At 70.9% G+C, this 115343-nt stretch carries 98 protein-coding genes, 1 tRNA gene and 3 pseudogenes (2 of these 102 cut by a window edge); 63 read left to right on the top strand and 39 right to left on the bottom strand.

Annotated features, from left to right (window positions below; translation table 11 throughout):
- The 3 genes from ACFYZB_RS14670 to ACFYZB_RS14660 form a co-directional block, all read right to left on the bottom strand.
- Positions 1–306, bottom strand: partial view of a VOC family protein gene (locus ACFYZB_RS14670; RefSeq protein ID WP_388758344.1) — the start only. Its footprint begins 459 nt before the window's first position; only the first 306 of its 765 coding nucleotides appear in the window; it begins with the start codon at positions 304–306; its stop codon lies beyond the left edge, outside the window.
- 43 nt (positions 307–349) lie between these two features.
- The gene (locus ACFYZB_RS14665; RefSeq protein WP_351208071.1) at positions 350–766 is read right to left on the bottom strand and encodes a VOC family protein; all 417 of its coding nucleotides are present in this window, start codon (positions 764–766) and stop codon (positions 350–352) included.
- Between the two features lie 274 nt (positions 767–1040).
- A complete protein-coding gene (locus ACFYZB_RS14660) occupies positions 1041–1439 on the bottom strand; it encodes a helix-turn-helix transcriptional regulator (RefSeq protein ID WP_351208072.1) in 399 nt (132 codons plus the stop codon).
- Positions 1440–1578: 139 nt separating this feature from the next.
- Here ACFYZB_RS14660 and ACFYZB_RS14655 point away from each other — a divergent pair, with 139 nt between their 5' ends.
- Complete coding sequence (locus ACFYZB_RS14655; RefSeq protein ID WP_388758341.1) at positions 1579–2733, top strand: anion permease; 1155 nt, start codon at positions 1579–1581, stop codon at positions 2731–2733.
- A gap of 15 nt (positions 2734–2748) precedes the next feature.
- Positions 2749–3003: a hypothetical protein gene (locus ACFYZB_RS14650; protein ID WP_388758339.1), complete on the top strand. Its 255-nt coding sequence runs from the start codon at positions 2749–2751 to the stop codon at positions 3001–3003.
- Between the two features lie 7 nt (positions 3004–3010).
- On the opposite strand, the gene ACFYZB_RS14645 is transcribed toward ACFYZB_RS14650, so the two are convergent.
- Positions 3011–4084 carry a LacI family DNA-binding transcriptional regulator gene (locus ACFYZB_RS14645; RefSeq protein ID WP_388758337.1) on the bottom strand — a complete coding sequence of 358 codons (1074 nt, stop codon included), beginning with the start codon at positions 4082–4084 and terminating at the stop codon, positions 3011–3013.
- A gap of 275 nt (positions 4085–4359) precedes the next feature.
- Here ACFYZB_RS14645 and ACFYZB_RS14640 point away from each other — a divergent pair, with 275 nt between their 5' ends.
- The 4 genes from ACFYZB_RS14640 to ACFYZB_RS14625 are packed head-to-tail and all read left to right on the top strand — an operon-like array spanning position 4360 to position 9205.
- Positions 4360–5658 (top strand): ABC transporter substrate-binding protein, encoded by a 1299-nt coding sequence (locus ACFYZB_RS14640; RefSeq protein WP_388758335.1) that lies wholly within the window; start codon positions 4360–4362, stop codon positions 5656–5658.
- Between the two features lie 11 nt (positions 5659–5669).
- Entirely contained in the window at positions 5670–6713 is a 1044-nt protein-coding gene (locus tag ACFYZB_RS14635; protein WP_388758333.1) for a carbohydrate ABC transporter permease, read from the top strand.
- On the top strand, positions 6710–7543 hold the full coding sequence (locus tag ACFYZB_RS14630; protein WP_351208077.1) for a carbohydrate ABC transporter permease: 834 nt from the start codon (positions 6710–6712) through the stop codon (positions 7541–7543). Before ACFYZB_RS14635 ends, ACFYZB_RS14630 begins: the two co-directional genes overlap by 4 nt.
- A 24-nt stretch (positions 7544–7567) precedes the next feature.
- Positions 7568–9205: a glycoside hydrolase family 13 protein gene (locus ACFYZB_RS14625; protein WP_388758331.1), complete on the top strand. Its 1638-nt coding sequence runs from the start codon at positions 7568–7570 to the stop codon at positions 9203–9205.
- Between the two features lie 78 nt (positions 9206–9283).
- Here the strand turns inward: ACFYZB_RS14625 and sodN are convergent, their stop codons facing one another.
- Positions 9284–9679, bottom strand: a complete 396-nt coding sequence (sodN, locus tag ACFYZB_RS14620; protein WP_004983535.1) for a superoxide dismutase, Ni — start codon at positions 9677–9679, stop codon at positions 9284–9286.
- A gap of 145 nt (positions 9680–9824) precedes the next feature.
- Here sodN and sodX point away from each other — a divergent pair, with 145 nt between their 5' ends.
- Positions 9825–10259, top strand: a complete 435-nt coding sequence (sodX, locus tag ACFYZB_RS14615; protein ID WP_388758596.1) for a nickel-type superoxide dismutase maturation protease — start codon at positions 9825–9827, stop codon at positions 10257–10259.
- Here sodX and ACFYZB_RS14610 read toward each other — a convergent pair.
- Positions 10163–10792, bottom strand: coding sequence for a CGNR zinc finger domain-containing protein (locus ACFYZB_RS14610; protein ID WP_351208086.1), 630 nt, complete (start codon positions 10790–10792; stop codon positions 10163–10165). The two genes, sodX and ACFYZB_RS14610, sit on opposite strands and share 97 nt — an antisense overlap.
- 95 nt (positions 10793–10887) lie before the next feature.
- Here ACFYZB_RS14610 and ACFYZB_RS14605 point away from each other — a divergent pair, with 95 nt between their 5' ends.
- Positions 10888–11646, top strand: coding sequence for a class I SAM-dependent methyltransferase (locus ACFYZB_RS14605; protein WP_388758329.1), 759 nt, complete (start codon positions 10888–10890; stop codon positions 11644–11646).
- 58 nt (positions 11647–11704) lie between these two features.
- On the opposite strand, the gene ACFYZB_RS14600 is transcribed toward ACFYZB_RS14605, so the two are convergent.
- From ACFYZB_RS14600 to ACFYZB_RS14590, 3 genes are read right to left on the bottom strand one after another with little or no spacing between them, the layout of a single operon-like run.
- Entirely contained in the window at positions 11705–12457 is a 753-nt protein-coding gene (locus ACFYZB_RS14600) for an amino acid ABC transporter ATP-binding protein (RefSeq protein ID WP_388758594.1), read from the bottom strand.
- 14 nt (positions 12458–12471) lie between these two features.
- Positions 12472–13431, bottom strand: a complete 960-nt coding sequence (locus ACFYZB_RS14595) for an amino acid ABC transporter permease (RefSeq protein ID WP_388758327.1) — start codon at positions 13429–13431, stop codon at positions 12472–12474.
- 47 nt (positions 13432–13478) lie between these two features.
- Positions 13479–14435 (bottom strand): ABC transporter substrate-binding protein, encoded by a 957-nt coding sequence (locus ACFYZB_RS14590; RefSeq protein ID WP_388758325.1) that lies wholly within the window; start codon positions 14433–14435, stop codon positions 13479–13481.
- 554 nt (positions 14436–14989) lie between these two features.
- On the opposite strand from ACFYZB_RS14590, the gene ACFYZB_RS14585 reads away from it, so the two are divergent.
- The 4 genes from ACFYZB_RS14585 (at position 14990) to ACFYZB_RS14570 (ending at position 18308) form a co-directional block, all read left to right on the top strand.
- Positions 14990–16210 carry an NADP-dependent malic enzyme gene (locus ACFYZB_RS14585; protein WP_388758323.1) on the top strand — a complete coding sequence of 407 codons (1221 nt, stop codon included), beginning with the start codon at positions 14990–14992 and terminating at the stop codon, positions 16208–16210.
- Between the two features lie 232 nt (positions 16211–16442).
- Entirely contained in the window at positions 16443–17408 is a 966-nt protein-coding gene (locus ACFYZB_RS14580; protein WP_388758321.1) for a zinc-binding dehydrogenase, read from the top strand.
- A gap of 124 nt (positions 17409–17532) precedes the next feature.
- Positions 17533–17742, top strand: coding sequence for a helix-turn-helix domain-containing protein (locus ACFYZB_RS14575; protein ID WP_018571396.1), 210 nt, complete (start codon positions 17533–17535; stop codon positions 17740–17742).
- Entirely contained in the window at positions 17742–18308 is a 567-nt protein-coding gene (locus ACFYZB_RS14570; protein ID WP_388758319.1) for a Clp protease N-terminal domain-containing protein, read from the top strand. The genes ACFYZB_RS14575 and ACFYZB_RS14570 overlap by 1 nt, the downstream gene beginning before the upstream one ends.
- A gap of 37 nt (positions 18309–18345) precedes the next feature.
- Here the strand turns inward: ACFYZB_RS14570 and ACFYZB_RS14565 are convergent, their stop codons facing one another.
- Both ACFYZB_RS14565 and ACFYZB_RS14560 read right to left on the bottom strand, forming a co-directional pair.
- Positions 18346–19392: a PadR family transcriptional regulator gene (locus ACFYZB_RS14565; protein ID WP_388758317.1), complete on the bottom strand. Its 1047-nt coding sequence runs from the start codon at positions 19390–19392 to the stop codon at positions 18346–18348.
- A gap of 1 nt (position 19393) precedes the next feature.
- On the bottom strand, positions 19394–20401 hold the full coding sequence (locus tag ACFYZB_RS14560; RefSeq protein WP_388758315.1) for a DUF4097 domain-containing protein: 1008 nt from the start codon (positions 20399–20401) through the stop codon (positions 19394–19396).
- A 235-nt stretch (positions 20402–20636) separates the two neighbouring features.
- On the opposite strand from ACFYZB_RS14560, the gene ACFYZB_RS14555 reads away from it, so the two are divergent.
- The 8 genes from ACFYZB_RS14555 to fxsT all read left to right on the top strand — a co-directional run bounded on the left by ACFYZB_RS14555 (position 20637) and on the right by fxsT (position 32848).
- Entirely contained in the window at positions 20637–20816 is a 180-nt protein-coding gene (locus tag ACFYZB_RS14555) for a DUF6104 family protein (protein WP_003992906.1), read from the top strand.
- A 121-nt stretch (positions 20817–20937) separates the two neighbouring features.
- Positions 20938–21363 carry a CU044_2847 family protein gene (locus tag ACFYZB_RS14550; RefSeq protein WP_388758313.1) on the top strand — a complete coding sequence of 142 codons (426 nt, stop codon included), beginning with the start codon at positions 20938–20940 and terminating at the stop codon, positions 21361–21363.
- Positions 21360–23555, top strand: a complete 2196-nt coding sequence (locus ACFYZB_RS14545) for a trypsin-like peptidase domain-containing protein (RefSeq protein ID WP_388758311.1) — start codon at positions 21360–21362, stop codon at positions 23553–23555. The genes ACFYZB_RS14550 and ACFYZB_RS14545 overlap by 4 nt, the downstream gene beginning before the upstream one ends.
- A 172-nt stretch (positions 23556–23727) precedes the next feature.
- Positions 23728–24744 carry an AAA family ATPase gene (locus tag ACFYZB_RS14540; protein WP_388758309.1) on the top strand — a complete coding sequence of 339 codons (1017 nt, stop codon included), beginning with the start codon at positions 23728–23730 and terminating at the stop codon, positions 24742–24744.
- A gap of 7 nt (positions 24745–24751) precedes the next feature.
- A complete protein-coding gene (locus ACFYZB_RS14535; protein ID WP_388758307.1) occupies positions 24752–28120 on the top strand; it encodes an SAV_2336 N-terminal domain-related protein in 3369 nt (1122 codons plus the stop codon).
- Positions 28121–28211: 91 nt separating this feature from the next.
- Entirely contained in the window at positions 28212–28487 is a 276-nt protein-coding gene (locus ACFYZB_RS14530) for a hypothetical protein (RefSeq protein ID WP_351208096.1), read from the top strand.
- Positions 28484–29755 (top strand): aKG-HExxH-type peptide beta-hydroxylase, encoded by a 1272-nt coding sequence (locus ACFYZB_RS14525; protein WP_351208097.1) that lies wholly within the window; start codon positions 28484–28486, stop codon positions 29753–29755. Before ACFYZB_RS14530 ends, ACFYZB_RS14525 begins: the two co-directional genes overlap by 4 nt.
- Positions 29756–29845: 90 nt before the next feature.
- The gene (gene fxsT / locus ACFYZB_RS14520; RefSeq protein WP_388758304.1) at positions 29846–32848 is read left to right on the top strand and encodes an FxSxx-COOH system tetratricopeptide repeat protein; all 3003 of its coding nucleotides are present in this window, start codon (positions 29846–29848) and stop codon (positions 32846–32848) included.
- A 70-nt stretch (positions 32849–32918) separates the two neighbouring features.
- On the opposite strand, the gene ACFYZB_RS14515 is transcribed toward fxsT, so the two are convergent.
- The 4 genes from ACFYZB_RS14515 to ACFYZB_RS14500 all read right to left on the bottom strand — a co-directional run bounded on the left by ACFYZB_RS14515 (position 32919) and on the right by ACFYZB_RS14500 (position 39684).
- Positions 32919–36737, bottom strand: coding sequence for a multifunctional oxoglutarate decarboxylase/oxoglutarate dehydrogenase thiamine pyrophosphate-binding subunit/dihydrolipoyllysine-residue succinyltransferase subunit (locus ACFYZB_RS14515; protein WP_388758301.1), 3819 nt, complete (start codon positions 36735–36737; stop codon positions 32919–32921).
- A gap of 303 nt (positions 36738–37040) precedes the next feature.
- Positions 37041–38156 carry a HAMP domain-containing sensor histidine kinase gene (locus ACFYZB_RS14510; RefSeq protein ID WP_351208100.1) on the bottom strand — a complete coding sequence of 372 codons (1116 nt, stop codon included), beginning with the start codon at positions 38154–38156 and terminating at the stop codon, positions 37041–37043.
- Positions 38153–38893, bottom strand: coding sequence for a response regulator transcription factor (locus ACFYZB_RS14505; RefSeq protein ID WP_351208101.1), 741 nt, complete (start codon positions 38891–38893; stop codon positions 38153–38155). Before ACFYZB_RS14505 ends, ACFYZB_RS14510 begins: the two co-directional genes overlap by 4 nt.
- Before the next feature lie 113 nt (positions 38894–39006).
- Positions 39007–39684: a spermidine synthase gene (locus ACFYZB_RS14500; protein ID WP_388758299.1), complete on the bottom strand. Its 678-nt coding sequence runs from the start codon at positions 39682–39684 to the stop codon at positions 39007–39009.
- Positions 39685–39880: 196 nt separating this feature from the next.
- On the opposite strand from ACFYZB_RS14500, the gene ACFYZB_RS14495 reads away from it, so the two are divergent.
- From ACFYZB_RS14495 to ACFYZB_RS14470, 6 genes are all read left to right on the top strand, one after another.
- Positions 39881–40690, top strand: a complete 810-nt coding sequence (locus tag ACFYZB_RS14495) for a rhomboid-like protein (protein ID WP_388758297.1) — start codon at positions 39881–39883, stop codon at positions 40688–40690.
- 88 nt (positions 40691–40778) lie between these two features.
- Complete coding sequence (gene lon / locus ACFYZB_RS14490; RefSeq protein WP_388758295.1) at positions 40779–43211, top strand: endopeptidase La; 2433 nt, start codon at positions 40779–40781, stop codon at positions 43209–43211.
- Between the two features lie 143 nt (positions 43212–43354).
- Positions 43355–44305: a serine/threonine-protein kinase gene (locus tag ACFYZB_RS14485; protein WP_388758293.1), complete on the top strand. Its 951-nt coding sequence runs from the start codon at positions 43355–43357 to the stop codon at positions 44303–44305.
- Positions 44306–44523: 218 nt separating this feature from the next.
- Positions 44524–45120, top strand: a complete 597-nt coding sequence (locus ACFYZB_RS14480; protein ID WP_351208106.1) for a hypothetical protein — start codon at positions 44524–44526, stop codon at positions 45118–45120.
- Between the two features lie 150 nt (positions 45121–45270).
- The gene (locus tag ACFYZB_RS14475) at positions 45271–45705 is read left to right on the top strand and encodes a hypothetical protein (protein WP_388758290.1); all 435 of its coding nucleotides are present in this window, start codon (positions 45271–45273) and stop codon (positions 45703–45705) included.
- A 14-nt stretch (positions 45706–45719) separates the two neighbouring features.
- Positions 45720–46232 (top strand): hypothetical protein, encoded by a 513-nt coding sequence (locus ACFYZB_RS14470; RefSeq protein ID WP_388758288.1) that lies wholly within the window; start codon positions 45720–45722, stop codon positions 46230–46232.
- 1 nt (position 46233) lies between these two features.
- Here the strand turns inward: ACFYZB_RS14470 and ACFYZB_RS14465 are convergent, their stop codons facing one another.
- The gene (locus ACFYZB_RS14465; protein ID WP_388758286.1) at positions 46234–48600 is read right to left on the bottom strand and encodes a SpoIIE family protein phosphatase; all 2367 of its coding nucleotides are present in this window, start codon (positions 48598–48600) and stop codon (positions 46234–46236) included.
- A 126-nt stretch (positions 48601–48726) separates the two neighbouring features.
- Positions 48727–49569 (bottom strand): lysozyme, encoded by an 843-nt coding sequence (locus ACFYZB_RS14460; protein WP_388758284.1) that lies wholly within the window; start codon positions 49567–49569, stop codon positions 48727–48729.
- A gap of 236 nt (positions 49570–49805) precedes the next feature.
- Between ACFYZB_RS14460 and ACFYZB_RS14455 the strand changes: the two genes are divergently transcribed.
- The gene (locus ACFYZB_RS14455) at positions 49806–50297 is read left to right on the top strand and encodes a MarR family transcriptional regulator (protein ID WP_351208111.1); all 492 of its coding nucleotides are present in this window, start codon (positions 49806–49808) and stop codon (positions 50295–50297) included.
- 49 nt (positions 50298–50346) lie between these two features.
- Here ACFYZB_RS14455 and ACFYZB_RS14450 read toward each other — a convergent pair whose 3' ends face one another.
- Positions 50347–51135 (bottom strand): protein phosphatase 2C domain-containing protein, encoded by a 789-nt coding sequence (locus ACFYZB_RS14450; protein WP_388758282.1) that lies wholly within the window; start codon positions 51133–51135, stop codon positions 50347–50349.
- Positions 51136–51519: 384 nt separating this feature from the next.
- Between ACFYZB_RS14450 and ACFYZB_RS14445 the strand changes: the two genes are divergently transcribed.
- Genes ACFYZB_RS14445 through ACFYZB_RS14425 form a run of 5 tightly spaced genes read left to right on the top strand, consistent with a single transcriptional unit; the run spans position 51520 to position 57476 of the window.
- Entirely contained in the window at positions 51520–54651 is a 3132-nt protein-coding gene (locus tag ACFYZB_RS14445; RefSeq protein WP_388758280.1) for a nitrate- and nitrite sensing domain-containing protein, read from the top strand.
- Complete coding sequence (locus tag ACFYZB_RS14440) at positions 54648–55160, top strand: roadblock/LC7 domain-containing protein (protein ID WP_351208114.1); 513 nt, start codon at positions 54648–54650, stop codon at positions 55158–55160. Before ACFYZB_RS14445 ends, ACFYZB_RS14440 begins: the two co-directional genes overlap by 4 nt.
- A complete protein-coding gene (locus ACFYZB_RS14435) occupies positions 55157–55567 on the top strand; it encodes a DUF742 domain-containing protein (protein WP_388758278.1) in 411 nt (136 codons plus the stop codon). Before ACFYZB_RS14440 ends, ACFYZB_RS14435 begins: the two co-directional genes overlap by 4 nt.
- A complete protein-coding gene (locus ACFYZB_RS14430) occupies positions 55548–56207 on the top strand; it encodes an ATP/GTP-binding protein (protein WP_388758276.1) in 660 nt (219 codons plus the stop codon). The genes ACFYZB_RS14435 and ACFYZB_RS14430 overlap by 20 nt, the downstream gene beginning before the upstream one ends.
- 15 nt (positions 56208–56222) lie before the next feature.
- Positions 56223–57476: a styrene monooxygenase/indole monooxygenase family protein gene (locus ACFYZB_RS14425; RefSeq protein WP_388758275.1), complete on the top strand. Its 1254-nt coding sequence runs from the start codon at positions 56223–56225 to the stop codon at positions 57474–57476.
- 1260 nt (positions 57477–58736) lie between these two features.
- Here the strand turns inward: ACFYZB_RS14425 and ACFYZB_RS14420 are convergent.
- Entirely contained in the window at positions 58737–59495 is a 759-nt protein-coding gene (locus ACFYZB_RS14420) for a GntR family transcriptional regulator (RefSeq protein WP_388758273.1), read from the bottom strand.
- A gap of 190 nt (positions 59496–59685) precedes the next feature.
- Between ACFYZB_RS14420 and ACFYZB_RS14415 the strand changes: the two genes are divergently transcribed.
- From ACFYZB_RS14415 to ACFYZB_RS14355, 13 genes are all read left to right on the top strand, one after another.
- On the top strand, positions 59686–60015 hold the full coding sequence (locus ACFYZB_RS14415; RefSeq protein WP_388758271.1) for a hypothetical protein: 330 nt from the start codon (positions 59686–59688) through the stop codon (positions 60013–60015).
- A 2-nt stretch (positions 60016–60017) separates the two neighbouring features.
- Positions 60018–61358, top strand: coding sequence for an FtsK/SpoIIIE domain-containing protein (locus tag ACFYZB_RS14410; protein ID WP_388758269.1), 1341 nt, complete (start codon positions 60018–60020; stop codon positions 61356–61358).
- Between the two features lie 84 nt (positions 61359–61442).
- Positions 61443–61925, top strand: coding sequence for a hypothetical protein (locus ACFYZB_RS14405; protein ID WP_388758267.1), 483 nt, complete (start codon positions 61443–61445; stop codon positions 61923–61925).
- Positions 61925–62590 carry a DUF2637 domain-containing protein gene (locus tag ACFYZB_RS14400; RefSeq protein ID WP_388758265.1) on the top strand — a complete coding sequence of 222 codons (666 nt, stop codon included), beginning with the start codon at positions 61925–61927 and terminating at the stop codon, positions 62588–62590. The genes ACFYZB_RS14405 and ACFYZB_RS14400 overlap by 1 nt, the downstream gene beginning before the upstream one ends.
- A 20-nt stretch (positions 62591–62610) precedes the next feature.
- Positions 62611–62799, top strand: coding sequence for a mobile element transfer protein (locus ACFYZB_RS14395; RefSeq protein ID WP_388758263.1), 189 nt, complete (start codon positions 62611–62613; stop codon positions 62797–62799).
- A 14-nt stretch (positions 62800–62813) separates the two neighbouring features.
- Complete coding sequence (locus tag ACFYZB_RS14390) at positions 62814–62969, top strand: hypothetical protein (protein ID WP_361193809.1); 156 nt, start codon at positions 62814–62816, stop codon at positions 62967–62969.
- A 23-nt stretch (positions 62970–62992) separates the two neighbouring features.
- Positions 62993–63298 carry a SpdD protein gene (locus ACFYZB_RS14385; RefSeq protein WP_388758261.1) on the top strand — a complete coding sequence of 102 codons (306 nt, stop codon included), beginning with the start codon at positions 62993–62995 and terminating at the stop codon, positions 63296–63298.
- A gap of 5 nt (positions 63299–63303) precedes the next feature.
- Positions 63304–63849 carry a GGDEF domain-containing protein gene (locus ACFYZB_RS14380; RefSeq protein WP_388758259.1) on the top strand — a complete coding sequence of 182 codons (546 nt, stop codon included), beginning with the start codon at positions 63304–63306 and terminating at the stop codon, positions 63847–63849.
- Between the two features lie 92 nt (positions 63850–63941).
- Positions 63942–64121: a hypothetical protein gene (locus ACFYZB_RS14375; RefSeq protein ID WP_388758257.1), complete on the top strand. Its 180-nt coding sequence runs from the start codon at positions 63942–63944 to the stop codon at positions 64119–64121.
- Positions 64121–64327 (top strand): hypothetical protein, encoded by a 207-nt coding sequence (locus ACFYZB_RS14370; RefSeq protein WP_388758255.1) that lies wholly within the window; start codon positions 64121–64123, stop codon positions 64325–64327. The genes ACFYZB_RS14375 and ACFYZB_RS14370 overlap by 1 nt, the downstream gene beginning before the upstream one ends.
- A 4-nt stretch (positions 64328–64331) precedes the next feature.
- Positions 64332–65723: a replication initiator protein RepSA gene (gene repSA, locus ACFYZB_RS14365; RefSeq protein ID WP_388758253.1), complete on the top strand. Its 1392-nt coding sequence runs from the start codon at positions 64332–64334 to the stop codon at positions 65721–65723.
- A 2-nt stretch (positions 65724–65725) separates the two neighbouring features.
- A complete protein-coding gene (locus tag ACFYZB_RS14360) occupies positions 65726–65923 on the top strand; it encodes a helix-turn-helix transcriptional regulator (RefSeq protein WP_388758251.1) in 198 nt (65 codons plus the stop codon).
- A complete protein-coding gene (locus tag ACFYZB_RS14355) occupies positions 65923–67161 on the top strand; it encodes a tyrosine-type recombinase/integrase (protein ID WP_388758249.1) in 1239 nt (412 codons plus the stop codon). Before ACFYZB_RS14360 ends, ACFYZB_RS14355 begins: the two co-directional genes overlap by 1 nt.
- A gap of 112 nt (positions 67162–67273) precedes the next feature.
- On the opposite strand, the gene ACFYZB_RS14350 is transcribed toward ACFYZB_RS14355, so the two are convergent.
- The 4 genes from ACFYZB_RS14350 to ACFYZB_RS14335 form a co-directional block, all read right to left on the bottom strand.
- Positions 67274–68326: a C40 family peptidase gene (locus tag ACFYZB_RS14350; RefSeq protein ID WP_388758247.1), complete on the bottom strand. Its 1053-nt coding sequence runs from the start codon at positions 68324–68326 to the stop codon at positions 67274–67276.
- A 123-nt stretch (positions 68327–68449) separates the two neighbouring features.
- Complete coding sequence (locus ACFYZB_RS14345) at positions 68450–68752, bottom strand: hypothetical protein (protein WP_351208119.1); 303 nt, start codon at positions 68750–68752, stop codon at positions 68450–68452.
- A 10-nt stretch (positions 68753–68762) separates the two neighbouring features.
- Entirely contained in the window at positions 68763–69413 is a 651-nt protein-coding gene (locus tag ACFYZB_RS14340; RefSeq protein ID WP_388758245.1) for a TetR/AcrR family transcriptional regulator, read from the bottom strand.
- 46 nt (positions 69414–69459) lie between these two features.
- Positions 69460–70398 (bottom strand): diiron oxygenase, encoded by a 939-nt coding sequence (locus ACFYZB_RS14335; RefSeq protein WP_388758243.1) that lies wholly within the window; start codon positions 70396–70398, stop codon positions 69460–69462.
- A 123-nt stretch (positions 70399–70521) separates the two neighbouring features.
- On the opposite strand from ACFYZB_RS14335, the gene ACFYZB_RS14330 reads away from it, so the two are divergent.
- Both ACFYZB_RS14330 and ACFYZB_RS14325 read left to right on the top strand, forming a co-directional pair.
- Positions 70522–71631, top strand: coding sequence for a ferritin-like domain-containing protein (locus ACFYZB_RS14330; protein WP_351208122.1), 1110 nt, complete (start codon positions 70522–70524; stop codon positions 71629–71631).
- A gap of 49 nt (positions 71632–71680) precedes the next feature.
- Positions 71681–72544 carry a hypothetical protein gene (locus tag ACFYZB_RS14325; protein ID WP_388758592.1) on the top strand — a complete coding sequence of 288 codons (864 nt, stop codon included), beginning with the start codon at positions 71681–71683 and terminating at the stop codon, positions 72542–72544.
- A gap of 43 nt (positions 72545–72587) precedes the next feature.
- On the opposite strand, the gene ACFYZB_RS14320 is transcribed toward ACFYZB_RS14325, so the two are convergent.
- The 5 genes from ACFYZB_RS14320 to ACFYZB_RS14300 all read right to left on the bottom strand — a co-directional run bounded on the left by ACFYZB_RS14320 (position 72588) and on the right by ACFYZB_RS14300 (position 78229).
- Positions 72588–74045, bottom strand: coding sequence for a penicillin-binding transpeptidase domain-containing protein (locus ACFYZB_RS14320; protein ID WP_388758590.1), 1458 nt, complete (start codon positions 74043–74045; stop codon positions 72588–72590).
- Positions 74046–74112: 67 nt separating this feature from the next.
- Complete coding sequence (locus ACFYZB_RS14315; protein WP_388758241.1) at positions 74113–75474, bottom strand: FtsW/RodA/SpoVE family cell cycle protein; 1362 nt, start codon at positions 75472–75474, stop codon at positions 74113–74115.
- A gap of 86 nt (positions 75475–75560) precedes the next feature.
- On the bottom strand, positions 75561–76811 hold the full coding sequence (locus tag ACFYZB_RS14310) for an ATP-binding protein (protein ID WP_388758239.1): 1251 nt from the start codon (positions 76809–76811) through the stop codon (positions 75561–75563).
- The gene (locus tag ACFYZB_RS14305; RefSeq protein ID WP_351208125.1) at positions 76808–77593 is read right to left on the bottom strand and encodes a hypothetical protein; all 786 of its coding nucleotides are present in this window, start codon (positions 77591–77593) and stop codon (positions 76808–76810) included. Before ACFYZB_RS14305 ends, ACFYZB_RS14310 begins: the two co-directional genes overlap by 4 nt.
- Positions 77594–77719: 126 nt before the next feature.
- Complete coding sequence (locus ACFYZB_RS14300) at positions 77720–78229, bottom strand: protein phosphatase (protein WP_388758236.1); 510 nt, start codon at positions 78227–78229, stop codon at positions 77720–77722.
- Between the two features lie 100 nt (positions 78230–78329).
- Here ACFYZB_RS14300 and ACFYZB_RS14295 point away from each other — a divergent pair, with 100 nt between their 5' ends.
- Positions 78330–79133 (top strand): nuclease-related domain-containing protein, encoded by an 804-nt coding sequence (locus ACFYZB_RS14295; protein WP_388758234.1) that lies wholly within the window; start codon positions 78330–78332, stop codon positions 79131–79133.
- Positions 79134–79301: 168 nt separating this feature from the next.
- Here ACFYZB_RS14295 and ligD read toward each other — a convergent pair whose 3' ends face one another.
- The gene (ligD, locus tag ACFYZB_RS14290; RefSeq protein WP_388758233.1) at positions 79302–80189 is read right to left on the bottom strand and encodes a non-homologous end-joining DNA ligase; all 888 of its coding nucleotides are present in this window, start codon (positions 80187–80189) and stop codon (positions 79302–79304) included.
- A 62-nt stretch (positions 80190–80251) separates the two neighbouring features.
- On the opposite strand from ligD, the gene ACFYZB_RS14285 reads away from it, so the two are divergent.
- The 4 genes from ACFYZB_RS14285 (at position 80252) to ACFYZB_RS14270 (ending at position 86509) form a co-directional block, all read left to right on the top strand.
- Positions 80252–81289 carry a Ku protein gene (locus ACFYZB_RS14285; protein WP_388758231.1) on the top strand — a complete coding sequence of 346 codons (1038 nt, stop codon included), beginning with the start codon at positions 80252–80254 and terminating at the stop codon, positions 81287–81289.
- A 225-nt stretch (positions 81290–81514) separates the two neighbouring features.
- Positions 81515–82459, top strand: a complete 945-nt coding sequence (locus ACFYZB_RS14280) for a DUF4236 domain-containing protein (RefSeq protein WP_388758229.1) — start codon at positions 81515–81517, stop codon at positions 82457–82459.
- Between the two features lie 648 nt (positions 82460–83107).
- Entirely contained in the window at positions 83108–84361 is a 1254-nt protein-coding gene (locus ACFYZB_RS14275; RefSeq protein ID WP_388758227.1) for a hypothetical protein, read from the top strand.
- A gap of 42 nt (positions 84362–84403) precedes the next feature.
- On the top strand, positions 84404–86509 hold the full coding sequence (locus ACFYZB_RS14270) for an AIPR family protein (RefSeq protein ID WP_388758225.1): 2106 nt from the start codon (positions 84404–84406) through the stop codon (positions 86507–86509).
- A 27-nt stretch (positions 86510–86536) separates the two neighbouring features.
- On the opposite strand, the gene ACFYZB_RS14265 is transcribed toward ACFYZB_RS14270, so the two are convergent.
- The 8 genes and pseudogenes from ACFYZB_RS14265 to ACFYZB_RS14230 form a co-directional block, all read right to left on the bottom strand.
- A complete protein-coding gene (locus ACFYZB_RS14265) occupies positions 86537–88150 on the bottom strand; it encodes a protein kinase (RefSeq protein WP_388758223.1) in 1614 nt (537 codons plus the stop codon).
- Between the two features lie 82 nt (positions 88151–88232).
- Positions 88233–88423, bottom strand: a pseudogene (locus ACFYZB_RS14260) (hypothetical protein).
- A gap of 93 nt (positions 88424–88516) precedes the next feature.
- Complete coding sequence (locus tag ACFYZB_RS14255; RefSeq protein WP_388758221.1) at positions 88517–91717, bottom strand: type I restriction endonuclease subunit R; 3201 nt, start codon at positions 91715–91717, stop codon at positions 88517–88519.
- Positions 91678–92337: a DUF4276 family protein gene (locus ACFYZB_RS14250; RefSeq protein ID WP_388758218.1), complete on the bottom strand. Its 660-nt coding sequence runs from the start codon at positions 92335–92337 to the stop codon at positions 91678–91680. The genes ACFYZB_RS14255 and ACFYZB_RS14250 overlap by 40 nt, the downstream gene beginning before the upstream one ends.
- Positions 92334–93563, bottom strand: coding sequence for an AAA family ATPase (locus ACFYZB_RS14245; RefSeq protein WP_388758217.1), 1230 nt, complete (start codon positions 93561–93563; stop codon positions 92334–92336). Before ACFYZB_RS14245 ends, ACFYZB_RS14250 begins: the two co-directional genes overlap by 4 nt.
- Before the next feature lie 7 nt (positions 93564–93570).
- Entirely contained in the window at positions 93571–94875 is a 1305-nt protein-coding gene (locus ACFYZB_RS14240) for a restriction endonuclease subunit S (RefSeq protein WP_388758215.1), read from the bottom strand.
- Entirely contained in the window at positions 94872–96938 is a 2067-nt protein-coding gene (locus ACFYZB_RS14235) for an N-6 DNA methylase (RefSeq protein WP_388758213.1), read from the bottom strand. Before ACFYZB_RS14235 ends, ACFYZB_RS14240 begins: the two co-directional genes overlap by 4 nt.
- Positions 96939–97017: 79 nt before the next feature.
- On the bottom strand, positions 97018–99138 hold the full coding sequence (locus ACFYZB_RS14230) for an N-6 DNA methylase (RefSeq protein WP_388758211.1): 2121 nt from the start codon (positions 99136–99138) through the stop codon (positions 97018–97020).
- 190 nt (positions 99139–99328) lie between these two features.
- On the opposite strand from ACFYZB_RS14230, the gene ACFYZB_RS14225 reads away from it, so the two are divergent.
- From ACFYZB_RS14225 to ACFYZB_RS14215, 3 genes and pseudogenes are all read left to right on the top strand, one after another.
- Positions 99329–101023, top strand: a complete 1695-nt coding sequence (locus tag ACFYZB_RS14225) for a TIGR04141 family sporadically distributed protein (protein ID WP_388758209.1) — start codon at positions 99329–99331, stop codon at positions 101021–101023.
- 348 nt (positions 101024–101371) lie between these two features.
- The gene (locus tag ACFYZB_RS14220) at positions 101372–101557 is read left to right on the top strand and encodes a hypothetical protein (protein WP_388758207.1); all 186 of its coding nucleotides are present in this window, start codon (positions 101372–101374) and stop codon (positions 101555–101557) included.
- 439 nt (positions 101558–101996) lie between these two features.
- Positions 101997–102850, top strand: a pseudogene (locus tag ACFYZB_RS14215) (nuclease-related domain-containing protein).
- A 189-nt stretch (positions 102851–103039) separates the two neighbouring features.
- On the opposite strand, the gene ACFYZB_RS14210 reads toward ACFYZB_RS14215, so the two are convergent.
- Complete coding sequence (locus tag ACFYZB_RS14210; protein ID WP_388758205.1) at positions 103040–104410, bottom strand: protease; 1371 nt, start codon at positions 104408–104410, stop codon at positions 103040–103042.
- Between the two features lie 644 nt (positions 104411–105054).
- A tRNA-Arg gene (locus ACFYZB_RS14205) sits at positions 105055–105126 on the bottom strand.
- 140 nt (positions 105127–105266) lie between these two features.
- Between ACFYZB_RS14205 and ACFYZB_RS14200 the strand changes: the two genes are divergently transcribed.
- From ACFYZB_RS14200 to ACFYZB_RS14165, 8 genes and pseudogenes are all read left to right on the top strand, one after another.
- Complete coding sequence (locus ACFYZB_RS14200; RefSeq protein ID WP_388758203.1) at positions 105267–105872, top strand: response regulator; 606 nt, start codon at positions 105267–105269, stop codon at positions 105870–105872.
- Positions 105873–105972: 100 nt separating this feature from the next.
- On the top strand, positions 105973–107241 hold the full coding sequence (gene nrtL, locus ACFYZB_RS14195; protein WP_388758201.1) for an ArgS-related anticodon-binding protein NrtL: 1269 nt from the start codon (positions 105973–105975) through the stop codon (positions 107239–107241).
- A 56-nt stretch (positions 107242–107297) separates the two neighbouring features.
- Positions 107298–108689 (top strand): diaminopimelate decarboxylase, encoded by a 1392-nt coding sequence (lysA, locus tag ACFYZB_RS14190; protein ID WP_388758199.1) that lies wholly within the window; start codon positions 107298–107300, stop codon positions 108687–108689.
- Positions 108690–108834: 145 nt separating this feature from the next.
- Positions 108835–110127: a homoserine dehydrogenase gene (locus tag ACFYZB_RS14185; RefSeq protein WP_351215695.1), complete on the top strand. Its 1293-nt coding sequence runs from the start codon at positions 108835–108837 to the stop codon at positions 110125–110127.
- A 6-nt stretch (positions 110128–110133) separates the two neighbouring features.
- Entirely contained in the window at positions 110134–111192 is a 1059-nt protein-coding gene (gene thrC, locus ACFYZB_RS14180; protein WP_351215693.1) for a threonine synthase, read from the top strand.
- A gap of 326 nt (positions 111193–111518) precedes the next feature.
- Positions 111519–112436, top strand: a complete 918-nt coding sequence (thrB, locus tag ACFYZB_RS14175) for a homoserine kinase (RefSeq protein WP_388758196.1) — start codon at positions 111519–111521, stop codon at positions 112434–112436.
- A gap of 404 nt (positions 112437–112840) precedes the next feature.
- Positions 112841–114814, top strand: coding sequence for a transcription termination factor Rho (gene rho / locus ACFYZB_RS14170; RefSeq protein WP_388758194.1), 1974 nt, complete (start codon positions 112841–112843; stop codon positions 114812–114814).
- Positions 114815–114956: 142 nt separating this feature from the next.
- Positions 114957–115343, top strand: a pseudogene (locus ACFYZB_RS14165) (trypsin-like serine protease); its annotated part runs 726 nt beyond the window's last position; the annotation flags it as partial.

Genomic DNA, 115343 nt, shown 5'->3' with positions numbered 1-115343 from the left:
CAGTACGGCCCAGTCGCCGTGGTCCGCCACCGGCTCCGCGCCGAGTGCGGCGGCCGCCGCGACCAGCTCCCGTACGTCCTCGGCGCACAGGTCGAGGTGGGCGCCGCCGTCGCCCTCGATGACGCCCTGGAGCTTCACGCACGCGTCCGTCCCGGCGGGGCCCTCGGGCAGCAGGGTCATGAACTCGCCCCGCTCACCGCGTGGTCGGGACGCCCGCGTGCCGGTGACGGCCGTCCAGAAGGCGCGCGCCTCGGGCAGCCGGGCGGCGGGCCGGTCGGCGAAGGCGTACGTCCAGCGAATGATCACGGGCTGGAGCTTAGGCGCGAACCTCCCGGTGCGGACCGGAGTTTCACTCCGCGGGCCGCTGGAGGAAGCGCAGCTGGTTGCCCGCCGGGTCCCGGAAGGCGCAGTCGCGCACGCCGTACGGCTGGTCCGTCGGCTCCTGGAGCACATCGGCGCCGGACTCCCGCACCCGCTCGTACAACGCGTCGCAGTCCTCGGTCGTGAAGATGACACCCCGCAGCATGCCCTTGGCGAGCAGTTCCGCGAGCGCCTGCCGGTCGGCGGGGGAGGCGTCCGGGTTCGCGCCGGGCGGCTCCAGCACGATCTCGACGTCCGGCTGCAGCGGCGAGCCCAGCGTCACCCAGCGCATGCCCTCGAAGCCCACGTCGTTGCGGACCTCCAGGCCGAGCACGTCACGGTAGAAGGAGAGCGCCTTGTCATGGTCGTCCACCGCGATGAAGCACTGCTTGAGTTTCACGTCCATGGCCTCACGCTAGGCCCATCCGGTCCACGGCGCGCGCGAGTCGGCGGCGCCGGCGGACCCGGTAGGGGGAAGTAGGTCCGGCTGCACGAGCGGGCTGTGGGGCGGCAGGTGCGCAGGGGTCGGCGGGGGTGGCGCGGGGGGCGGTGCAGGGCGGCGCCCGGAGTTGCTGGGGGCGGCGGTGCGTGCGGACGCTGCGGGCCGCTCGCGCGTGCGGGTCGGTGAGGGCCGGAGCCGCGCGGGCAGGTCGGCAGGGGGCCGGAGCCGCGCCGGCGGATCAGTACGGCCGGCGGCGGGGGCGGGTGAACGTGCGGGCCACGCAGGACGGGATCACCGCGCTCTCCTCGTGGTCGCGGGCCCGGTAGGCGCTCGGCGTCTCACCGACCAGCTCGGTGAAGCGGGAGCTGAAGGAGCCGAGCGAGGTACAGCCCACGGCGAGGCACACCTCGGTCACGGTGAGGTCGCCCCGCCGCAGCAGCGCCTTGGCCCGCTCGATCCTGCGGGTCATCAGATAGCTGTACGGCGTCTCGCCGAAGGCCTTGCGGAAGCTGCGCTGGAAGTGGCCCGGCGACATGTGGGCGCCCCGGGCCAGCTCGGCCATGTCGAGCGGCTCGGCGTACTCCCGGTCCATGCGGTCACGCACGCGCCGCAGCCGTCTGAGGTCCTCCAGCGTCACGTCCACAGCTTGGCACAGGGCACCGACACCGGGAGATACAACGGTTTCGCACAGGACTGCACAACAGACTCCCCCATATTCGGCACGCCGTTCGCCTCCGGTTCTCCGCGCATTGGCCTGCCCTTGCTTGCCTTGGGGAATGGACCACATCACGTTCCTCGTGGCGGTCGTCATCGTCACGGCACTGGCGTTCGACTTCACGAACGGGTTCCACGACACCGCCAACGCGATGGCGACCTCCATCGCCACCGGCGCGCTGAAACCCAGAACCGCCGTCCTGGTCAGCGGGGTCCTGAACGTCGTCGGTGCCTTCCTCTCCACCGAGGTGGCCAAGACCATCTCCGGCGGCATCGTGGACGACACCCTGGTCAGCCCGGCGATGATCTTCGCGGGGCTGGTCGGCGCGATCCTGTGGAACCTGGTGACCTGGCTCGCCGGACTTCCCTCCAGTTCCTCCCACGCCCTCTTCGGCGGTCTGATCGGCGCGGTCTGGGCCGGCGCGGGCTCCCACGGCGTGCACGTCGACAAGGTCGTCGAGAAGGTGCTGATCCCGGCCGTGGCCTCGCCCGTGGTGGCCGGCCTGGCCGCCCTCGTCGCCACCTACCTCGCCTACAGGCTCTCCGCCCGGGCCCGCCAGGACTCGGTGACCAAGGGCTTCCGCCTCGGCCAGATCGCCTCCGCCTCCCTGGTCTCCCTCGCGCACGGCACCAACGACGCGCAGAAGACGATGGGCGTGATCACGCTGACCCTGATCTCGGCGGGCGCGCTGGGCCATGACGCGGGTCCGCCGGTGTGGGTGATCGGCGCGGCCGGCCTCGCCATCGGCCTCGGCACCTATCTGGGCGGCTGGCGGATCATCCGCACCCTGGGCAAGGGGCTGGCGGAGATCCAGTCGCCGCAGGGCTTCGCCGCCGAGACGGCCTCCACGACCGTGATCCTGACCTCGGCCCACCTGGGCTTCGCGCTGTCCACGACCCAGGTCGCCTCGGGCAGCATCCTGGGCGCGGGGCTCGGCCGCCGGCTCGCGGAGGTCCGCTGGGGCGTGGCCGGCCGCATGGTGCTGGCGTGGCTGATCACGCTGCCCGCCGCCGCGCTGGTCGGCGGCCTGGCGGCGAGCGTGGTCAAGCACGGCGGCGATCTCGGTACGGCGGTCATCGCCCTGGTCGCCCTGGCCCTCGCCGCCGCCATCGTCGCCGCCTCCCGCCGTAACCCGGTGCGCGCCGACAACGTCAACGACGACCACGAGGTCACCCTCCGCACCCCGGCCCCGGCGAACGTCGGCACGGCCGCCTGAACTCCGGGAGCCCCCATGCATGTCGACTGGTCCGCCCTCGGCAAGGTCGCCGCGGTCAGCCTCGGCGTCACGGTCGCCGTGGTCGTCGTCTTCACCTTCGGCGTCCTGGGCCTGTCCAGGACCGGAACGGGCGGTGCCGAAACCGGCAGCGCCGGGTCCGGCCGCTCCGCAGCCGCCTCCGCGGGCCGGGCCCAGGCCGCCCTGTGCTTCCTCGCCTGCGCGGCCGTGGTGGCGTACGGGATCTACCTGATCGTCCCGCGGTTCCACTGACGGCGCCTCAGGCGCGCGAAGCCCCGCCGTCGGTCTCGGCGCAGGTTTCCCGCTCCACCGGGAGCAGGGGTGCGGTGGTGGCGCGCGGGATCAGATGGGTGGGCAGCACGATGTGCTGCTCGTGGTCCGGCTCGGAGCCGTTGATGAGCTGCAGGGCCAGCCGGCCCGCCTCGCGGCCTATGTCCGGGGGTGACTGGGCGATGGTGGACAGGTCGAACAAGTCGGCCACCGGCTGGTCGTCGAAGCCCAGGACGGACATCTGCTCGGGTACCTCGATCCGCGTCCGGCGCAGGGTCCGGATGACGGCGACGGCGACCTCGTCCTGTTCGGCGAAGACGGCGGTGGGCGGCTCGCGGAGGCTCAGCAGCCTGCCGAGCGCCTCGGTGGTGGCGCGTTTGTCGCCGACCGGCAGGGCGGGTACCAGGTCGTCGTCGAGCGGGATGCCCGCTTCGGCCAGCGCCTGCTGGTAGCCGAGCAGCCGCTCGTTGGAACTGAAGGAGAATCCGCTCGCGCCCACCGTCTTGATGAAGGCGATCCGGCGGTGGCCGAGGTTGAGCAGGTGCCGGGTGCCGTGCAGGGCGCCGGCCACGTCGTCGACGTACACGCTGGGGCGGCCCTCGACGTGCTGGCTGACGTAGATGACCGGCATGCCGAGGCTGTCCAGCCGGTCCGTCTCCTCCTCGGTGAGATCGAAGGAGAAGACCAGCAGCGCGTCGGCGTTCCGGCGAGCGGGCAGCCGCTCGAAGAACGAGGTGCGCTCGGCGAGGTCGGGGATCACATAGACGGTCAGCTCCATGCCCGCCGCCCGCAGCACCGGGGCCAGGCTGGAGAGCGCCGAGCCCATGAACCACGCGTTGAGGGTGGGGACGAGCACCGCCACCGTCCCCGTCTTCCCCGTGACCAGGCTCGCGGCCTGGCGGGAGACGGCGAAGTTCAGTTCGCGGGCGGCCTGTTCGACGCGGGCGCGCACCTCCGGCGAGACGGTGGTCAGGCCGCGCAGGGTCCGCGAGACGGTGGAGGCGGATACCCCGGCCCTTTCGGCGACGTCAGCCATCGTGGGGTGTCGCTGAGCTGGTGGCATGTCACGGACGGTAGCACAGAGGGGCCTCGTGTCGAGCCCCGGCGTGACAGCGCTTTCACGGCATCCGTGGCCCGGCCACGCACTCATTACCCCGAAGTAACGCATTGACTTCCGCTTACCCCGCTCCTAGCGTGCAAGCGTTGTCTCGAGGGGTTCAAAGCCTCCCCTGCATCCTCTCTCGTAGCCGCTTTGACCTGCGTGTTTGATCAAGAAGTTGCCGTGACAACGCAGTCTCGCAACAGAGTCGCCTTCGTTCCGCACGACCAGGAGACACAGTGAAGACCAGAACAGCCAGAGCCCTTCGGTGCTCGGCCGCGCTCGCCGCCGCCGGACTCCTCCTCGCCGCCTGCGGCTCGTCCGACGACGGCGGCTCCGCGGGGCAGTCCGGGACCACGTCGTTCAGCGGCCGCGGCCCCATCACCTTCGTGGCCGGAAAGGACACCACCGGCGCCGTACAGCCGGTCCTCGACCAGTGGAACAAGCTGCACCCGAAGGAGAAGGTCACCTTCATCCAGCTGCCGACGGACGCGGACGCACAGCGCCAGCAGATGATCCAGAACGCTGAGACGAAGTCCGACGCCTACACGGTGCTCTCCCTGGATGTCGTGTGGACGTCGGAGTTCGCCGCGCACCAGTGGATCGACAGGCTGCCCGAACAGGGCTTCCCACTGGGGAAGATGCTCAAGCCGGTGGTGGAGACGGCGAGGTACCGCGGCGGTCTGTACGCGGCCCCGGCCAGCTCCGACGGCGGCCTGCTGTACTACCGCACCGACCTGCTGAAGCAGGCCGGAGTCGGCAGGCCCCCGGCGACCTGGGCCGAGTTGAAGGCCGACTGCGCCAAGGTGAAGAAGCTGCCCGCGGCCAAGGACATGTCCTGCTACGCCGGGCAGTTCCAGAAGTACGAGGGCCTGACGGTGAACTTCTCCGAGGCCGTGAACTCCGCGGGCGGTGTCGTCACCGACGCGAGCGGCAAGCCCGATGTGGACACCCCCGCGGCGAAGAAGGGACTGGACTTCCTCGCCGGCTCCTTCCGGGACGGGACGATCCCCAAGGAGGCCATCACCTACCAGGAGGAGGACGGCCGCCAGGCGTTCCAGGCCGGCAAGCTGGTCTTCCTGCGCAACTGGCCGTACATGTACGCGCTCGCCGGCAAGAGCGAGGTGGCCGGCAAGTACGCCGTCGCTCCGCTGCCCGGCCTGAACGGGCCCGGCTCCTCCAGCCTGGGCGGTCACAACCTGGCCCTGTCCTCCTTCGCCAGGAACAAGGCCACGGCGCTGGACTTCATGAAGTTCTACAGCAGTGAGGAAACCGCGAAGACCTTCCTCGAGAAGGCCTCCCTGGCCCCGCCGTACGCGGCCCTGTACGACGACCCGTCCCTGGCGAGGCAGTATCCGTACCTCCCGGTGCTCAAGCAGTCGATCCTGCGCGCCGTGCCGCGCCCGCGGGTCGTGGGTTACGGCGATGTGACCTCGGCGGTCCAGCAGGAGGCGTACGCCGCGCTGACCGGCACCAAGAGCAGCGCACAGGCGCTGAAGGACCTGCAGCGGGAGCTGCAGAAGTCCACGGCGCAGTGAGGGGCGGGGCCATGACCGACATCGAGATGCCGCCCGGACCCACGGCGGCCGGCCCCCACCGCCGGTCCGGTACGACCGTGACAGGCCGGCGGCCGAGGGCCCGGACCCGCGCCACGGCCGGCACCGGGCGGATGGCGGCCCTGCTGGTCTCCCCGACCCTGCTGGTGCTGACGATCGTCGTGCTCTACCCGACGCTCATGGCGCTGCGGGAGTCGCTGTACGGGCCGAAGGGCCTCGACCCGAAGACCGGCTTCATCCGCAGCACCGAGCCGTTCGTCGGGCTGAGGAACTACGCCGACATCCTCGGTGCCGCCGGGGACCGGTTCTGGAACGCCTTCTGGAACACTACCTTCTTCACCGTCGTCACCGTCGGGCTGGAGACGGTGATCGGTGTGGTCATGGCCCTGATCATGCACCGGGCGTTCAGCGGCCGGGCCCTGGTCCGGGCGAGCATCCTCGTCCCCTGGGCGGTGCCCACGGCCATATCCGGCCTGCTGTGGCGGTGGATCTTCAACAGCGACGGCGTCGCCAACGCCCTGATCGGCCGCCAGATCCTGTGGACCACCGAGGGCTTCCACGCCAAGGTCGCGGTCATCGTGGCCGAGGTGTGGAAGACCGCCCCGTTCATCGGACTGCTGGTGCTGGCCGGACTGCAGGTGATCCCGAACGAGGTCTACGAGGCGGCCCGCATCGACGGGGCGAGCGCGCTGCGCCGGTTCTGGCACATCACGCTGCCCCTGGTGAAGCCCGCGCTGCTGGTGGCGATGCTGTTCCGCTGCATGGACGCGCTGCGGATGTTCGACCTGCCGTACATCCTGATCGGCGCGCAGAAGAACTCGGTGGAAACGCTGTCCATGCTGGCGCAGAACGAGGCGTCCAACGTCCGTTTCGGCCCGGCCTCGGCGTACGCGGTCCTGCTCTTCCTCTATGTCTTCCTCATCGCGCTGGCCTTCGTACGGCTGCTGGGCGCCGATCTCGCCGGCGGCACCGGCGGCGGCCGCCGGAAGACGAAGACCAGGCTCGTGTTCGCGCGCCGTACGGAGGTGACGGCATGACGAGCACGGCGAAGTGGCGCGGCCGGCTGCTGTACGTGGGGGTCGCCGCGGTGGTGGCCTACTGCCTGGCCCCGTTCTACTGGATGCTGGTCTCCAGCCTGCGCCGCACCTCCGACATCTTCGACACCTCGCTCGTCCCCTCCCCGGTGTCCTTCCAGAACTACCGGTCGCTGTTCGGCGCCTCCCAGGGCTTCACCCGGGCACTGCTCAACAGCCTGGTCGTCGCAGGCGTCACGACCGTACTGGCGCTGCTGCTGGCCACGTTCACCGCCTACGCGATGGCCCGGCTGGAGTTCCGCTTCAAGCGGCTGATCCTGACCCTGATCATCGCCACCTCGATGTTCCCGGTGGTGTCGATCGTGGTCCCGCTGCTGAAGCTGTTCACGGACATCGGCTGGATCAACACCTACCAGGCCATGATCGTGCCGAGCATGTCCTTCGCGCTGCCGCTGGCGGTGTGGAACCTGACCACGTTCTTCCGGCAGATGCCGGACGAGCTGGAGCACGCCGCCATGGTCGACGGCTGCACCCGGGGCCAGGCCTTCCGCCGGATCATCATCCCGCTCGCCGCGCCGGGCATCTTCACCACCGCGATCATCACGTTCATCGCCGCCTGGAACGAGTTCCTCATCGCCCTGTCGATGACCAACCGGCCCGACATGCAGACCGCACCGGTCGCCATCTCCAAGTTCACCGGCGCCACGACGTACGAGACCCCGTTCGGCAGCCAGATGGCCGCGGGTGTCCTCGTCACGATCCCGCTGGTGGTCATGGTGCTGCTCTTCCAGCGCCGCATCGTCGCCGGCCTGACGGCCGGTGCCGCGAAGTAGACCCTCCCACTGTGAAGGAACAGCATGCCCGGTACCGCACCCTGGTGGCGCAGCGCCGTCATCTACCAGGTCTACATCCGCAGCTTCGCCGACGGCAACGGTGACGGCATCGGCGACATCGCCGGCATCCGCTCCCGCCTGCCGTACCTCAGGTCGCTGGGCGTCGACGCCCTGTGGATCAACCCGTGGTACAAGTCGCCGCAGGCGGACCACGGTTACGACGTGGCCGACTACCGCGCGATCGACCCGCTGTTCGGCACCGTGGCCGAGGCCGAACAGCTCATCGAGGAGGCCCACCGGAACGGGATCCGCATCATCCCCGACATGGTGCCCAACCACACCTCCGACCGGCACGTCTGGTTCCAGGCGGCTCTGGCGGCCGCCCCGGGCAGCCCGGAGCGCGACCGCTACGTCTTCCGTCCCGGCCGCGGCCCCGACGGCGCCCTGCCGCCCAACGACTGGGTCTCCTCCTTCGGCGGCCCGGCCTGGACCCGGCTGCCGGACGGGGAGTGGTACCTGCACCTCTTCGCCCCCCAGCAGCCCGACCTGAACTGGCAACACCCCGAGGTGCGCGCGGAGTTCGAGTCGATCCTGCGGTTCTGGTTCGCGCGGGGCGTGGACGGCTTCCGCATCGACGTGGCGCACGGCCTGATCAAGCACCCCGAACTGCCCGACCTGCCGCCGCGCCCGGCCGGGGTCGGCCGGCGCAGCCGGCACCTCGACCACCCCCACTGGGACCGCGACGAGGTCCACGACATCTACCGCGCCTGGCGCAAGGTGGCCGACGAGTTCCCCGGCGACCGGTGCTTCGTCGCCGAGGCCTGGGCGGACACCCCCGAACGGCTGGCCGCCTACGTCCGCCCGGACGGCCTGCACACCGCGTTCAACTTCGACTTCCTGATGGCCAGTTGGGACCCGAAGGACCTGCGCACGGTCATCGACGACTCCCTCGCCATGCTCGGCGCGGTCGGCGCGCCCGCCACCTGGGTGCTCTCCAACCACGACGTCATGCGCCACGCGAGCCGGTACGGCCGCAGGTCGGCCCGGCGCTGGGTGGCCAACGAACGCTACGAACCCGAAGGCCCCCTCGACCTCGCACTGGGCACCCGGCGCGCCCGCGCGGCCGCCCTGTTGATGCTCGCCCTGCCCGGCGGCGCCTACGTCTACCAGGGCGAGGAACTGGGCCTGCCCGAGGTCGAGGACCTCCCCGATTCCGTCCTCCAGGACCCCGTCTGGGAACGCTCCGGCCACAGCGACCGCGGCCGCGACGGCTGCCGGGTGCCGATCCCCTGGTCCGGGCGCAGTGCACCGTACGGCTTCAGCCCCGAGGACGCCTCCGCCGCGCCCTGGCTGCCGCAGCCCGCCGACTGGGCCACGCGCACCGTCGAGGCACAGACCGGCGACGAGACGTCCATGCTGGAGCTCTACCGCAGCGCACTGCGCCGACGCCGCGAGCACCCCGCCCTCGGCGACGGCACCCTCACCTGGCTGGACACCCCCGCCGCAGTGCTCGCCTTCCGCCGCGACCCCGGCTTCACCTGCGTGGTCAACCTCTCCACCGAGCCGTACCCCCTGCCCGACCACACCGCGATCCTGCTGAGCAGCGGCCCCGTCGAGAACGGCCGGCTGGGCCCGGACCAGGCGGCCTGGCTGGCGGTGTAGCCGCCCCGGCCGTCGCCGCACGGGCAAGGGGCCCGGCCGGAACACCCGGCCGGGCCCCTTCGAGCAGGACAGAAAGCCTCAGGCCTTCTTGGTCTCCCAGAAGATCTTGTCGATCTGGGCGATGTAGTCCAGCGCCTTCTGGCCCGTCGCCGGGTCGGTGGACGCCTTGGCGGCCGAGAGGGCCTTCAGGGTGTCGTTGACCAGCTGGTGCAGCTCCGGGTACTTCTCGAAGTGCGGGGGCTTGAAGTAGTCGCTCCAGAGCACGGAGACGTGGTGCTTGGCGAGCTCCGCGCGCTGCTCCTTGATGACGGTGGCGCGTGCCTGGAAGTGGGGGTCGTCGTTACCGGCCATCTTCTCCTGGACGGCCTTCACCGACTCCGCCTCGATGCGGGCCTGGGCCGGGTCGTAGACGCCGCAGGGCAGGTCGCAGTGGGCGCTGACCTTGACCTTGGGGGCAAACAGGCGGGAAAGCATGGAGCATTCCTTCCTCGTGATCGTCTTCTCAGGTGCGACATTACTCCCTGAGGAAGGCGATTTCTCGGGTGCCCCCTAGGGCTTAGGACAAAAGTCCAGGGTCAGACTGAGACTGGTGGAGGAACGGACCGGGGAGGTGCCGGGGATGCCGGAGCTGTCACAGGAGACCGAGCGGGGGAGGGCCGGGGCGCCCTTCGGAGTGGCGGAAGTGACCGGGCCGTCCATGGTGCCCACGCTCCAGCACGGCGATCTGCTGCTGGTGCAGTACGGCGCGTCGGTGAGGGCGGGGGACGTCGTCGTCCTGCGTCATCCGTTCCAGCAGGACCTGCTCGTCGTCAAGCGTGCCGTGGAGCGCCGCGAGGGCGGCTGGTGGGTGCTCGGGGACAACCCGTACGCGGGCGGGGACAGCACGGACTACGGGGTCGTACCCGACGAGCTCGTCCTCGGGCGTGCGCGCCTGCGGTACCGGCCGCTGCCCGCCGGTCAGCGCTCGCCGCTGACGCTGGTGCGCTGGGCGCTCTCGGCGGCGAGGCCGCTGCTGGCCGACCGGTCGGCCTCCAGGCGCTTGCGGGCCCGGTAGGCGGCCACGTTCGCGCGGGTCGCGCAGCGGTCGGAGCAGTAGCGCCGGGAACGGTTGGTGGAGGTGTCGAGGTAGGCGTTGCGGCAGGGGGTCGCTTCGCACAGGCCCAGGCGGTCCACGCCGTACTCCGTGAGGTGGAAGGCCAGGCCCATCGCCGCGATCGCCGCATAGCCGGCCGTGGCGTTGGAGGGGTGGTCGGCCAGGTGCATGTGCCACAGCGGGCGGCCGTCCTCGTCGCGGTGGTCATGGCCGGAGATCTGCGGCGACACCGGGAACTCCAGCAGGAGTGAGTTCAGCAGGTCCACGGCGAGCGTCTCGTCGCCCTTGTCGGCCGCTTCGAAGACCGCGCGCAGCCGCGCCCGCACCGAGCGGAAGCGCGTGACATCGGCGTCGGTGGCGCGGCGGGCCGCCGACGCGTTGGCGCCGAAGAGGTCGCGGACGGCCTCGACCGAGGTCAGCGAGTCCTTGCCCCGGGCCGGTTCCTCGCTGTTGACGAGACGGACGGCGTAATCCGAGTAATAGGCCAGTTCCACTTGTAGTCCTTACGAGGGCGCTTTAGGGTCGTGTCTGCGGTCGGTAACAGCCGGTCGTGCTTCCAGGGTATTACGCAGGCGAGGGGGCAGGCTTCATGACCACCAGCACGGGCGCCGACTGGGCCGCGTGGCAGGAGAGCTGGGACCGGCAGCAGGAGTGGTACATGCCGGACCGGGAGGAACGATTCCGGATCATGCTCGACATGGTCGAGGCGCTGGTGGGGACCGCTCCGCGCGTCCTTGACCTCGCGTGCGGGACCGGCAGCATCACCGACCGGCTGCTGAGGCGGTTTCCGGAGGCCACCAGCACCGGCGTCGACCTCGACCCGGCCCTGCTCGCCATCGCCCGCGGCACCTTCGAGGGCGACGAGCGGGTCTCCTTCGTCACCGCCGATCTCAAGTACCCCGACTGGCCGGCGAAGCTGCCGTACGACTCCTACGACGCCGTCCTGACCGCCACGGCCCTGCACTGGCTGCACAGCGAACCCCTCGCGGCCCTCTACGGTCAGGTCGCGGGGCTGGTCCGCGACGGCGGTGTCTTCATGAACGCGGACCACATGATCGACGACAGCACGCCCCGGATCAACGCGGCCGAGCGCGCCCAGCGGCACGCCCGCATGGATCAGGCCAAACGGGACGGTGCCCTGGACTGGGCCGAATGGTGGCAGCTGGCGGCGCAGGATCCGGTACTCGCCGAGCCGACGGCGCGCCGCTTCGAGATCTACGGCGAGCACGCCGACGGGGACGTGCCCTCGGCCGCCTGGCACGCGCGCACGCTGCTCGCGCGGGGCTTCGGCGAGGCGCGGCCGGTGTGGTGCTCGCCGTCCGACACGCTGCTGCTCGCGGTGAAGTAGCCGTGAAGCAGTGCGAAGGGGCGGTACGGAGTCCGTACCGCCCCTTCACCGACACCCGTCAGAGAACCTTCGACAGGAACGACTGCGTCCGCTCGTGCTGAGGGTTGGTCAGGACCTCGCGCGGATGGCCCGATTCGACCACCACGCCCTCGTCCATGAACACCAGGCTGTCGCCCACCTCGCGGGCGAAGCCCATCTCGTGGGTGACGACGACCATGGTCATGCCGGACTCGGCCAGGTCCCGCATGACGTCCAGGACGTCACCGACCAGCTCCGGGTCCAGGGCCGAGGTCGGCTCGTCGAACAGCATCAGCTTCGGGTCCATCGCGAGCGCCCGGGCGATCGCCACCCGCTGCTGCTGGCCGCCGGAGAGCTGCGAGGGGTAGTGCCCGGCCCGGTCGGCCAGGCCCACGCGCTCCAGCAGTTGCATGGCCCGCTCCCGGGCCTCCGTCCTGCTCCGGCCCCTCACCTGCACCGGCGCCTCCATGACGTTCTCCACGGCCGTCATGTGCGGGAACAGGTTGAAGCGCTGGAAGACCATGCCGATGTCCCGGCGCTTCATGGCGACCTCGCGGTCACGCAGCTCGTACAGCTTGTCGCCCTGCTGGCGGTAGCCGACCAGCTCGCCGTCGACGTACAGCCGCCCGGCGTTGATCTTCTCAAGGTGGTTGATGCACCGCAGGAAGGTCGACTTGCCGGAGCCGGAGGGGCCGATGAGGCAGAACACCTCGCCCGGCTTCACCTCCAGGTCGATGCCCTTGAGCACCTCGACCTGGCCGAAGGACTTGTGCACGCCCTCTGCCCTGACCATCAGGTTCTGCTCGGTCATGCCGTGACCTTCCTGCTCGAGAAGGTCGTCAGGTGTCCCCTGACCTTCTGCCACGGGGTCGGCGGGAGGCTGCGGCTGGAGCCGCGGGCGTAGTGGCGCTCGATGTAGTACTGGCCGACGCTCAGCACGGAGGTCATGATCAGGTACCAGGCCGCGGCGAGGAAGTACATCTCCACCGGTGCTCCGGAGTTCTGGCCGATGTCCTGGGCGTAGCGGAACAGCTCGGGGAACTGCACGGCCGCCACGAGCGAGGTCGTCTTCAGCATGTTGATGACCTCGTTGCCGGTCGGCGGCACGATCACGCGCATCGCCTGCGGGATGATCACCCGGCGCAGGGTCTTGCCATGGCTCATGCCCAGGGCGTGGGCCGCCTCGGTCTGGCCCTCGTCCACCGCGAGCAGACCCGCCCGGCAGATCTCGGCCATGTACGCCGCCTCGTTCAGGCCCAGGCCGAGCAGCGCCGTCAGCAGCGGCGTCATGAAGTTCGACCAGTAGTCCTTGTAGAACGGCATCAGGTCGATGTAGTGGAAGACCAGGCCCAGGTTGAACCACAGGAACAGCTGGACCAGAACCGGGGTGCCGCGGAAGAACCAGATGTAGAACCAGGCGATCGACGAGGTCACCGGGTTCTTCGACAGCCGCATCACCGCGAGGAGGATGCCGCCGGCGATGCCGATCAGCATCGACAGGACCGTCAGCATGAGGGTCTTGTAGACGCCGGTCATGATCCGGTGGTCGAAGAAGTAGTCCGGTACCGCCTGCCAGTTGATGTCGCCCTGGCCGAAGGCGTAGACGATCGCGACGAGGAGTGCGATGGCGATGACGGCGGAAACGTACCGGCCGTAGTGCCGGACCGGGACGGCCCTGATGGCCTCCGGGCCGCCGGCCGGGGGAGCCGGGTTCTCCCGGGCGCCCTCCCCGGCACCTTCCCCGGCCGTCTTCTCGATGTCAGTCACGGGTGTTGCCTCTCAGTGGCCGCTTCTGCTTCTGCTGCTTCCGCGGGTCACTTGCCGCCGTTGATCACGGACTCCTTGACGGCGCCGTCCTGGGCGCCCCACTTCTGGAGGATCTTCGCGTACTCGCCGTTCTTGATGATGGCGTTCATCGCGGCCTGCAGCGCCTCCCGCAGCTGTGTGTCCTTCTTGGCCACCGCGATGCCGTACGGCGCCGCCTCGACCTGCTGGCCGACGATCTGGAAGTCCTTGCCGCCGCCGGAGGTCTTCACCGCGTACGCGGCGACCGGGAAGTCGGAGGAGGCCGCGTCCACACCGCCCGAACGGAGCCGGGTCTGGGACTGCTGGTCGTCGTCGAAGGGCTCGATGACGAGCTTCTTGCCGCTCGGACACTTCTTGGCCTCCTGCTTGGCCAGGTCCTCCGAGACGGTGCCGCGCTCCACGGCGATCTTCTTGCCGCACAGGTCCGACCAGCCGTTGATGCCCTGGGTGTCGCCCTTACGGGTGTAGATGGAGACACCGGCGGTCAGGTAGTCCACGAAGTCGACCCCCTCGCCGACCTTCTTGCCCGTGTCCGGGTCGACGCCCTGCTGGCGGTTCTTGTTGTCGGTCATGGCCGACATGGCTATGTCGTAGCGCCCCGAGCGCAGACCGGTGAGCAGGGCGTCGAACGTGCCGTTCTGGAACTCCAGCGTCACGCCGAGCTGCTTGCCCATGGCCGCCGCGAGGTCCGGGTCCAGGCCGACGGCCTTGCCGGAGGAGTCCTTGAACTCCACCGGGGCGTACGCGATGTCCGAACCGACCTCTATCTTCCCCTTGTCCCGGATCTCCTGGGGGAGCTTGCCGGCCAGCGGGGCGCCGCTGACGGAGGCGCCGGAACCCTTGTCGTTGTTCTTGGTCTGGTCACCACAGCCGGTGAGCAGCAGGGTGCCCGCGACCGCGATCGCTCCGGCCGCTACCAGAGGGGAGCGTGCGGCGGTCGTACGACGGGTGGAACTTGCGGTCATCGTGGTTCCTCCGGCTGATGGGAAGAGATGCCGATGGTCAGCGAGAACACACACCTTCGGGTGCCGCGACCTCGTGGGTTTACCGCATCTTGCCATTCGGACTACGTCGTGCAGGGGCGTGGATATGTCAAAATCGGATAACGGGTCACCCCCGAACCGCATCAGGTCGGTACATCCTTGGTCGTTCACCACCGAACCGTCTGCGGGAATACAACTCTCCGGCCGGAAAATCTTCGGCGCGTCTCACGATGTGGTCGGCGTGGGCGTGGCCTCCCAGCGTCCTCACGTGCTTGGTGCGGTTGTCAGCCGCGTGTCATCCCGCTGTGGCTTTCTGGTTCCGCGATGTGACCTTGCACCTAATGGACTCGTCATGGGCACCGTCCGTCCGGTAGGAAGGTTCTTTACACCCCTCATCCGGGGCTCAGGGCGCGTGTGCGGCGCGCCCGTCGCGTATGGCCCGTACGTATCAGCAATCGGGCGGTGCGCGGTGCCCGCCCACCCCTCACCAGGAGTGGTCGACCCTCAAACCATGCATACCTAAGGGGTAAAACGAAGTGGCAGCGGAGATCGTCAATCCTCGCAGCGACAACAGTGCGGATCAGGACGGGGCCGAGCCCCTCGATTCCTTCGATCCGGTGTTCGCGCTGCACCGCGGCGGCAAGATGGCCGTGCAGGCCACCGTGCCGGTCCGCGACAAGGACGACCTTTCCCTCGCGTACACGCCCGGCGTCGCGCGCGTGTGCACCGCGATCGCGGAACAGCCGGAGCTGGTCAACGACTACACATGGAAGTCCTCCGTGGTGGCCGTCGTGACCGACGGTACGGCCGTGCTCGGACTCGGGGACATCGGTCCCGAGGCCTCCCTCCCGGTGATGGAGGGCAAGGCGATCCTGTTCAAGCAGTTCGGCGGCGTCGACGCGGTGCCGATCGCGCTCGACTGCACGGGCGTGGACGAGATCGTGGAGACCGTGGTCCGGCTCGCTCCGTCCTTCGGCGGAGTGAACCTGGAGGACATCTCGGCACCCCGGTGCTTCGAGATCGAGAAGCAGCTCCAGGAGCGCCTGGACATCCCGGTCTTCCACGACGACCAGCACGGTACGGCCGTCGTGACGCTCGCGGCGCTGCGGAACGCGGCGCGGCTCAGCGGACGGGAGATCGGGCAGCTCAGGGCCGTCATCTCGGGCGCCGGCGCGGCCGGTGTCGCCATCGCCAAGATGCTGGTCGAGGCCGGCATCGGGGACGTGGCGGTGGCGGACCGCAAGGGCGTCGTCTCGGCGGACCGGGAGGACCTCACCCCGGTCAAGCGGGAGCTCGCGGGCTTCACCAACAAGGCCGGCATCACCGGCTCGCTGGAGGACGCCCTCGCGGGCGCGGACGTCTTCATCGGCGTCTCCGGCGGTACGGTGCCGGAGGAGGCCGTGGCCTCCATGGCCGAGGGTGCCTTCGTGTTCGCGATGGCCAACCCGAACCCCGAGGTGCACCCGGACGTCGCCCACAAGTACGCGGCGGTCGTCGCCACCGGGCGGTCGGACTTCCCGAACCAGATCAACAACGTGCTGGCCTTCCCGGGCATCTTCGCGGGCGCGCTGCAGGTGCGGGCCACCCGGATCACCGAGGGCATGAAGATCGCTGCGGCGGAGGCCCTGGCCGCGGTGGTGGGGGACGACCTCGCCGCCGACTACGTGATTCCGTCGCCGTTCGACGAGCGGGTCGCTCCCGCGGTCACGGCGGCTGTCGCGGCTGCGGCTCGTGCCGAGGGCGTTGCGCGTCGCTGACGTTGCGCCACATGGCCCCGTCCGTTCGGGCGGGGCCATTGCCTTTCCATCCGGCCGCCCGACTCGGGTGGTGACGAGGCACCCCGAGGGGTATGGGTGGCTCGAGTGCTGGTGGGGTGCCCCGGAGGCCGTCGCTGCTCGGCTGCGCCGACCGGGTGCTGCTGCGCAAGAGGGCATGTGTCACAAGCTCGCGCGGTTCCGTCGGCTGATCGGCCCACCTATCGTCGGCACCATGTTCGCTGTCTACGCCGCCCGAATCGACCGCGACCAGCCGCTCACCGGCCTGGAGTTGGGGGAGCGCCCGGCTCCCCAGGCCCGGCCCGGCTGGAGCACCGTCAAGGTGCGCGCCGCCTCCCTCAACCACCACGACCTCTGGTCCCTCAGGGGCGTCGGCCTCCCGGAGGACCGGCTGCCGATGATCCTCGGCTGCGACGCCGCCGGCGTCGACGAGGACGGCAACGAGGTCGTCCTGCACTCCGTCATCGGCCAGACCGGCCACGGCGTCGGCCCGAACGAGCCGCGCTCCATCCTCACCGAGCGGTACCAGGGCACCTTCGCCGAGCAGGTCGCCGTGCCGACCTGGAACGTGCTGCCCAAGCCCAGGGAGCTGTCCTTCGCCGAGGCGGCCTGTCTGCCGACGGCCTGGCTGACGGCGTACCGGATGCTCTTCACCAACGCCGGGGTACGGCCCGGTGACTCCGTCCTCGTGCAGGGCGCGGGCGGCGGTGTCGCCACGGCCGCGATCGTGCTCGGCAAGGCGGCGGGGCTGCGGGTCTTCGCGACCAGCCGGGACGAGGCCAAGCGGAAACGGGCCCTGGAGCTGGGGGCCGTGGAGGCGGTGGAGTCCGGGGCGCGGCTGCCGCAGCGGGTGGACGCCGTCATCGAGACCGTCGGCGCCGCGACCTGGTCCCACTCGGTGAAGTCGCTGCGGCCCGGCGGCACGATCGTCATCTCCGGCGCCACCAGCGGCGATCGGCCCTCGCACGCCGAGCTGACCCGGATCTTCTTCCTGGAGCTGAAGGTCGTCGGCTCGACCATGGGCACCAAGGAGGAGCTGGAGGACCTGCTCTCCTTCTGCGCCGCGACCGGGGTGCGGCCCGTCATCGACGAGGAACTCCCGCTGGACCGCGCCCGTGAGGGCTTCGAACGGCTCGCGTCCGGGGAGCAGTTCGGGAAGATCGTGCTCACCAACTCCTGAGTCTCCCGAGGCCCTTCGGGAGAGCGGCCGTGGGGCGGGTCCGGATGTCCGGGCCCGCCCTTTTGCACGCCCTGGCCGTCAACCCTGGTTGACGTGGGCGGGGGTGTCAACGTAGGTTGACATCATGACCGAGGCAACCGATCTCGCCGAGCGCGCCGGCGACCGTGATCCACGGGTCGGACTGCGCGCCGTGGCCGCGCTGCGCAGGCTCCTGGAGCAGCTCGAGGCGGTACAGGTGCGCAGCGCGCGCAACCAGGGCTGGTCGTGGCAGGAGATCGCCGCGGAGCTCGGCGTCAGCAGGCAGGCCGTGCACAAGAAGTACGGGAGGCAATGATGTTCGAACGCTTCACCAAGGACGCCCGCGAGGTCGTGAAGGGCGCGTCCGTCCACTGCGAACGCTCCGGTGAACCAACCGTCGGTGCCGAACACCTGCTGCTCGCCCTCCTCGACCGGGAGGGCGGCCGTGCCTCCTTCGCGCTGGCCGCGCTGGGGTTCGACGAGCACAAGGCGTCCGTACGGGAGGCGCTGGACGAGGCACGGCGGCGGGGCGGGCTGTCGCGGGCCGACTCCGACGCGCTGGCGGGGCTGGGGATCGATGTCCCGGAGATCGTCGCCCGGGTCGAGGAGGTGCACGGTGCCGGGGCGATGTCGGGCGACCCGAAGGGCCGGCGCCGGTGGGCGGGGCGGCGGCCGGGCTTCGGCCGGGACGCGAGGAGCGTCCTGGAGAGGTCGCTGCGGATCGCCGCCGGGCACCGCGACCGGCACATCGGGGACGAGCACCTTCTGCTCGCGCTGACCGTCCTGCCCGGGGTGGTGGGCGAGGTGCTGGCGGACCACGGGGTGACACACGCGTCGGTGACCCGTGTGCTGGACGGCGCGGGAGAGGCGCAGGCCGGCTGAGACACCGGCCCGGCGCACCCGCCCGCTCCCCATCCGGTCAGACCTTCGGCATCCGCAGCAGTGTGTCGATGTGGGCCGCCGCCGTGGACAGATGGCGGCGGGCCTCCCGGAGCTGGGCGGGGGTGACTCCGTGGTCGCGGGCCGTGTCGCGGATGTCGTCACGGAAGCGGTCCAGGAGGCGGTCCAGGTCGCGGACCGGGTCGCCGGTGGAGTCCTCGTGGGCCCAGGCGGGTTCGTACTCGGCGGGGAAGTCCTCCTCGGGGGAGGTGTAGTGCGCGTCCGACGGTGTGGCGGCGGGCTTCGGGGCCGGTTCCCCGGGCGTGCGGGGAGATCCCCAGTACTTGCCGAAGTCGCCCAGCTCCCTGGCGAGTTCGGACAGGCCCTCGCGGACGCCCGTCGGCCAGTCGCCCTGGGTGAAGTGGTCCTGGACGCGGTCCTGGACCTGGCGGGCGATGCGCTGCATCTCCTCCTGGGCCTGGGCCCGCGCCCGCGCCTGCGCCTCCTGGGCCTGGTGACGGGCCCGCTGGGCCTCCTCGCGGGCCCGGCGGCTCTCGTCCTTGGCGCGGCGGGCCTGTTCCTTCCACTCCTGCCTGACCCGGCGCATCTCCTCCTTGGCGGCCTTCCAGGCCTCCTTGTCGCCGGGGTCGCCGTACTCCGCGAAGGGGCCCGCCGCGCCCGTCCCCGGTTTCGCGCTCCGGCGGGCCTCGGAGGCGGCCGCGCGCATCTCGCGGCGCAGGTCGCCGGCCGCACCGCGCACGTCGGCCCTTATCTCGGCGGCCAGTTCCGCGACCGACTCGCGGATCTCCAGCTCCAGATCCGCCAACTCGCCGCTGCGGTCGGCCAGTTCGGCACGTCCTGCGTCCGTGATGGCGTACACCTTGCGGCCGCCCTCGGTGGTGTGCCTGACCAGGCCCTCGGCCTCCAGCTTGGCCAGCCGGGGGTAGACCGTGCCTGCCGAAGGGGCGTACAGGCCCTGGAAGCGTTCCTCGAGGAGCCTGATCACCTCGTAACCGTGGCGCGGGGCCTCGTCGAGCAGCTTGAGCAGGTACAGGCGGAGGCGCCCGTGGGCGAAGACGGGGGGCATGTCAGAGCACCTTCTTGTCGGTCGTGCCGTCGGCCGGGGCGTCGGTGCCGTCGGAGGCGCCGGCGCCCTGGCCGGAGACGGAATTGTCCCCCGGGGTGGCCGGGGCGTCTGCGGCGGGGGCGGTGCCGGAGTCCCTCGGGGGCGCGACGGGACCGGAAGGCTCCGACGGCCGGCCCTCCCACGGGGTGTCCGTCTCGTCCTCCTCGCGCGGCGGGCGGCGCAGCAGGGCGATCGAGCCGGAGACCGTGGTGGCCCGGAGCCTGCCCGTGCCCGCGCCGAGGCGGCCGGTGATCTTGTGGGCGCCCCACTGGCCGTGCACCCGCAGTCCGTCGAAGGCGTTGGAGATCGTGCCGCTCGCGGTGTTCGCCTCCACCTCGGCGTCTGCCGGGTGCGGCAGGCGGATGGCGATCTCGCCGGAGACGCTGGTGAGGTTGACCTCCGTCGGGCCGTCCGGGTCCAGATCGACGATCATGGAGCCGCTGACGGAGTCGGCGCGGACGGAGCGGCCGGAGCCCTCGACCACCGTCAGGTCTCCCGAGACCGACTTGAACCGCAGGTCGCCGGTGACCGCCTGGGCCTCCAGGTTGCCCGACACGGTGTCCGCGTGGACCGGGCCCGAGACGCCGACCAGGGTCGTGTCACCGGTCACTCCCTTGACCGCCGCCGGGCCGCGAATGCCGGAGACGACCGCGCCGGCGCCGACCACGCCCACCTCCACGCGGGTGTCCGCGGGGACCGCCAGGGAGACGACGGCGCTGCGCCGCCAGCCCTTGCGGTCGAGCCACTTGAGGAAGCCCTTCCAGGGCAGGTCCTCGTAGGCCACCGTGAGGGTGCCGCCCTTCTGGGTGACCACCAGGGGCGGGCCTTCGATCTCCGAGATCTCGAGGCGGGCGGAACCCTCGTCCGTGCCCACCACGTTCACCGTTCCGTTGACGATGCGGACCTGGAGGTCGCTCACACGGGTGTCGAAGGTCAGCTTCTGGGGCTCGTTGACGGACCACTCGGGCATGGGGATCTCCTCGGCGGGCACGGGATGCGACACGCCATATCGCGTCCTCTGGGAAACACGATATATCGCGGCCGCCGGAAGTCAAGACACCCTTTCGTGTGGCGGCCCGCGGTCGCGGCGGTGCCCCGAACCCGGCGGCACTGCGGCCGAGGGGCGTGGGGGACTGCGCGACCGACCGCATACGCTGTCCCTGTAGCCACCATCCGCATGGATGTTCACGCAGGAGACGCACCCCATGTACTTCACCGACCGCGGTATCGAGGAGTTGGAGAAGCGGCGCGGCGAGGAGGAGGTCACCTTTGAGTGGCTTGCCGAGCAGTTGCGCACGTTCGTGGATCTCAACCCCGACTTCGAGGTACCCGTAGAGCGGCTGGCCACCTGGCTCGCCCGGCTCGACGACGAGGACGACGAGTAGCCCCGGGAGCAGCAGCCCCGGAGCAGGGCCAGGGGTGATCATCAGCCGTATCGTTCGTTGCCTCTCCCCCTCCCCTTCCCCGGGAGTTAGCCTTCTCCTCCCATCGGCGAACGGGGGCGTCATGGCTGGAGGAGTCGAGCGGATACGGCTGGACGACGGAACCGTCGTCTGGGCCAGGATCGGGGACCGGGACGGAGACGGGGGCGCGGGCGGGGACGGTTACGGCGAGGGGTACCGCGACACCTCGCTCGGGGATCGTGTCATCGACATGGCGGGAGGGCTGGCCGGCACGGTCGGCGGAGTCGTGCGCTCCCTGCGCGCCGGTCTGGACACCCCGGCCCCCGTCGAGGTCTCCGTCAGCTTCGGGATCGAACTGACGGCGCAGGCCGGCAAGATCGTGAGCGCGATCGCGGAGGGCGGCGGCAAGTCGTCCCTGACCGTGTCCCTGACCTGGACGGAACCGGCCACCACGCCCGGCGGCGCCGATCCCGCGCAGCCCGGCGGCACGGTCGTACCGCCGCGTTCCCCGGCCTCCGGGGCCGCATGAGCGCCTTCGCCGAGATGGTGCGCCCCTCCCTCGCACGCATCGGCGCACCGGGTGACGGGTATGCAACGGACCGTGACCCGTACTGGGGATCGGGCTTCTTCATAGCCCCGGGCTGGCTGTTGACCTGTGCCCATGTCGTGGGGAAGGGGGGAGCCGCGGTGTGCCGAGGGGAGAGCGCCATGAGCGTGACCTGGCTGGAGCGCACCGGCGCCCACGGCTGGGCCGAACGCACCGGCACCGGCGGCTGGGTGGAGCGCACCGGCACCGGCACCGCCCGGCTCCTCGCCCCCCGTCCCGAGGCCGCGCGGCAGGAGCGGGGCCCCTGGGCGTTCCCCGACCTCGCGCTGGTCCGGGTCGGCGGCGCCGACGACGTGCCCTGTCTGTGGCTGGCCGACCGGGAGGCGGGCCCCCGCACCCCGGTCGGCCTCTACGGCTGGTCCGTGCAGACCGGCGAGCTGGGCATCCGGCACGGCGACGGGGAACTCGCCGGCGCCGACGCGCGGGCCCTGCTGCTCACCGGAAGCCTCCCGGTCGGCGGGCTGTCCGGCGGCCCGGTGCTCGACCTGCGGCACGGCTCGGTCATCGGCGTGATCAAGGGCCGGGGGACGGGGGACGGAGTCGCCGTCCCGGTCACCGCGCTGTCCGAACTGCTCGACCTGAGGGACGGGGGCCGTACGGTGCGCGAGGTGCTGCGCGCCCATGACCTGCACCACCTGCGCCGCCTCGAAGACACCTCGTCCTCTCCCTTCCCGGCGTACCCCGACTGGACCTCCCTCCAGGCCGAACTGCCGGGCCACGCGCCCTCGGTCACCGGGATCGACGCCGAACTGCGCACCCGGCTGTACGGCCACCTCGCGCACCTGCCGCCGCCGGCCGGCGCGGGCGAGGTCGTCCACCTCGTGGAGGACGTGAAGGAGCAGGTGCGCGGCGAGCGCCTGCTGTCGCTGGTGCCGCACAACGTGCGCACCTGGCGCGAGGGCGCCGGGCTGCTGTCGGGGCTGCGCACGGTGCAGCCGGGCGGCGGGGGCACGCTGGTCGATCTGGACGCCGTCCTGCTGTACGCGGCGAAGGCCGCCCGCAGGACGGCGTGGGAGCACGCGGACGAGGTGGATCCGGCACGGCTGCGCGCCTTCACGTCCTGGATCGCCGGACAGGCCGCGGGGCACCGGCACTGGGCGGTCGGCGAGGCCGTCCGGGCCCTGTTGGACGGCATCGACGACCACGAGGGCTCGTCCGGCACCGGTGAAGCCGAGGAGCACCCCGCATCAGGGCCCCCCGCGCCGCCCGCCGCCCGGACCGACGTCCTGGTCAAGGTCGGCGCGCCCATGTACGACGACCGGTACCCGTGGAGCGTGCAGCTGATCCACGACGGTCAGGACGTCACCCCGGTCGCCGCCGACGACCGGGGCGTGCGCGCCGACGACCTGGTGCGGGAGCTGCGCGAGCCGCTGGCCCGGGCGCTGAGCCAGAGTGATCACGGCGAGCATCTGGCCGCCATCGAGGTGTTCCTGCCCCGCAGGCTGTTCGACCTGCCGGTGGACGAGTGGCAGTTGCTGCCCGAGCCGCCCGGCGGGGAGGGGCCCGTGGGCGACGAGGACGCCGAGGACGAGTGGGTGGACGAGCGGGCCATGCCGCTCGGGATGCGGCGGACCGTCGTCGTCCGGGACGTGCGCCGCAACGCCCTGGCGCCCTCCCCGGAATGGCGCCGGCGCTGGAACGGCGTGCGGACCGGGCCGCTCGCGGCCGAGACGCTGCACGGCCGGCCGGCGGCCGAGGGGCACCCGCCCGGTGCCCGCCCCGGCGGCCGCTTCGCGTACTACGGCGCCCTGACCGGGATGGCCGACGCGTGCGTACCGGTGTACTGCGGGCCCGTCGGCAGCGGAGAGGGGCTGGCCGCGATGAATGACGCGCTGCGGGCCGGGCACCCGGTGGTGCTGTGGCGCCGCGACCGGCACGACCACGAGGAGTGCGGGGCCTTCCACCGGCAGGCCGTCGACCTGCTGAAGGCGGCCCGGCAGGCGGGCGAGCTGCGCGGTCCGGTGCGTGACCTGCGCATCCGCCTGGCCGATCCGGACACCGCCCGCGCCCAAGGACTGTGCGGGAAGATCGCCGTACTGCTCGACCCGCCGGACCGGCCGCCGTTCGGCGCGGAGGCGATGCGGCCGCCGCCGCAGGCCGCGCCCGGCGGCTGACCGTGCGGAACCCGACTCCCCGTCAACCCGCTTGATCCGCAAGGGTGTTCGTCCGGCCGGAAGTGAACGCCGCCCGCCCCGAACCTCGGCAGGTACGGCCCGCTGGCGGTAGCCTCGTAGGCCGGACGACCGGGACCCGCTTCATGATCACCAGAGCTGGGAGGAGCCCAAGGTGAACGACTGGCGGATCTACCGCGGAGTGGGTCAGCCGCACGACGGCGTACGGCGGTTGCCGGCGCCGCCGCCCTGGCGTGACTTCGCGGCGTCCCGGGAGAGCGGGGAGGCGGGCCCGGAGGACCCGAGCAGCGCCCGCCGGCTCGGGGTCCGCCGCCGGCTGGTCGAGACCTACGCTCCCCGGCCCGCCGAGGTCGACGCCGTCAACGCGGCCCTCTATCTGCGCCGGCCCCTGCTGGTGACCGGCAACCCGGGCACCGGCAAGTCCACCCTGGCCTACGCCATCGCGCACGAACTGGGCCTCGGCAGAGTGCTGCGCTGGCCGATCGTCAGCCGCACCACGCTCCAGGACGGCCTGTACCGCTACGACGCGATAGGCCGCCTGCAGGACGTCCAGCTGGAGCGGGCCCGGGGCGGCGGCCAGGACCCGGCGAGCCCCTCCGGGATCGGGTCGTACATCCGGCTCGGGCCGCTCGGCACCGCGCTGCTGCCCGCGGCCGAGCCGCGCGTGCTGCTCATCGACGAGCTCGACAAGAGCGACCTCGACCTGCCCAACGACCTGCTGAACACCCTGGAGGAGGGGGAGTTCGCGATCCCGGAGCTGGAGCGGCTCGCCGAGCGCGAGCCCGTCGTCGAGGTGCTCGACCACGACGGCGACCGGGTGGCCGTGCGCGGCGGACGCGTCGCCTGCACCGCCTTCCCGGTGATCGTCCTGACCTCCAACGGCGAACGCGACTTCCCCGCGCCGCTGCTGCGCCGCTGCGTCCAGCTGGAGCTGGAGGCGCCCGGCGAGGAGCAGCTGACCGCCATGGTCGAGGCGCACCTGGGTCCGGAGGGCGTCGCCGCGGGCGGCGAGCTGATCCGGCGGTTCCTGGAGCGCGAGCCGGGCGAGGTGCTCGCCGCCGACCAGCTGCTCAACGCCCTCTTCCTCACCCGGCACGACCCGCGCGCCCAGAGCCTCACCCGGGAGCGCATCGCCGAGATGCTCATGCAGCCGCTCGACCGTACGAGGTGATGGCCGGATGCCCGGCATGGGTCTGGAGGAGCTGATCGGCAAGCTGCGCCTGGGCGGGCTCGACCTCACCGCCGAGGACGTGGCGGACGCGCTCTGGCTGGCCCCGCGGCTCGGCACGGGCCCGGCGCGCGACGCCCCCGCGCCCTCCCCGGCCGAGCCCGGCCGGCACCTGAGGGACGGTCCGGCGGCACCGGAACCGCCGGACACCCCGGACACTCCGGGCAGCCCGCCGGACCCCGGCACCGGACCGCGTCCGTCCCGCCCGGAGAACTCCACCGCCCCCGTCCCGCTGCACATGCGCACGCCGGGCTCCGGCCCCGCGCGCCCGCGGTCCGCGGGCGCCCCGGCCGCGTTCCCCGTCCGGGCCCCCGCCGCCGGCGCGCTGCCCGGACTGCTCGGCCTGGAGCAGGCGCTGCGCGCCCTCGGCCGCTACCGGACCGCCTCCGCCCGTGCCGAGGACGAGCGGATCGACGAGGAGGCCACCGCCGACCGCGCCGCCGCCGCCGGCGGCATCCTGCTCCCCGTCACCCGGCCCGGCCGCCGCCGGCGCTGCGACGTCCAGCTCCTCATGGACACCGGCCCGGCGATGGCCGTCTGGGGACGGATGGTGGAGGAGCTGCGCCAGGCCTGCCAGCAGTCCGGCGCGTTCGCCTCGGTCCGCGTCCACCACCTGTACGCCGACGACTCCGGGGACCCGGGGAGCCCTCCCGTCCCGCTCGTCGGTACGACCGCGGGTCCCGGCCGGCGCACCCGGCTGCGCCCCGCCGACGAGCTGCACGACCCCACCGGCCGCCGGGTCACCTTCGTCATCAGCGACTGCGTGGGCCCGCTCTGGCAGAGCGGCAGCGCCCAGCGGCTGCTGCACCGGTGGCCGCGAGGCGCCCCGCTCGCCGTCGTCCAGCCGCTGCCGCCGCGCCTGTGGGGCCGTACGGCGTTGCCCGCGGAGCCCGGCCTGCTGGTGCGCGACGCCGACACCGGCGGACGCCTGGCCTTCCTCCCCGACGACGAGCCCTGGGAGGAGCCGGCCGCCGACGCCCGGCCGGTGCCGGTCCTGCAGCCCACCCCGGACGCCTTCGGCGCCTTCGCCCGGCTGCTCGCGGGCACCGGCCCCACCCGCGAGCGTGCCTGGGCCGCGCTCACCGGCCCCGGCACGGCGCCGCCGCCCGCGCCCGCCGGTGCCGCCCAGCCGGGCGACGACGACCTGCTGCGGGCCTTCCGGGCCGGGGCCTCGCCCGGTGCCCTGCGCCTCGCGGTCTACCTCGCCGCGGCCCCGCTCACCCTGCCCGTGATGCAGCTCGTGCAGCGGGCCATGCTGCCCGACACCGGGCCCATGGAGCTGGCCGAGGTACTGCTCGGCGGACTGCTGACGCAGCTCCCCGGCACCGAGGACCAGCCCTGCTTCGCCTACCCGCCCCGGGTGCAGGACCTGCTCCTGTCCTCCCTCGACCAGGACACCGCCGGACTCGTCCTCAAGCACTGCTCGGCCTATGTGGAGCGGCACTTCGGCCGGGGCACCCGGAACTTCGCCGCGCTCGCCGCCGCGCGGCTCACCGACCGCGACCCGGACGGCGGCGCCGGATCGCTGCCCGCGGAGATCGGCGCGCAGGGCGAGGGCGGCAGCGTCGAGGCCGAGCTGTTCGCCCGGGTCCCCGCCCGCGTGCTGCGCTTCTACCGGCCCGAGCCACCGGCCCGCGACCCGCTCGCCGAGGGCGGCCGGCTGTTCGAGGAGTGGCGGCGCCGCGGCGACCCGGAGGTGCTGCGGCAGGCCCGCGACCTCGCCCGTACGGCCGTGACCGGTGGGGCGCGCGAGCCGCTCGCCGCCGTACGGGCCCGGCTGCTGCTCGGCCGGGTACTGCGCGCGGAGGCGGGCACGGCGGCCGCGCGCGCGACGGGCCGCCGCCAGGAGTTGCTGCGCGAGGCCGTCACCGAACTCGCCGCCGCCCGGGGGACGGCTGCCGCCGACGGCCGTGAACAGGCCGAGGCCGCCCTCGAACTGGCCTCCGCGCGCCGGGAGTTGTGGCAGCTCACGGCGGAGGGCGAGCTGCTGGCGGCCGCACTGGAGGTGCTCGACCCGGACAGCGCGCCGTGGCCGGGGCCGGCGGGGCGGGCGCGCGAATGGGCGCGCCGTCGCGTGGCGGACACCGGTGGAACCCCGGGCGATCGCCGTGACGAACGCGGTTCCCCCGAGGAAGGGGACTCCTCCGCCGAACGGGACCCCCGAGGGCACCGGGACGCCGGCTCAGGCCCGCAGGAACACGGCGGCGACGCAGCCGGCCACGGCGGCGCGGCCGGCGACGAGGATCTGCTGTGGGCCGTCGCCGTGCACCGGGCCCGGCTGCTGCTGCGGGGGCGGCTGCTGCTGGAGTCGCGGCGCGCCGGTGCCGCCGTACCCGACCTGAGGGAAGGCTGCGCGCTGGTGGAACTCGAAGCGGCCGCCGACGCCGTACGCGCCCCGGCGCTGTTCGATCTGGCTCGCGCCCTGCTGGGCGCCGGAGCCGAGGACGGCGAGATCCGGCAGGCGTTGCTGCGGGCCCTGGAGGCCGCCGGGGACGACCCGGTGCTGCTGCTGCCCTGCCTCGCCGCGCTGGCCGCCTTCCACGACGCGGCCGGGGAGCCCCGGGACGCGGACGCGGCCTACGAGCGGGCCGCGCTGCTCGCCCCGGCCGACAGCACCCGGCGCTGCGACCTGCTCACCGCCTGGGGCGAGTCGCTGCTGCGGCGGGCCTCGGCGCGCGACGGCGCCGGTGTCGTCGACCAGGCCGAGCAGGTGCTGCGCGAGGCGCTGCAGACCCTGCCGGCCCGCTCCGCCCAGCGGGGCCGGCTCCAGGGCCTGGTCGGCAGCGCACTCGCCCAGCGCTTCCGACACCTCGGTTTCCTGCCCGACCTGTTCGAGAGCCGGCACCTGCTCGGCCAGGCGGTGCGCGCGGCGGCCGACGCCGCCGTACGCGCCGAGGCGTGGCTCCAGCTGGCCCGGGTACGGCTGGAGGGCTGGCACCAGGCCGGGGCCCCGGTGCTGATGGAGGCGCTCCAGGCCTACGAGCACGCCGAGCGGGAGGCGAACGCGGCCCACGGCAGCGAGCCCGGCTCGGTGACGGCGGCCCGCGCCCGGCACGGCAGCGGGGCGGTGCTCGCCCTGATGGGGCGCACCGGAGCGGCCCGCAGCGCCTACCGGGCGGCCCGGGACCAGTGGCAGCGGCTCGTCGGCGCGCTGCAGGAGGTCGACTGGGCCGACGTCGAGCTGGCCCGTGGCGCCGAGCAGGAGCTGACGGCACTGGAGCCGCGCGGGGCGCCGCAGGAGCAGTGGCACCGGCTGGCGCCGCCCTGGTGGCCCTGGACCCAGGAGTGGGCCAACTCTGCGGAGCTTGACCTGAGTTGACCCGTCCAGGGTTTCTGCCTCCGGCCTGTCGGGAAGAACTGGGCAGCCATGACGGCCGTGCGGGGCGGACGCGGGCAGGGAGGAGCCGAGCGTGGCGGAGCAGACGAAGGGGGCGGTCGGCCCGGGTGAGGAAGCCGGTCGGTCCGTGCCGCTGCCCGACTTCACCGGCGTGGACCTGCGCACTCTGCGCGCCATGGACGATCCCGGGCTCACGGCGCTCGTCGACCAGGTTCTGGTGGCCGCCCGGTGCCGCAGCGAGATCTGGTACACCGGCGGGGACTACAGCCCCGTGGAACCCGACCTGCCCGGCCGCTCGTTTCCGGCCACCGGTACGGACCTCGTACGGGGTGAGGAACGACCGGGATGACCCTGGTGTCCGTGCCGCGCGAGGCGTTCGCGGAACTCGCCGGGACCCGGCCCCGCCCGGCCGCCCTGACCGCGCTGGCGGAGGGACTGCACGCCCGTCGGCTGCTCCTGCTCAAGTCGCTCCTCGTCCGGGTGGAGCGCGGCGGCGGCACCCCGCGCCGGGAGTTCGAGGCCGACTGGGCCCTGCTGGAACACGCCGAGCGCACCGACGCCCGCGCGGTCCGCGCGGTCGTCGACTATCCGATGACCGGCGCCTGGCTGGCCGCGGCACTCGGCACGCCCGACGGCCCCGCCTTCCACCGCCACCTCGCGCAGTTCCGGGGCGTGGCCGCCGCCGCGGCCGTACGCGCGGGCCACCGGATCGACCTGACACTCCCGCACACCACGGGCTTCCTGGTGCTGCCGGGACTCGGTGTCCTGCACCCGCCGGCCGGCCGGGCCCACCTCGACGGGCGCACCGGCAGCATCCGGATCCCCGGCGGCCCCGGCCGCGGGAGCGCCCCGCCCCTGTACGCCCGCGCCGGGCGCTGGGCCGGTCCCCGGCGTGCGTGCCGGCGCGGCTGGTCGGCCCTCGGCATCCTCCCGGGCGGCGCCGTCGTACTCGACGATCTGCATCCCCAGCGCGTGCCGGCCGGCGGCATCGGCCCCGCGGCGCTTCCCGCGGCCGAACGCCCGCGCTCCGCCCACCGGCTGTGGGCCCGGCGGTGGCGGGAGGCCCAGGCGGTGCTCCGGGCGACGGACCCCGGGCGGGTCGCCGAGATCGGGGCGGTGCTGCGGGCCGTGGTGCCGCTGTCCTCGCCCCCGCGCGGCGGCCCCGCCATGAGTGCCACCCTCCAGGACGCGCCGGGCGCCATGCTCTCCCAGCTTCCGGCCGACGGGACCGACCTGGCGGAGGCCCTGGTCCACGAGGTGCACCACACCAAGCTCACCACCCTGCACGAGCTGGTGCCGCTGTTCCGCCCGGGCGGACCGGCCGTGCACCGGGTGGGCTGGCGCTCCGACCCGCGGCCCGTGGCGGGAGTCCTCCACGGGGCCTACGCCCACCTCGCGCTGAGCGACCTGTGGTGCAGGGCCAGGACCGCGGCGGGGACCGGGCGGGCCTGGCGGCGGCGCGCCGCCGAACAGTACGACCAACACCGCACGCACGTCGGCCACGCCTTGTCGATCCTCCTTGAATCCGATGAACTGACCGCAGCGGGTGGGGAGTTCGTCCGGGAGATGGCCAGATCCCACGCCCGGCTCGGCGTGGCGAGCCAGGAGCATGAGTAACACTGTGTGCGTGATCGGTCGCATTCCGTGAGGCCGGTGGAGATGCCGCGGACGACGTACGGCGGCGGAAGTGGAACAGGGAGTTGTCGCATGGCGGAACAGCGGAGGACGGGCGGGGACGGTACGGGGACGCCCGAGCACTTCCTCGTGGTCTTCCCCGGCTATCACCGCTCATGGGCGGCCTGGATCGCGCAGTGTCTGGAGCGGCACGGCCACCGGGTCACCCTCCAGCGCTGGGACCCGCCGCGCGAGGTGCCGCTGGAGGACTCGCTCGGTGACCTGCTGTTGTCCTCCGGACGGGTCCTGCTCGTCCTGGACGACTGGTTCTTCGAACTGGGCCCGCGCCCCGCAGGGGAGTGGAACGACGTCCTGCGCGGCTTCGTCGCCGCCCACGCCGACCGCTTCACCGCGGTCAACCTCACCAACCGGCCCCTGCTGCCCGCCACCGCCGTCCTGGAACCGGCCAGCCTGTGGGGGCTGAGCGAGGACGGCGCCGAGGAGCGGCTGCTGGGCAGGCTGGGCCTGGAGCGCCGCCGCACCCCCAGGGCAGCGACGACGCGGGTCCGCTACCCCGACACCCGCTGCGAGATCTGGGGCGAGGTCCCCCGCCGCAACCCCCGCTTCACCGGCCGCGACGACCTGCTGGCCGAGCTGCACCAACGGCTCGCCGACGCCGAGCGCGGCGCCGCCGCCTGCACCCTGCTCGGCATGTCCGGCATCGGCAAGACCCAGCTGGCCGCCGAGTACGCCCACCGGTTCAGCCCCGACTACGACGTGGTCTGGTGGGTCAACTCCGACGACCGCAACATCCAGCGCGACCGGTTCGGCGAGCTCGCGGTCGAGCTGGGCCTCGGGATCGGCAGCGAACCCGGCGAGCGCATCCGTGCCGTGCGCGAGGTGCTGCGCCGGGGTGAGCCGTACGCCAACTGGCTGCTGATCTTCGACGGCTGGGACGACACCGAGGGCATCAACGCGCTCCTCCCGCAGGGCCCCGGGCATGTGCTGATCACCTCCCGCAACCGCGGCTGGAGCGAGCACACCGACGTCCTGGACATCCCCGCCTTCCTGCGGGCCGAGTCCACCGGCTATCTGATGCGCCGCGCCCCGCACATCACGGCGGCCCAGGCGGACGAGGTCGCCGCCGAGTTCGGCGACGTCCCGCTGCCCCTCGTCCAGGCCGCCTCCTGGCTCGGCGAGTCCCGTATGGAGGTGCCCGAGTACCTGCGGATGGTGCGCGAGCGCAGACTCTCCACCGTCGACGAGCCCGCCGCCGGCGACGGCTTCCCGCAGTCCTCCATGACCTCCTGGTCGATACTGCTCAACCGCCTCCGGCGTGCCCAGCCGCAGGCCATCGACATCCTCGGCCTCTGCACGTCCTTCGCACCCGGCCGCATCCCGCTCGGCCTGATCCGCGCCTACCCGCACGCGGACCTGCCCGAGGAACTGCGCTGGATGGTCACCGACCTGCCCGCCTGGACCCGCGCCCTGGACACGCTGGTCAACTACTCGGTGCTGACCCGCGAGACCCGCGGCCCCGTCGGCGCCGAGATGGGCCCGCACCAGGAGTCGGTGCACATGCACCGGCTCGTCCACGACATCGTCGCCAAACTGACCAGCGACGACAGCCGCGCCGTGCACCGCAGGGCCGTGCACACGCTGCTCGCGGAGGCCGACCCGGGCAACCCCGTGGACACGAGGAACTGGCCCCGCTACGCCGAGCTGCTGCCCCATCTGGAGCCCTCCGGAGCGCTGGCCAGCGACCAGCCCCGGGTGCGGGAGGCCGTGCTGAACTGCCTGCGGTACTGCTTCCGCAGCGGCGAGTACAGCGGCGGCCTGAAGCTGGCCCAGCAGATCCGCGAGCACTGGTCCCGGACCTTGGACCCGCTGGCCCAGCCCATGCTCGACCTCGCGGGCCAGGAGAGCTACATCCTGCGGGCCAGCGGCAGGTTCCGGGACGCCTACGAACTCGACCGGGGCGTCCTGGAACGCCTCCGGGCAGCTCCCCGGCGCAACGAACTCGCCGAGCTGACCACCCAGAGCGCCATGGCCAACGGCCTGCGCCACCTCGGGCGGTACGACGACGCGCACACCCTCCAGCAGGAGGTGCTGGAGGGCACCACACGCCTCCTCGGCCCCGACGAGGCCACCACCCTCATCGCCCGGCACAACCTGGGCGTCGGCCTGCGGCTGCTGGGCCGGTACGCAGAGGGCTACGAACTCGACCTCGACACCCTCGCCCGGCGCGACAACGTGCTGCGCGCCCGCCACATCAACACCCTCAACTCGGGCAACGCCGTCAGCAACGGCCTGCGCCTGCTGGGCCGCTACCGGGACGCCGTGGCCCGCCAGGAGCCGGTGGTCCGGCTGCACGTCCAGGTGCTCGGACCGCAGCACCCGCAGACGCTGGAGGCACGCGCCCAGCTGGCCATGTGCCGGCGCCGGGAGGGCGGCTTCACCCAGGACATCGGGCCGTCGATGGCCAGTCTGCTGGAGCAGCTGGTACGGCTGCACGGCCGGGAGCACTACCGCACGCTGGCGTTCCTCACCGACTACGGCAACTACCTCAGGGAGCACGGCGAGCTGAGCCGGGCCCGCGACCTCGTCGGCGAGGCCGAGGCCGGCTACCGGGCCCTGCTCGGCCCCGCCCACCCCGTCGCCACCGGCATGCTCGCCAACACGGGCCTGGTGATGCAGGTGTCCGGCGAGCGGGCCGAGGCCATGTCGATGTTCGAGGCGTCCGTCGCCGGTCTCACCGCGACGCTCGGGCCGGACCATCCGTGGGTCCTCGGCTGCGCCCTGAACGCGGCGAGCGCCCGCAACTTCAACGGCCGGATCACGGAGGCGGTGGAGCTGAGCCGCGACACCCTGCGCCGGTCGCGGCACGCCCTCGGCGACGACCATCCGCTGACGCTGTCCTGCATGATCGCCCTCGCCGCGGACCTGCGGGCCGCGCGGGAACAGGAGGAGGCCGGGAAACTGGAGGAGGACGGCCTGCTGGGCCTCACCCGCACCCTCGGCGCACAGCACCCCCAGACCCTGTCGGCCCGCCAACGCACCCGACCGTACTGGGACTTCGAGCCGTATCTGGGCTGATGTGCGAGGGCCCGGTACCGAGCAGGAACTCGGTACCGGGCCCTTTCACAGAGGCTGAACCGCCGGGGGCCTACGCCTCGAACACCTCACGCACCAGCTGCTCCTGCTCGGCCTGGTGCCGCTTCGCGGAGCCCACCGCCGGGGACGAGGAGTGCGGGCGCGAGATGCGCCGCAGCCGCTCGCCGTGCGGGACGTCCGCGCCGACCGCGAGGTCCAGGTGGTCGATCAGGTTGAGCGCGATGAACGGCCAGGCACCCTGGTTCGCCGGCTCCTCCTGCGTCCACAGGTACTTCTCGGCGTTCGGGTACTTCTTGATCTCCGCCTGGAGCTCGGCACCCGGCAGCGGGTACAGCCGCTCGAGACGGATGATCGCCGTGTCCGTGACACCGCGCTTGACCCGCTCGGCCTCCAGGTCGTAGTAGACCTTGCCCGCGCAGAAGACGACCTTGCGGACCGCGGCCGGGTCGACCGTCGCGTCGCCGATGACGGGGCGGAACTGGCCCGACGTGAACTCCTCCGTCTTCGACGCGGCGGCCTTGAGGCGCAGCATCGACTTCGGGGTGAAGACCACCAGCGGCTTGTGGTGCGGGTTGTGCACCTGCCACCGCAGGAGGTGGAAGTAGTTCGACGGCAGGGTCGGCATCGCGACCGTCATGTTGTTCTGGGCGCACAGCTGGAGGAACCGCTCGACACGGGCCGAGGAGTGGTCCGGGCCCTGGCCCTCGTAGCCGTGGGGGAGCAGCAGCGTGACGCCGGACGTCTGGCCCCACTTCTGCTCCGCCGCCGAGATGTACTCGTCGACCACCGTCTGCGCGCCGTTGACGAAGTCACCGAACTGCGCCTCCCACATCACGAGCGCGTCGGGGCGGGCCAGCGAGTAGCCGTACTCGAAGCCCATGACCGCGTACTCGGACAGCAGGGAGTTGTAGACGTTGTACCGCGCCTGGTCCTCGGCGAGGTACTGGAGCGGGGTGTACTCCTCGCCGGTCTCGCGGTCGATGAGCACCGCGTGGCGCTGGCCGAAGGTGCCCCGCTGGGAGTCCTGGCCGGACAGGCGGACCGGGGTGCCCTCCAGCAGCAGGGAGCCGATGGCCAGGGTCTCGCCCATGCCCCAGTCGATCGTGCCGTCCTCGACCATCGTCGTGCGGCGCTGCAGCTGCGGCAGCAGACGCGGGTGCACGGTGAAGTGGTCGGGGATGTTGACCTGGGACTCGGCGATGCGCTTGACGACCTCCGAGGAGATCGCGGTCGGCACCGCGACCGGGAAGCCGTCCTGCGGCGCCTGGGTGTCCGCGGCGACCGGCTGGGAGGTGGCCTCGCGGACCTCCGTGAAGACCTTCTCCAGCTGGCCCTGGTAGTCCTGCAGCGCCTGCTCGGCCTCTTCCAGGGTGATGTCGCCGCGACCGATCAGGGACTCGGTGTACAGCTTGCGCACCGAGCGCTTCTTGTCGATCAGGTCGTACATCAGCGGCTGGGTGAAGGCCGGGTTGTCCGACTCGTTGTGACCGCGGCGGCGGTAGCAGATGAGGTCGATCACCACGTCCTTGTTGAACGCCTGGCGGAACTCGAAGGCGAGCCGCGCCACGCGGACCACGGCCTCCGGGTCGTCGCCGTTCACGTGGAAGATCGGGGCCTCGATCATGCGGGCCACGTCCGTCGCGTACATGGAGGAACGCGAGGACTCGGGGGCCGCGGTGAAGCCGACCTGGTTGTTGATGACGATGTGGACCGTGCCGCCGGTGCGGTAGCCGCGCAGCTGCGACATGTTCAGGGTCTCGGCCACCACGCCCTGGCCCGCGAAGGCCGCGTCGCCGTGGATCGCCACCGGCAGGACCGTGAAGTCCGTGCCGCCCTTGTTGATGATGTCCTGCTTGGCGCGGGCGATGCCCTCGATGACCGGGTCGACGGTCTCCAGGTGGGACGGGTTCGCGGCCAGCGAGACCGTGATCTGCTCGCCGTCCAGGCCGGTGAAGGTGCCCTGGGCGCCCAGGTGGTACTTCACGTCGCCGGAGCCGTGCATCGACTTCGGGTCGAGGTTGCCCTCGAACTCGCGGAAGATCTGCGCGTACGACTTGCCGACGATGTTGGCGAGGACGTTCAGGCGGCCGCGGTGGGCCATGCCGATGACGACCTCGTCAAGGCGGGACTCGGCCGCGGAGTCGATCACCGCGTCGAGCAGCGGGATGACGGACTCGCCGCCCTCCAGCGAGAACCGCTTCTGGCCGACGTACTTCGTTTGCAGGAAGGTCTCGAAGGCCTCCGCCGCGTTCAGCCGGCGCAGGATGCGCAGCTGCTCCTCGCGCTCCGGCTTGGAGTGGCCGCGCTCGACCCGGTCCTGGATCCACTTGCGCTGCTTGGGGTCCTGGATGTGCATGAACTCGATGCCGGTGGTGCGGCAGTACGAGTCGCGCAGCACGCCGAGGATGTCGCGCAGCTTCATCATCGACTTGCCGGCGAAGCCGCCGACGGCGAACTCGCGCTCCAGGTCCCACAGGGTGAGGCCGTGCTCGACGATGTCCAGGTCGGGGTGCTTGCGCTGGCGGTACTCCAGCGGGTCGGTGTCGGCCATGACGTGGCCGCGGACCCGGTAGGAGTGGATCAGCTCGAAGACGCGGGCGGCCTTGGTGACGTCGTCGTCGTGGCTGGCGTCGATGTCCTTGAGCCAGCGGACCGGCTCGTAGGGGATGCGCAGCGCCTCGAAGATGTCGTCGTAGAAGCCGTTCTCGCCGAGCAGCAGGTTCGCGACCTGGCGCAGGAACTCGCCGGAGGCGGCGCCCTGGATCACCCGGTGGTCGTAGGTCGACGTGAGCGTCATGACCTTGGAGACGCCGAGCTTGTTCAGGGTGTCCTGGCTGGTGCCCTGGAACTCCGCCGGGTAGTCCATGGAGCCGACGCCCATGATCACGGACTGGCCGGGCATCAGACGCGGCACGGAGTGGACGGTGCCGAGGCCGCCGGGGTTGGTCAGGGAGACCGTGACACCGGTGAAGTCGTCCATCGTCAGCTTGCCGTCACGGGCACGGCGGACGATGTCCTCGTAGGCCTGCCAGAACTCGAAGAAGTTCAGCGTCTCGGCCTTCTTGATGGCCGCGACGACCAGCTGGCGGTCGCCGTTGGGCTTCACCAGGTCGATGGCCAGGCCGAGGTTGACGTGCGGCGGCTTGACGAGGGTCGGCTTGCCGTCCTTCTCGCCGAAGGACCAGTTCATCGACGGCATGGCCTTGATGGCCTGCACCATCGCGTACCCGATCAGGTGCGTGAAGGAGATCTTCCCGCCCCGGGCGCGCTTGAGGTGGTTGTTGATGACGATCCGGTTGTCGAACAGCAGCTTCACCGGGACGGCGCGGACCGAGGTGGCGGTCGGCAGCTCCAGCGAGGCGTTCATGTTCTTCGCGACGGCGGCGGCGGGGCCGCGCAACGTGACCAGCTCCGGGCCCTCGGGGGCCGCGGCGGCCGGGGCGGGGGCGGCCTGCGGCTTCGGCTGGGCCGGCGCCTGTGCGGGCGTCGCCGGCTTGGCCGGGGCCGGGGCCGCGGCCTTCGCCGCGGGAGCCGGGACCTGCGCGGGGGCCACGGCGGGCTTCGGTGCCGCCGGAGCGGCCGGGGCGGCGGCCTGGGGGGCCGGTGCCGCGGGCTGGGCCACAGGGGCCGTGGTGGTGGTCTCTGCGGCCCCCGCGGCCGCAGTACCCGCCGCAGCCGGGGTGGCAGGAGCGCCCGGCTTGTAATCGGCGAAGAAGTCCCACCAGGCGCGGTCTACCGAATTCGGGTCCTGGAGGTACTGCTGATAGATCTCGTCGACGAGCCACTCGTTCGGACCGAACGCGGCAGCGGGGTTCTTCCCGGCTTGGTCGTCGGTCGAGACGCTCGGGTTACTGGGGGACTGTGGCGACACGGCGGCAACCGCCCTCTTCCGCTTCACAAGGTGATGGACAGCGGAAATAAAGGCTACGCCTCCACAGCCGGGAAGGTCAGGTCGAGCAAGGTCATCGTCGCGTAAGTCACATCGGAAATCTTGTTTCAGGGCTTGATATGGCGGGAAACAAGCGTGGTTCCGCATGTGGGAGGGTGCACCGGTCCCGGCCCGGCGCGCCTTCGTTCGACGGGTGGCGCGGGCCTGCTCCTGATCACACGTGTCCAGCTGCGCGGGAACGGCAGCGACCGTCGTGGATCTTGTGCTTCCGGTTCGGACCCTACGTCAACTCGGGACGGAAGTCAGTCCCGGAAGAGTGACGATGATCCGGCAGCCGCGCTCGGATTCGGCCACACCGATCCGGCCGCCGTGCAGATCCACCGCCCAGCGGGCGATCGCCAGGCCGAGTCCGGTGCCGCCGTCGCTGCCCGGCCCGTGCGGCCGGGTCACCGCGCCCCGGTTGAACCGCTCGAACACCCGGTGCCACTCCGACCGGGGAATGCCGGGGCCCTCGTCCAGGACCTCCAGCTCCAGCGACTCGGGCTGCGGCCCGCGCCGCGCCTTCACCGTCACCCGGCCGTGCGGCGGGCTGTGCTTGACCGCGTTGTCGATCAGGTTGGCGACGACCTGGTGGATGCGCTCGGGATCGGCGTGCGCGGTCAGCTCCGGCGGGGAGACGTCCAGGTGCAGATGGACGTCCGTACGGGTGTGGCTGCCGGAGCCCGAGGCGATGCCCGCGCGCGCCGAGGCCACCATGTTGGCCTCCTTCAGCACGCCCGAGAGGTACGGCCACACCTCGAAGCGCCGCATCTTCAGCGGTACGACGCCGTTGTCGAGCCGGGACAGGTCCAGCAGGGTCTCCACCAGCCGGCCGAGCCGCTCGGTCTGCTTCAGGGCCGTCCGCATGGTCTCGGGGTCGGCCTCGGTGACCCCGTCGACGATGTTCTCCAGCACCGCGCGCAGGCCCGCGATGGGCGTCCGCAGCTCGTGGGAGACGTTCGCGACCAGCTCTTTGCGCTGGCGGTCCTGGGCCTCCAGCTCGTCCGCCATGACGTTGATCGTCTGGGCGAGGTCGCCCAGCTCGTCCCGGCGCCCGTCGCTCACCCGGCGGGTGTAGTCACCCTCGGAGATCGACCGCGCCACCGTGTTCATCTCGTCCAGCGGCATGGTGAGCGAGTGCGCCACGAACTGCGTGATCAGCAGGGTGGCGATCATGGAGAAGACCGTGATGAAGCGCAGCTCGGTCTTGGTGTGCACCGCGATCATCGACAGACCGGTGGTGATCAGCACCGAGATGACGACGAGCGCGCCCAGCTTGGTCTTGATCGAGAACGGGCGTACGCCGCCCCAGGGATCGTCCCCGGGGCTCCTCCGTGCGGCCTGCCGCCCGTCGGCGCTCATGGGGTGGGCGTCTCCAGCGCGTACCCGACGCCGTGCACCGTGCGGATCCGCTCGGCGCCGATCTTCCGGCGCAGCGCCTTGATGTGGCTGTCGACCGTACGGGTGCCGGAGGCGTCCGCCCAGTCCCACACCTCGGCCAGCAGCTGCTCCCGGGAGAGCACCGCGCGCGGGGTGTTCGCCAGGCACACCAGGAGGTCGAACTCGGTGGGCGTGAGGTGGACGTCCTCGGACTTCACCCGCACCCGGCGCTGTGCGTGGTCGATCTCCAGCTCACCGAGCCGCAGGATGCCGGAGCGCGGCGTGGACGCGGCGATGGCCGCCCGCTCCACCCGGCGCAGCAGCACGTGCACGCGTGCGGCCAGCTCCCGCATGGAGAACGGCTTGGTCATGTAGTCGTCCGCGCCGACCCCGAGACCGACCAGCATGTCCGTCTCGTCGTCGCGCGCGGTCAGCATCAGCACCGGCACCGGGCGCTGCGCCTGCACGCGCCGGCAGACCTCCAGGCCGTCGAAGCCCGGCAGCATGATGTCGAGGATCAGCAGGTCGGGCTGCCAGGCCTCGGCCGTGTCGACGGCGGCCGGGCCGTCCGACGCGGTCTGTACGAGAAATCCCTCGGCGCGCAGCCGGGCCGCGATGGCGTCGACGATCGTGGGATCGTCCTCGACGACCAGCACCCGGCGCTGTGCGCCCGGGGTGGTCGTCGCCGCGCCGCTCTGGGAGGTGTGTGTCTGCTCCATCGCCCGCCCCTGCTTGTTGCTTTCCGGAACCCGTGGGGTGATCCCATGTCTGCGATTGACGCTTGAATGATCCGCGTCAGGGCAGCACATTACGGGGATCGACCGCGCCGCCGCTATCCAGGTCGGACGGCGAGGTGTACCGCGTCCGGAACGCCCCGGGCAACCGGCACCTCTTCGGTACGCACCTGCTGGAACCCGGCATTCCGCAAGGTACCTTCAAATTCCGGGGAGGGTTCGGCGGACCACACCGCGAGCACCCCGCCGGGACTCAACACCCTTGCGCAGGCGGTGAGTCCGGCCGGTGCGTACAGGGCGTGGTTGTCGTCCGTGACGGTCCAGCCGGGGCCGTTGTCGATGTCCAGGCAGAGCGCGTCGAACGTGTCGGATGTCTCATTGACGAACGCCACGAGATCGTCCTGCACGATCTCGGTGCGCGGGTCGGCGAGCGCTCCGGCGGAGACCTCCGCCAGCGGACCGTCGCGGTGCCAGTCGACGACGGCGGGCTCCCGCTCGACGACGGTGATCCGCCCCCACCTGGGGTCCGCCGCGGCGTGTGCGAGTGAGAATCCGACGCCCAGCCCCCCGACCAGCAGTTTCGGCGCGGGTCGCGCGTCCAGCGCCGTCAGCGCGGCATCGACCAGCAGCCGCTCCGAGCGGCCGTCGGAGGTGTCCATCAGGAAGCAGCCGTTGGCGATGATCTGCAACAGCGTTCCGTGCCGGCGCAGCACCACCTCGCCGTACGGGCCGTCGCGCCGGTCCAGGACCACGGGGGAGTCGTACACGGCAGTCATGCCTCCATCCTCCTTGAACACACCTTGACCTTCATACGAATTAGGGATGTCGAACTGACGTGCACCCTTGCGGTGTGAGTCGTGGACGCAGCCGGAACGTAGGAGGTTGCTGTGAATCGGCTCTCGGGTGGCGTCGGTCATAGACAGCCGCCCCGGGAACCCGAAGGGTTGGCCGCAACGGAAGGAGTGCCACAGCGTGGAACGGACCGCGACGGGCCCTGCGACGGCCGCGTCCCCGCCCCTGACGGGCGCGCCCTTTCCGGACGGCACCGCCGCCGTACCGGGCCCCGCGATCGCGGACCTGCTGGACGGCATGCCACGCCAGCGGCACGCCGCGCCCGTCGCTCCCGCGCCCGTCCCCGTCGACCCGCGCCCGACGGCACCGCTCCCGCTCCCGCGGCCGTGGCGCCTGCTGCCCACTCCCACCGCCACCCCGTTCACCTTCGCCTACACGGCCCTCCTGGCCGTCACCTCCGTGTTCGCGACCCTGGCCGACCCCGCCCTGGTGAACGCCCTCTACCAGGCGTGCAGCACGGACGTGGCCCACCTGGTGCGCACGCCCGCGGTGGTGCTGCTGGCGAGCGCGCTGTGGATCGCGGGCGGTGTCCTCTCGCCGTACGCGCTGGCGTTCGTGCTGGTGCTCACCGCGCTGGAGCGGCGCATAGGGGGCGCGCGTGCGGCCTGCGTCTTCCTCGCGGGGCATGTCCTGGCCACGCTCGCCACCGAGATCCCGGTGGGCCTGGCCGTCCTGGTCGGCCACCTCCCGGCCACCTCACTGCACCGCCTCGACTACGGCATCAGCTTCGGCGTGGCGGCCAGCATCGGCTCTCTCTCCGGTCTCCTGCGCCCGTGGCTGCGCTGGCCCCTTCTCGTCCTGACGGCCGGTGAACTCGTGAGCGACCTGCTCGCCTTCGAGGACCCGATGACGAACTGGGGCCACCTGATTGCCTTGACGATAGGCGTGGCGAGCTGGCCTGTCGTGCGCCGGTGGCGCAAGGCGTCTTGATCGCTCACAGCGAACAAACCCGGGGAACACCAGCCCACCCCCAGCAGTTGAGTCGACATAGCTCAACTTGACTGCCGAAGGGGAGATCATGGCTACTGAGTCACCGGAGTTCACGCTCACCCTGCCCGTGCTGCCGCTCGACGACGAGGTCGTGCTGCCCGGGATGGTGGTTCCGCTGGACCTGAGCGACGCCGAGGTGAGGGCCGCGGTGGAGGCCGCGCAGGCCGCCGCCCGGTCGGAACCGGGCAAGCCCAGGGTGCTGCTGGTGCCACGCATCGACGGCACGTACGCGAAGACCGGTGTGCTGGGCACGGTCGAGCAGGTCGGCCGGCTGGCCGACGGTGACCCGGGGGCCCTGATCCGCGGCCGGAGCCGGGTGCGCATCGGCGCCGGCACCACCGGGCCCGGCGCGGCGCTGTGGGTCGAGGGCGCCCGCATCGACGAGAGCGTGCCGGACCCGCTGCCGGGCCAGGTCGCCGACCTCGTCAAGGAGTACAAGGCGCTCGCCACCACCTGGCTGAAGAAGCGCGGCGCCTGGCAGGTCGTGGACCGCGTCCAGGCCATCGACGGCGTCTCCGCACTCGCCGACAACTCCGGCTACTCGCCGTTCCTCACCACCGAGCAGAAGGTCGAACTGCTGGAGACCGCCGACCCGGTGGCCCGGCTCAAGCTCGCCGTACAGCAGCTCCGCGACCACCTCGCCGAGCAGGACGTGGCCGAGACCATCGCCAAGGACGTCCAGGAGGGCGTCGACAAGCAGCAGCGCGAGTTCCTGCTGCGCCGCCAGCTGGAGGCCGTCCGCAAGGAACTGCGCGAGCTGAACGGCGAGAAGGACTCGGGTGACGAGCCCGACGACTACCGCGCCCGCGTCGAGGCCGCCGACCTGCCGGAGAACGTCCGTGAGGCCGCGCTCAAGGAGGTCGACAAGCTGGAGCGGTCCAGCGACCAGTCCCCGGAGGGCTCCTGGATCCGCACCTGGCTCGACACGGTCCTGGAGATGCCGTGGAACGAGCGGACCGATGACAGCTCTTCCGCGTACGACATCCAGGGCGCCAAGGCGATCCTGGACGCCGAGCACGCCGGTCTGGAGGACGTGAAGGAGCGCATCACCGAGTACCTGGCCGTCCGCAAGCGGCGCAGCGAGCGCGGACTCGGTGTCATCGGCGGCCGGCGCGGCGGTGCCGTACTGGCCCTCGTCGGCCCGCCCGGCGTCGGCAAGACCTCGCTCGGCGAGTCCGTCGCCCACGCCATGGGCCGCCGGTTCGTCCGCGTCGCCCTCGGCGGCGTCCGCGACGAGGCCGAGATCCGCGGCCACCGTCGTACGTACGTCGGTGCGCTGCCCGGCCGGATCGTGCGCGCGATCAAGGAGGCCGGTTCCATGAACCCGGTCGTCCTGCTGGACGAGATCGACAAGGTGGGCTCCGACTTCCGCGGCGACCCGGCCGCGGCCCTGCTCGAAGTCCTGGACCCGGCGCAGAACCACACCTTCCGGGACCACTACCTCGAGGTCGAACTCGACCTGTCGGACGTCGTGTTCCTGGCCACCGCCAACGTCCTGGAGGCCATCCCGGAGGCGCTCGCCGACCGTATGGAGATCGTCCGCCTGGACGGCTACACCGAGGACGAGAAGGTCGTCATCGCCCGCGACCACCTGCTCCCGCGCCAGCTGGAGCGGGCGGGCCTCGGCGCCGACGAGGTCACCATTGAAGAGGGCGCCCTGCGCAGGCTCGCCGGCGAGTACACGCGCGAGGCGGGCGTGCGCACCCTGGAGCGCTCGATCGCACGGCTGCTGCGCAAGGTCGCGGCCCAGCACGAACTCGGCGAGCGGGAACTGCCGTTCACCGTCCGGGACGAGGACCTGCGTGCGCTGATCGGGCGCCCGCACCACGTGCCCGAGTCCGCCCAGGACCCGGCCGAGCGCCGTACGTCCGTCCCCGGCGTGGCGACCGGCCTGGCGGTCACCGGCGCCGGTGGTGACGTGCTCTTCGTGGAGGCCTCCCTGGCCGACCCGGAGACGGGCGCGGCGGGCCTGACCCTGACCGGTCAGCTCGGTGACGTGATGAAGGAGTCGGCGCAGATCGCGCTGAGCTTCCTGCGCAGCCACGGCGCCGAACTGGAGCTTCCGGTGGCCGGCTTGAAGGACCGGGGTGTGCACATCCACTTCCCGGCCGGCGCGGTCCCGAAGGACGGCCCGAGCGCCGGCATCACGATGACGACCGCGCTCGCGTCGCTGCTCTCCGGCCGCCTGGTGCGCACGGACGTCGCCATGACCGGCGAGGTCTCGCTGACCGGCCGGGTGCTGCCCATCGGCGGCGTCAAGCAGAAGCTGCTCGCCGCCCACCGCGCCGGGGTGACCACCGTGATCATCCCCAAGCGCAACGAGCCCGACCTGGACGACGTCCCGGCCGAGGTGCTGGACCGGCTCGACGTCCACACCGTGACCGACGTCCGCCAGGTCCTGGAACTGGCGCTCGCCCCCGCGACGAACGGCGCGACGCCGGAGGTTCCCGTGGCGGCGTGACGACTGTGCCCATCAGCGGGCTCCGCCCGCGGGCATGGGATGAGTGAAGGCCCGGGTCCCGTGAGGAGGCCGGGCCTTCGTCATGTGCGCGTACGGGATCTTCGCGCCGCGCTCATACGGGGATGGGTCGGTAGAATTCAGGCGTGAGTTGGCCCCCGAAGACCCCCTCCGGTCTGATCGGGGCCGAGGTCGCGGGCTACAAGGTGGAGCGCGAACTCGGTCGTGGTGGCATGGCCGTCGTCTACCGCGCCAGGGACCTGCGCCTCGGCCGGACGGTCGCCCTGAAGCTGCTCGCCCCCGAGTACACCAGGAACGACGCCTTCCGCCGCCGTTTCGCCCAGGAGTCCCGGGTGGCCGCCGCCATCGACCATCCCAACATCGTCCCCGTCTTCGAGGCCGGCGAGTTCGACGGGCTCCTGTACATCGCCATGTGCTACGTCCCCGGGCAGGACCTGCGCGCCCTGATCGACCGGGAGGGCCCGCTGCGGGTGCCGGTCGCGCTGCGCATCGCGGCCCAGCTGGCCTCCGCCCTGGACGCGGCCCACGCGCGCGAGCTGGTGCACCGGGACGTCAAGCCCGGCAACGTCCTGGTCGCCAAGGGCGTCGACAGCGACCATCCCGAGCACGTCTATCTCACCGACTTCGGGCTGGCGAAGAGGTCGCTGTCGCTCACCGGGTTCACCACCGCCGGCGAGTTCGTCGGCACCCTGGACTACGTGGCGCCCGAGCGGATCGCCGGGCGCCCGGTGGACGGCCGGGCCGACCAGTACAGCCTGGCCTGTGTGGTGCACGAGATGCTCGCGGGCGCCCCGCCCTTCCAGCGGGACGACCACCTCGAACTGCTGTGGGCCCACCAGTACGACCCGCCGCCCGCGCTCAGCAAGGAGCGGCCGGACATCCCGGCCGCCGCCGACGACGTGCTGGGAAAGGCCCTGGCGAAGGCCCCGGACGAGCGGCACGGCACCTGCCTGGAGTTCGTCGCGGCCCTGCGGGCGGCCGTCGCCGAGTGCGTCCCCCGCCGTCGTACGCCGACCGTGGTGGACCGCGTCCCGCCGCCGGATCCGCCGGCCTGGGCCCGGCCGTTCCTCACCTGATCCCGTACCGCTTACGCGGCTTTTACCCGACGCCTGTGGGTGCGTCAAGTCCCGAGTCCTCGGAACGTGACCCTGATTTCCCGTTCGGGCTTACTTGAAGCACGGCCTCACCGGAAAGGAAATGAGGCGGTCCGAGGGGAGTGAATCTCCTCCGGCAATCCCCCCGGTAATTCATCCGAGAATTCACGGGAAATCCTCACAGTAATGGGAGAAAGCTCATGACTCGTAATCTTCGCACCCACGACGACGCCCGTCCGAAGCGCCGAGGTCTGCGTTTCGCGACCCTCGCCGCCTCCGCCGCACTGGTCACCGGCGGGGTCCTCCTGCCGGTCTCCAGCGCCATGGCGGCTCCGATGCCCACCTCGACCGTGGCCTTCGTGCACGGCGGTGGCGCCGGTGGCGCCGGTGGGGACGGCGGTGGCGGCCTGGTCGGTGGCGGCGGTGGCGCCGGTGGCTCCGGTGGCGGCAGCGTCCTCGGCACCGGTGGTGACGGCGGGAAGGGCGGCAACGGCGGCGACGGCGTGCTGGCCGGTGGCGGCGGCGGTGGCGGCGGTGGCGGCGGCGAGGGCGTCGTCGGCGGCAAGGGCGGCGACGGCGGTAACGGCGGCTTCGGCATCCTCTCCGGCGGCAACGCCGGCAGCGGCGGTGGCGGGGGCGACGGCGTCCTCGTCGGCGGGAAGGGCGGCAACGGCGGGAAGGGCGGCAACAGCATCTTCCAGGGCGGCAACGGCGGGAAGGGCGGCAAGGGCGGCCTCGGTGGCCTCTTCGGCGGCGCCGGCGGGTCCGGCGGAGCCGGTGGCGCCAGCCTCTTCTGACCGGCTCCTCCGACCGGCTCGTCCGACGGCCCCTGTGACCGTCAACGGGGTGGAGGCCGCCCAGGCCTCCACCCCCCACCGGGCCACAGCGCCCACCCCCCGAACCTCTCACCTCGATCAGAACACCCTTGATCCGAAACGGAGTCCCCGATGTTCACCAGCCCCTTCCGGCGTCCTGCCCTCCTCGCGGCGGCCTCCGTGGCGCTCGTCACCGTCACCGCGTGCGGCGCCCAGGCAGCCACCCACGCGGCCCCGGCCGCTCCCACCGGCTACACGGCACTGGCCCACCAGTCCGGGCACTGCGGAGAGGGGGGTGAGGGCGGCAAGGGCGGCGCGCCGGGTCAGCCGGGCCAGCCGGGGCAGCCGGGCAAGCCGGGCTGCCTCTCGTTCCACGACCTGCCCGACAAGCCGAAGTCGGACCTCTCCCTGACCGACCGCGCACGGATCGCGCTGACCGTTCTGACCGGCCGGGCGACGAAGGCCGAGGTGGCCAAGAAGTACAAGATCTCGGAAAAGGAGGTCGACACATGGGAGCGCCAGGTCCTGAACGGCGACTGGCTCGGACTTATCGGCGACGCTTCGTGAGAAACGGAAATCGCATGCGCAGGAATTCCTGGAAATTCGGTATCGGCCTCGCGGTCTCGACCGTGGTGATCAGCGGCGGCGCGATGGCCCCGGCCGCGATGGCCGACACCGGCCCCGTCGGCAGCGGACCGGGCGGCAGCCCTCCCCGTCTGAGCAGCATCCACGTGGGCAACGGCAGCGTGCGCATCGGCGACTCGATCTGCGCGGGCAACTGCAACGGCACCGTCAACGGGACCAAGGGCGGCAACGGCGGCATCTGTGCCGGGCTCTGCAACGGCAGCGCCAACGGCGGAGACGGCACCACCGGAGCACCGGGCCGCAACGGTGGCAAGGGCGGCAACGGCGGGATCTGCGTCGGCGTCTGCGCGGGCAGCGTCAACGGCGGCAACGGCGGGAACGGCGGCGACGCCGTGGGCTCCGGCGACGGCGGGGACGGCGGGCGGGGCGGGAACGGCGGGATCTGCCTCGGCACCGGCTGCGAGAGCAGCGGTCAGGGCGGCCGTGGGGGCAACGGTGGCAACGGCTGACTCAGCCGGCGGCCCGGGGGAGCGACTGCTCCGCCCACACCGTCTTGCCGACCCGGTCGTGCCGGGTGCCCCAGCGTTCGGCGAGCTGGGCGACGAGCAGCAGGCCCCGGCCGCCCTCGTCGAAGATGCGGGCCCGGCGCATGTGCGGGGTGGTGCCGCTGGAGTCGTACACCTCGCAGATCAGCGTCGAGTCCTGGTGGATCAGCCGGAGCTGGATGGGCGGGCGGCCGTAGCGGATGGCGTTGGTGACCAGCTCGCTGACCATCAGCTCGGTGGGGAAGGAGGCCTCGCCCAGGCCCCAGGCGGACAGCTGGTCGCAGGCGAGGCGGCGGGCGCGGGCGACGTCCTCGGGGTCGCTCTCCAGCTCCCAGGCGACGACCCGGTCCTCGTGCAGGACCCGGGTCCGCGCGACGAGCAGGGCGATGTCGTCGTCGGGACGATGGGTCAGCAGCTCGGTGAGCACGTGGTCGCAGACCGCGTCCAGGGACCGCGCGGGCCGGATGAGCGCGGCGAACATCTTGTCCAGCGCCTCGTCGATGTCGTGCTCGCGGGCCTCGAACAGCCCGTCGGTGTACAGGGCGAGCAGACTGCCCTCGGGCAGTTCGGTCTCGGTGGCCTCGAACGGCAGCCCGCCGAGCCCGAGCGGCGGGCCCGCCGGCACGTCCAGGAAGCGCACGGCGCCGTCCGGTGTGACCACGGCGGGCGGCGGATGCCCGGCCCGGGCCAGGGTGCACCGGCGGGAGACCGGGTCGTAGACCGCGTACAGACAGGTGGTGCCGATGCCGCCGGCGGTCTCGGCGGTGGGGTCCGTGCTGCCCTCGTCGGCGGCGAGCCGCAGCACCAGGTCGTCGAGGTGGGTGAGGAGTTCGTCGGCCGGCAGATCGACGTCGGCCAGGGTGCGCACGGCGGTGCGCAGCCGGCCCATGGTGGCCGAGGCGCGGATGCCGTGACCCACCACGTCGCCCACGACGAGCGCCACCCGCGCCCCGGACAGCGGGATCACGTCGAACCAGTCGCCGCCCACCCCGGCCCGGGTCGCGGCGGGCAGATAGCGTGTGGCGATCTCCAGGGCCGCCTGGTCGGGCAGCGTGTGCGGGAGCAGGCTCTGCTGCAGGGCCATGGTGGTGGTGCGGTTGCGGCCGTAGGCGCGGGCCTGGCGGATGCCACCGGCCGCCTTGGCCGTGAACTCCTGCGCCAGCCGCAGATCCTCCGGGCCGAACGGCTCCCGGCCGGGGCGCCGGCCGAACAGCGCCACCCCGAGCGTGCTGCCCTGGGCGAGCAGCGGCACCGCCAGCAGTGAGCGCGCCCCGGACGCGCGCAGCCACGCCGCGCCCGGGTCCCCCGCCGCCCACTCGGCGACGAGCGGGTCCGCCGTGTCGTACAGCAGCGGCCGGTCCGCCGTCAGGCACCGGGCCGGGGGCGAGTCCGGCGGGCAGACGACCGCCTCGCCGACGCCGCTTCCGTAGGCCGGTCCGACGCCCTCGGGCACGGCGCGCAGCGCGGCGCGGCGCAGGACGACCGGGCCGGGCCGCGGGGCGGGTTCCTCACCCGTGTCGCGGGGGGTGTCGAGCAGGTCGACGGCCATGACGTCGGCGAGCCGGGGGACGGTGACCTCGCCGAGTTCCTGCGCCGCGCGGGCCTGGTCGGCGGCCGTGCCGACGCGCGAGCCGCTGTCGGCCGCGGCGCGTTGCCCGGCGGCGGAGTCCTGCGCGGGCGTCTGCGTGGACATGCAGACGGCGCGCACCCGGCCGTCGGCGTCCTTCAGCGGGGTGAGCACGACACCGCGGCCCAGTTCCGCGCCGAGCCGGGCCCGGGCGTCCTGCGGCCGGCCCGTCTCCAGCGCGAGCCGCAGCGACCGGTCGGCCTCCTCGCTGGCGGCGCCGGGCACGATGTGCGGCAGCCGCAGTCCGCGCATCGCGGCCTCGGGCAGGGCGAGGGCGTGCTCCATCCGGCGGTTGGCGCGCACCAGCCGCAGGTCGGCGTCGAAGATCGCCAGCGGGAAGGGGGACTGCAGGAACGTCCACTCCTCCAGCGGTTCGCCCCGGGGCGGCTGCGCACGGGCCGTCACGGCGCTCACTACGAGCCAGTCGGTGACGCCGGCCTGCGAGGTCCGGCGGTGCGCGAGCACGCCCAGCTCCAGCAGCCGGCCGTCGCGGTGCCGCAGCGGGACGGTGCCGTTCCAGCGGCCCCGGCCGGCGACGATCCGCCGGGCCGCCGAGCCGTCGGTGGCGAGGAGCGCGGTGGCGGGCCGCCCGACGACGGCCGGTGAGTCGTAGCCGAGCAGCCGCTGTGCGCCCTCGCTCCACCCCGTGAGGATGCCCTGCTCATCGATGGTGGCCGTGGCCGTGTACGTCGACTGTCGCTCCATCGCCGCTCATCTCGCCCTTGCTCGGCAGGCTCTCCTCCAGCATGATCCCGGCCGGCGGTGAGCACCAACGCAGCGCATGCGGGCGGCCGCCCCGCCGGGGACGGCCGCCGCCACACACAACCGCGATCAACCGTTGGCCAGGGCCTGCACCCGGTCCAGGGCGCCATTGAACTTGTCGTGGTCGCCGACGGTCGGGCCGGAGGAGGTGTACTGCCACATCGTGTAGTACGACCAGCCGGCCGGCAGCGTCCCCGGGTCCGAGGCGTAGCGGGCGATCCAGAGCGGGTTGTTCGCCGCGAAGCCGCCGTAGTTGCCGGTGCAGTCGCTCCACCAGCTGGTCGCCGTGTAGATCACGGCGTCCCGGCCGGTGAGGGACTTGTAGGTGTTCAGGAAGTCGGCGATCCAGCTGACCATCGCGCTCGCCGACTTGCCGTAGCACTCGGCGCCGTACGGGTTCCACTCGATGTCGAGCGCCCCGGGCAGGGTCCTGCCGTCCCTGGACCAGCCGCCGCCGTGGCCGACGAAGTAGCTCGCCTGGGTGGCGCCGCTGGTGGTGTCCGGGGTCGCGAAGTGGTAGGCGCCGCGGATCATGCCCACGTTGTACGAGCCGTTGTACTGCTGGGCGAAGTACGGGTTCGTGTAGTACGTGCCTTCCGTCGCCTTCGTGTACGCCCACCTGACCCCGCTGTTCCACAGGGTCGACCAGGCGACGTTGCCCTGGTAGCCGGAGACGTCCACGCCCTCCGTCTGGGTGACGCCGGCGGACGTGGGCGTGCCGTGCCGCCCGTCGTGTGCGAGGACGCCCATGCCCATGTGGGCGGAGCCGCGGCCGGGGATGGTCGCGGCCTGGGCCGAGGTGAGGGGGAGGGTGAGCGAGAGCGCCGCGAGCAGGGCCGTGACCAGGACGGCGAGGGGGCGCGGGCCGAGGGGGCGGGCGGAGCGGTCGGAGCCGGGTCTGTGCACGGGCATGACGTGCCTCCGGGGAGTGGGGTGGGGGGAACGTGGCTGTGACCGTGTACCGGATGCCGCACTGGCGTGGGCATGCCAGTGATTGCCTGGTAAGGAAGCTACGCACGTAGACGACGGCGTGGGAAGGGGGTCCGGGCGCCGCCGTTGGTCTAGCCCTGCGAAATACTTACGGAGCTGCGGCAATGACGACTTTTGGCAGAAACTTTCAGCAGGCGAAACCGAGCAGGGGTGCTGACGTGCACGAGGACGGATACGGCGACGCACATCGCGGCGCCCACCAGACGACGCCCAGTGGTGCAGACCAGGAATTCCTGGCACTGGAACGGGAGTTGACCGTGCTGCTGAGGCGGGCCCGGGCCAACCAGGGCGAGATGGCCCGCGAGGTCCATCCCGACCTGGAGTCCTCCGCGTACGGCCTGCTCATCCGCCTGGACGAGTGCGGCGGCCAGCGGGCCACGGAGCTCGCCGGCTACATCGGCGTCGGCAAGGCCACCATGTCCCGCCAGCTGCGCGCCCTGGAGGAGCTGGGCCTGATCGCCCGCGAACCCGACCCCGCCGACGGCCGCGCCTGGCTCGTCACCCTGACCGAGGAGGGGCGCGGCCGGGTCGGCAAGGTCCGCGAGGCGCGCCGCGCCCGCTACGTCCGGCAGCTCGCCCACTGGGACCGCCGCGAGGTGGCCGAACTCGCCCGGCTCCTGCACCAGCTGAACGGCGTCATGGAGAAGTAGGGCCGTCCCCGAGGGGGCCGCGCGGCGGCAGGCCGGAGCCGGCGGGCGCTCAGAGTTCCACGTAGACCACCGTCGCGTCGTCGTGCGTCTTGCTCCGCCCCAGGAACGCCCGCTCCTCGCGGTCCGCCAGCTCCAGCTCCCGCACCCGGTCCACCAGCGACCGGGCGCCCTCCTTCGCGACCGTCCCGAACAGCGCCTGCCAGTCACCCTCGTGGAACGTCTCCGTCCAGCGGGTCGCGCCGTCCGTCAGCGCGACCAGGGCGCGGACGCCGCTGCGGGGCACCGTGCCGGCGACCGCGCGGGCGGCCACGCAGGGATCGGCGGCGGCCGTGAAGAACCCGCCCTCCTTGTTGCGCAGGGTGGCGTCCACCAGGGCGTCGGTGGCGAGCGCGGAACGCGGGAGCCGGGCCAGCCGGTCGTCCAGCACCGGCGTGACCGTCCCGTCGGCGCCCTGCAGCAGCAGCGCGGAGTCGGACAGCACCAGGTACTCGACGGTGTCGGCGGACCAGCGGGCCAGGGCGACGGTTGCCTGGGGGGTGCGCGGGTGAGAAAGTTCACAGGTTTGCGCGTGGGCCTCGGCGGTGCGGCCGATCGCCCGCGACAGAATCTCCGGGAGCGTCAGATCTCGGAGCGAAACGGTCAGTTCGGTCAGCGCGCCGCCGAGCCGCGCGGTGAACCAGGGGACGGAATGCAGACACCCCGTCCCGCCCCGTGGCGGAGTCACCCCGTCCAGGACGATCGCACAACCCCCCTGCCCGGAAGCGGGTAGTCCGACACCGGCGAAGTCCTCGTTGGGTCGGTTCGCGTCGCCGGGTTCCGAAACGAGATCAGTTCGCATCCGGCCAGTCTGCACGAGCCCTTCACAGGATGCGCCAAAGGCTGGCAACCGTCGCCGAATTGGCACGACCCCGCAGGTCAGCCGCCTGGTTTGGGGTGGAATGAGGCACTCCGGGAAGGCGTGGTGGCGAATACTGCCAAAGCCTGCCCCGCTCGTCCAACCGGCAGGCCGGGCAAGGGCACCGCACGCGCCGCAGGAACTTGCCCGCCAACTCCCCTCCGATGTTCACTCCTTCGGGTGGCGGGCCAGGTGATGCGCGACCACTGCTCACCGGCGCTGGGAGGGTCGGGAACCGTACGAACCGGGTGTAGGCACCACTTGGCACCGAGATGACGGGGCGCCACCCGGGTCCTTGGGTAGTCGAGTTCAGGAATGCGAGCACCGGTGCAGAAGAAGTGGCCTCGGCGCACAGGCAGTCAGACGGTCCCCACGGGGACCGCCCCACAGACCCCCGTGGGCACCGGCCGCCGCACCCATGTGCGCACCCGGCTGATCGTCGCCGTCGCCGTGGTGGCCGCGGCCGTCGCCGGAGCCGGCGCGCCCTCCCTGCTCACGGCCTCCCAGGACGTCAGCGACTCCCAGGACCTGGTCACGCTGGCCACCCGCACCCAGGACGCCCTCGCCCTCGCGAACTCCCTCGCCGACGAGCGCGACGACGTCACCTCCTACATCGCCGCCGGACGCCCCCGGTCGAAGGCCCCCTCCGAGGACCGCAGCGCCCGCGTCGACCGGCAGGTCGAGGACCTGCGCGCCGAGGAGGACACCCCGGCGAGCCTGCGCAGCGACCTCGACGGCATCGCCGCCGTCCGCCGGGCCGCCCTCACCGGCCAGAGCACGGCCCTGCAGGCCCACCAGGCGTACTCGGCGGCCATCGCCGAACTGCACCGGCTCGCCGAGCAGCTGGCCGACCAAACGCCCCCGCGGGCCGGCTCGGGCGCCCACGCGCTCGCCGAGCTGGACACCGCCGTCCAGCAGTCCGCCGCCGCCCGCGGCCTGCTGCTCGCCGCGCTGAACGTGCCGTCCGCCACCCGGACGGTGATCAGCCCCGTCACCGGCCTGCCCACCACGACCTCCGCCACCTCGGAGGCCGACCGGAAGCAGCGCGACCAGCTGACCGCCGCCGCCCAGCAGGCCCGGCTGCGCGCCGACGCGGCCCTCGCCGACTTCCGCGCCACCGCGCCCCCGACGGCCGTCGACTCCTACGACTCCACGGTCACCGGCACCGACGTCAACTTGGCCGAGAAGTACCTCGCCACGCTCACCGACCAGCCGACGCTGGCCGACAGCGAGCTGACCACCAGCACCAAGAAGCTGGACGCGGCCCTGTCCGCCCGCGTCGACCTGATGCGCGGCGCGGAATCGGCCCTCTACGACCACCGCACCAAGGACCTGGCGAAACTCCGCGACGACGACGTCACGGCGCTGGAGATCCGCATCGCCGTCCTGGGCGCCCTGATGCTGGTGGCCGTGGGCCTCGCCACAGCCATGGCCCGCACCCTGACCCGCCCGCTGTCGGTGCTCCGCCGCGGCTCGGCCCGCCTGGCTCAGTCCGCGGACCCGGCGACCCAGGAGCCGATCGCCTTCACCGGCCGCAACGACGAGTTCGCCGAGGTCGTCCGCTCGGTCAACGCCCTGCACGCGCACGCGGTGGCCCTGCGCGAGCAGACCGTCGCCGCGGGCGAGCGGGTCGCCACCCTGGAGACCGACCGCAAGCACCTGGTCGGCCAGCGCCAGAAGATGGCCGACGCCCGCGAGGCCCTCCAGGCCGAGCTGAGCCGGGCCGCCGAGCAGATGGAGCGGCTGCGCACCGGCATCGGCGGCACGTTCGTCAACCTGGCCCTGCGCACCCTCGGCCTGGTCGAACGCCAGCTCGGGGTCATCGAGGGCCTGGAGGACCGCGAGCAGGACCCCGACCGCCTCGCCACGCTCTTCAAGCTGGACCACTTCGCCACGGTCATGCGCCGCCACAGCGAGAACCTGCTGGTCCTGGCCGGTGCCGAGCACGTCCAGCAGCACCACGGCCCGGTACGGCTGGTCGACGTGGTCCGGGCGGGCGTCAGCGAGATCGAGCGCTACGAGCGGGTACGCATCGCGGCCCTCCCCCCGCACGCCCACGTGGCGGGCTTCGCGGCGGACGACCTCTCCCACCTCCTGGCCGAGCTGATGGAGAACGCCACGTCCTTCTCCCCGCCGGACCTGCCCGTCGAGATCTCCGGCTGGCTGCTGGAGAGCGGCGAGGTCATGCTCTCCGTCCAGGACGAGGGCATCGGCATGGCGGCCGACCGCCTGGACCGCCTCAACGCCCGCCTGTCCGACTTCGACCCCGACTCCACCTACGACAGCGAGGGCGACGCCGGCCTCGGCCTCGGCCTGTACGTCGTGGCCCGCCTCGCCCACCGGCACGGCGTCCGGGTCCAGCTGCGCGAGCAGAAGCAGGGCGGCATCGCCGCGGTGGTCGTCCTCCCGGCCGCCCTCCTCAGCGAGGCCCCGCCCGCCGCCCTGCCCCCGCAGACCTCGTCCATGAGCACCACGGGCACCTTCTCCCTCCCCGGCGCCGACGCCGAGGTCAACTCCAACGTCCTGCACGCCCGCACCAAGACCACCGACCCCCTGGTCGCCCTGGCGGAACAGGCGCTCCACGGCTCGACTGCCGCCGGCGGTACGGCAGAGGGGGGCGCCGCCGGCGGTACCGCAGAGGTGGTCGCCTCCGACGGCACGGCTGAGGGCAGTGCCTTTGCCGGTACGGCAGAGGAGGCCGCCTTCGAAGAGCCGGCCGCCGGAGACACCACCGGCACTCCGGCCGCGGGGACCACTCCCGTCCGGCCGGGTGGCGACGCCGAGGGCGCCTTCGGTACTCCGGACGACGACACCGACCGTCCGGCGCAGCAGGCGGATCCGGCGGCTTCTCGGGTTCCGGCGGGGGAGACCGGCATCGCCTTCGGCGACCTGGTCGGTGGGACCGCCTCCGGCGGAGCGGCCGGTGAGGCGGAGGACACGGGGTGGGACGCCTTCGGCGCCGGGCGGAGGGCGGGCGGCGGCCGGGCCGAGCAGGCGGTCCACGAGCAGGCCGCCCCGGCCGCCCAGGACGCGCAGACCCGCCCGAAGGCCCCGGCGGAGACATTCGCCGAGTCCACGATGGAGCTGCTGCTCCCGGACCTCACGGCGGAGCCCACGGACCCGTCGCCCGCCGGCGGCGGACGCGCCCCACAGGGGCCACCCGCACCCGGCGACGAGAGCCGCACGGCTGGTGCGGGTGGGAACGCGATCCCCGCCGAAGGCGAAGCCGAGGCGGAGGAGCGGGTCACCAGCAAGGGCCTCCCCAAGCGCACACCCAAGATCACCGTACCGACCCAGGCCCCGCGCCAGCGGACCCGCTCTGTGGACGCAGAAGCCCTCCGCAGGAGGCTGGGCGGCTTCCGCCAGGGCGCCCAGGCCGGCTACCGCGACGTAGAGGCAGAGATCGCAGCACGTACCGAAAACGCCACGGGGGGCTCAGCCGAGGAGGCAAGCAGTTGACCGCGCCCAGTAGCTCCAGTACCTACGGACTGAGCAGTGAAGCCCGCAACCTGCACTGGCTGCTGACCAACCTGGTCGAGGAGGTCCCCGGCATCCAGTCGGTCGCCGTGGTCTCCTCGGACGGCCTGCTCCTGCTCTCCTCCGACCCGGGTCACACGGAGGGAGCCCGGCAGGCACGCGGAGCCAAGCGCAGCGGCCCCCGCGGCTCCTCCGCCGACCTGGCCACCATCGTCTCCGGCATCGGCAGCCTCACCGTCGGCGCCGCGAAGCTGATGGACTTCGGCGGCGTCAAGCACACGATGATCGCGATGGAGGAGGGCAGCCTGTTCGTGATGTCGATCAGCGACGGCTCGCTGCTCGGCGTGCACGGCAGCGCCGAGTGCGACATGAGCGTGGTGGCGTACCACATGGCGCTGTTCGTCGGCCGCGCCGGCCACGTCCTCACCCCCGAACTCCGCAGTGAACTGCGCAAGTCCCTGGAGACCGAGTCCGCGGGGAGCGCCCGGTGAGCGGCGGCGCGCAGCAACTCCCCGTGCGCGGAGGCGGCCGCAAACCCGCCCGCGTCCGCCCCTACTCGCTCACCGGCGGCCGTACCCGCTTCGGCCACGTCCTCCTCGTGGAGACGTTCGTGGCGGCGCTGGAGGCCCCTCAGGAGCGCAGGGAACTGACGAACGGTGCCCTCACCACCCGGGTGATGCCGGAGATGCAGGCCATCGTCGAACTGTGCCGCCGCATGCGCACGGTGGCCGAGATAGCCGCGCTGCTGAAGATGCCGCTCGGCGTGGTCCGCGTGCTCCTGAGCGACCTCGCGGACCAGGGGAAGATCCGTGTGTACGGCACCGGAACCGGTCACGGCACCGGCCGCCCGGACCGCGCGCTGCTGGAAAGGGTGCTGAGTGGACTCCGTCGTCTCTGACGCCGCCGCCTCCGCCGTCGGAGGCGTCCCTCTCGTCGCCGGATTCACCGAGCCCGACGAGGACCTGAGGTCCTGGCAGACGGACCGCACCCGGGCCCCCGTCGCCACGAAGATAGTCGTGGCGGGAGGCTTCGGCGTCGGCAAGACCACCCTGGTCACCTCCGTCTCGGAGATCACGCCCCTGCAGACCGAGGCGCTGATGACCGAGGCGAGCGAGGAGACCGACGACCTCACCGCCACACCGGGCAAGCTCACCACCACCGTGGCCATGGACTTCGGCCGCATCACGCTCGACGACGACCTGGTGCTCTACCTGTTCGGCACGCCGGGCCAGCAGCGGTTCTGGTTCATGTGGGACGACCTGGTGCGCGGCGCGATCGGCGCCGTCGTCATGGCCGACACCCGCCGGCTGAAGGACTGCTTCCCGGCGCTGGACTACTTCGAGAGCTGCGGACTGCCGTACGTCGTCGCGGTCAACCACTTCGACGGCAGCGAGCGGTTCGAGCCGGAGGACGTGCGAGAGGCGCTGACCATCCCCGCGCACATCCCTGTAATGATCATGGATGCACGGCGCAGGATCTCGGTGATCGAGACCCTCCTGTCCCTCGTCGGCCACGCGCTGGACGAAACCCCCGAGTAGGAGAACAGCCCCCGCATGCGGAAGATACTCGTCGTCGGAGCCGGCCAGTCCGGCCTCCAGCTCGCCCTCGGCCTGCAGTCGCACGGCTACGAGGTCACCCTGATGTCGAACCGGACCGCGGACGAGATCCGCACCGGCCGGGTCATGTCGACGCAGTGCATGTTCCACACGGCACTGCAGCACGAGCGCGATCTGAAGCTGAACTTCTGGGAGTCCCAGGCCCCGAAGATCGAAGGACTCGGTGTCTCGGTCGCGGCCCCCGGCTCGCACGACCCGGGCCCCACGCAGCGGGCGATCGACTGGGTGGGCCGGCTGGACGGGTACGCGCAGTCGGTCGACCAGCGGGTGAAGATGGCCGGCTGGATGGAGACCTTCGCCCAGCGCGGCGGCCAGCTGGTCATCCACGGCGCGGCGGTCGGCGACCTCGACTACTTCTCCCGCACCTACGACCTCGTCCTGGTCTCGGCGGGCAAGGGCGAGCTGGTCCAGATGTTCGGCCGCGACGCCTCGCGTTCCCCGTACAGCGAGCCGCAGCGCGCACTGGCGGTGGCCTACGTCCACGGGCTCGGCCCGCGCCCCGAGCACCCCGACTTCCACGCCGTTCGCTGCAACCTGGTGCCCGGCGTCGGCGAGCTGTTCATCATGCCGACGTTCACCACTTCCGGACCGGCCGACATCCTGTTCTGGGAGGGCATACCCGGTGGCCCGCTCGACGTCTTCAACGGCGTCAAGGACCCGGCGGAGCACCTCTCCCTGACCCTGGAACTCATGGAGAGGTTCACGCCCTGGGAGCACGCGCGGGCGACGAAGGTCGAACTGACCGACGCGGGCGGCACGCTGGCCGGCCGCTACGCCCCGACGGTCCGCAACCCCATCGGCCGGCTGCCCGGCGGCGGCCTGGTCCTCGGCGTCGCGGACGTCGTCGTGGCCAACGACCCGATCACCGGCCAGGGCTCCAACTCCGCGTCCAAGTGCGCCGCCTCGTACCTCGCGTCGATCGTTGAGCACGGTGACAAGGCGTTCGACGAGGAGTGGATGCAGGCCACCTTCGACCGGTACTGGGACACCGCGCAGCACGTCACCAAGTGGACCAACGCGATGCTCATGCCGCCGCCGGAGCACATCCTGAACCTCATCGGCGCGGCCGGCCAGCTCCAGCCCGTCGCCGACCGGTTCGCCAACGCCTTCAACGACCCGGCCGACTTCGAGAACTTCTTCTATGAGCCGGAGAAGACGGCCGCGTATCTGGCCTCGGTGACTGGAGCCTGATGGGTCTCTGACCTGCGCTCCGACCTTCGTCGTCTGTCGTTGTTGGTCGACGTCGGCCGCCCTCGGACGGCCCACAGACGGCCCCGGCTGGCACCGGGGCCGTCTCTAGTTTGGAAGATCGCGTATGCGGGCGGGTGCTGACCTGGGAGGCTTCTGACCTGGGCCGCAGTGTCAGTGTGGCCGTCGTTCCCCGTGAGTCCCCGTCGCGTGCCGCTGGATCGGGCATGCGAAGGGCACAGAGCCGCTACGTCCCGGACTGTCAGCCTCCGCCTCCGCTGCTGCCTCCGCCGTTGCCGCCTCCGCCGTTGCTGGGGCAGAGGCGGTTGAGGATGCCGGAGATGAGGCCGCTGCCGCCTTGAACGGGGGCGCCGCCCCCCGGCCCGCCCCCTCCGCCGCCTCCCCCGCTGTTGCTGGGGCAGAGGCAGTTGAGGATGCCGGAGATGAGGCCGCTGCCACCGCTGATCGAGCATTGACGCAGCGTGTTGACGGCAATGGACTGCGGTGTGGCAACGTCTCGACTGTGCCAGCTACTGGCGGATGCCGAGGGTGCAGTGAGCAGGGTGGCGCAGATCGCTAGGGCGGTACAGGCCGTTGTGGAGGCGATTCGCCAAGGAGGACGGGAAGATCTCATACCGTTCCATTTCGTCCCGAAGGGCTGGTTATGAGCCAGAGTTTCCGGGTTGTATGGATCGCGCGAGTGGCGTCCGGGTGAATCCGGTGTTTCCCCAGGTCAGGAGCATGAGCTCTATGGGAGATGGCCGCCCCCAGGTGGCCGATGTGCCCGGCTGAGGCGCTTCCACTTCGCCCACCCACCTCAACCACTCCCCAAGCTCCCATCCCGTACGCCGTCGACCCACACACCGTGGAGCGGGCGTGGTTCCTGGCGTCCAGGTGGAGCGCGCCACTGTACGAACGACCTGGACGCCAGGGGCCGCGTCTGCTCGGCTCTGCCTGGGTCGATGGTGTGCGGGATGGGGGCCCCCAGCATCGGCCACGACGGGCCTGCGGTCGGCGACGGCGCCCCTTCCATCCCGGTGCCGGCCGATCCCCCGCCGGAGGCACTGTTCTGACCGTCGCGTATGCGATGATCGACTCATGGCCACCGGCCCTATCCACCAGTGGGCGCGCGTCGGCGCAGCGCGGGCGGAGCGGGCCGAAGGCAGGAGCGTCGCCCGCAGCGGAACCGGGAAGCGCGCCCGGCGGAGCGGAGCGCAGCCGGGGCTTGATGAGGTAGAGAAACCTGTAACAGCTCGCGCGAGCCTACGCGTCGAAGTCGTACTCCAGGATGTAGGAGGCGGCATCGAGCGTCATTTCGTTGATCTCGACGGGGCGCCCCTCGTCCGCGAACGCGGTCCGGCAGATGAGGATGACCGGCGTGCCGGCGGAGATGCTCAATTGATCCGCTTCATCCCTCGTAGGCATGCGGGAACGGATCTCTTCGCGGAAGTGGACCGGCTTGTATCCAAGCTCGGCGAGCCGGGCGTACGTTCCGCCGGGCCCCGTGTCCTCCTGGGTGATCGCAGAGCCCGCAACCACTGGGGTAGGCAAATAGCTGGTCGCCAGAAGGACGGGCTTCCCATCCAGGACGAACCGTCGACGCCGCACGCACACGGTGTCCCCATCCCCCAACTCCAGGACGGTCCTGATCCTCTCCGGCGCGTCCTCCTCCGACACCGTGACCTGATCGACCACAAGGGTGCGGTCCTCGATGTCGGCAGCCCAGATGGAGCGACCGTTTCCCCACTGCTCCTGGGCAAGCCGTTGGATGCCGCGACGCCGCAACGGGCGAAAGGCGCGAACGAAGACGCCGGCGCCCTTGCGGGACTCGGCAACCCCTTCGTCCTTGAGCACGCCCAAGGCTTGGCGAGCCGTCATACGGGCTACGCCATGCTCGGCCATCAGGTCGTTCTCTCCCGGAAGCCGATCACCGGGACCGTATGCGCCCGACTGGATCGCCTCACGTAGGGAGTCCGCGATCCGCTGGTACTTCGGCCGACGGTCGTCGTCGGTGTTGGCCATTCCGGAGCCCTCCTCTCTTCTCTAGACAGCCTAGGCCATAGGTAGGTCGCCCGCTCAGTGCGTGTAGCCGCAATCCTTCACCTACAACATCTCTAGACATCTCCCTTGACGACGTCTCTAGACATGTGCTCTTCTTGAGATGTCTAGAGAGGCTGCGCAAGGCAGTCTCCTCGATGTGAGGGATGTGCTCATGCCGTCGTTCAAGATCGACCTCTCGACCGCAGTGGTGTTCGTGGCGACTGCCCCGGAACCCAAGATGGTCAACAAGAAGACCGGTGAGCGGGCCGTGGACCGGGAGACCGGTGCGGACCTGTCGACCGTGGGACTGCTGGTCTCGGACGAGGGAGAGGGCAACCTCTACCAGGTGACCGTCCCGGAGACCGGCTACCCGGAGGGTCTGGCGCCGGGCATGCCGGTGCGGGTAACGGGGCTGAAGGCGCGGGACTGGGAGAACGAGTTCAACGGTCAGAAGCGTCACGGCATCTCGTTCCGCGCCATCGCGATCACCCCGGTGGCCTGACCATGACCGACCTGACGAGGTGGCTGGAGGCTACGGGGGGCCTGGCGGCTGCCGGTGGTGTCGGCTACGCGAAGGTGCGGGCGCCGCGTGCGTACTGGGCGCTGGTGGGTCTGCCGGTGACGTTGACGCGGTTCGGGTTCTCGTACCGGTCCACGATGGACGTGTGCGGGCTGACGGTGCGGCCGTCGGGTCTGCGGGCGTTCGTGACGCGGAACTTGGCCCGTCGTGAGGTGCAGCCGGTTCCGCCGAAGATCCGCCGGGTGCGGGGTATGTCGACCGGGCTGCGGGTGACGCTGCGACTTCCGGCCGGCCTGGAGCCCGCCGACGTGGCTGCCGCTTCCGAACGGCTGCGTCATGCCTGGGGCGTGCACGCGGTGACCGTGGCGGAGACCAAGCCGGGCTTCGTGGAGCTGCGGATGACCGGGTATGACGTGCTGCGCCGGGTGCGGATGCCTCGCAAGGCCGTGCCGCACGACATGATCGTGCCGGTGGCACTGCGCGATGACGGCACCGCCTTCGAGCGGGACTACCGCAAGGCACCCATGGCGCTCACCTTGGGCGCGAACGGGTCGGGCAAGTCCATGTACCAGCGCAACCTGATCATGGGGTTGGCTCAGCTTCCGATCGCCCTGGTCGGGGTGGACTGCAAGCGCGGGGTTGAACAGTCCGGCTACGCGCCGCGCTTGTCGGCACTGGCCACCACCCCGGACGACGCCTCGTCACTGTTCGGCGTGCTGGTCGCCGAGATGGAAGACCGCTTCGACCTGCTGAGCAAGCACGGCGCCTCTGACATATGGGACCTGCCTGAACGCCTGCGGCCGGTGCCCGTGGTTCTGCTGGTGGACGAGGTCGCGGAACTGTTCCTGATCTCCTCGAAGAAGGATGAGGAGCGGCGGGAGCGGATCGTGACTGCGCTGATTCGACTGGCGCAGATGGCCCGTGCGGTCGGCATCTACCTGGAGATCTGCGGTCAGCGGTTCGGCTCCGACCTGGGCAAGGGCGCCACCATGCTCCGCGCCCAGCTCACCGGCCGGGTCGTGCACCGGGTCAACGACAAGCAGACCGCCGAGATGGGTCTCGCCGACGTCGCCCCGGACGCCGTACCGGCCGCGAGCCTGATCCAGATGGACCGGCCCGGGACCGCCGTCGCGGCGGACACCTCCGGCGGCTGGTCGAAGATCCGCACCCCGGCCATCACCCGAGACGAAGTGATCGCAGTCTGCCGGGACTTCGCCCACCTGGTCCCGGACCTTCCGTTCCTCGATCCCTTCCGCCCCCACGTGCCCGCCAAGGCGCCGGCGGAGGGCCCGTCGCTGGTCAAGCCGCGACCGGTCACCGAGTAACACCCGACCCTTCCACGGTCGGCGCGACCGTCCTTCGCGCCACGTCCCTACCCCCTCCATGCCTGATTCCGAAAGGAACCCCCGATGTTCTGCGAGTACTGCGGCGACGTCGACGGCGAGGAAACCGGCGTCGACCACGACGAACGTGACTGCCCCTGGTACGACACCGACAACGGCCCGGTGACCATCGACGCTGACCAGCTGGCCGACACCCTGACGGTCACCGCGGACGGCGTCCCCGCCCAGCGGGCCGCGATCGGCCTCCTGGTCGCCCACGGTCTGTGGATCAACCGCCTGGCCGAACGGCCCGGACTGCTGCTCATCGACTACTCCGGCCCCGTCCCCGCGCCGTACGGCGTGGACTGGGTCAAGGTCGTCGAGGCCCTGGATGCGAGGGATCTGCCTGCCTCCAGCGGGGAGCTGCGCATCCTGGCGCTCGCCGCCTCCCTCGCCCACCCGGCCGCCCGGATCCCGCTCGGGGATGCGGTCAGCGGCCTGGACGCGGCCAACCTGGACCTGCTCATGTCGGCTATCGCCGAGGCCAACGGCCGCCCGCGGGCGCAGTGATGGCGTCCCGACTGCGCCCGGACGCCGTTCTCATCCAGGCCGTCATCGCCGGTGCGCTGTCCTTCGCCCACCTGCACGACCTGGCCGGGGCGGCTGGTCAGGCCGGGTGGAAGGCCTGGGCCTACCCGGTCTCCGTCGACCTGCTGTTGGTCGCCGCCTGGCGCCGACTGCGGACTGCCCGGCGTGACCGCTCGGCCTGGACCTGGTTCGTCATCGCCCTGGGTGCTTCGCTCGGCGCCAACATCGCCACCGCGGGACTCCTCGACCTGCACCAGGTACCCGCGTGGTTGCGGATCCTCGTGGCTGGCTGGCCCGCCCTGGCCTTCCTCGGCGGCACGCTGCTCGTCCACTCGCCCGCCACAGCCCCGGCGCCGGCCGAACCGGAAGTCGAGGAACCGGCCGTGCCGAACGTGGAGGTCGAGCGCGCCGACGAACCCGCGCCAGCTCCGGCTCCGGAACTGGCTCCCGCGCCGGACCCGGCACCCGTGAAGCCCGCCGTTCGTGCCCCGGTCGTCCCGGCGGCCCTGCTGGATCACGCCCGCAAGCTCGCCGAAGCCCACCGGGCCTCCACCGGGTCCCCGATGCCCGCCGACGCGCTCTCCGCCCGCCTCGGCCTGCCAGAGGACATGACCCGCGCCATCACCGATCAACTCCAACTCGCCTGATCCCAAAGGGGGGATTCGCCGTGACCGTCTATCGCCGCTTCCGCGACGTGATCCGCATCGGTCCCGTCCAGGTCGCCACGTACTTCGACGGCCGTGGACGTGAGAAGCACACCGCCGCCTGCACCGCCCCCGGCTGCGGCTTCTCCGCCGACTATCCCGACCGCTCCGCCGCTGAGCTCGCCGCCCGCACCCACCGCTGCAAGGCCTAGGAGGACAGCTCGTCATGAACGTTCCGCTCTGGCTCGCCGTGATCGGCCTCGGCTACCTCGGCGTCAAGCACGTCCGCCCGCCGTGGTGGCTCGTGGCCCTGCTCCTCCTCGGCGGCTACCTCCTCGCCCACAGCGCCCTCGGCCCGGTCGTCGGCTCCCTCGTCAACTAATCCAACCCGAAGGGATACATGCCGTGTTCACCCCGAAGTACCCGCCCCCGGACACTGCCCCGGCCTCGGCCGTCATCCAGCCGCAGGCCACCGCCCCGGCCCCCGTCCAGGCGGTCCCGGTCCCGGTCGCCCCGGCCTCGAAGCGGCCCGCTGTCCAGCTCACCCCCGGCAGCGCGCTCGCCCTCGCCGCCGGCGGCGGTGCCGTGGTCCTCGTCGTTGGCGCGGTCCTGGTGTCGCTGCTGCTGGCGGTTGCCATCACCGGCGTCTCCGTCGCCGTGGTCGCCGTCGTCCTGCGCCTGCTGATCAAAGACCTGAGCAAGGGGCGGTGACCTGCATGGACGGGACCCTGATCGCTGCGGGCTTACCGGCTCTCGGCTGGACTATCCACGGCGGGGTGCTCCTGCGCCGCCTAGCCACCGCCCGCCGCGACCCCCTCACCGGGCTGCACACCCGCGACGGATGGACGGCCCGCGCCGAGCGCCTCCTCGCCAGGCACCCCGGCGCCGTCGTGCTCCTGGTCGACCTGGACGACTTCAAGGCGATCAACGACACCCACGGCCACGCCGCCGGAGACGCCGTGCTCACCGCAGCCGCCCGCCGCCTGAGCACCTGGTGCGGATGCCACGGCATCGCCGCCCGTCTCGGCGGGGACGAGTTCGCCGCGATCGTCACTCACCCCGACCACACGGCCGGCCTCCCCGCCCTCCGGGACGCCTTGGACCGTCCGGTCGACCACAACGGACACGCCCTGCCGGTCTCGGCCTCGGTCGGCTCCTGCCACCGCTCCCACCTGGCCGTCCCGACCCTCACCGACGCGCTCTCCGCCGCCGATTCCGCGATGTACGCGGCCAAGGGTCACGGCAGGCGCAACACACGCTAAGCGGCCCCCGGAGCGGCCTCGGTCGCCAAACTTCCGCCGCTCCGGGCGCCTGGACCCCTTCAAATCCAACGGACCCGAAAGGGAGACCCATCATGCCCCAGCACGCCTCGCACCGGCGGATCTGCCGCCACTGTGACGGCTTCGCCATCGCCGCGATCAGCACCGGGACCCGCCACCGTGACGGCTCCCGCGTGACCATCCGCGTCACCTGCCCGACCTGCAAGGGCACCGGCACCGCTCGCCGCGTGCGCAGGCAGGAGGTGACCGCCTGATGCCCCGCAACTGGAGCCGTGGAGTCGACCGCATCCACTACGAGGGGATCGACGGCGACTACGACCGCTTGAAGAAGACTGCCAAGGCACACGAACTGCACGACAACCAGCGGAACGCGAAGCCGTCCCGGCCTGACCGCACGGACCTGTCCGGGCCGACCAGCAACGACGCCAACACGCCCAAGAAGCGGCGTTGGGGCCGGTGATCAAGTGACCGACACCGCCACCATGGCGGGCCTGGACCCGACCACCCTCGCCGACGTGCTGAGGCTGGCCGGGTCCACCGGCTTCGACCGCCTTCAAGAACAGATCCGCCGTACCGGCGGCTGCTCCGACCCGATCCGCCTGACGGGCGCCACCGTCACCCGCGACCGCGCCACCGGGCAGATCCTGCACTCCTACTCCACAGACAGCGAACCCGGAGGCTGGCTCCGCCTCGCCTGCGGCAACCGCCGCGCCTCCCGCTGCCCCGCCTGCGCCTGGACCTACGCCGGCGACACCTACCACCTCATCCGCGCCGGCCTCGTCGGCGACCCCGCCAAAGGCACCCCCGAAACCATCCGCGATCACCCCCGCGTCTTCGCCACCCTCACCGCCCCCTCCTTCGGCCTGGTCCACAACCGGCACGACAACCAGCCCTGCCGCTGCGGCACCCACCACGCCGAAGACGCGCCCGAACTAGGCACCCCGCTCGACCCCGAGACCTACGACTACGCGGGCGCGGTGCTGTGGAACAACCACGCCTCCGACCTGTGGCGCTACTTCACGATCTACCTGCGCCGCGAGATCGCCCGCCGTGCCGGCCTCACGCAGAAGGAAGCCCACGCCCAGTCCCGCGTCTCCTTTGGCAAGGTCGCTGAGTACCAGAAGCGCGGCGCCGTCCACTTCCACGCCGTGATCCGGTTCGACGGTCCCGACGGACCCGACAGCCCGCCCCCGGCCTGGGCCACCCTCGACCTGCTCACCGACGCCATCCACGCCGCAGCCGCCCGCGTCGCCGTCGACATCGACGCGGCCGGGGACCAGCCCGCCCGCACCCTCACGTGGGGCAAACAGCTCGACGTGCGCCCGATCCGGGCCTTCGGCAAGGGAGAAGAGATCACCGAACAGGCGGTCGCCTCCTACCTCGCCAAGTACGCCACCAAAGCCGCCGAGACCACCGGCACCGTGGACCGCCGCATCGGCAGCAAAGAGGCCCTGGCGCTGCTCGGCGTCCCCGACCACCCCGCCCGGCTGATCGAAGCGTGCCTCGACCTGCACGCGCTTTACCCGGACCGAAAGCTTCGGGACTGGGCTCACATGCTCGGCTTCCGGGGCCATTTCTCCACCAAGTCCCGCCGGTACTCCACCACCCTCGGCGCCCTCCGCCAGGTCCGCGCCGACTACCGCGCCGCCCAGCAACGCACCGCCCTCGGCCTGCCGGACCCCGACGACGAGACGGAGGCAACCACGCTCACCCTCGCTCACTGGACCTACGCCGGCCACGGCCACACCCCCGGTGAGTCCTGGCTCGCCGCCAACATCCGCCGCGATATCCAGCACAACCGCGAGATCGCCCGCGAGGAACTACCCGCCCTGCTCGCCGACGAAAGGAACTGCTGACCATGGCCTCAGACCTGCCGAACCGGTTCCTGACCCCTGAGGACCTGGTCGAGATGTTCGAACTGCCCAGCGTCGAGACGGTGTACCAGTGGCGCCGCAAGCGCACCGGTCCCCGCGGCTTCCGGGTCGGTCGGCACCTGCGCTTTGACCCCAGTGATGTGCGGGCCTGGGTGGACTCTCAGCTTGGGGAGGCTGCCTGATGGCTGGGCACATCCAAGATCGCTGGTACAAGACCGAGACCGGGCCGAACGGCAAGCCCGTGCGGGTCAAGAGCGAGCGCTACGGCACCGGCATGCGCTACCGGGCTCGGTACGTCGGCCCGGACGGAACCGAGAAGTCCAAGAGCTTTCCTGATCGCAAGAAGCGGGAGGCTGAGCGGTGGCTGGAGCGCACCCAAGCGGACATGGCGACCGGTCACTACGTCGACCCAAATGCGGCCAAGGTGACCTTTCAGGAGTACACCGAGAAGTGGCTCACCACTCTCGGAGCCGACCCGAACACGATCGAGTCGATGAACTCCCAACTCCGGCTACACGCGTTCCCATACATCGGCAGGCGCCCGCTCGGATCCTTCAAGCCGGAGCACATCCGAGAGTGGGTGGCAGCGCTCGAAGCCAGCGTGCCCGGCTCGTACGGCCGGATCATCTACGCGAACGTGCGAGCGGCCCTGAGCGCCGCTGTTGATGACGGATACCTGAGCCGTAACCCGGTCTCCGCTCGATCCGTGAAGCCGCCGGCGCTTGAGCCCAAGCGCGTGGTTCCCTGGTCGGCTGAGCGGGTGTTCGCTGTACAGGCAGCGATGCCGGAACGGTACCGGGCCATGGTTGACCTGGGCGCGGGTTGCGGCATGCGCCAGGGGGAGATCCTGGGAATCGCCGTGGATGCGATCGACTTCGAGTCCGACACGCTGCACGTGGTGCAGCAACTCAAGCTCAGTCGGAGCAAGCCCGTGTTCGCGCTGCCCAAGGGCGGCAAGACCAGGGACGTACCGCTTCCCGGTCCCGTGGCCGACGCGCTCAGAGCCCACATGAAGCAGTTCCCGCCGGTCGAGATCACGCTGCCCTGGAAGACGCCGGACGGGCCGAAGGTGACCCGGCGGCTCATCTTCATGGCGCCTGGGGGCAACCATGTGTGGCGTACCTCCCTCAACGAGGAGGCATGGAAGCCTGCGCTCGTCGCGGCCGGCGTCATCCCGGAGCCGGAGACCAAGGCGGCTGGTTACGCGGCGGCTCGCGAGCACGGCATGCATGCGCTGAGGCACTTCTACGCGTCCGCGCTCCTGGACGGCGGGGAGAGCATCAAGGCGGTCAGCGAGTACCTCGGGCACAGTAACGCCGCCCTGACGCTACGGATCTACGCGCACCTCATGCCGAGCAGCCAGGAGCGAACCCGGACGGCAATCGCGACGGTCTATGCCAAGGCTCAACGTCCAGTCTGACGGCCCACAGACGGCCCACGGCCCCGTGAAGGCTGACCAGTTCGGTGGAATCCGCTGGTAGAAGCCTTGCGGGGCCGTCGACTTGCTTCTCTGAGCCGGAGAAGACGGCGGCCTACCTGTCCTCGGTCACTGGGGCCTGAGCGTCCGGTCGTACGGCACCGAGCACCGGATTGGACGCCAGCGGTGACAGCTCGACGTTCGCTCCGGGTCTCGGTGCCTGTACCACCTTGCCGTCGCCGACGTACATCGCCACGTGGGTCGCGTCCGGGAAGTACACCACCAGGTCACCGGGGCGGAGCTCGCCGAGCGGGATCCGCTTCAGGCGCTGCCACTGCTCCTGGCTGGTGCGGGGGATGGATCTGCCCGCGTACTCCCAGGCCTGGGAGGTGAGGCCCGAGCAGTCGTAGGCGCCGGGGCCCTGCGCACCCCACATGTACGGCTTGCCGAGCTGGTACAGGGCGTAGCGGACCGCGCGGGCGCCCTCGGCGGAGGCGGGACGGTTCGCGGGGAGGGAGCCGGAGGCGGCGAGTTGCTGCTGGGCGGCGGCCGCGCCCCGCTGTTCCAGCGCGGTGACCGCGGCCAGCTGGGCCGGGGTGAGGGAGGCCAGCAGGCGCTCCACACCGGTCAGCCTCCTCTGCACGTCGTCGCGCTGTCCGCGCTGCCGGTCGGCGAGGGTGAGCTGGGCGTCCAGGGCCCTGCGGGCCGCCCGGGCCAGGGTGTCCCGCTCCTTCTCCGCGGCGGTCAGCCGGTGCACCGTGCGGGCCTGCGTGCGGGCCAGCTCGCCGATGACATGGCTCTCGTCCAGCGCGGCCTGTGGATCGGGGGCCAGCAGCACGCGGACGTACGGGCCCAGGCCGTCGGCGCCCTGGTACTGCCGGCGGGCCAGCCGGCCGGCGTCGCTCCGGCTGTCCTGCAGGGCGATCCGGGCGCGCGCCAGTTCACCGTCCAGGCGGGCCACCTCGGCGCGCCGCCGCTTCAGCTTCTCGGCGGTGGCGTTGTAGGCCTCGGTGGCCTGTTCGGCCTGGCGGTACAGCCGCTGAAGCTCCGTCAGCAGCTGGGGCACGGAGCGGTGCGGGTCCGGCGCGGCCGCGGCGGGTGCGGGCACGAGGACGGCCTGGGCCGCCAGCGCGGTCGTACAGGCCAGGCGTGCAAGCATTCCTGACACGTCATCACCTCGGGTGCGGGGAGGGAATCCCGGCGGGCGGGCTGTTCGCCTCCTATCGCACCGCGATTATCAGATGTATCCGTGCGGGGCGCGCTCCCGGCGTGCGCGGTTCGGCGCAAGCTGTCACTCGTTCGTGGCGCCCGGCCCACCGGGCGGCCTGGCGGCCGGTTTCGACCAGGGCCATCTGAGCCGTCCGCCGGAGGTGTCGTCCGGGTCGTACTGGTACTTCCACCCCTGGGTCAGCCCCAGCCGCTTGCTGTGCCCCCTGGGCACCCGGCGGTAGACGAGCACGGTGGGCGGGCCGCCGTCCGGGTCCGGCACGGGGATGCGGTACGTCTTCGGCGGGTGTCCGGTGGGCCCGACCATGACCGGCAGCACGCGCCCGTCCATGGGGCCGCCCTCGAAGGGGGTGTCCTCACTCTTCACGGCTCAAGTCTCAGCCATCCTCGCCGAGCGCGCTGACGACGGCGGCCGTCTGCGGGTCCCGGCCCGCGGTGACCGTGAGGACGGCCACGAACTGCTCCACCAGCCAGGCGCGCAGCTCCTCCACCGGGGGCTGCTTGTCCTCGTCGAGCCAGATCAGGGAGGCCGCCTCCACGGCCGTGATCCAGGTCCGTACGGTCATCCGCAGCCGGGGACCGGGCTCGGCGACCCCGAGATGGCTGTAGATGTGCTCGGCGGCGGCCCGCCGCACCCCGTCCACGATGGCGGTCGTCCGGGACGTCTCCACCACGCTGCCGCCCTGGAGCAGCGCGCTGAACCCGGTGTCGTGCTGGTCGACGAAGCTCAGATACCGGTCCAGGGCGCGGGACAGGCGGGGCAGCAGGGGCCCTTCGCGGGGCTCGTCGAAACACAGCTGCAGCTCTTCCGCGGCGGAGCGCAGCGCGGCCTCGTACAGCTGCTGCTTGCCGCCCGGGAAGTACCGGTACACCAGGGGGCGCGACACTCCGGCGGCCTCCGCCACGTCGTCCAGCGACACGTCCTCGGGGGCGCGGTGAGCGAAGAGCGACAGAGCGGCACCGAGCAGCTGACTTCGCCGCTCCTCGACGCTGAGCCGGCGGTAGGCGGGGGTCGCGGCGGGGGTCATGTGCCGCAGCCTAATCGCTCCGCTCGGGGAGCCGCCCGGCCCGGACCTACGCCAGCAGCCCGGACGACCTCCACAGCCGGCGCCCCACACCCCGGAGCACGCCGATGTCGTCCAGGAAGTCCGTCAACCGCTTCGCCCCCGTCTGCATGACCTCCCGCCGGTGTCCGCTCGCCCGCACCTGGGCCATGGCCTCCCGCTTGTCGAGCCCGACGTTCGTGTACACCTCGGGGTTGACGAAGGCGACCGAGAAGACCCGCGCGAACTCACCGGACGTGATCCTCGTGAACTCCTGGGACCACTTCGGCGCCGTCACCATCTGGCGCCGCAGCTCCTCGCGGGCGTACCGGACGTGCCGGGCCTCCTCGACCACGTGGATGCGGGTGACGCCCCGGATCAGCGGCTGGATCCGCTCGTCCGGGAAGGTCAGCCGCTGCATCCAGTCCAGGACCTCCTCGCCGAGCAGCGTGGCGGTGAAGGAACCGGGCGTGGTGGAGATGGTCTTGAAGAGGCGGCCGAGGTTCTGGTGGACCCTGGCGACCGGGTACCAGGGCGTGCCGCCGTGCGAGATGAGGCGCGCGAACATCTTGGAGTGCCGGCACTCGTCCTCGATCTCGGTGAGGGCGTAGCGGACGTGCGCGCTCGTCGCCGCCTTGTCGTAGATGTGCCGGACCAGCAGCTGCATCAGGATGATCTCGAACCAGATGCCGAGCGAGGCCAGTGCCGCCGCCTCGTGCTGGGAGAGCAGGATCCGCTGCTCCTCGCTCATCCGCTGCCACATCGGCGTGCCGTAGAGCGAGACCAGCTCCGGCGGCCAGAACCACTTGCCCTCCTCGAAGGGCGCGTCCCAGTCCAGCTCCCTGTCCGGGTCGAAGGAGTGCTTGGCGGAGGAGACGAGCAGCCGTTCGGCCACCTGCTCCCGGTCCTTGAGCAGGCCGAGTGCATCGCGCAGACCGTCCAGCGCGTCCGCTTCCGTCAGGGTCGTCATGGCTCCCTCACCTCGTTACCGGGGGGTAGTCGTCCTTGCCCTTATGAGACTGCCTGTCAGCAAGGCAGTCAATCCCTTGCGCATGACTTGTTGACTTCGCGTCTACGTGTGAGCCTGCGGGGTATGCCGACCCATGACCTGTACGCCAACGACCCCGGTGACTCCCCCTGGCAGGTGCCCGCGAGCGGCGCCGCCCGGTTCAGCTGGGAGTACGACGACGGCCGCGAACGCCTGCTCGCCCTCTACCAGAAGGGCAAGGACAAGCAGTGGGACGGGCAGCAGCGCATCGACTGGGACCTGGAGGTCGACCCGTACGACGCGCTCGGCACGCCCGACGAGGCGATGACCCTCTACGGCACGCGGTACTGGGACAGGATGACCGAGAAGGACAAGGGCGAGCTGCGGCGGCACTACGCCTCCTGGCAGTTCAGCCAGTTCCTGCACGGCGAGCAGGGCGCGATGATCTGCGCCGCGCGGATCGTGGAGTCGGTGCCCGACCTGGACGCCAAGTTCTACTCCGCGACCCAGACCATGGACGAGGCCCGGCACGCCGAGATCTACGGCCGCTTCCTGCACGAGAAGATAGGGCTCGTCTACCCGATCAACGACAACCTGCAGTCCCTGCTCGGCGACACGCTCCGGGACAGCCGCTGGGACATGCCCTACCTGGGCATGCAGGTCCTCATCGAGGGGCTGGCGCTGGCCGCCTTCGGGATGATCCGGGACACCACCGACAAGCCGCTGCCCCAGCAGATCCTGACCTACGTCATGCAGGACGAGGCCCGGCACGTCGCCTTCGGCCGGCTGGCGCTCAGGGACTACTACAAGCAGCTCACCGACGCCGAACTCCGCGAGCGCGAGGAGTTCGTCATCGAGGGCTGCTATCTGATGCGCGACCGGCTCCGGGGCGTGGAGGTCCTGGAGAACTTCGGCATCCCCAAGGCCGAGGCGGAGGCGCTGAGCGAGCGCTCCGAGTTCCTCCAGCTCTTCCGCAAGCTGCTGTTCAGCCGGATCGTGCCCTGCGTCAAGGACATCGGCCTGTGGGGCAAGCGACTGCAGGAGGCCTATGTCGACATGGGCGTCTTCGAGATGGGCGACTCCAGTCTGGACCTGCTGATGGCCCAGGACGAGGAGCTGGCCGAGCAGTTGGACGCACAGCGGTTCGCCGCGGAGGAGCGGGCGCGGGTGGCGGAGGTGCAGGAGGCCATCGAGGCGGGGTCGGCGGAGGGCTGAGGCGGCTGTCGGGCCGGTCACCCGGGTGCAGTAGCGTGCGGGCGTGTCCATGCCTCCGCCACCGCAGCAGCCGTACCCGAACGGCCAGCCGTACCCCCACGGCCCCCAGCAGCCGCCGAACCCCTACGGCCCGCCCCCGCGGGCCGCCCCCGGGCCGTACGGCCGGCAGCCCGCGCAGGCCCCCGGGCCGTACGGCTCCCCGTACCCGCAGCAGCAGCCGTACCCGCCCCAGCCCTACGCCCAGCAGCCGTACCCGGGCTGGGGTGCGCCGCCCATGGCCCCGCTGCCGAAGAAGCGGCGGGTCGGGCTGATCCTCGGGATCGTGGGCGGCGTCGTCGTGGCGGTCGTCGTGGTGCTCGCCGTGCTCGGGATGGCGGTGGACAGCGGCTTCCCCGAGGCGAAGAACAAGCTCACGCTGCCCCGGACGCTGCTCGACGGGAGGTACCGGCTCGCCCAGGACCTCTCCGACTCCGAGGGCAAGAAGATCGAGGACGAGGCGAACGGCGCCTGGGACGCCAAGGACCTGCACGGTGTGGTCGGCACGTACGGCGCGGACGGTGACACGAGCAAGGGCACCCTGGTGATCTCGGGCATGTACGGCCGGTTCAAGAACACCGACGCCGCCCGCAGGAACATGATGAAGGGCGCCGCCGAGGGCGACAACGCCAAGGTCGCCGTCCCCCCGAAGGACTTCGACCTGAACGGCGTGACGATCAGCTGCGAGGTGGTGACGCAGGTGCAGCTGGGCACGAAGATGACCATGCCCATGTGCGCCTGGGCCGACGGCAACACGGGCGCCACGGTCGCCACCGTGAACGCGGACTCCTCGCAGAGCCCCTCGGACATCGACCTGCAGGAGTTCGCGAAGAACACCCTCACGATCCGCTCCGAGGCGGTCAAGCCGATCGGCTGACCGGCCGGCCACCGGGCCCCCCGGGATGTGATGCGGCCGGTGCTCACCGGCCGAGGACCGCTCGCATCACATCCCGTGCGATCGGGGCCGCGTTGCCGCCGCCGCTGATCTCGCCCCGGTTCGCCGAGGCGTCCTCCACCACCACCGCGACCGCCACCTGCGGATCCAGGGAGTTGTCGGCCTGCGCCCAGGAGACGAACCAGGCGTACGGCACACCGGAGTTGCCGACCCCGTGCTGCGCGGTGCCGGTCTTGCCGCCGACCAGGGCGCCGGGAATGGCCGCCCGGGTGCCGGTGCCCTCCCGGACCGCATCGGCCATCAGCCCCTTCAGCCGTTCGGCCGTCGAGGGGTTCATCACCTGCCGCACCGGATGCGGCCCGCTCCCGGACACCGTCTCACCGCTCCTCCGGGTCGTCCGTTCCACCAGGTACGGCGACCGCAGCTGCCCGCGGTCCGCGACGGCCGCCGCGACCATCGCCATCTGCAGCGGAGTGGCCCGCGTGTTGTACTGCCCGATCGAGGCCAGCGCCAGCTGCGCCCGGTCCACGTGCGGGTCGAAGGTGCTGGGCGCGACGGAGAAGGGGATCCGCAGCCCGGTGTCGCCGAACCCGAACGCCCGTGCCGTGGCCACCATGTTGCGCACCCCGACGTCCACGCCCAGCTTGGCGAACACCGTGTTGCACGACCACTCGAAGGCCGACCGCAGCGAGGCGTCCCGGCAGCCGTCGGCCTCGTTGGTCAGCCGGGTCGTGGTGCCGGGCAGCCGGTAGGGGTCGGGGGAGTCGGTGCGCGCGTCCAGGTCGGTGACCACACCCGCGTCCAGCGCCGCCGCCGCGGTGACCACCTTGAACGTCGACCCCGGCGGATAGGTCTGCCGCACCGCCCGGTTGAGCATCGGCTTCTCCGGGTCGTGGTTGAGCCGCGCCCACGCCGAGGTCACCGCCTCACCGTTGCCGGAGAGCACCCCGGGGTCGTACGACGGACTCGACACCAGCGCCAGGACGCGGCCCGTGGCCGGGTCGATCGCGGCCACCGCGCCCTTGCGCCCGGCCAGCCCCCGGTACGCCGCCTCCTGCGCGCGCCGGTTCAGCGTGGTGACGACGTTCCCGGCCGGACTGAGCCGGCGTGTCATGTCGTTCCACAGCGGCAGCGGCGACAGCATCGGATCCGTGCCGGAGAGCACCCCGTCCCCGGCGTGCTCCAGGAACGTGGTGCCGTACGACTGCGAGGAGAAGCCGGTGACCGGGGCGTACAACGGACCGTTCCGGTAGGTGCGTTCGTAGCGCAGTTGCTCGCCGGTGTCCACGGAGCCGGTGACCGGCTCGTCGCCGACCAGGATGTTGCCGCGCGGCTGGCCGTAACGGGCGATCTCGGGGCGCCGGTTGGCCGGGTTGTCGTCGTAGACCCGGGACTGCACCACCTGCACCCGGGCCGCGTTGACCAGCAGCGCCGCCAGCAGCAGCGTGCAGAACGCGCAGGCGTGCCGGATGTAGCGCGCCATCGGCCGCCCGCCCTCGTGGAAGCCGCCGTACTCGGTCACGGTTGTGTCTCCCGCCCGCTGCGGTCGCTCACGGTGCCTCCCGCCCGTCGTACTGGTTGCGCGCCGAGTCGCTCACCCGGATCAGCAGCGCCACGATCGTCCAGTTGGTGACCACCGAGGAGCCGCCCTGGGCGAGGAACGGCATCGCCATGCCGGTCAGCGGGATCAGCCCCGTGACCCCGCCCGCGATCACGAAGACCTGCAGCGCCAGGATCGAGGCCAGCCCGACCGCGAGCAGCCGGCCGAAGGGCTCGCGCAGGGCGAGGCCCGCCCGGTAGCCGCGCTCCACCAGCAGCGCGTACAGCAGGATGATCGCCGCGAGCCCCGCGAGGCCCAGCTCCTCGCCCGCCGTGGCCAGGATGAAGTCCGACTTGGCTGCGAAGCCGATGAGGACGGAGTGCCCGCGCCCGAGCCCGGTGCCGAGCACCCCGCCGGCCGCGAAGGCGAACAGCGACTGGGAGAGCTGGTTCGGTCCCTGCCCGGCCTCGATGGTGGCGAAGGGGTGCAGCCAGTCCACGATCCGCTGGTGCACATGCGGCTCCGTCCGCCCGACGGCCACCGCACCGAGCACGGCGAGCAGCAGGCCGACCGCGAGCCAGCCCGTGCGCCCCGTGGCGACGTACAGCAGCACCACGAACAGCCCGAAGAACAGCAGCGAGGTGCCGAGGTCCCGCTCCAGGACCAGCACCCCGACGCTCAGCAGCCAGATCGTCACGATCGGCCCGAGCACCCGGCCGGTCGGGAACTGCAGCCGCCACAGCCGGCGGCCCGTGTACGCGAGCGCGTTGCGGTTGGCGGCCAGGTAGGCGGCGAAGAACACCGCGAGCAGCACCTTCGCGAACTCGCCCGGCTGGATGGAGAATCCGGCCAGCCGGATCCAGATCCGGGCCCCGTTGACCGCCGGGAACAGGATCGGCAGCGCGAGCAGCCCGAGCGCGGCGGCCACGCACACGTACGCGTACCGCTGCAGCACCCGGTGGTCGCGCAGCACCAGCACGACACCGATGAACAGCCCGATGCCGAGCGTGGACCACACGAGCTGGGCCGGGGCCGCCTGGTCGTGCGTGGTCTCCCGGTCCAGCCGGTAGATCAGGACCAGCCCGAGCCCGTTGAGCAGCACCCCGATCGGCAGGAACAGCGGGTCGGCGTACGGCGCCCGGACGCGCACCGCGATGTGCGCGCACAGCGCGAGCACGCCGAGCCCGGCGCCGTAACCGACGGCCCCGGGCGGGACGGTCCCGGTCCGCGCCAGCCCCACCGCGCAGTAGCCGTACACGGACAGCAGGACGGACAGCAGGATCAGGGCGAGTTCGATGCCACGGCGCCGGGGGAGGCGTACGACGGCTGCGGGAGCCTGCGCCGCCGCCACGGTGGTTCCGGCCTTGGTCATGCCGGGAAACTACCCAAATAGGGCGTCTTGTGTGCTGGGCGCGCCCCAAAGGGGCGCCGGGGTGTCTCCGAGTGGTCCCGATCCCGCTACCGGACCTCACCCACGGGCAGGACCAGCGTGGCGACGGCCCCACCGTCCACCGCGTTCGCGAAGAACAACCGCGCTCCCAGGACCTCCGCCTGCCCCACCGCGATGGTCAGCCCGAGCCCGTGCCCGGTGGCCCCGCCCTCCGTACGGAACCGCTGCGGTCCGTGGGCCACCAGATACTCCGGGTATCCGGCCCCGTGATCGCGGACGGTCACCACGGCCCCGTTGACCGTCAGAACCACCGGCGGAGCCCCGTGCTTGTGGGCGTTCGCCACCAGGTTCCCCAGCACCCGCTCCAGCCGCCGCCGGTCGGTCTCCACCCGCGCGTCGGCCAGGACACGCACCTCGGTGTCGGTGCCCGAGGCCCGTACCACCCGCCGGGCCAGCGCCCCCAGCTCCTCGGTGTCCACCGCCGGCTTCTCCCGCCCCGTGTCCAGCCGGGAGATCTCCAGCAGGTCCTCGGTGAGGGTGCGCAGCGCCGCCACCCGGTCCCGCACCAGCTCCGTCGGCCGCCCCGGCGGCAGCAGCTCCGCCGCCGCGTGCAGCCCGGTCAGCGGAGTGCGCAGTTCATGCGCGACGTCCGCGGTGAACCGCTGCTCGCTCAGCAGCTTGCCCTGCAGGCTCGACGCCATGGAGTCCAGCGCCGCCGCCACCGCGGCCACCTCGTCCTGCGGGCGGGACGGATCCTTCGTACGGGGGTCCTCGACGCGCGCGTCCAGGTCGCCCGCGCTGATCCGCCGGGCCACCCGTGCCGTGCCGTGCAGCCGGCGGGTCACCCGGGTCACCGCGAACACGCCGACCACCACCGTCGCCCCGATCGCGAGCACCGAGGACCACAGGATCGAGTTGTCCAGTCCGCTGATGGTGCGCGACTGCTGCGTGTAGTCGACCGCCACGGCGAGCGCCCGATGTCCGGCCACCGGGCCCGCCGCCCACATGGTCGGGCGTCCGTCATGAGTGGAGACGATGGTGCCGCGCTCGCCGGCCGCCGCCATGGCGCGCAGCGGCGCGGGCAGCCCCTGGGGGTCCACTCCGGCGTTCGGCATCAGCGCGTCCCCGGCCTCGTAGTCCGCGGTGGCGTCCGCGAGCCGGGACAGGGCCGTGTTGCGGGCCTGGCCGACGGTCTGGTTGGTCACCGAGACGTGCACCAGGACGCCGAGCAGCGCGGCCAGCGCACAGCACATGACCGTGATGAACGCCGCCGCCTTCACGGCGAGCGGGCCCGCCCAGCGGGGCAGTGCGAGCCTCATCGCGCGCTCGCCGAGGAGAAGGCGGCGGGGGAGGAGGCGGCGGAGGAGGAGGCGGCGGAGGACGAGAGGGACGGCGAGGGGGAGGGAGAGGCCTTCTTGGGGCGCCGGCCCTTGCCGGTGTGCAGGTATTCGTCGCGGGAGAACACCATCGCGCGCTGCCCCGGGTCCCACACCCAGGTCGTGCGGTACTCGTAGCCGGAGATGTCGGCCGGTGAGCGCTCGATCAGCGAACGGCCGGCCAGCTCCACACCGAGGATCGCGTCGTTGTCGGCCAGCACCTGCACCAGTTTGTGCTTCTCTACGGTGTAGACCCGCACCCCCGTCTGGTTGGTCGGGTAGAGCCGGAAGCCCAGCGTCATGTCGTCCCGGCCGTCACCGGTGAGGTCCCGGTAGTACGGCGTCAGCAGTGGGCAGCGGGCCCGGTCGCCGCCCGGCCGGCAGTCCTTCAGCCGCTCCACGGTCGCGTGGTAGGCCCCCTTCGACCCGTAGTCGTCCGGGTGCGCCCTGACCTCGGCCTCGACCACGTCCACCGGGTCCACCTCGCGGATGTCGTCGCCGGGCACCGTGACGCCCTTCACGACCTCCCTGGTCGCCACGTCGTAGGGGTAGGCCGGACTGGACGCGGGGCGCAGGTCCGGCCAGAGCTTGGCGGGGCTGACGGCGGCAGGGGTGGCGCCCGCGCCCCGCAGCCCGCCGGCGTCCCCGCAGGCCACCGCCGTCATCGACAGGAGGGCGACGGCGGCCGCGGTGAGGGCGGTGCGCGCGGGACGGCGGGCTGGCACGGTGCTCCTGGGGTGTCGGGGTCACTGGGGTCGCTCGGGGCCCCGTACACCTTATGCGTAGACGAGTAAATTCCGATGTAAGTACTTTTTGCGTCCATGGGGGTGACGCTCGAGTTCGAAGAGAGGCTACTCGGCCAGTTCCTCCAGCAGTCGCACGGTCGACAGTCCCGCGCGCAGGTACTCCACGAACAGCTCGTTGTGCAGCGCCCACGCCGAGCGCCGGGCCCGGATCAGCCGGATCACCTCGTCCGGCGGGGCATGCCCCCGCTGGGCCAGCGCGTGCGCGACGACCAGGCCCGAGCGGTTGTACCCGTGGTAGCAGCGCACGAGCACCCGGCGCCCGGCGTCCAGCGCCTCGTTCGCCGCGCGGGCCAGCCGGATCACCCCGGCGAGCTGCGTGCCGTCCAGCGGGCCGTCCGGGATGGGCCACACATGGTGCTCGACTCCCGGATCGGGGCCGTATCCCGGCAGCCGCAGCAGTGTCTGCACCACATCGAACTCATCGTGCACGACGGCGAGCTCCGGCCGCCCCGAGTGGCCCCGGAACTCGTGCCCGCCCATCCACAGGCCGGGCACGACCTCGTTCCACGGGCTCTCCGGAGCCGGTACGTCGGGCTGCTTCCCGCGGATCCGCAACGGCGCCTCCCCAACTCCCCCTCGCGGGGCCGCCCTCCACGGTAACCGGTCTTGCCCCAAGAGCACCCCGCCTGTTCCCATGGACGAGGGGTGATGGCGCATGAGCGCACTGCGCGTGGTGCCGGCCTATCGGCACGGCCGGGAACAGCTGTACGTCTGCCGCCCGGACGGAAGCAATGTCGCCTGGTACGACCGTGAGACCGGCCGGGTCAACCTGCTCGGCGAGGACAGCAGGGACGACGTCCTCCAGGCCCTGAAGCCGTTCCTGACCGGCCCGGTGACCGTGGGCCCGCCGCCGGTGCCGACCCCCGCGGAGCTGGCCCGGCTCACCCTGCACCCCGACGACGACCTGGCGCCCAACCGCCCCGGCGAGGCCCTGCTCGTCGCCCTCGACCGCGACCCCGGCCCCGCGCACCGGCTGCGCCCCGACCCGCGCCGGCGCGCCCTGATCGCCGAGGAGGCCGTCGGCGGGGCCCTGGACGCCCTGGAGGGCGCCGGCTGGCACGCCCTGCACTCCATCCCCCTCCCCGGCGGCGACCGCATCCACCATCTGCTGCTCGGCCCCGGCGGCCTGTTCGCCGTGCACGCCCTGTACGCCCGCAAGACCCGGGTCCTGGTCGCCGACCCGATGGTCACCCTCGGCCGCCGCGAGGCCGAGCCGCTGCTGCGCCGGCTGCGCGCCGTCGCCGACCGGGCCTCCTACGCCCTGACCGCGGAGGTCCGCCCGGTCCTCGCCCTGGCGGGCCCGGCCGAGGTGACGGTGCGGATCCAGCCGAGGACGGTACGGATCCTCCAGGACACCGAGCTGGCGGGCCTGGCACGGCTCGGCGGGGTGCTGAAGCCGGCGGACGTGGAGGCACTGCACGGGATGGCGCGGGACCGGAACACGTGGGGGAGGGTGTAGGCCGGTCTTTCCGCACCGGCTGCTTCCGCACCGGCTCTTTTCGAACGGGCTGCTTCCGCGCCGGCTCTTTTCGAACCGGCCGGCACCGTCCAGCGCGTCCGGCGTGGTCAGCGGCGCCGAGGGCGAGAACCGTGGTCAGCGGCGGCAGGGTGAGAACCGGAACTCTGGTCAGGGCAGGGGCGGCGCCGCACCCCGGTCCAGCAGGGGCGCCAGCAGATCCCCGAGGTCCTGCAGCCGCGGCGCGATGTCGCCCGCCTGGAACTCCAGCTGAGCGGGGTCACGGCAGTCGGCGACCTCCTCCCAGGTCACCGGCGCCGACACCAGCGGGGCGGGGCGGGCGCGCAGCGTGTAGGGCGTGGCCGTGGTCTTGCGGGCCGCGTTCTGGCTCCAGTCGACGAACACCTTCCCCGGCCTGAGGCTCTTCGTCATCCGGTGCACCACCAGCCTCGGCATCGCCCGCTCGGCCTCCACGGCCAGTGCCTTCGCGTAGTCGCTCGTCCGCTCGGAGGACGAGCCCCGGACGGAGGCCAGCAGGTGCAGCCCCTTGGACCCGGCCGTCTTCGGGTACGCCTCGACGCCGTCCGCCGCGAGTCGCTCGCGCAGCCACAGGGCGACCTCGCAGCAGTGGACGACCGTCGCGGGCGCGCCCGGGTCCAGGTCGAAGACCAGTCGGTCGGCCTCGTCCGGGCTCTGCACCAGCCACTGGTGGGTGTGGAACTCGGTGACGAGATTCGCCGCCCAGACCAGGCTCGCCAGATCCTGTACGACGACCATCCGGGCCGGGCTGTCCGCCGAGGACCGCGGTACCTCGGCGGTGGTGACCCACTCGGGCGTACCCGGCGGAACGTTCTTCGTGAAGAAGTGCTGCCCCTGCGGCCCGTCCGGGTAGCGCAGGAAGGAGACGGCCCGGTCCCGCAGATGCGGCAGCAGCACATCGGCGCTCGTCGCGTAGTAGTGCACCAGCTCCGCCTTGGTGAAGCCGGTGTCCGGATACAGCACCTTCTCCAGGTTGCTGAGCGCGACCCGCCGCCCCTCCACCTCTGTGATTGGCGTCATACCATGACAATTCCAGACAAAGCGGTGGAACCGCTGCAAGCGGTGAGGAAAGGGTGCGGCACGTGCGGTCGATATGGAACGGCGCCATCTCCTTCGGGCTCGTCAGCATCCCGATCAAGCTGGTGAACGCCACGGAGAGCCATGCGATCTCCTTCCGCCAGATCCACACCGAGGACAACGGCCGCATCCGCTACCGCAAGGTGTGCGAGCTGGAGGACCGCGAGGTCACCCAGTCGGAGATCGGCAAGGGCTACGAGGACGCCGACGGCACGATCATCCCCATCACCGACGACGACCTCTCCCACCTCCCCATCCCGACCGCCCGCACGATCGAGATCGTGGCCTTCGTGCCGACCGACCGGATCGACCCGCTGCAACTGGACGCGGCGTACTACCTGGCGGCCGGCGGCGCCCCCGCCGCCAAGCCGTACGTCCTCCTGCGCGAGGCCCTCAAACGCAGCAACAAGGTCGCCATCGCCAAGTACGCGCTGCGCGGCCGCGAGCGCCTCGGCATGCTCCGCGTGGTCGGTGACGCCATCGCCATGCACGGCCTGCTGTGGCCGGACGAGGTCCGCGCGCCCGAGGGCGTGGCCCCCGACGCCCAGGTCACCATCCGCGACAAGGAACTCGATCTCGCCGACGCCCTGATGGACACCCTCGGCGAGGTGGACCTGGCGGACCTCCACGACGAGTACCGCGAGGCCCTGGAGGAGGTCATCGCCGCGAAGGCCTCCGGCGAAGCCCCACCGGAGGCACCCGCACCGGCCGCCGGGGGCAAGGTGCTGGACCTGATGGCCGCCCTGGAGAGCAGCGTGCGAGCGGCCCGCGCATCACGCGGCGAGCCGACTCCCTCCGAGGGCCCGGCCGAGGTGAGACCCCTGCCGCGCAGAGCCGCACCCAAGGCGGCGGGCGGCAAGAAGTCGACGTCCACGGCGAAGAAGGCGACCGCCGCGAAGAAGACGACCACCGCGAAGAAGCCCGAACCGGCCCGTAAATCGACGTCAAAGGCGACCGAGGGCGCGAAGAAGACGGCGGCTTCGAAGAGCACGGCGAAGAAGCCGGCGGCGAAGAAGACCGCGTCGCGCAAGCGGACGGCTTGAGGGTGCTGCAAGAACGACCCATCGGCCCTGAGTCCTCCCTGGCAGTGTGCGCTCGTGCGTGCAGCGGACGGTGTGGCACGCACGTAGGGGGCTGACAGCGCGAGACGCCCTGGTCAAATGCGATCTTGTGCGGAGACACCATCACAACTCGGCAACGGCCTGCTGCATGATCGTCATTGACTGGAAAGATGGCGCCCTAAACGGAATGTCAGAAGGGCGCAGAACATGGGCTTCTCCTACCGTAAGAGCTTCAAGGCGGGCCCTTTTCGCGTCACGGCTTCCAAGTCGGGGATCAGTTACTCCGCCGGCGTGAAGGGCGTCCGGGTGACCAAGCGAGCCAACGGGCGCCTCCAGACCACCATCTCCGCTCCCGGTACTGGCCTGAGGTACACCACCAGCAGCAGCGGCAAGCGGCGGGGTGCAGCGGCCCGGGCCACTGCGGTCGACGCGGTGGCGACTACCAGCCCGCCAGCTCGCCATGAGCGCAGAGAGCGGCGGCCCGGTGGGTGGTACTTCGTGATCGTGCTTCTCTCGGCGGGCCTCTTCAGCGCTGTACCCTTCGCTCACGCGGCAGCCCGATTGGGCCGTAGGGACCTCCGCCTTCGGGCCGGAATCCATGCCGCTGTCGCAGCCGTGCTGGGTGTGCTCACGTCGATCACTCCACAGGACGCGCAAGGGAATCCGGTCGGTACGGCCGGCCATGCGCTGAGCACGATCTTTGGTCTCCTGGCATTGGCCCTGATGGTGACGGCCTGCTTCCAGTTGGTCCCGCTCCGCCGCGAGGTCTACGGCCTTGACGCGGGGCCGACACCGCCGCCCCATCCCGCAGCAGCCGATCCGGTCGTCGCAGCGCACCTTGCTGCCCGCGCTCGCCGCGACGAAGCTCGGGCCCTCGCACAGAGCGACCCCGTTCTTGCCTACGACCTCCGCATCGGCCGTCCGGACCTGCCGCGTCAGTACGACGACGGTGGCCTGATCGATCTCAACAGTGCGCCGGCCCAGGCCATCGCCACGGCCTGCTCCATCGAGTCATCTTTGGCCGAGCGAATCGTGGAGGCTCGTCAGGAGCTTGGTTCCTTCAGCTCGTTGGACGAGGTGATCGTCTTCGCGGAGGTCGAACAAGGTGCCGTGGCGCGGATCCGCGACTACGCGCTGCTCCTGCCGAGGTAGGCACTGATACCCGCGGCAGGCCTGCCGGCCTGCCGTGAACGCTTCAAGATCAACACGCTATTCCAACGTGATCACTGGCAACCTGCTGCCTTTCGAGGCGCATCTGCCTGCCCATACGCGAAGACCCCGGCCTCAGCGCTTCCGCTGGTGACGGGGTCTTTGGGCACCTCATGCTGGATGCCCCGGCAGGATTCGAACCTGCGCACACGGCTCCGGAGGGCGGGTAGTTCCCACACGGTTCCGCAGGCGGGCGGTCTATCTGGCGGGATGTCAGCCCGGCCGTCCCGCGTATATCCCGCGGCGGTGAAATATCCTGTATCTGAAGGAAATCGCTTTCCGCTAGCCGGTCAGCGCCGATCCTGCCCTGACGGCCACCAGGATTGTGCCCATGTCGCCCCGTTAGTCGCGGGATGCTGGCTCACGTCAGGCCGTGGATGAGTCCGTCGCTCCGGCCGAAGCGGCGAGAACGGGGCACGTGAGCCGGAGGTTGGAGCTGGCGCGCTACCATCCACCTGGGCCTGGCTCGGTGTGGTGGCAGGCGGTTCGGGGGAGTAGATGGCATTCGCACGACCAAGGCGGGCAGAGTGCCCGTCTCCGGCGCGATCGCCGCGGCTGGCGATTTTGCGCCCCGACCACGACTTACTTCGTTTGCTCGATGCTGACCTCACCAAGGAAAGGTCCTACTCTCAATCCTGCCGTGACTGGCCCGAGGTCAAGTCACACCTTGCGATCCTGCTTGCTCCTCCCGACGAGCGGAGTGATGAACACGACCGGGATCAGCAGGAGCGGATCTGGGGGCTGGGTATCGTGCGCCCTGCCAATGAGACCGACGTAGACCGGAAGGTATTCGTCACGCATGCACGACGGCTTCGAGCACTGGTCCCTGTTTCAGCGCTCTGGTGCGCTGAGTTGGACGGCGCAATCGCCGAGTCGTTACCGGAAAGCGGTCCTGTCACGGTCGGCGCGGACATCGTGCTCGCCAATCTCCGGCGGATCTCCCCTGACATTGAGGCGGAAGTCCAGAAGCTGACGCCACTGCTCGATGAAGGTGAATGCTGGAGCAGTCAGGAGCTCCGCTGGCGTGATGAGCGCGACGCTCTGCTGCTCTTCGCGAAGATAGCGGGGTTGGCCCAGAAAGACTTCACGCGGGCGCATCGCTGGGACAGGGCAGCCGTCGGCGCAAGCTATATCAGCGGGCTCACCGGGACTGCGGTTCAGCCGATGTTCGGCGATTTTCACGGTCGTGCAGCGGAGAGGTTCAGCGGTACCTGCGATACGGTCGTGCGAGCGTTCGTGGGTCGCGGAAATGGCCAGAGTTACGAACTTGAGGCCACGTCGGTAATCGACCCATGGGTGGTCGACGGTGAGGAAGGCTCCCTCGACGCCTACTATTACCATGCCGACACCGAGACACTCGTCATACTGCGCTACCTGCGTCTTGAGTCGAATGGGCTCTTCTCGCCTGCTGTTCTGCGAAGCCTGGATGAATTCCACAGTCGAGCTCACAGTTCGACGCAAGGTGCTCGGCGGAGCGCCGACGATTACGGCTTGTTGGAAGGCCCGCTCTTTCTCCGCATTCACGAGGACGTTCCCTTCACTTCTGCTCTGCATCGGACGAGCTCCGGCGCGATCTACCCATACGGCCAGGTCGCCGCAGCGATCCCGGCCGCTGTGGCGCCCGGTTTCCCAGGCTCTCCCGTCGACTTGCTCACCCGCCACCTGGTACCGACCGACTTCGCCCGTCTGGTGCGCGACGGTTGGTTCGGTGCAAGGGGCGTGTCCTTCGACCTCGCCATGAACTGCGTAAAAGCCACCGTCAACTCGGTCGGTGCTGCCCTGGTGGTCGTCGACTTCAGCCGTCGGCCGCGTAGCAACGGTTCAGGGCTCGGGACGCGGGTTTAGGTCATGCCATCAGGACACCATCAAGTGGGAAGGCAACCATCCATGGCCACCTCGGGGGCGGATACACCTCGTCAGGTCACGCAGGTGCGCGAGCAGTTGCACGAGACATTCGACGGGGTGGTACACGACGCCGACATCGCACACTTCCGCGGGGGCAACTACGAACAGCGCTTCCTTTCCCGCGCCCTCGCAGCCCTCGCGGTACGACGCGTGGGCCAATGCAGTGTGGCCGAGGCGGCCCGGTTCGTCACGGACGGCATCGCAGACCAGGGATTGGATGCCATCGCTCCGTTGCCGGAGAGCGGGCAGGCTCTACTCGTCCAGGCTAAATGGAGTGACAAGGGTACGGCGACCTTCGACGTGGACGCTGCCAAAGCAATGGTGGACGGCCTGAACCGGATCGAGAACGAGCTGTACGACCAGTTCAACCAGCGTGCCGCCGCTCTCGCGCTGGAGGCCAGGCCGTTCATCGTCAACAAGAGAGCCACTTTGGTCATCGCCCTGATGGGCACCGCGGAGCCCTCCCCGCCCGCACGCGAGGTTCTTGACAACGCTCTCGACGAGTTCAACAAGCATGGCGCCCGCTTGAGCGTCGACGTGCTGTACGCCGCAGACTTCCATGACCAGATCCATGCGGATCTTCGGCCGGAGCCGATCTGCTTGGACGTCCGCCTTGACGACTGGTACCAGCAGAAGGGGCCGCTCGAGGCCTATCAGGGCACGGTCTCCGCCGAGAGGGTCGCCGAGTGGTACGAGACGCACGGTACCGGGCTGTTCGAGCAGAATCTCCGTGCTCCGCTCGGGACCACCGTCACCAATGCGGAGATCGGTCAGACCCTCACCGCCGATCCCACCAGATTCTGGTACCTGAACAACGGCATCACCATGATCTGCGATGAGCTCACGGCACATCACGAAAGCGCCAAGGCACCGCAGAGCAGGCCGACCACTCTCACCGTGACCGGTGCGAGCATCGTCAACGGCGCTCAGACGGTACGGGCTGTCGCCAGGGCCATGCACGACGACGGTGAGGCCGCGGCCCACGCCACCGTGAGCATCAAGGTCATCAACACCCGTGAGGATCGGAAATTCGGTGTACAGGTCTCGCAGGCGGCGAACCGGCAGAACGCCATCGAGCAGCGCGATCACATCGCGCTGGAACCCGTGCACCAGGCGATCAAGGCCAACCTGCGCGCCGAACTGCGCAAGCAGTACGTGATCAAGCGGGGGGAGCCGGTCGCCGCGCCTGAGACCGGCTGCTCACTGGACGAACTCGCCCTTGCCCTTGCCTGCCTGTACCCGGATGCCGAGCAGGCCGCCCGGGCCGCCAGCTCCACGGAGAACCTCTGGGAGCAGGGCCCCAAGGGCAGTCACAGCCTGTTGTTCAAACGAGAGCCCTCTCCGCAGAAGGTGTGGCGCTCCGTGCTCACGCTGCGCGCGGCACGGAGCGCGGTCTACGAGCTGGGCAGCGGGAAGAACAGCCGCGAGGCGGCGACCGCGGAGCACGGCGGCTTTCTCGTCACCCACCTGATCTTCCAGCATCTCGGTGCCACGAGCATCGATGACCCGGACTTCGACTGGGACAGCGAGGTCCTGGAGAAGATCCCCGCCCTCGTACCGGAGCTGGTGCGTCGGCTGACGCACCAGATCGTCACTCGTTACGGGCCGCGTTCCCAGATCAGGACCGCCTTCCAAACCGCGGATACATGCCGAGAGCTCGCGAAGCAGATCCTCGGCGACTTGGCCGACGGCGTCGCCGTTCCCGCGCCCCCTGCGAAGGAGCGCAAGCCGCGTCGCCCGAACACCGTGCCGCTCCTGGTCGACCGCCGTGTCATCAAGGACGGATCCCCCCTTCGATACGTGGCTCTGAACGAGCCCGAGCGAGACGCCATGGAAGAGTGGCTTGCCGAAGACGAAAGGCGACGTCAGGGGACCTGGGTCAATCACCGGACCAAGCCGATCCTGTGGGCGTACGACGAACAGCAGTACTCGCCGTCCGGCCTGGTGTCGAAGATGTGGGCGGACGCCGACTGGGACGAGCGCCCAGTGGCCAATCAGGGAACGGCTCGCTGGTTCCCTTCGGATGGCCGGAGCCTGTGGGATCTGGCCAAGCGCATCCACGGTGAAGAGGAAGAGGACGAGGCCTGACGGCGTGCGTATCGCACCGGCGGGGCGTCAGGAGGGGCGTGGTCCCTCCGGGCCGCGCAGCCGGGCGAGGAGATCGGCGATCTCGCGGGTCTCCTCGTGGTCCTCGCCGAGGAGGACGCACATGTCCTCGTGGAGGGCGTCGAGGACGCTCTCGGCCTCGGTGCGGCGGCCCTCGGAGAGGAGGAGGACGCCGATGCTGCGGCGGAGGTCGAGAGCGGTCTCGGAGGCGTCTCCGTCCGCGTCGGACACGACATCCAGGACCTCCTGGAACTCCCGCAGGGCGGCGGTGGCCTGGCCGAGGTTGGCCCGACAGTGGGCGGCGTGCCGGCGGCACTCCAGCGCGCTTGCGCCAGCCGGTCCCGCCGTACGGGCGTAGACGGCGGCCAGCGCGTCGAACTCCGGTAATGCGCGCTGGAAGTCCTCGCCGGCCATGAGGACCGCCGCGCGCTGCCGCCGCAGACCCAGCACACGGGGGTTGTGTGCGCCGAGAGCGGTGGCCGCGGTAACGATCACCGCCTTGAGGACGTCTGCAGCCTGAGCGAACCGCCCCTCTTCAGCGAGGTCCGCGGAACGGGCGTAGGCGTCCCGGATCGCGTCCCGCAGCACGGTGTCGGCGCGCGCCGGAACCGGTGCGGGATCCACCGGATCGGGCGAGGGGGGAGGAGTTGTGGTCCGCCGCAGCGGTGCGTTCGGCTGTCGGTAGACCACCGTCGGGTCGGGAACCACGGATGGAGAGTCGCCGTCGGCGAGGACCACGGGGACAGCTGCCGAACCCGGCTGCGGCAGGTGCGGCGACAGCCGTTCATACACCGCGTACGCGTCGGCCGGGCGCTGCTCGGGCGCCTTGGCCAGCAGGTCCAGGGCCAGCTCCTCCAGGTCCTCCGGCACCTCGGGCCGTAGGGTGCGCAGCGGTTTCGGCGTCACGTTCATGTGCTGGTGCAGGAGCTGGTACTCGTTGTCGCCGCTGAAGACGGGCTGACCGGCCAGGAGTTCGTGTAGCACGCAGCCGAGCGCGTAGAGGTCGCTGAGCGGTGTGATCTGCGCGCAGTCGATCTGCTCGGGCGGCATGTAGCGGCTGGTACCGATCCGGTTGCCGGTGGCCGTGAGCCGGGTGACGTCCGTGCGCAGCAGCTTCGCGATGCCGAAGTCCAGCACCTTGACCGTGCCGTCCGCGGCGATCAGGACGTTGTCCGGCTTCAGGTCCCGGTGCACGACCGGGATGGCGTGGGCGTACGACAGGACCGTGCAGATCTGCGCGGCGATCGACGCGGCCCAGCTCACCGGAAGCCCCGCCGCCCCGTCGTCCGCCCCCATGAGCACCCTGCGCAGGGAGATCCCGCGCACGTACTCCATCACCAGGTACAGCCGGTCGTAGGACGCCTCGTCCAACACCGCGTCGAACACCTGCGGCACCCCGTGATGCCCGATCCGTGCGGTGACGCGCGCCTCGCGCTCGAAGCGGCGGGTGAACTCCTCGGCCTGCGCGGGCGACAGGACGACGTCCGGCCGGATGAGCTTGACCGCGATCTCCCGGTCCAGAACGGCGTCGTAGCCGCGCCAGACCGTGCCCATACCTCCGGACTCGATCTCCTCGATCAGCTCATAGCGGCCCTGCTCGCCGATTCTCCGTGCCTGCGCCACGCGTTGCGCCTCCGTCGCGTACTGATTGCTCGTCAGCCGAACGCCGTACACCGTACCGACTGGCGGCGACGCACGGCGGGGCTTACAGCAGGTGGTCGGCCTTGCCGGCCTTGATGTCGGTGATGAAGGTGCGCAGGGCTTCGAGGGAGTCGGTGGGGTAGTGCTCCTCCTGGCCGGCAACGGCTATGTAGGCGTTCCCGTCGGTGTCGGTGCCCAGTGGAAGCAGGAGCTGCCCTCGGCGCAGAAGGGGCTTTCCCAGGTGATGTCGGGCACTGGTACTCCTCACAGTTGGCGTGCGAGTCCCCACGCGCGGAACGTCCGTGATCGTGGGCCTCTCCTTCCACCCGGGCGGTTAGGCCTGGTGGGTCAGGCCGCCTCGTCGTCGATGTTCTCCTCCCGGCGGATCATCCGCCAGGCGGCCCGGCGCGCACTCTGGTTGAGTGACTGCTTGAAGCTGTCGTCGTGGCTGAAGTACTGGCGTCCCATGTCGGCGATGGTGTCGATGTGTTCGGCCATCTTGTCCTCGAAGACCTCGTCGAAGACGAGACCGAAGTTCTCCTCATCGTTGACGGCGGCGGCGCGGACTTTCGGGTCCGCCTTCGCCTCCGAGAACGGCGTGATGACGTCCTGCTCGGTGAAGTCGGTGCCGAACTTGTCGTTGAACTTCTCGATCAGCTCCGACAGCAGCGACTTCTCCTGCTCCTTGGCGCCGCCCGTGCCCTCGCCGAAGCCGCGCAGCTCCGCCGCTCCCTCGGCGGTCAGGGAGAGGTCGTGCTCGCCGGTCCTCTGGATGCGCAGGTGACTGAGGTCGACGTCCCCTATGTCCACGCCGCCGTCTCCGCGTCGCGGCAGGCGGTTGAGCAGGTGGCGGCCGTAGAGGTAGAGGCATTCGAGGTCGGCATCGCGATAGGGCACGATCTGGGAGAGGAAGCCGTACTTGCGTACGTAGTCGTTGAGGTCCGCGCGGAACTGCTCGGCGGTTTCGTGGGCCTCCTCGTCCGGGTCGCCGGCCTCGTCCTTGCGGTCCAGCAGCTCGGTGAACCGTTCGACGGCGGGCCCGAGATGCCGGTACAGCTCCGCGTGCAGCTTCTCCCAGCGAGCCACCGAGCCCGCCGCCTTCTCCTCGGCCGCCAGGTACGCATCGGCGAACTCCCGCATCTCCTCCTCGACGAGGATGTCGGGCTGCATGACCTTGCTCTGCGCGGTGTAGAGGAGGTTCGGGTCGGAGGGAAGGGTGTTCGCCTCCTCGAAGTACGGCCGGAAGGATGCCTTGATGTCTTCGGCGTCGTTGACGAAATCCAGCACGGCCAGGTCCGCCTGCGACTTGCGTTCGGCGGTGCGGTTCAGGCGGGAGAGGGTCTGGACGGCGCTGATGCCCGCGAGCTTCTTGTTCACGTACATCGTGGTGAGGAGAGGCTGGTCGAAGCCGGTCTGGTACTTCTCGGCGACGACCAGGATGCGGTACTCCCGCTGCGTCGCCTTCCCGCCGGTGCGCACGGCCTTGTCGTCCTTGCGCGTGTACGCGAACGCCTTCGGCAGCGCGGATTCGGCCAGGCCGCCGTTCTCCTTCGGCTCGGTCGTCTCTTCGCCGTCGTACGTCAGGCTGCCGGAGAAGGCGACCAGGACCCCGGGGTCGGCGTACGCCTGGTCTTTCACGTACTTCCTTATCGCGCGGGCCATCTGCACGGCGCTGTGCCGGGAGGCGGTCACCACCATGGCCTTGGCGCGCCCGCCGAGCCGGCCGGCGGTGTGCGTGCGGAAGTGCTCGACGATCACCTGTGCCTGCTGGGCCACGGTGGAGTCGTGCGTGAGCGCGTACCGGGCGAGCAGCGGATTAGCCTTGGAGGGGGCCACCTCGCGCTCGTCCGGGTTTTTGTTCACCAGCTTCCAGTACGTGTTGTACGTGACGTAACTGCGCAGGGGGTCGAGGATGAAGCCTTCCTCGATGGCCTGGCGCATCGAGTACGTGTGGAAGGGGACGTACGTCGGCTTGCCGCCCACGCTCTCCAGGATGCCGAAGAGTTCGAGGGTCTTGGCCTTGGGCGTGGCCGTGAACGCGAAGTAGGACAGGTTCTCTGCCATGCTGCGCTGGATGGCCTTCCGGCGGAGCTTGGCATCGGTGGTGGTGGCCGCAGGCGCTTCGGTTGCCCCTGCCTCGTCGGAGTCGGAGTCCAGGCCCAGGCCACGCAGGGCCGCGCGTACGTCCGTGGCCGCGTCGCCCGACTGCGAGGAGTGCGCCTCGTCCACGATGATCGCGAAGTTGTGGCCCTGTATCTCGGTGGGGTTGCGGCGCAGGTAGTCGATGAGGGCCGGGAACGTGTGCAGCGTGACGGTGATGATCTTTCCGGTCTCGCGGGACAGCGCCTTGGCGAGCTGCTCCGACTTCGCACCGTGCTTCTCGTCGATCTTCACCACCAGACCGGCGGTCTTCTCGAAGCTGCCGACGGTGTCGCGGAGCTGGGCGTCGAGATTGCGGCGGTCGGTGATGATCACGACCTTGTCGAAGACGGGTGCGCCGGGTTTGAGCCCGGCGGCCAGGGCGTCGGGGTCGATCTCGGCCGGGTCGGTGGGCGTGTGCAGCGACGACAGGCGGTGCGCCAGCCAGCCGATGGTGTTCGACTTGCCGGAGCCGGCGGAGGCCATCCCGAGGTAGTTGTGACCGGCGCCGTGGCGGGCCGCGTGGTCCGCGAGCTTCTTGACGATGTCCCACTGGTGGTAGCGTGGAAAGATCAGCTTCTTCCGCGTCCGTCCGTCCGGGCCCTTCTCCTTGCTGAGGTGCACGAACCGCTCGATCAAATCGAGCCAGGTGTCCCGCTCCCAGATCTGCTCCCAGAGGTACGAGGTCGCGTACGTCCCGGGGACGGTGGGCGCCGGGTTCCCCGCACCGCCGGGCTTCCCCGGGCCCTCCGAGCCGGTGTTGAACGGCAGGAACCGCGTCGGCTTGCCCCGCAGCTCCGGCGCGACGAACACCAGGTCCGTGTCTATGGCGAAGTTCGCGATCACGCGACGCGCGAAGATCAGCTCGCTGGGATCGCGGGTCGTGCGGTACTGCTCCTTGGCGGCCTCCACGCCCTGGCGCGTGAGGGCGTTCTTCAACTCGGCCGTGGCCAGCGGGATTCCGTTGAGGAAGAGGGTGAGGTCGAGGCGCCTGCCCTTGTCCGCCTGCTTGGCGGCGTACTCCAGCTCCTTTACGAAGGTCAGCCGGTTCGCCCGGTAGTCATCCAGGACCGCGTCCGACGCGACGAGCGACGGCTTGAAGTAGGCGAGCCTGATCAGGACACCGTGGTCCTTCACACCCTTGCGGAGCACGTCCAGCACGCCGTCGGTCGCGATCGCCTGGTCCACACGCTTGGCGAACCCGGCCTGGGCGGCGTCGGGATCTCCGCCGTAGAGGGCGATCAGTTCGGCCCAGTCGTCGGCTTGGGTCTTGCCGATGAACTCGAAGAGCTGGGCGGTGTCCAGGCCCAGGTGGGGGCGGTAGTGCTGTCGGTTGCCCTCACACCAGCCGCGCTCCAGCAGAGCGGCGGTTATGGCGTTCCCGAAGGCTGCTTCGTCGTGCACGGGCATGAGCGGCTATTCCCCCGCTTTCCGGTGACCAGATAGGTGATGTCGCGGCAGAACTTGTCGAAAGAAGGTGAGTTGACGCGGGCAAGGTCAAGATCCATGTCCTGGGTCAGCGCCGCTTGGTCCACGCGCGGGCGGTACCGCACTCCGTCGCGCCGGTGGTGGGTCAGCCAGCCCTTGCAGTCGCGTAACGTCTCGCTGTTGGGCGGGACCTCCAGATGCTCGGCGAGCCCCGCCCGACCGCCGAGCGAGGGCGCCGACGCGAGGAACCACGCCTCGAACTCCCGGTTTGCCAGCACGACGGCCGTGCGGCGGTCCGGGCGGGCGGTCTCGGCCCTGGCAAGCAGCGAAGGCCCGAGGCTGGCTGGGCAGTCGTCGTCGGCGTCGATCACGACCAGAATGCCGCCCGGGTGGCCGGCGGGCACGCGTCGAGCCTGCCCCTCCACGGCTGCTTCCAGACCACCGGGCCGGACGAGTCGACCGCGGTCTACCAGGAAGGGAGGCAGAATGTCTGCGTCCCAGATCTCCGCCTCGTACATCAACCGCCGGAGGAGGACGGGCAACGCGCTGATCTCGCCCTCGCCCTCAACGACGGAGGCGATCGTGACCCTCAGGTGGCTCACTCCTCGTCCTCCGGCTCGGCTGGGGGTTTGACGACTGGGCGCAATTGGTCGGAACGCAGCAGTTCAGCTGTGGTCGCCAGGCCGTCGGCGACGATCGACCGGCTGACTGGGTCCACTTCACCGATCATCGTCACCCCGTGCTCGGCGGCGACCACGCGGATGGCCGACGGATCGGCCTCCTTGCGGTCGAACAGCTCCGCGCTCTGCGTGGTGGCGAGGACCTGCACGTACTCGCTCGCTTCCGTGAGCGCGTCGTAGAGGGCTCCGGCCGCGAGCGGATGCAGCGCCAACTCGGGCTCCTCGACGGCGATGAGCGGAATCCAGCCTTCGCGGGCGTCGGACTGGAAGAGGGCGGTCAGCAGACCGATGGCCCGGATGGTCCCTTCCGACATGGACTCGGCCCGGAAGACGTGCGGTTCCGTCTCGCCGTCGGTGGCGAAGCTGATCCGCGCCGCGATGTAGTCGCCGGAGGGGTCTGTGGGACCGACCTCCACGACACCGGGCACGATCACCCCGAGGTACTGCGAGATGCGCTCACGTTCCCGCTCCCCGAGCGCGGCCAGGGCTGGGCCGAGGTCGCCGCCGTCTTCACCCAGGGCTCCGGCAGCCAGCGTGTTCGGGCTGGCCTTGCGGAGATTGACTAGGTCAGGGCTGTAGAAGAACATCTCCGTGAGGCCTGCGAACAGGTCACCGAACGGCTCGTCCTCGCTCAGGTGTGAAAGTTGCAGTCGTTTCTGGCGACGCCCCTTGCCTGTGCGGTCGCGCATGAGGAAGCGCTCGGCGTTTGCCCGGCCCTTGACGCCCAGGCGACGCATCTCGCACAACTCCTGCTGGATACGAACACCAGGCCCCGCATCTCGCCCCGTCTCGGGGACGGTCGGCGGTGCGAGGGTGATCTCGTACCGCCCCACCCAGGGCTTTGCGTCATGGGTGATTGCCGGCAGGTGGAATTCCAGACCGATCGTGCAGGAGGTTGCTGGCTCAGGGACCCGGCGCAGCACCTCTTCCCACCCGCCGCGCGCCGCCACTGCCTCGGACGGGCCGTTCACCAGCGCGTCGCGGACGAAGCGCAGGGCATCTAGGAAGTTCGACTTGCCTGCAGCATTCAGTCCGAGCAGCACGGTGAACCGGCCGAGAGTCACGTCGCAATGGGCGATGGACTTGTAGTTGTCGATTCGGACACGGGTGATGAACGGCATCGGCCGGTGAGGCGCGGCGGGACTCATAGCGCGATCATTCCTCGATCCCTCGTCCACTGGCGGTGGACACGTCGATCTGGCCGGTGACGGCGGCGGTGATCAGGGCTTGGCGGCGCTCGAAGAGGAGAGTTTGCGCCTGCCGCAGTTTTGTGCGGACTGAGTTCAGCTTCGCGATCTCCTCGCCAGTCCGCTTGACGAGCGAGTCGCCGTCAGTCGGAATCGGGATCCTGTACCGGCGCAGTTGTTCTCCTGTGAGGTGAGGAATCGTAGCAATGTTCCCCTCGGCTTCGAAAACCCCACACGCCTTGGCAACCCGCAGCCAGTACATCAGCCACTCAACTGGCACCGGTCCGGCTCGGCGCACTCGGTGAAGTGACTTTTGGAAGTAGCACTCCTCCAATCTTCCGTCCCAAACGGCGGCTTCTGCGACCCCCGCTCCACCTTCGCAGATCAAAAGGTCCCCTTGCCTTACCGAATAGCGGCTCGCTTCATCGGCTGAAAAATCCATTGTGGCCAAGTCGTCGGTTTCAATCGTGTACCAGTGTACGTTGGCGTTCCGAAGGTATGGCCGTTGGTCCGGTCCGCTCGCTCGGTCTGCATTAAGCATCTTGCCGAGTTCAGCTGAAAAATATGCGTATACCGGTCCAACTGACCACTCGGCAGGGATCTCCGGCAGCCATGGCCAACCAGTCAACTTGCCCTTTCCACTCTTCACGCGGCCCGACAACATGTCGACAATCAGCGCAAGTTCGAGCTCATCAATCGCTTCCATCTGTTTGTCTCGCCGTGAGGCAAGTGTTTCGATGCGGGCGGTCTCGGCGTCGAGGAAGTCGGCGATGCGGTACTGCTCATCCAAAGGTGGCAGAGGGACGGTCAAGCGATTGATATCCCACTGGAACAGATGCGGAACCCCCATGCCGCCTTTGAGCATGTTGATGGTTTCCTGTGTCGTCCGGCTCGCCAGGACATACCGAAGGTAAGACGGTTCAATCCCGGTCGGGCGGATGACGGCAATCGATCCATTCACGGTCGCCGGGTGAGGGAGATCTCGGACGATATTGACGATTCCTAGAGTATTGCCGTCCTTGGCGAGCAGTACGTCCCCTGGCCTCAACCTCAATTCCGGGGATTCTTCGTAACGGAATTCAGAGATGTAGTTTACGTCGGAGAAGTCAATTTCGCGTCCCTTGATGTTGGGAGTCGACAGAAACGCGTATCCTTCTGGCTGATACTCGGCTGCAGTGAGAGCCTTCCAGCCAATTCGCGCATTGACCGTAGCGACCCGGTCCACCCGAGTCCTGCCCCATCCAGCAGGTAGCGACTGGAGGTCGAAAGTCACTCCGTCACCTCCCCAAGCAGCGCCTGGATCTCCGCCTCCAGAGCCTTCAACTCCCCGTCGATCTCCGCCAGTGGCCGCGGCGGCTTGTACACGTAGAAGTGCCGCGTGAACGGGATCTCGTAGCCGATCTTCGTCTTGCTGTGGTCGATCCACGCGTCCGGGACATGCGGCAGCACCTCGCGGCGCAGGTACTCCTCCACGTCCTCCTCCAGCGGCACGTTCTCGTAGTCCCGCAGCTCCGGGTCCGGCTCAGGCTCGCCCTTGACGCGCTGGACCTCGCCCTCCGGGTCGCGAACGCCGACCGCCTCCCGCAGCGCCTTGCCGAACGGCGCACCCGTCGGCCACAACAGGCCGGCCGCGACGACCGCGTCCTTGAGGTCGATCCACGCGTCGGACTTCGTTGTCCAGGACTTGCCGACCAGCGGGCGCAGCGCCGCTGCGAACGCCTCGGCGTCCGTGGCCCGTGCGATCGGCTTCGACGTGGTGATCGCCGCCAGTGTCTCCTCCGTCACCTCGAAGCGGAGCTTCAACGGCCGTTCGACGGTAATCCGGCGGTAGCCGAAGTCCTCGTTGCGGAAGACCTTGATTTTCCCGGCCCGGTCGACGAGGTCGTGGCCGCCGCCCTTCTCCGCCGCGTCGACGACCGCCAGCGCCTCCGTGTAGAGCCGCGTGATCTCGGAGATGTGCTCCTCGCCCAGTTCCTTGCGCTTGTCGCCGAGCGACTTCCGCATCTTGCGCCAGTAGTCGCGCGCGTCCAGCAGGACGACCTTGCCGCGCCGGTCCCTGGCCTTGCGGTTGCTGAGCACCCAGAAGTAGGTGGAGATACCGGTGTTGTAGAAGAGCTGGTCGGGTAGGGCGACGATGCCCTCCAGCCAGTCGTTCTCCAGGATCCACTGCCGGATCCTGGACTCACCCGACTCCGCCGCCCCGGTGAACAGCGGGGAGCCGTTGAAGACGATTGCGATCCGGCTGCCGCCCGACCCCGACGCGTCCACCGGCTTCATCTTCGAGATCATGTGCTGGAGGAAGAGCAGCGAGCCGTCGTTGATGCGCGGCAGGCCGGCCCCGAACCGCCCGCTCTCACCGAGGCGTTCGTGTTCGTCCTCGACCGCGTTCTTGACCTTCTTCCACTCCACGCCGAACGGCGGGTTGGCCAGCAGGTAGTCGAAGGTGGCTCCGGTGTGGCCGTCGTCGCTGAAGGAGTTGCCGAACTTGATGTTCTCCGGGTCCTGGCCCTTGATCATCATGTCCGACCGGCAGATGGCCCAGGACTCGGGGTTGAGTTCCTGACCGAAGACCTTGACGGTGGCGTCCGGGTTGAGGGCAGTGATGTGCTCCTCGGCCGCGCTGAGCATGCCGCCGGTGCCGCAGGCCGGGTCCATGACCGTGCGCACGGTGCCCGGCAGGGCCAGCGCGTCGCTGTCCGGCGCGACGAGCAGGTTGACCATGAGCCGGATGACTTCCCGGGGTGTGAAGTGCTCACCGGCCGTCTCGTTGGACTGCTCGGCGAAGCGCCGGATCAACTCCTCGAAGATGTAGCCCATCTGGTGGTTGGAGACGATCTCGACCGGCTTGCCGTCCTCGCCGAGTACGACGTTGCCGTCGGCGTCCGTCCTCACCGGCCGCAGGTCGAGGTCGGCGAACCGGCCGACCACCTGGTACAGCAGGTTCGCCGCGTCCAACCGCTTGATCTGCTGGGCGAACTCGTACCGCTCCAGGACTTCCCGCGCATTGGGGGAGAAGGCGCCGTAGTACTCGTTGAGGTATTTCGCCGCGTGCGAGGGGTCGCCCGCGATGGCCTTCAGCGTGTAGGTGCTGGTGTTGTAGAAGCTGTGGCCGGACGCCTTGCGCAGGAAGCGGTCGGGGTTGATGTCCTGGTCCTGGAAGCGGGCGGCGACCTCCAGGACCTTGTCCTTGGTCGGCGCGAGGACACACTCCAGGCGTCGCAGCACAGTGAAGGGCAGAATCACCTTGCCGTAGTCGTGCTGCCGGTAGTCGCCACGCAGGAGGTCGGCGACCGACCACGCGTGGTTCGCCAGTTCCGTGTGCTTACTGCTGTTCAACGCTGTCCTTCCGGAGTTTCGCCGTCCCAGCGGGACAGAGACGTCAATTCTGGCCGTTCGCTGTGCGGGGCCGCAGGTTTCACGCCGATCCGTGACCGTCCGGCAACAGCGCGCCGCCGGTGAGTCCGGTGCTGAGGAGGCGCGTGACGTCCTCGGCGGCCCGGTCGGCGCGGCGGGCGGCGGTGCGAAGCTCGTGCAGGCGGCGGAAGGCGGCGCCGTAGCGCTGCTGTTCGGCGAGTGGGAGCAGGGGAACGCGTAGTCGTCGGGGGTCCACCCGGACGATGGATGTGCCGGTGGCCGCGGCGTTGACATTCTGCTCCGCGGCGAGGAACCCGGCCAGGAACCAGGGGTCGAGCCGGCGCCGGTCCGGGCGGAAGAGCAGCAGGTGGGGGCCCAGGAGGCAGCCTGCCTCGGCCGGCTCGACGACCCGGGCCACGGCGGTACGCCCCACCCGCAGCATCTCTGTGAGCAGTACGTCATTTTCCTGGATCAGGTGGAGGGCGACGCCGGTGGGAAGGTCCGCTTCCGTTCCGGAGGCGGGCCGGTTCTTCAGCACGTCGGAGGCCGTAAGCGCCGGTTGTCCGCCGAGTTCCGGGTCGGGCTGTAGCGGTGGTTGGCCGCTACGGGTGCGGCGGCCTGCGGGCGCGGTACGAAGAAGACTGAGAGCGCCGCCGCGTAGAAGATCCGCGACCGTTGCGGTGCGCCAGTCGCGGGGGCGGTCGTCGGCCGCTGGCCAGTTGGCGTCGGCGCTGAGGCCGGTCAGGTCCCTTGCGGCCTGGTGCAGTTGGCCGTACAACTCTGATGCCTGCCGGGCCAGCAGGGCGGGGCGCAGAGCTTGCCGGGAAGCCGTCCGGATGTGCCGGGCCGGAGTCAGGTCCACGGCTTCGGTGAGGAGATCGGTGATCGGGACGGCGCCAGAGACACCCGGGGCTCCTGTGAAGCCGTCTTGGTCGGCGAGGTACGGCCACCACGCCGAGAGCACGGTGTCGTTGACGGCGGCCCAGTCGAGGTCCCGGTTCTCGGTCGCGGCATCGACGAGCAGAACCGTTTGCGGGACGTCAGCCTGGGGGTCAGGGCGTTCGAGCACCCACAGGTGGAGGCCGATGTGGAGCGGTGTTGCCGCGCCCTGGGGAAGCGAGACGACCGCGCGGAGGGCACCGTCGCGTACGAGCTGTGCCCGGATACGTCGGCCGGCGGTGCGCTCCGCGACGGCGGGCGGCATGAGGAGTACGGCACGGCCGCGGGGAGCCAGGTGGGCCAGAGCATGCTGGATCCAGGCGAGTTCGGGCTCGCCCTTGGGCGGTACGCCGTAGGCCCAGCGTTGGTCGTACGCCAGATCCTCGTGCCCCCAGTCACGGACGCCGTACGGGGGATTGCACAGGACGGCGTCCGCCGTGAGGCCCTTGAAGGCGTCGGCGCGCAGGCTGTCCCCCGCGCGTACGGAGATCGCCGCCTCGGGGGCGCTCAGCCGGAGCCGCACGGCGGCCTGGGCGGCCTGGGCGACCAGGACGTCCTGGCCGTGCAGTTCGGTCGCGCCCGCGGATGCCGCCGCTGCCAGCAGCGATCCGGTGCCGCACGCGGGGTCGAGGACGCTCACGGGAAAGGTCCCCGCGCTGTCGGTCAGGAGCCGGGCCATGAGGTCGGCCAAAGAGCGCGGCGTGACGTAGGTGCCGGTGGCCTCCGTGTCCTCAAGCAGGCGTTCGGCCAGCACGTCCGTCGCGGCCTCGGCGCCGTCCGCGGAGACACATCGCATCAGGGCCCTCAGCGGCTCGGTCACGTCGGCGCTGTAGGTGAGGCTCTCGATGCCGGGGATGCCGTCGGCTCCGGCGTCCGCAGCCGACCGGATCCATCGCAGCAGTACGTCGTCACGTAGTTCTGGAAGGGCCTCGCGCTCTCTCCGGCCCAGCCGGGCGGCAGCGAGCACCGCAGGGAGCAGGCGCAGGGCCAGTTCGCCGTCGCCCGGGTGGTTGCGCAGCGCGGTGCGAAGTTCGTCCGCTGGTGTGTCCTCGGGGAGCTGGCCACGGGCGGAGAGCCAGGCGCGTACAGCGTCGAGGTCATAGGTCGGGCTGGCGTCCGTGCCTCCCGCCGGGGCGGGGAAGTCCCGGTGCCGGCGACGCCAGTTGCTCACCGTGGCTCGGGTGACCCCGGCCAGCCGGGAAATGTCGGCGGCGGTCACGAGGGCACTGGCCTGCTGGTTCATGGGCTCCTGCCGGTGACGTGGGGCGGGCGTGCTGGACGACCCCACTCTATACCGGCATCCAACTGACGTGAAGCATTTGACAGTGCTTTCAGTTGTCGCTCTACTGGATGTGCTTTCACCGACCCTCCCGGCTTCCCCTGGGCTCTCAGGCTTTCCCCCTGCCCTCAACACCTCGGAATGGAGCGGCGCCATGGCCCCCAGCACCTCCAGCACGTCCAAGCGCACCCTGTACCGCCTCACGGGCGTCGCTCCCACGGCCGACGCGATGTTCGACGTCCTCGACCCGGAGCGCCTCGCGGCCGTCGACGCGGAACTGGCCTTCCCGGAGGAGCGGTTGGGTGTTCCCGCGCTGCTGGTCACGGGCAGCTTCGAGCAGCAGGTGGCGAGCTGGTGCAGCGAGATCAACCGCACGACCGGGTGCGCGGTGTCGCGACCGGTGAACCGGTCGGCCGGGCTGCTGATGCTCGCGGTCGACGGCGAGGTGTACGCCATCGGCTACGACCAGGGATTCCGCCTGGTGCCCGACCGTGTCAAGGACCGGCGGTTCGGGCTGGGTTTCGTGATCCGCAGGGTGGACCCCGCCCAGATCCGCGACCTGGTCTCCCATACGCCGGGCGGAGGACGCACCGACATCACCCTGGTGCCCGGCGGCACTCCGGTCTGGAGCCTGGGTGTCCAGGAGCACGCGCAGATCGTGCGGAGGCTGGGCGGCCGGCTGGAGGGGATCGAGCTGACGATCGCCCAGGACAGCCGTACGAAGATCACCAGCGTCGAGGGCGGTACCGGGCTGCGGATGCGCCTCGGCGTCGACGCCGAAGACCTGGTCGCGGACATCCGGGCCATCGCCCGTGTCCTGAGGGACGAGGCCCCGAGCCCGGAGCTGGAATTCGTCGAGCACATCGTCCCCGTCAAGGACGACGACCTCGTCGGGCGGCTGAAGCAGCGGCTTGACGACATGCTCGGAGAGCCGCCGGACGGACGTATCACGGTCGCCGTCCCCTCCGATCACTGGGACGACTACGCCGCCGCCCAGGCGTTCGGCACCAGGGTCAACAGCCCGGAGGCGTACCTCACCGACGACTTCTGCCTGGAGTACGTCCTCAACCGGGCCCGCGTGCAGCGGCCCGGAACGCGCTTCGCCGCGCTCCGGGACGGTACGGTCTCCCTCTACTCGCACACCCGGGCGGAGAAGGGTGACGTCATCCGGACGTCGCAGGTGCTGCGCTGGATCGAGGCGCAGGTGGCACTCGGCGCCCGTCGGTTCTTCCTGTTGGACGGGCACTGGTACGAGATCGGCGAGGCCTACCTGGAGACGATCCGTTCGCAGGTGGAGCGGCTCATCACCTCCGCGCCGTCGGTCGACCTCCCGGCCTGGGCGCTCGGGGACAGGGAACGGGACTACAACGAATCGGTGCCCGACCTGCGGCCCGGGTACGTCTGCTTCGACCGTGACAACGTCCGGACCACGCTGCACCGGGGCAACGGCGTGGAGATCTGCGACCTGTTGAGCCCGGACAACGTCCTGGTCATGGTGAAGCGGGCCAAGGGCTCCGACGCGCTGAGCCATCTGTTCGGCCAGGCCGTGGTCGCTGTTCAGACCCTGCTGCACTCGCCGGACGCCATGGACGGGTTCGCCCGGAAGGTGGCCGCGGCCCGGCCCGGCCGGGCCTTGCCGGACGGCTTCCGTCCGTCGAAGGTCGTATTCGCGATCCTGTTGAAGAGCGGAACCGACCTCACCCCTGACACGCTGTTCCCGTTCTCCCAGGTCACCCTCGTGCAGACGGCCAAGATGCTTGAGGCGTGGGGCGTCGCAGTCGAGGTCATCGGGATCCAGGCCACCGCGGTGCCTCCGAGCCGTGCGGGAATCCGCCGCCTGGCCGCGTAACTGGGGCACTTCAGTCCGTGGGTGCTCCGATTCGGCACACAGGCCGACGTGCGGCCGGTCACCTCGTACCGACGGGACGCGGGGGGAGTGGCACGCCTCAGCAGCGGCGGTCGTGGGCTACATCGCCAAGTACGGTACCAAGGGGGCAGAGACCGCCGATGATGTGGATGGTCGGATCTATCACGCGCGGGAGCGGAATACACGCATGGCCGTGTCCGAGTGGCGTATGCCGTCGCAGGTGGGCTCGTTGCTCCGAGCGTGGCGTGAGCGCCGTCGTCTGAGCCAGGCGGGCGTGCCCGCCCGGCACATCAGCTTGCTGGAGTCTGGCGGGCCAGACCCAGCCGGGCCATGGTGCTCTGCCTCTCCGAACTGCTCGACGTCCCCATGCGGGACCGCAACCTCTTCCTGCTCGCGGTCGCCCCGCCCACGAGCAGAAGCCGCTCGCGGACCCCGCGATGGGCCTGGTGCTGGACGCTGTCAAGAAGGTGCTGCGGCCACGACCCCAACCCCGCGCTGGTCGTCGACGGCGGGTAGAACCTCGTCGACACCGACCGGTGCTTCGCCCTGTTCACCGAGGGCTACGCCCCCGAATTCCTCGAACCTCGGGTGAACGTCCTGCGGTTAATCCTGCCCCCTCAAGGACATGGCCCGGGCGTCGCCAACCTCGGCGTGTGACGGGCCGTCACTGACGAGGTTGACGATCTGGTGGCTTGTACGGGGCAGCCGCCTGGCAGGGCGTAACCGAAGTCGTCGGCGAGCGCGTCGAGAGGGATGTGGTGAGGCTGCGGTGAAGTTCGACCACTACGCCACAGCTGCCGGAGGTGCGAACTCGGCGAGGCGGGCCAACCAGACCGCACGGGCCGAAGCGGGCAGGCCGACGCCGCTGGTGGGGATCAAGTGACGTACCACGGTGGCCTCGCCTGGCTTGCAGCCGGCATGTCGACAACGTCCATGTGAAAGCACAGGGGGCCTTGTGCAGTTGAACGTCACGCGCTGGAAGCGGTACGGACATGATCGCCTGTACGCCAGCCTGCCTGATGGCACCGCGGTCGGTTGGGCGGATGTCACGACTGGGGACATCACGGTCTTGCGGGCCGAGTGTCGCGACGACGTGATCGCCGTGCTCGCACAGCACTTACAGAACCTCACCGAGCCTGCCCCGCCATGCAGCGCGCCCGAGGCTCAAGCACGTCCGATGCTGCCGCCTCTGACGCCGGCCGACGACCTGGCCGTCAACCCTCCCGGGCGGTACTTGCGTGATCTGCTTGCCGAATCCGGCCCCGGACTGATGGAGCGAGTCGTCTCACGGCTTCTGCGGCGGCCCTCGGAATGGGAATCCTGGCGAAAAGGATTGGCGGGGGAGCGGCGAGTGGGAGCCGAGTTGAACCGCTTAGGACGCCACGGCTGGCGCGTCCTGCACTCCATCCCCTTGGCCAACAAAGTGGATATCGACCAGTTACTGATCGGGCCTGGTGGGGTGTTCAGCATCAATACGAAGCACCATCACAAGAGGGCCGTATGGGTCGGGGATGACTCCGTGAAAGTCGATCACGGGAAACCGGCGCCATCGCACGCAAGAGCCGGGCGGAGGCCAAGCGAGTCGTCCGAGTGCTTGAGCGCTATTGCGACTTCCCCGTACCGGTGGAGCCAGTGCTCGTCTTCGTCGGTGTCGCCGAGCTGAAGGTGGTCGCTACGCAGCTCAGTGTTCGGGTCTACCAGGAGCGCCAAGTTGCGGCACTCGCTCCGCTCTCAGGCGTGCTCACGGCCGCCGAGGTGGAGCAGGTGTACAGCGTCGCTCGCCATCGTCAGGCTTGGGACCAGGCCTGAGTTGGTCGCCTCAGCGGAGTGGCGGCGGTCCTCATGGGCGCCCGTTCCTAGCCCCCGCGGCGTGATGATTCGTGCGGGGCGAGGCGCCTGGCGGTGGTGTGGCCACTTCCGGCGGCGTACGTCTCGCCGTCCCGGCGCGGGGTCCGGCAGTGGTACGCCGGGCGCCCGCGCCTCGGGGGCAGGATGCGGTCAGCCCGCCTTGGCGAGGGCCGGGACGAAGCGGGCCGCGTCGATCGTTCCGATACCGGTCGCCATGTCGTAGCCCTTCACCGCGGTGTAGCCGGTGACTCCCGCGTAGCTGTTGTTCGTGCCGTCCTTCACGTCGACGATCCCGGTGGACGGGTTCGACGAGGACTTCGCGTACAGCGAGTACAGCGCCTTGTGGATGTCGCCCAGCCGGTGCCCGGCAACCTGGTCGGCCAGGGCCACGATTCCTGCGAAGAGCGGGCTGGCCTCGCTGGTGCCGACGTAGACCTCCCAGCCGACCTTCTTGGGGTCGTAGCTGGAGTACACCCATCCGCCGCCCTTCAGCGCGGCGGACATGGAGACGTCCGGGGTGCTGCGGTGATTGCCGGCCACCCCGTTCTGATACGAGGGACGGGCGAAGACGTGGGACTGGCCGCCGCCGCTGGCGCCGTGGTCGTTGTAGACGCTGTCCGGCGCGGTGCGGTTGCCGTTGGCGTCCAGGTGCAGCTGGGTGCCGCCGACCGAGACCACCAGGGGGTCGTCGGTCGGCCAGGCGTTGACCCTGTACGGATAGGTGGTCTGGCCGTTCGAGGTGGTGTCGGTGGGTCCGCTGTCGCCGGAAGCGTCGGTGACGGTCACACCGTGCTTGGCCGCGTCCTTGTAGGCGTACCGCAGGTTCTGGATGCTGGAGAAGTCACCCTTGCTGAAGCCGGGGAAGTTGTTCTCCGCCACGCCCCAGCTCTGGCTGATCACATCGCCCACGCCGCGGTCGATGAGCGACTTCTCGGCGTCCATGATTTCCGGCAGGCCGGTGGTGCCGTCCCCGATCCGGCCGACCCCGGTCTCCGCCAGGACGATGTGCGCGTCCGGGGCGACGGCATGCGCCATCTCCACGTCGAGGGTGGTCTCGCCGGCCCAGCCGAGCTGGTCGGGGTCGCTGGAGTCGAAGCGCGGGACGTTGCCCCACTTGACCACGTCGACGTGGGTGCTCTTGATGCCGAACCGGGCGCTGTAGACGTCCAGGTCCTTCTGGATGGTCGGCGAGCCGAACGGATCCACGATCACGATCGTGCGCCCCTTGCCGGTCACTCCTGCCTTGTACAGCGGGTTCAGGTTGTACGCCTGGCGGTACTGGAGCGCGTTGTAGCAGTCGAACCCCCACGTCGCCCGGCACTGCGCAGTGGTCATCAGGCTGCCGGGCGCGATCTTCGACTGCTGTCCGGCCGGCGCGGGCTTGACTTCTTGCGCCGGTCGCACGGGTGCGGCGACGGCGGCGGAACCAGACAGAAGCCCTGCTGTGGCTGCGAGACTGGTGAGGCTGGTGATCCAGGCTGCGGCGACCGCGGTGCGCCGCCGCGCATGAATCCTGCGCATACATGCTCCTCGTAGTGGACTAGACCATGCTCGGCCGTTGACTGCCGATCCCACCTCGAGGCCCGCCCGTGAGGCAAGGGATTGGCTCTGTGTGGCTTGTCACTGCTTCGTCCGATTTCGGTGGTCTATGTCCATGCCGAGGGTGTCCTGCGCCGCCTGGGCAACCCATCGAGGACGCCCATGCCGGCCTGGCTGTCGCGCGCTTCAGTCCAGGTGGCGGCGGGGCATCCGCGCGTTGGGGTGCCTCCTGCAGTAGTCGCGACCGGTTCGATGCTCGTTGTGCCGGTTTTCCGGGGTAGCCCTGCTCTGACCGCTTCGTTACATACGTCACGGTCTGGTCGTAGAAGAGGGGGACGAGGCTTGATCGGGATCGGGCGCCGCTGGAGCCGGACATGGCGCCGCGCGCCCACTTGGTGCCGAGTGGAGCGGTTGGTGGCATCGGAGCCTCGGAGGGGCGGTCGGACGCAGGTGACGGTCCGTTGAATATGGCGGCTGACCTCGGCGGACGCTCCAAGATCCCGTCCACGCCTCGTCCACGGGCCCCGTCATACGGCCGCTTCGGGCCGCGTACGCCTGCACATACGCGAAGACCCCGGCCTCAGCGTTTTCGCTGGTGACGGGGTCTTTGGGCACCTCATATTGGGTGCCCCCGGCAGGATTCGAACCTGCGCACACGGCTCCGGAGGCCGTTGCTCTATCCCCTGAGCTACGGGGGCGTGTCGGCTGCGGAGCTCTTCGCTTGCGGCGACGGGTAGAACACTATCAGGTCGGGCGGGGTGATCAGGAACCCGTTTCGGGGGTGTGGGACGGGGTGGGTGCACGGGGTGCCGGGACGGGTCCCCTGTACGGGGTGGAAGTGGGGAAAACCCGGACGCGGTGGCCGGTCCGGACCTACTCTCGACTTGTGCCAGGCGCCTCGGGTCGGGTGCTTGTTGTGGACGACAACAAGGTCATCCGGCAGCTGATCAGGGTCAATCTCGAGCTGGAAGGGCTCGAGGTCGTGACCGCGGCCGACGGTGCCGAGTGTCTGGATGTGGTCCACCAGGTGCGGCCCGATGTCGTGACGCTCGATGTCGTCATGCCCCGGCTGGACGGCCTGCGCACCGCCGCCCGGCTCCGCGCCGACCCCCGTACGCACCATCTGCCCCTCGCCATCATCAGCGCCTGCACGCAGTACGAGGTCGACTCCGGCCTCGACGTCGGCGTGGACGCCTTTCTCGCCAAACCCTTCGAGCCCGCCGAACTCGTACGCCTCGTCAAGCAGCTGATCGAGCGCGGGGGCGGGGACGAGGGGGGAGACGGGCGGGCGGGAGGAGAGGGGGGACACCTCGGAGGGGACGGCAGCGGCGGCGAAGACGGGGACGGTGGGGCGGGTGGAGGCGCCGGTGACGGGAGAGTTCCGGGGGGCTTGGGCGACGGGGTCTCCGATGGTGTGCCGGGCGGGATTTCGTCCGGTGGGTAGCGAGTCGGGGACCGGGTGGGAGTCCGGGGGTGGGCCGAGGGCCGTCCCACAGTAAGAACCGCCTCGCCTGCCCACCCCCTTCCTCCCCTACGCTTGTCCCGTGACCCCCGTCGAGTTGTCCCGCACCGTGCTGCACGCGGTGCGTCGTGCCGTTGATGACGGGGAGCTGAGTGTGACCGTGCCCGAGCGGGTGGTGGTGACCGAGCCGGGGCCCGGGGGGTGCGGGGACTTCGCCACGAATGTCGCTCTGCAGCTCGCGCGCCCGGCAGGGCAGCCCCCGCTGCGGGTCGCCGAGATTCTGCGGCCCCGGCTCATCGGTGCCGACGGCATCCGGGACGTCGTCGTGACCGGGCCGGGGTTCCTCAACATCAGCCTCGATGCGCAGACCGACCTCGTCACCGGGCTCGTCCGGGAGATCCGGGCCCGTGGTGCCGCGTACGGGCATGGTGACGCCCTCGCGGGGCAGGTCGTCGCGCTCCGGGTGCCGTACGAGGTGCGGGCCGAGGTCGTCGCGGACGCCGTCGTACGGATCGTGGCCACGCAGGGCGGACGGGCCACCGTGGAGCACGGTGAGCCCGTCACTCTGCGGCCCGTGCCCGCACCGGAGGATCCCGCGCCGCTGGGCCACGACGCCTCCCAGTGGGCCCTGCTGCATCCCGCCCCGCACGACCGGCCCCGGATCACCGCCGATCATCTGGTCCAGCGGGAGAGCAATCCGCTGTTCCGGGTGCGGTACGCCCACGCCCGCATCCGGTCCCTCAGCCGCAACGCCGCCCGCCTGGGCTTCGCCGCCGAACCCGGATCGCTCGACTCCGGCCCGGCCGTCGACACCGACCAGGCCCCCGACAGGGTCCCGTCTCCCGACAGCGGCCCGCTGGACGCCTCCCCTGTCCACACCGGCTCCGTCGAAACCGGTCTCCCCCTCACCGGCCCGGTCGACACCGGCCTGCCCGACTCCGGCCCGGCCCCCATCGGCCTGCCCCTCGCCGGCCCGCTCGACATCCGCTCCGTCGGCCCGCTCGACCCCGCCCCGCTCGCGGCGCCGCTCGCCGCCGGCCCCCTCACCGCCCGCTGGGCCCCCGACACCGCCACCCCCGCCCTCACCACCCCCCGCGACCTCCTCACCGCCCTCACCGATCACCCCCGCATCCTCGCCGCGGCCGCCACCCACCGTGCCCCGGACCGGCTTGCCCGGCATCTCGTCACCGTCGCCGATGCCGTGCTGCCCTTCCTGCCCTCCGTGCTTCCCTGCGGCGAGGAGAAACCCTCGGCCGCCCACCGCGCCCGGCTCGCTCTCGCCGAAGCCGCCGGGACGGTGCTGGCCGGCGGCCTTTCCCTGCTCGGCATCGACGCACCCGAACACCTCTGAGGGCCCCAGAGCATTCAGCGCCCCGGAGAGAGACAGAGAGTCTGAGAGCCACCGTCATGAGTCGTTCCGCCCACCCCGCCGGGCCCCGTCACGCCGACGTCCTGCCCGAGGGGCACTACGCCGCGCCGCCCGCCGACCTCAACGTCCTCGACCACAAGGTCTGGGCCCAGACCGTCGGGCGCAACGCCGACGGGGTCGCCACCGTCGGCGGCATCGATGTGAAGACCCTTGCCGAGGAACACGGCACGCCCGCGTACATCCTCGACGAGGCCGACTTCCGGGCACGCGCGCGTGCGTGGCGTACGGCCTTCGGGGCCGACGCCGATGTGTTCTACGCCGGGAAGGCGTTCCTGTCCCGCGCCGTCGTGCGGTGGCTGAACGAGGAGGGGCTCAACCTCGACGTGTGCTCCGGGGGCGAGCTGGCCACCGCTCTGTCCGCCGGCATGCCGGCCGAGCGCATCGCCTTCCACGGCAACAACAAGTCCCAGGACGAGATCCGTCGCGCCATCGAGGCCGGGGTCGGGCGGATCGTGCTCGACTCCTTCCAGGAGATCGTCCGTGTCGCCCACATCGCGCAGTCCCTGGGCAGGCGGCAGAAGGTCCAGATCCGGATCACCGTCGGGGTGGAGGCGCACACACACGAGTTCATCGCCACCGCTCATGAGGACCAGAAGTTCGGGATTCCGCTGGCGGGAGGGCAGGCCGCGGAGGCGGTACGGCGGGCGCTGCAGCTCGACGGGCTCGAACTGATCGGGATCCACTCCCACATCGGGTCGCAGATCTTCGACATGTCCGGCTTCGAGGTCGCCGCCCATCGCGTGGTCGGGCTGCTGAAGGACATCCGCGACGAGCACGGGGTCGAGCTGCCCGAGATCGACCTGGGCGGTGGGCTCGGGATCGCCTACACGAGCGACGACGACCCGCGTGAGCCGCATGAGATCGCCAAGGCGCTCACCGAGATCGTCACGCGCGAGTGCGAGGCCGCCAGGCTGCGCACCCCGCGCATCTCCGTGGAACCCGGGCGCGCCATCGTCGGGCCGACCGCCTTCACGCTCTACGAGGTCGGCACCGTCAAGCCGTTGGACGGTCTGCGGACGTATGTGTCCGTCGACGGCGGCATGTCCGACAACATCCGCACCGCCCTGTACGACGCCGAGTACAGCGTCGCCCTCGTGTCCCGGACCTCCGGTGCCGAGCCCATGCTCGCCCGCGTGGTCGGCAAGCACTGCGAGAGCGGGGACATCGTGGTCAAGGACGCGTTCCTGCCGGCCGACCTGGCGCCGGGGGATCTCATCGCCGTACCGGCCACCGGTGCGTACTGCCGGTCGATGGCCAGCAACTACAACCACGTGCTGCGGCCGCCCGTCGTCGCGGTGAAGGACGGCGAGGCCCGGGTGATCGTCCGGCGTGAGACGGAGGAGGACCTCCTGCGTCTCGACGTCGGCTAGTCCCGACAGGGGGTCCGGGAAGATCTCCGGTCTTCCCGGCCCGTACAAATGAAATACATGTCTCAGGATCCGGACGAAGGGTAGAAACTCCCGTCCGGTGAGTGAGACTGGTGCAACCGTAGACGGTATGAGGAAACGAGGTCGGATGATGCGTACGCGTCCGCTGAAGGTGGCGCTGCTGGGCTGTGGGGTTGTCGGCTCAGAGGTGGCGCGCATCATGACGACGCACGCCGACGACCTCACGGCCAGGATCGGTGCGCCCGTGGAGCTCGCGGGCGTGGCCGTACGGCGCCCCGGCAAGGTGCGCGAGGGCATCGACCCGGCCCTCGTCACCACCGACGCCACCGCCCTCGTCAAACGCGGGGACATCGATGTGGTGGTCGAGGTGATCGGCGGGATCGAGCCGGCCCGGACCCTCATCACCGCCGCCTTCGAGCACGGCGCCTCCGTCGTCTCCGCCAACAAGGCCCTGCTCGCCCAGGACGGGGCCGCGCTGCACGCCGCGGCGGTGGAGCACGACAAGGACCTCTACTACGAGGCCGCCGTGGCCGGCGCCATCCCGCTGATCCGCCCGCTGCGCGAGTCCCTCGCCGGTGACAAGATCAACCGGGTGATGGGGATCGTCAACGGCACGACCAACTTCATCCTGGACAAGATGGACTCCACGGGGGCCGGGTACCAGGAGGCGCTCGACGAGGCCACCGCCCTCGGATACGCGGAGGCCGACCCGACCGCCGACGTCGAGGGCTTCGACGCCGCCGCCAAGGCCGCCATCCTCGCCGGAATCGCCTTCCACACGCGCGTGCGCCTCGACGACGTCTACCGCGAGGGGATGACCGAGGTCACCGCCGCCGACTTCCGCTCGGCCAAGGAGATGGGCTGCACCATCAAGCTGCTCGCCATCTGTGAGCGGGCGGCGGACGGCGGCTCCGTCACCGCGCGCGTGCATCCCGCCATGATCCCGCTGAGCCACCCGCTCGCCTCCGTGCGCGGCGCGTACAACGCCGTGTTCGTGGAGTCCGACGCGGCCGGCCAGCTCATGTTCTACGGCCCCGGCGCCGGCGGTGCTCCGACCGCCTCCGCCGTGCTCGGCGACCTCGTCGCCGTCTGCCGCAACCGGCTCAACGGCGCAACGGGGCCCGGTGAGTCGGCGTACGCAGCCCTGCCCGTCTCGCCCATGGGCGAGGTCGTCACGCGCTACCACATCAGCCTCGACGTCGCGGACAAACCGGGTGTTCTCGCCCAGGTCGCGACCGTGTTCGCCGAGCACGGGGTGTCGATCGATACCGTGCGCCAGCAGGGCAAGGACGGCGAGGCCTCCCTCGTCGTCGTCACCCACCGCGCGTCCGACGCCTCCCTCACCGGGACCGTCGAGGCGCTGCGCAAGCTCGACACCGTGCGGGGTGTCGCCAGCATCATGCGGGTTGAAGGAGAGTAACCAGCAATGACCCACCAGTGGCGCGGAATCATCGAGGAGTACCGGGACCGGCTGCCGGTATCCGACACCACGCCGGTCGTGACGCTCCGCGAGGGCGGCACGCCCCTCGTGCCCGCGCAGGTGCTCTCCGAGCGCACGGGCTGTGAGGTCCACCTGAAGGTGGAGGGGGCCAACCCCACCGGTTCCTTCAAGGACCGCGGCATGACCATGGCCATCTCGAAGGCCAAGGAGGAGGGGGCCAAGGCCGTCATCTGTGCCTCCACCGGCAACACGTCGGCCTCCGCCGCCGCCTACGCCGTGCGGGCCGGCATGGTTTCGGCCGTTCTCGTCCCGCAGGGCAAGATCGCCCTCGGCAAGATGGGCCAGGCCCTCGTGCACGGCGCGAAGATCCTCCAGGTCGACGGCAACTTCGACGACTGCCTCACCCTCGCGCGCTCGCTGAGCGAGAACTACCCGGTGGCGCTGGTCAATTCGGTCAATCCGGTGCGTATCGAGGGCCAGAAGACGGCCTCCTTCGAGATCGTGGACATGCTCGGCGACGCGCCCGACATCCACGTCCTGCCGGTGGGCAACGCGGGCAACATCACCGCCTACTGGAAGGGCTACAAGGAGTACGCCGCCGACGGGATCGCCGCGAAGACCCCGCGCATGTGGGGCTTCCAGGCCTCCGGCAGTGCGCCGATCGTGCGCGGCGAGGTGGTCAAGGACCCGTCGACCATCGCCACCGCCATCCGCATCGGCAACCCCGCCTCCTGGCAGTACGCGCTGCAGGCGCGCGACGAGTCGGGCGGCGCCATCGACGAGGTGACGGACCGTGAAATCCTGCGCGCCTACCGCCTGTTGGCCGCGCAGGAGGGCGTCTTCGTGGAGCCCGCCTCCGCCGCCTCCGTGGCCGGTCTGCTGAAGGCCGCCGAGCAGGGCAGGGTCGACCCGGGCCAGACGATCGTGTGCACGGTCACCGGCAACGGTCTGAAGGACCCCGACTGGGCCGTCGCCGGCGCCCCGCAGCCGGTCACCGTCCCGGTCGACGCGTCCGCCGCGGCGGAGCGCCTGGGCCTCGCCTGAGCGTCACCCGAGGGACGCTCGAGCCTCGCCCGAGCGGCGCTTGAGCGTCCCGCACCGGTCCCGTGCCGGCCCCGCACCGGTCGCGTACCGGGGTTTTCCCCGGCAGGGGTGCACGGGGGGCTTATGACACGCATCGTGCGCCTCCTGTGCGCCCTATGTCGCCACAGAACCTTCCTTCGATAGGCTGTACCGAACCCGCCCGTCGCATATGCCTGGCACATGGCCGCGCATATGGGCGACGCCGCGCCGTCTGCGCGGCCACAGGGTCTTCACGTACGTATCGAATGTCTTCGACAGTCACGCAGCTCAAGGAGAGTCAACGAGCGATGGCCGGTCCAGCGTTCCGCGCCGCCGCCGTCCGGGTGCGCGTTCCCGCCACCAGCGCCAATCTCGGCCCGGGCTTCGACGCCCTCGGCCTCGCGCTGGGGCTCTACGACGACGTGGTCGTCCGGGTGGCCGACTCCGGGCTGCACATCGACATCGCGGGGGAGGGCAGCGAGACCCTTCCGCGTGACGAGTCTCACCTTCTCGTCCGCTCCCTGCGCACCGCCTTCGATCTGCTGGGCGGGCAGCCCCGCGGCCTGGAGATCGTCTGCGCCAACCGCATTCCGCACGGCCGTGGCCTCGGCTCCTCCTCCGCCGCCATCTGCGCCGGCATCGTCGCCGCCCGCGCGGTGACCATAGGCGGCGAGGCCCGTCTGGACGACGCGGCCCTGCTGGAGCTGGCCACCGAGATCGAGGGCCATCCGGACAACGTGGCCCCGTGTCTGCTCGGCGGATTCACGATCGCCTGGATGGAGTCGGGCGCCGCCCGGGCGATCAGGCTGGAGCCCAGCGATTCCATCGTTCCGGTGGTTTTCGTGCCCGGAAAGCCGGTCCTGACCGCGACCGCGCGCGGCCTGCTGCCGCGCACCGTGCCGCACGTCGACGCCGCCGCCAACGCGGGCCGTGCCGCCCTGCTGGTCGAGGCCCTCACCCGGCGCCCCGAGCTGCTGCTGGCCGCCACCGAGGACCGCCTCCACCAGGAGTACCGCGCCCCGGCCATGCCGGAGAGCGCCGCGCTGGTGGAGCGGCTGCGCGCCGACGGCATCCCGGCCGTCATCTCGGGCGCCGGCCCCACCGTCATGGCGCTGGCCCACCCCGAGAGCGCCGACAAGGTGGCCCACCTCGCGGGTGCGGGCTGGGCCGCGAACCGGCTGGACCTCGATGTCCAGGGAGCGAGCGTGCTGCCGCTTGCGCCCTGACACACGGTTGCCGGATTTGGAGAGGGGGAATGTTTGTTGGATCCGGTAGTGTTAACCTCAAGTCTGCACCCGACCCCACCATGGCGAGGTGCCTCGTGTCCCAGTCCGGGACAGACATTCTTCCGGGAGCCCCCCACGCCACTCCGTGTTCCGTACGCCGTACCTGGGCAGTACGTCGTATGCGGGCACTGAGCGGGCCGCCGGGCACGCTCCGGAACAGGTGCTACCACGCCACGTGACACTGGGTGCCACGACTCGCGGAAGCGCCATCACCGCACATTTCCTCCGCCGCTTTTGGCGGACCACCGCCCCGGCACGGTTCACGGAAGACAGGACCGTAGTCGGACAGCACAACCGGTCGCCGAGCCAGACAGGCCGACGTCCGCTCCAGGGAAGGACCCTTCGTGAGCGACACCACCGATCTGATGGGCGCACGTGTCGAGGAGACCGCTGCCGCGCCCGCCACGGACGCCTCCGCGCCTGCCACCGGTGCCGGCTCCCGGCGGCGCCGCGGTACCGGCCTCGAGGGCATGGTGCTGGCCGAGCTGCAGCAGGTCGCCTCGGGCCTCGGCATCAGGGGCACCGCGCGGATGCGCAAGAGCCAGCTGATCGAGGTCATCAAGGAGGCGCAGGCCGCCGGGGGCGCCGCCCCCAAGGCCGAGGCCGCCACCGAGACCAAGCCGAAGCGCCGCGCCACCTCCAAGGCCCGCACCGGCGAGTCCGCCGAGAACGGCGAGAGCGCGGCGAAGAAGGCGGAGGCCAAGACCGCGGCCCCCGCCGAGAAGGCCGTGGCCCAGCAGCAGATCGAGATCCCCGGCCAGCCGGCCTCCGACGACGCCCCGACCGAGCGCCGTCGCCGCCGCGCCACCGCCGAGGCCGGCGCCCCCGCCCCGAGCAGCGCCGAGACCGTCGCCGCCGAGGCCAAGGCGGAGCCCAAGGCCGAGACGCCCGCCCAGCAGCCGCAGGCGCAGGGCGAGGCCGGTGACGGCGAGGGCCGTGGCCGCCGTGACCGCCGTGAGCGCGGCCGGGACCGGGACCGGGACCGCCGCGGCAAGGGCGACGACCAGCAGGGCGGCCAGCAGCGTCAGCCGCAGGGCCAGCAGCAGGGCGGCCGCCAGGACCGCCAGCAGGACGACGACGACTTCGAGGGCGGCCGCCGGGGCCGTCGCGGCCGCTACCGCGACCGCCGGGGCCGCCGTGGCCGCGACGAGATCGCCGAGCCGCAGCTCGCCGAGGACGACGTCCTGATCCCCGTCGCGGGCATTCTGGACATCCTCGACAACTACGCCTTCATCCGGACCTCCGGCTACCTGCCGGGCCCGAACGACGTGTACGTCTCCCTCGCCCAGGTCCGCAAGAACGGCCTGCGCAAGGGTGACCACATCACCGGCGCGGTCCGCCAGCCCAAGGAAGGCGAGCGCCGCGAGAAGTTCAACGCGCTGGTCCGCCTCGACTCCGTCAACGGCATGGCGCCCGAACACGGCCGTGGCCGCCCGGAGTTCAACAAGCTGACCCCGCTCTACCCGCAGGACCGCCTCCGCCTGGAGACGGACCCGGGCGTGCTCACCACCCGCATCATCGACCTGGTCTCGCCGATCGGTAAGGGCCAGCGCGGCCTGATCGTGGCCCCGCCGAAGACCGGCAAGACCATGATCATGCAGGCGATCGCCAACGCGATCACGCACAACAACCCCGAGTGCCACCTGATGGTCGTCCTCGTCGACGAGCGTCCGGAAGAGGTCACCGACATGCAGCGGTCGGTCAAGGGCGAGGTCATCTCCTCGACCTTCGACCGCCCGGCCGAGGACCACACCACGGTCGCCGAACTGGCCATCGAGCGCGCCAAGCGCCTGGTGGAGCTGGGCCACGACGTGGTCGTGCTGCTCGACTCGATCACCCGTCTGGGCCGCGCCTACAACCTGGCCGCGCCGGCCTCCGGCCGCATCCTGTCCGGTGGTGTCGACTCCACCGCGCTGTACCCGCCGAAGCGGTTCTTCGGTGCGGCGCGCAACATCGAGGACGGCGGTTCGCTGACCATCCTGGCCACGGCGCTCGTGGACACCGGATCCCGCATGGACGAGGTGATCTTCGAGGAGTTCAAGGGCACGGGCAACATGGAGCTGAAGCTCGACCGCAAGCTCGCGGACAAGCGGATCTTCCCGGCCGTGGACGTGGACGCCTCCGGTACCCGTAAGGAAGAGATCCTGCTCGGGGCCGAGGAGCTGGGCATCGTCTGGAAGCTCCGCCGTGTGCTGCACGCGCTCGACCAGCAGCAGGCGATCGAGCTGCTGCTCGACAAGATGAAGCAGACCAAGTCGAACGTCGAGTTCCTGATGCAGATTCAGAAGACGACGCCGACGCCCGGCAACGGCGACTAGTCGGCAGAGACCGGGTAGAAGGAAGGCCGCCCCCCGTCAGCAAGTGACGGGGGGCGGCCGCCTTTTGGCACTGAAGGGTACGGGAGCGCATCACGCGCGCCTTCTTCCTCATCTCTCCCGCGCCGACCGTCAGGCCACCGACAAGGACTTGACGAAGGCCTCGAAGACCAAGGACATCATCGGTGGCACCACCACGAGCATCACCTCGGCCCCGTGGATGGCCCAGCTCTGGTCGAAGATCCTCACCGCCGCGCACTGCGTCAAGGGCTTCGACTGGCACGCGAACGGCGCCGTCCTCACCGGCACCGACCAGCTGCCCACCACCGGCACCACCGACCTGCACGGCGGCACGGTCAGCGGCGTGTGGCGCCAGTGGAACCACCCGTCGTACGACGCGACGACCATCGACGACGACATCGCCGTACTGGCCCTGCCCAGCCCGATCAGGGCCACCCCGATCCGCAGGACGACGTCGACCGACACGGCGTCCTACGCGGCCGGCACGAGCGCCAAGGTCTACGGCTGGGGC

The sequence above is a fragment of the Streptomyces sp. NPDC001852 genome (assembly GCF_042891825.1).
Lineage (GTDB): Bacteria > Actinomycetota > Actinomycetes > Streptomycetales > Streptomycetaceae > Streptomyces.
This window is presented reverse-complemented; position numbering and strand designations above follow the sequence as displayed.

What these genes read in the sequence shown, in the direction of transcription:
- ACFYZB_RS14665 (WP_351208071.1), bottom strand. Translation starts at nt 766, where the DNA reads ATGGACGTGAAACTCAAGCAGTGCTTCATCGCGGTGGACGACCATGAC.
- ACFYZB_RS14655 (WP_388758341.1), top strand. Translation starts at nt 1,579, where the DNA reads ATGGACCACATCACGTTCCTCGTGGCGGTCGTCATCGTCACGGCACTG.
- ACFYZB_RS14650 (WP_388758339.1), top strand. Translation starts at nt 2,749, where the DNA reads ATGCATGTCGACTGGTCCGCCCTCGGCAAGGTCGCCGCGGTCAGCCTC.
- ACFYZB_RS14645 (WP_388758337.1), bottom strand. Translation starts at nt 4,084, where the DNA reads ATGCCACCAGCTCAGCGACACCCCACGATGGCTGACGTCGCCGAAAGG.
- ACFYZB_RS14635 (WP_388758333.1), top strand. Translation starts at nt 5,670, where the DNA reads ATGACCGACATCGAGATGCCGCCCGGACCCACGGCGGCCGGCCCCCAC.
- ACFYZB_RS14630 (WP_351208077.1), top strand. Translation starts at nt 6,710, where the DNA reads ATGACGAGCACGGCGAAGTGGCGCGGCCGGCTGCTGTACGTGGGGGTC.
- ACFYZB_RS14625 (WP_388758331.1), top strand. Translation starts at nt 7,568, where the DNA reads ATGCCCGGTACCGCACCCTGGTGGCGCAGCGCCGTCATCTACCAGGTC.
- sodN (WP_004983535.1), bottom strand. Translation starts at nt 9,679, where the DNA reads ATGCTTTCCCGCCTGTTTGCCCCCAAGGTCAAGGTCAGCGCCCACTGC.
- sodX (WP_388758596.1), top strand. Translation starts at nt 9,825, where the DNA reads ATGCCGGAGCTGTCACAGGAGACCGAGCGGGGGAGGGCCGGGGCGCCC.
- ACFYZB_RS14605 (WP_388758329.1), top strand. Translation starts at nt 10,888, where the DNA reads ATGACCACCAGCACGGGCGCCGACTGGGCCGCGTGGCAGGAGAGCTGG.
- ACFYZB_RS14600 (WP_388758594.1), bottom strand. Translation starts at nt 12,457, where the DNA reads ATGGTCAGGGCAGAGGGCGTGCACAAGTCCTTCGGCCAGGTCGAGGTG.
- ACFYZB_RS14590 (WP_388758325.1), bottom strand. Translation starts at nt 14,435, where the DNA reads ATGACCGCAAGTTCCACCCGTCGTACGACCGCCGCACGCTCCCCTCTG.
- ACFYZB_RS14580 (WP_388758321.1), top strand. Translation starts at nt 16,443, where the DNA reads ATGTTCGCTGTCTACGCCGCCCGAATCGACCGCGACCAGCCGCTCACC.
- ACFYZB_RS14575 (WP_018571396.1), top strand. Translation starts at nt 17,533, where the DNA reads ATGACCGAGGCAACCGATCTCGCCGAGCGCGCCGGCGACCGTGATCCA.
- ACFYZB_RS14570 (WP_388758319.1), top strand. Translation starts at nt 17,742, where the DNA reads ATGTTCGAACGCTTCACCAAGGACGCCCGCGAGGTCGTGAAGGGCGCG.
- ACFYZB_RS14565 (WP_388758317.1), bottom strand. Translation starts at nt 19,392, where the DNA reads ATGCCCCCCGTCTTCGCCCACGGGCGCCTCCGCCTGTACCTGCTCAAG.
- ACFYZB_RS14560 (WP_388758315.1), bottom strand. Translation starts at nt 20,401, where the DNA reads ATGCCCGAGTGGTCCGTCAACGAGCCCCAGAAGCTGACCTTCGACACC.
- ACFYZB_RS14555 (WP_003992906.1), top strand. Translation starts at nt 20,637, where the DNA reads ATGTACTTCACCGACCGCGGTATCGAGGAGTTGGAGAAGCGGCGCGGC.
- ACFYZB_RS14550 (WP_388758313.1), top strand. Translation starts at nt 20,938, where the DNA reads ATGGCTGGAGGAGTCGAGCGGATACGGCTGGACGACGGAACCGTCGTC.
- ACFYZB_RS14545 (WP_388758311.1), top strand. Translation starts at nt 21,360, where the DNA reads ATGAGCGCCTTCGCCGAGATGGTGCGCCCCTCCCTCGCACGCATCGGC.
- ACFYZB_RS14535 (WP_388758307.1), top strand. Translation starts at nt 24,752, where the DNA reads ATGCCCGGCATGGGTCTGGAGGAGCTGATCGGCAAGCTGCGCCTGGGC.
- ACFYZB_RS14525 (WP_351208097.1), top strand. Translation starts at nt 28,484, where the DNA reads ATGACCCTGGTGTCCGTGCCGCGCGAGGCGTTCGCGGAACTCGCCGGG.
- fxsT (WP_388758304.1), top strand. Translation starts at nt 29,846, where the DNA reads ATGGCGGAACAGCGGAGGACGGGCGGGGACGGTACGGGGACGCCCGAG.
- ACFYZB_RS14510 (WP_351208100.1), bottom strand. Translation starts at nt 38,156, where the DNA reads ATGAGCGCCGACGGGCGGCAGGCCGCACGGAGGAGCCCCGGGGACGAT.
- ACFYZB_RS14505 (WP_351208101.1), bottom strand. Translation starts at nt 38,893, where the DNA reads ATGGAGCAGACACACACCTCCCAGAGCGGCGCGGCGACGACCACCCCG.
- ACFYZB_RS14500 (WP_388758299.1), bottom strand. Translation starts at nt 39,684, where the DNA reads ATGACTGCCGTGTACGACTCCCCCGTGGTCCTGGACCGGCGCGACGGC.
- lon (WP_388758295.1), top strand. Translation starts at nt 40,779, where the DNA reads ATGGCTACTGAGTCACCGGAGTTCACGCTCACCCTGCCCGTGCTGCCG.
- ACFYZB_RS14480 (WP_351208106.1), top strand. Translation starts at nt 44,524, where the DNA reads ATGACTCGTAATCTTCGCACCCACGACGACGCCCGTCCGAAGCGCCGA.
- ACFYZB_RS14475 (WP_388758290.1), top strand. Translation starts at nt 45,271, where the DNA reads ATGTTCACCAGCCCCTTCCGGCGTCCTGCCCTCCTCGCGGCGGCCTCC.
- ACFYZB_RS14470 (WP_388758288.1), top strand. Translation starts at nt 45,720, where the DNA reads ATGCGCAGGAATTCCTGGAAATTCGGTATCGGCCTCGCGGTCTCGACC.
- ACFYZB_RS14465 (WP_388758286.1), bottom strand. Translation starts at nt 48,600, where the DNA reads ATGGAGCGACAGTCGACGTACACGGCCACGGCCACCATCGATGAGCAG.
- ACFYZB_RS14460 (WP_388758284.1), bottom strand. Translation starts at nt 49,569, where the DNA reads ATGCCCGTGCACAGACCCGGCTCCGACCGCTCCGCCCGCCCCCTCGGC.
- ACFYZB_RS14450 (WP_388758282.1), bottom strand. Translation starts at nt 51,135, where the DNA reads ATGCGAACTGATCTCGTTTCGGAACCCGGCGACGCGAACCGACCCAAC.
- ACFYZB_RS14425 (WP_388758275.1), top strand. Translation starts at nt 56,223, where the DNA reads ATGCGGAAGATACTCGTCGTCGGAGCCGGCCAGTCCGGCCTCCAGCTC.
- ACFYZB_RS14420 (WP_388758273.1), bottom strand. Translation starts at nt 59,495, where the DNA reads ATGGCCAACACCGACGACGACCGTCGGCCGAAGTACCAGCGGATCGCG.
- ACFYZB_RS14415 (WP_388758271.1), top strand. Translation starts at nt 59,686, where the DNA reads ATGCCGTCGTTCAAGATCGACCTCTCGACCGCAGTGGTGTTCGTGGCG.
- ACFYZB_RS14410 (WP_388758269.1), top strand. Translation starts at nt 60,018, where the DNA reads ATGACCGACCTGACGAGGTGGCTGGAGGCTACGGGGGGCCTGGCGGCT.
- ACFYZB_RS14405 (WP_388758267.1), top strand. Translation starts at nt 61,443, where the DNA reads ATGTTCTGCGAGTACTGCGGCGACGTCGACGGCGAGGAAACCGGCGTC.
- ACFYZB_RS14400 (WP_388758265.1), top strand. Translation starts at nt 61,925, where the DNA reads ATGGCGTCCCGACTGCGCCCGGACGCCGTTCTCATCCAGGCCGTCATC.
- ACFYZB_RS14390 (WP_361193809.1), top strand. Translation starts at nt 62,814, where the DNA reads ATGAACGTTCCGCTCTGGCTCGCCGTGATCGGCCTCGGCTACCTCGGC.
- ACFYZB_RS14380 (WP_388758259.1), top strand. Translation starts at nt 63,304, where the DNA reads ATGGACGGGACCCTGATCGCTGCGGGCTTACCGGCTCTCGGCTGGACT.
- ACFYZB_RS14375 (WP_388758257.1), top strand. Translation starts at nt 63,942, where the DNA reads ATGCCCCAGCACGCCTCGCACCGGCGGATCTGCCGCCACTGTGACGGC.
- ACFYZB_RS14370 (WP_388758255.1), top strand. Translation starts at nt 64,121, where the DNA reads ATGCCCCGCAACTGGAGCCGTGGAGTCGACCGCATCCACTACGAGGGG.
- ACFYZB_RS14360 (WP_388758251.1), top strand. Translation starts at nt 65,726, where the DNA reads ATGGCCTCAGACCTGCCGAACCGGTTCCTGACCCCTGAGGACCTGGTC.
- ACFYZB_RS14355 (WP_388758249.1), top strand. Translation starts at nt 65,923, where the DNA reads ATGGCTGGGCACATCCAAGATCGCTGGTACAAGACCGAGACCGGGCCG.
- ACFYZB_RS14340 (WP_388758245.1), bottom strand. Translation starts at nt 69,413, where the DNA reads ATGACCCCCGCCGCGACCCCCGCCTACCGCCGGCTCAGCGTCGAGGAG.
- ACFYZB_RS14335 (WP_388758243.1), bottom strand. Translation starts at nt 70,398, where the DNA reads ATGACGACCCTGACGGAAGCGGACGCGCTGGACGGTCTGCGCGATGCA.
- ACFYZB_RS14330 (WP_351208122.1), top strand. Translation starts at nt 70,522, where the DNA reads ATGCCGACCCATGACCTGTACGCCAACGACCCCGGTGACTCCCCCTGG.
- ACFYZB_RS14325 (WP_388758592.1), top strand. Translation starts at nt 71,681, where the DNA reads ATGCCTCCGCCACCGCAGCAGCCGTACCCGAACGGCCAGCCGTACCCC.
- ACFYZB_RS14320 (WP_388758590.1), bottom strand. Translation starts at nt 74,045, where the DNA reads ATGGCGCGCTACATCCGGCACGCCTGCGCGTTCTGCACGCTGCTGCTG.
- ACFYZB_RS14315 (WP_388758241.1), bottom strand. Translation starts at nt 75,474, where the DNA reads ATGACCAAGGCCGGAACCACCGTGGCGGCGGCGCAGGCTCCCGCAGCC.
- ACFYZB_RS14310 (WP_388758239.1), bottom strand. Translation starts at nt 76,811, where the DNA reads ATGAGGCTCGCACTGCCCCGCTGGGCGGGCCCGCTCGCCGTGAAGGCG.
- ACFYZB_RS14295 (WP_388758234.1), top strand. Translation starts at nt 78,330, where the DNA reads ATGAGCGCACTGCGCGTGGTGCCGGCCTATCGGCACGGCCGGGAACAG.
- ligD (WP_388758233.1), bottom strand. Translation starts at nt 80,189, where the DNA reads ATGACGCCAATCACAGAGGTGGAGGGGCGGCGGGTCGCGCTCAGCAAC.
- ACFYZB_RS14280 (WP_388758229.1), top strand. Translation starts at nt 81,515, where the DNA reads ATGGGCTTCTCCTACCGTAAGAGCTTCAAGGCGGGCCCTTTTCGCGTC.
- ACFYZB_RS14270 (WP_388758225.1), top strand. Translation starts at nt 84,404, where the DNA reads ATGGCCACCTCGGGGGCGGATACACCTCGTCAGGTCACGCAGGTGCGC.
- ACFYZB_RS14255 (WP_388758221.1), bottom strand. Translation starts at nt 91,717, where the DNA reads ATGCCCGTGCACGACGAAGCAGCCTTCGGGAACGCCATAACCGCCGCT.
- ACFYZB_RS14245 (WP_388758217.1), bottom strand. Translation starts at nt 93,563, where the DNA reads ATGAGTCCCGCCGCGCCTCACCGGCCGATGCCGTTCATCACCCGTGTC.
- ACFYZB_RS14230 (WP_388758211.1), bottom strand. Translation starts at nt 99,138, where the DNA reads ATGAACCAGCAGGCCAGTGCCCTCGTGACCGCCGCCGACATTTCCCGG.
- ACFYZB_RS14225 (WP_388758209.1), top strand. Translation starts at nt 99,329, where the DNA reads ATGGCCCCCAGCACCTCCAGCACGTCCAAGCGCACCCTGTACCGCCTC.
- ACFYZB_RS14220 (WP_388758207.1), top strand. Translation starts at nt 101,372, where the DNA reads ATGGTGCTCTGCCTCTCCGAACTGCTCGACGTCCCCATGCGGGACCGC.
- ACFYZB_RS14210 (WP_388758205.1), bottom strand. Translation starts at nt 104,410, where the DNA reads ATGCGCAGGATTCATGCGCGGCGGCGCACCGCGGTCGCCGCAGCCTGG.
- lysA (WP_388758199.1), top strand. Translation starts at nt 107,298, where the DNA reads ATGAGTCGTTCCGCCCACCCCGCCGGGCCCCGTCACGCCGACGTCCTG.
- ACFYZB_RS14185 (WP_351215695.1), top strand. Translation starts at nt 108,835, where the DNA reads ATGATGCGTACGCGTCCGCTGAAGGTGGCGCTGCTGGGCTGTGGGGTT.
- thrC (WP_351215693.1), top strand. Translation starts at nt 110,134, where the DNA reads ATGACCCACCAGTGGCGCGGAATCATCGAGGAGTACCGGGACCGGCTG.
- thrB (WP_388758196.1), top strand. Translation starts at nt 111,519, where the DNA reads ATGGCCGGTCCAGCGTTCCGCGCCGCCGCCGTCCGGGTGCGCGTTCCC.